The following is a 115,343-nucleotide window of genomic DNA, read 5'->3' on the forward strand; positions in this document are numbered from 1 at the left end:
TAAGTTAATTAATGGAATTGGTATAACCTGGAATATTTAGTAAAGCGCATAGAAAAAGAAGATTGGTTGACGTGAAAAGCTAGAGGAAAATTAGATTTGAAGAATAAAAAGAAAAAGAAATGGCTAAGGTGGTTAACCTTAGCCATTGTTATTCGCTGATCAGACCGATGCTAATACGCACATAGAAAAGTGCTGTTTAGTGAATAGAGCAGTGTTAGTTCTTTTGAGAGACTAACGCTTCTGCAGTCGCATCTTGAATCGACAAGAACAATGAGCTGACTTGTCCTGTTGGTGAGCGCATCGGGTTCAGCGTCACGTTCTGATACATAAAGTCGGCTTGTTGGGTTACAGGCCTAACATTACGGCACTTAAACAGATAAGGCCTTTGTTGCCATGTAATGAAGCTACGACAACCGAGATCGTAGACGGGCTTGGTTTTGAGCCTAAACCACTCTTCAGGAATTTCAGGGAATAACTCAAAGATCGACTTACCGATCGCATCATGCGATTGCTTACCGCTATGGTGCGTCATGAAGCCATTCCAAACTTGTACCTGAAAGTCACGGTTAATGACCACCAGCCCCATATCGACGTTTTGAACCATGTCCACCATCCAGTGGAACTGTTCAAATTCAGCAGGAAGATTCAGCATATTAAAACTCCTCCATTAGGTAGGCCAATTTGTTGTCTAGAAGAGGCAGAGACTCATCAACGAACATAAATAGAAGGTCACAACGGATTGAAGTGCCATCAATGTTGTAACTGACTTCAAAGGTCATGGTCTTCTTAAACGAGCCGCTGGTATTTTCAATGACAGAATCAATCGAGATATGTTGCCCAAGCAGCACAGGTGAGCTTTGGAAGAAACGAACTTCTGATTGCTCCCCTAACCCATTCAAGAATGAGCCAACTAAGATGTTCGACACATCCATCAGCAGTTCTAACTCTTCAAGCTGTTCGCTTTCGGTTGGCACTTTCATGAGCTTCTTAAGATCGCTCACGCTGGAATCACTCAGTAAGACTAATGCTTCGCCTGCAATGCCTTCTCCGCTGAAGCCTTGGCAAACACCCGACACTTGGTCGTTATCCGCTAGGTCACGAAGTGCCATGTGCAATTCACTCACTTCGAAAATGTTGACGTTCGGCAGTGGTAAATGAACAAATACATTAAAGTGACGAGCCAGTGCATCAGCGGCACGGCCTATCGCTACGTTCGCCACTTCCATATAGATATCGCGTCGGCGAAGTATTGGCAGTTCTAAGGCGGTCGGAGTAATGATCTGAGGCTGTTTTGGCGGCTCAACATGCTCACGTAAAATAGCTTTTAGCGCTTCTTTATCGATCGGCTTTTGTAAAAACGCTTTGGCGCCGAGATCCAGCACCTTCTGTTGTGCTTTTGGTTGTATGTCACCCGAAACAACGACAACAGGCGTGGTATCACCCAAACGTTGCATCTCTTCCAATGTGCCATAGCCATCTAACTCAGGCATGGTGAGGTCGAGGAACATCAGTTTGAATTGGTTTTGAGCTAACTCTTCAAGTGCATTAAGCCCATGAACAGCAAAAGTTATATCTGCATTTAGAGAACTAGGCAGTGATCGAGCCATCTGCTTCCTTGCTAACGCAGAATCATCACATATAAGAACTGGGAACGACATAAATGCACCACCGACAAATTAAAGCTAATTCGGACGAGTGTAACAGAACATTATAGTATCAGGTACGGGGTGAATGAATTTATGTGTAGATTATTAGTAAGAATGATGGAATAAGCAGGTGAGCTATTATCTGGCATTATTCTTCATGAAAAACAATATGCTACAAAGGTAATAACCGTTCATCATTATAGAGTAATAGCACTTTTTTATGGAACAACAGCGCTAGTTTATGAAATGGTAGCCTTAATAAGTGAGTTTATTAAGGCTCGGTTTGCTCATTCATTTATCGGCTTTATGTAGCCATGATAAGAGACGTAATGTGAATAACTAGAACTGATATGAAGGCCATAGGATCAGTAATGCGAAACGTATAACCACAGCAAACACCAATAAAGCGATACCCAAACGATACCATTTGTATTCCGCGATACTCATTGGGATACGCTTATAAAACATCGTAATCACGCCCTTCCAATCACTACTGCGTCTTCCGTACTGCATCATGCTAGTCAAAACAAACAGTGCGCCAAGCACTAACATTCCTTTTTCAGCCCAGAACAATCCAACTTCCATTTGTGTATTCCTTGATAAAACGGTGAGCAACTCAAATCATTCTAGTCACCTTTGCCGTAGGTTTCTGTAAGACCAAGGTCTAACCCACTCTCTACTTACTTGAAGGTACTTATCTGAACGAATTTAAGTGAACGTAAATCACTGAGCACACTTAACTGAACAGCGTGTTCATATCGAGTTCAGCTTCGCCATCTATACTCATGTTTCCACTAATAGGAGAAATTCAATGAAATCACTGAAAAAGTCACTTTGTGTATTAACTGCTTCAGCTCTACTCGTTACCGCTCCGTTTGTGAGTGCTTCATCACCACAACAACCGCCACAGCCAGCAGTGAGCCCACTGCAAATGGTTATTGCTTCTTTAAACCTAAGCGAAGAGCAACACGCGGAAGTCATCTCCCTTGTTGAAGGCTACCAATCTGATAGAACACAGATTGACATGGATAGCGCAATCGAGCTCAAGAAGAAACAGATCAGCCTTGTGACTCAACCTGATTTCAATGAAGCCGAGATGGAAAAGATCATCGACACCGTTCAAGCAACCGAGAAGTCGATGGTGATGCAAGAAATGCGTCTAAAGAACAACATTTATAATGTGTTAACTGAAGAGCAGAAAGAGCAATTCAAAACCATGATGAAGTCTGCGCTCTCTGGTGGAAAGTAGTCTGGTGGAAAGTAGTCTGGCAATAAATCGTCTGGTAGACAATAGCTGCCCCTAATCCTGATATTGATTCTTCCCATCTCCCCCAGAAAAGGGAGAATCTGAATAGACAACAAAAAGCCGCAATCATTATGATGACTGCGGCTTTTTTGTGTTCAGTACACCATTAGCAAATCACGTATAAGCATGATTCGACAAATCCGGAGACTTGCTGTTCTTTTGGATGACACGCATCAATTGGATAAGCAGCAGAATACCTGTCACGCCCAAACCAACGCCGATTCCACCCCAGATCCCTGCCAATTCAAATTTTGGCATCAAATACCAAGCGGCAGGTAGGCCAAATACCCAGTAACCGATGGCAGTCATCACGGTTGGCATAGAGACAATCTTCATGCCTCTTAGCAGGTTAATCGCCAGTAGCTGCCAAGCATCAACAATAAAGCACAACGCCACTACCCAGATAACAGAAGCCAACAGTGAGGTCATCGCACCCGTGCCATCGTCCAGCTTAAAGATAGACGCGATCATTTCCGGCCATATGATGAACACGGCAGACAAAGCAACGCTCAACACCGACACCAAGATAAAGCTGAGAATCGAGGTTCTTTTGATCCCTTCGTAGTTTCCCGCACCGAAATCACGCCCCACCAAAATCGCCGCAGCTTGTGAGAAACCGAAATTGAAGTTCCAAGTAAAGCTTAAGCATTGCAGTAGAATTTGGTGTAAGGCTAGCGAAGCAATACTGATCGTACCCGCCATCAAGGTGCCGCCGTAAATAAGGCCATGTTCAAGTAATGCTGCTAATCCGATAGGTAAACCCATCATTAAAAGCGGGCTCATCAACTTGATTGAATACTCTTCTGTGTTTAACCAAGGGGCGAACTGCTTGAATTCGTCACGTTTGAATACCCAAACCGTGTATCCAACCATCACGATAAATGCCGCGATAGCCGTACCTAGCCCTAAACCTGTTAAGCCCATGTCTAATTGGAAGGTTAAGAAGTAGCTGACTGGCACATTCAGAATTACGGTGATAATAGACATCACCAGAATAGAACGCACATTGCCAAACGCGCTGGTTAAGCCGCGAAGCACCAATAAGATAAGCGAAGGCAACATCACCCACTTCAAAGCATGGACATATTCCATGGCTAAAGTGATCACTTCTGGCGGCTGTTTGGCTGCTTCTAATACCAACGGAGCAAACCAGAAGCTGGCCATTAAGGTCACACTGAGCACGAATGTCAACATGGTTGCGCCTTTCACAGCCAATCTGATTTGAGTATTACCAAACTCAGGACGAGCGACGCGCTGACCATAAGCAATCGCAATCAAGTTGGCGACACAACCCACGGTGCTGCTCGCAATAATAAAGATGAAAAAGTAGATAGAGGCGCCTAAGCCACCAGCCGCAAGGGCTGACACACTGATCCGCGACATCATCCAAACATCAGTAAGGACTAACGCCATAGAGATCAGCTGTGAAATGATCAAAGGGAATGCAAGAGTGAGTATTTTTTTCATGAGCGCCTCAAGTAATTTCGCCCAAAATACGATCGATGAGGCTGGCGTTCAATTGATAAATTTGCGACTCTAACATTCCATAAACTCATGCGAACGAATTATGACCCCATATCCTAGCTTGCCATCCTCACATAATGGCTTAAAAGCGTTTGAAGCTGCTGCAAGGCTGATGAGCTTTACTCTGGCTGCCGAAGAGCTGCATGTGACACAAAGTGCAATCAGCCGACAGATCAAACAGCTTGAAGATGAGTTAAACGCATCACTGGTTATTCGTAAGCATCGAGCGATTGAATTAACGGTACAAGGTCATGATTTGTATGTAGCTTTGCGAGAAAGCTACGGCAATATCGAAGCTGTCATCGCCTCTTGGAGTGAGCCCAAGCAGAAACGTATTGTGATCAAAGCGACCTTGAGTTTCGCGACGCGAGTATTGATCTCTAAAGTCAGGGAATTAAACGAGCGTTATCAAGATCATGAGATCGTCATTGTTCCTGTAATTGAAGAAGACGAATCGATTAATAGTAGTGAGTATGATCTACTGATCTTCCACACGCGTTTCAAAAAACGCTATGACAAGGCACCTGACATCACCTTCTTGCGTGAAGAGTTCATGGCACCGGTCTGCTCGACTAGCTTAACGAATTCTGCCAATTTAACTAATTCGACCAACTTAACGAGTAAAGACACCGACCTCGATTCGATCTTAACCATGCCACGGTTGCACCCGACCTTAGATCACCATGACTGGAAAGTGTGGTTGGCCGATGTTGAATTCCCACCAAAGAAACCCGTCAGAAATACCAGTTTCTTGTCTTTAGATATGGCACTCAGTGCTTGTTTATCCGGTGAAGGCGTTACGGTCACGGATCTATTGTTAGTACAACAAGATCTCCAACGAGGCTTCTTGTACTGCCCTAAGAATGCAAAGATCCAACACAGTGCTTGGACTTACTTCATGCACCAACGTACTCACACGCCTATCATCAATGACCTTATTGAATGGCTTAGGGAAGAGACAGCAAAAGAAATCGAGTTGCTTAAATCACTATCCCATCAGAACCATTGGTTTGGTGTTATCCAAGATTATTAGGGGATTGGTGCCTCATTTTTTAAAACTGCATTAACCTTATAATTTATAACGTTTATTTATCGATTCGAATGACCTATCTTACGCCCTATGAACCAGTACACAGATATTGGCATCTTATTCTTAGGAGAAAGTCATGGAACAACAACGTCTAAAAGTCGCAATTATTGGTGCGGGGCTGAATGGCTTGGCACTTGCATTATCACTGCGTAAATTTGGTATTAAAGCTCGAATATACGAAAAAGCAGCACAACCACGTGCTGACGGTACTGGCATCATTATGTATCACCTTCTGCTGATGGAGATTTTATAAAACTGAGCTATCGCCGATCTTATGTGAGATAAAAACGAACAGAACTGAAATGAGAATTAATTGAATCAAGTTGACCAGAACAGGACAAAGACTTTGGTCGGCTCTTCTAAACTACGTTATGATTCCTTTTCCCCTCAACCAATTGATATTTTTATGCCTTCTTTCTCTTTTTCACTGATCCCTGTAGGGGTTCGGTTCATGATCCTTTCTGCTTTTGGATTCGCACTGATGTCAGCTTGTGTGAAATACGTTAGCAATTACGGCATACCTGTATTTGAAATTGTTGCAGCAAGGGCTTTGGTGTCGTTGATCATCAGTTATATCGATGTGAAGCGCAAACGTATTTCTATCTGGGGCAACAACAAACCTCTGTTGTTTGTTCGTGGCGCGGTAGGCACCGCAGCACTGATGTGTGTTTACTACGCTGTAACCACTCTTCCGTTAGCAGAAGCAACCATTCTGCAATACGTGCATCCTGTCTTTACCGCGTTGCTCGGTGTGTTGTTCCTCAAGGAACGCGTCCAAAAGTCGACCATGATATGCATTGTATTCTGCCTAGTGGGATTATCGGTAATGGTACAGCCAAGCATGAACAGCGGCGCGAGCAGCGAGTTGCCGCTATTCAGTATTATGCTAGCGTTGTGTGGCGCGTTTGGTAGCTCAATTGCTTATGTGATTGTAAGAAAGCTTAGCCAAACTGAAGACAGCTCAGTGATCATCTTCTACTTCCCACTGGTCGCTCTGCCAATATCGACCGCCCTGATCTGGAACGACTTTGTGTGGCCTAGCCTTTTCTTAACCATGATGCTGGTTCTGGTCGGAATTTTCACTCAGATCGGCCAATATGGTTTGACCAAAGCAATGCAAACTCAAGCAGCTGGTAAAGCTTCAGCTTACTCATACGTTCAGATCGTATTCTCAGCATTATTAGGTGTTTGGGTGTTCAATGAGATTCCATCAGTTTGGACCTACCTAGGTGGTAGCCTTATTGTGACGGGTGCTCTTATCAATGTGTTTGGCAAACAACTGTTGATGCCGTTTAAAGCTAAGTAGACACCAGCTAAAAGAGCTCAACATCAGTTAGCTAATCAGCGATTAAATAGATCTAAAATGGGCATTGCGGATTATTCCACAATGCCCTTTTCTATAAATGCTCTAACGCGTTTTCATTCAGCTAACCAACTTTAGTAAAGCGGCGTATTACGGCTAGCTTGTAGCGTTACGTAGTTTTGGATCGTCACTCAAATACTCAACGAACTCGATTTCAAAGCCGGCCGGATCCACAAAGTAGACGTTTTTACGATAAGGTTCTTCGGCACCGGGTTTGGCAATTGGGAAGCCCGCATCAACAAGCCGCTTGGTTACGCTTTCGATATTATTGGTCACATAAGCGAAGTGCGCGAGGCCAACAGAATGCCCTGCCAAATCTCTATTTTCACCTTCACCGTGATCGCTCAACGCTATATATTGGTACTCGTCACCAAAATGCAGCCAGTTACGTGGCTTGCCTGACCACTCCCCTTTTCCCTCATCACGTACATACCAATGAGGGAACGCCGCTTTATAGAAAACCAGCATTTCTGGGATGTCTTTTACCACTAAATTTACATGTTCAAGTTGGATCATTCTTCTCTCCTTAAAGTATTCTCGTAAGCAACGTTGCACATCCTAATACCTCAAGTTAAGTTGAGGTAAAGGGTTAATTTACGTTTATTTTCGAGAACGTTTTTTAGAGCCCAAATTGTTCTGCTTTGACTACATACAAACCTTAAGTTTAGACGACTTAATCTAATGTGGCTTCCTTGCCTGTGTTCTGTTATTTGTGCCTTGGTGATCTCGTTGTTCAGAACAGATAACTAAATCGCGACACACATTGGCGTATTTGAAATAGGGTCACGAAACACGCTCGCTTTGAGATCAAACACCTTACTGAGCATAGTTTCGGTCATCACCTCATCAGGCGAGCCTTCTGCTATTAAACTCCCTTTTTCCAGAACCACTAAATGGTCGCAGTAACGACTGGCTTGGTTCAGGTCATGCAACACAACAACCACCGTTTTTCCTTTGGCATTCATCTGTTGCATCAGGTTCATTAATTCCACTTGGTGAGACATATCAAGGTATGTGGTCGGCTCGTCCAACATCACTACATCCGTATCTTGTGCAATTACCATCGCAATCCATGCTCTTTGACGCTGGCCACCAGACAGTGACTCAACAGGCTTATCAGCAAACTCAAGCACACCTGTATCACGCATAGCTTGTTCGACAATCCTTTGATCGTCCTGCCCTAGCCTCCCCCAATGAGACACATAAGGCGAACGGCCATATTCGACCAACTTTCTTACCGTGATCCCCTCAGGGCTTACCAAGATTTGCGGAAGAAGTGACAACGAACGAGCAAGCGCTTTATCGCCATAGCTTGATAGCGGTTTGTCTTCAAACAACACCTCTCCAGCCACTGGTTTGTTAATTCTGACTAACGTCTTTAACAAGGTAGATTTACCGCACCCGTTAGGTCCTATCAATGCGGTGATTTTTCCCTTAGGGATAGAAACCGACAGGTTCGGTATGATCGTTTGTTTGCCGTACGCGACGGAAAGATTCTGCGTTTTAAGCATGGTTACCAACCTCGATAACGATAGAGAAGAAAGATGAAATAAGGCGCGCCAATCACAGACGTGAGAACGCCTGCTGGCAATTCAATAGGTGGTTGTAGACCTCTGGCCAACCCATCAGCGCTGGTAACCAGAATTGCCCCTACCAGTGCAGATGCTGGGATTAACAACTTATGATTATGCCCAAACAACAAGCGTGCTACGTGAGGCGCCAATAAACCCACAAAACTGATCGTTCCAGCAACAGAAACGCTAACACTGGCAAGCAATACAGCGGCCAATAACGCGAGAGCTTGAATCTGTTTTGGATTAGTGCCCAATGTGGTCGCACTTTCCTCGCCAAGCCCCATCACATCTAATCGCCACGCCAACCATAATGCCATGGGTAACAACAAGAGCAGCGCACTCCAAATAAACGGGACTTGCTGCCAGTTTCGTCCCCAAAGGCTGCCAGTAAGCCACACCATAGCCGTGTTGATCTCGATCGGGTTGGTGACCAGCAAGAAGTCGATACAACTGGCCAGAAACGCACTCACTGCAATACCAATCAGCGCCAATTTAGCGGGGGTAGGCCTTGACCACCATGCCAATACAGCAATCAGCCCAGCAGCCAATACCCCACCGAACATCGCCACAACCGGAAGCACACTGACTGGTGCATTGGGGAACCAAACTAAACTCGCTGTCGCAGCAAGGCCTGCCCCGGCGCTAATACCCATAAGATCAGGCGATGCTAACGGATTACGTATCACGCCTTGCACTAATACCCCTGAAAGCCCTAACCCTGCGCCCACGCTTATCGCGAGCAACATACGTGGTAGCCGATACTGATTGATAACAAAGTCGTCGCTGGAAAACGCGACCAAATGTTCGATGACTTGAGAAACAGAAAGCGAAGCTGCGCCGACAAACAAACCTGCGGATGCCACTAATATGAGAATCCCTGATAACAAAATTATCTTAGTGTGATGGTGCATTAAGATCTCCTCGTCGCAATCAAAATAAAACAAGGTGTTCCGAGCAAAGCAGTAATAACACCAACGGGTGTTTCAGTCGGGAAAGCAATCGCTCGCGACAGTGCATCTGACCAAGACACCAATGCTGCGCCGGCCAATGCTGAAATAGGAATCAGTAAATGGTAATTGTGCCCGACCATAGGTCGAACCAAATGAGGCACTAACAATCCAACAAAGCCAATTGGCCCTGCGATAGCGACACTTGCTCCGGCAAGCAACACGATCGTCAGTCCACTCACGAGGCGAGTAAACCTGATGTTACTGCCCAACCCCACTGCAACCTCTTCACCAAGTGCCAGTAAGTTGAGGTTGCGAGCAAGACTCATTGCCAACACCAAACCAATCACTACAGGCGGCCAAAGCTGTTGCCATTGCTCATCATCCACACTAGACAGTGAGCCAGTAAGCCAATGCAAGACGCTATAAGCCATGTCGTCAGCAAGAATCAGCGCCGCTCGTGTCAGTCCGAGCAATAACGCAGTAATGGCGATACCCGCGAGAACCAAACGTAACGGATGAGAACGTTCGGAGAAAAAACCACCGAGGAGCATCACGGCACCGCCGCTTAGCAATGCACCAAGAACAGCATTAAGGATTGAGTTTAAATCACTAACCACAGGTATGCCTATTGCAGCTAACGCCATAAAACAGGCTGCGCCAGCGTTAATGCCAAGAATCGATGGAGACGCTAGTGGGTTACGCGTTAATCCCTGCATCAATAACCCAGCGACGGCCAAACTCGCACCAATAAACAACCCTGCGTAAGCTCTTGGCGCTCTTAGCGTCGCCAATATTTGATGAGTCATATTGTTTTCATCAAACGCAAACCAGTAGTGAATCAAGTCACTCAATGTTAAAGAGAAATTAGACCATCCGGTCATAGAGGCTGCGTAACCAGATAGTGCCAAACACGACACTAATGCCGTAAATAATATGACTCGCCACGACAGTATTGGCCAGAATCGCTTACTTTTGGAGAACAACATTGTACTCATGATGGATCCAAGATCTGCTCAAGATTTTTCGCCATTTGTTCTGCCGCTAACATGCCTCGATTCAATGACCAAAGTGCTGGTGACACTTCTACAACTTGCTGTTTTTTTGCAGAGGTTAGTACATTGAATAACGGATTTTTCTGCCAATCATCAACAATGTTTGGATGAGAGTAAGCACCAAGGAGCAACCAATCTGGGTTGGTTTTCAACAACAACTCAAAGCTGGTTGGTAAATATGCCTTCTCTGTTGGTTTCACAATAGGGCTCGCAATACCTAATGCGGTCAGCACGCCCCCTGCGTAAGATGCAGGGCTATGTAACCACATACCTTTATCCGACACGACAGCGAATTGGACGGTTTGTTTGAGCGAGAAATGACTTTTGAATTCAGCCATGGCGTGTTGATGTTGTTGAATTCGTTGTTCCATTGACGATTGCTTGTCGAGAGCGATACCAATCTTGAGTGCAGACTCCAAATTCTCTTGATACGTCTCGCCGCGGCTTTTCAGAAGCAGCGTTGGTGCGATGCGTTGTAGATCTTGATAGACAGTACGATGACGCTCTGCATCTGCAATGATCAGGTCAGGCTTTAATACCGCAATGGCCTCTAGGCTAGGCTGAGAACGCATGCCAACCGATTCCCATGGTTGAACCAATTCGCGTACCGCCGGAATCACTCGCGAAGCATCATTGTCATCGGCAACACCAACTGGAGAAACCCCCACCGCAGCTAACGCATCTACAAATGAGAACTCCAACACCACAATACGTTGTGGGGTAGTCGCTATCTCAAACTGACCTTGCTCATCTTGTATGACCCTGGTTTGTGCTGAACTGGAGAATGAAAACAAGCTTAAAACCAGCAAAGCTAAGGTTATCGCTATCCTGCTGAATAAAAACGGCTTATTGAGTGACAGCAATCCGTTCGACAGTATCAATTGATTCGAAAACAAAAGGCGAGAGTTGTTTTCCATATTTAATTTTCCTTAAACGCTAGAACCGTGAAAGTCGCCAAGAGTATTGGCGACTTTTATTCGTTATTACTTTCAATAAATTACGTATTAGAACTGATAATTCAGATCCAAAGTGTAAGAACGTCCTGGTGCTGGATAACGACCAACCGGGCTGGTATCAATACCGCGGAAGTAATAGTCCTCATCAAACAAGTTGTTCACCGCAAGGTTCATGCGCAGCTTACTGTTTTCATCCTTGTACAAATCCGAACCTAGGTTAAAGTTCCAGACCATGTAGGCAGGCACTTTACCTGTCGCGCCCGTTGCATCTTCAGCACTTGTATTCGCATTGTCAGAGTAAGACTCGCTGAAGTAGTAACCAGACAAAGTCGTATCTACCTTGCTAAAGGCGTAAGTCGCATCCCAGCTAAATTGGTGTTTAGACGTGTATGGAAGTTGGTTACCCTTATTTGCGCCCTCTTCCTCTAACGTTGCATCTAAGTAGTTATAGCCAGCGCCCAAACTCAAAGCTTGCATCGCTTGAGGAATATAACGACCAGAGAGCTCAACACCTTGGTGAAGGGTTTTACCAATGTTATCGAAAGTTTGGGTAGCACTTTGCCATTGCAGCTGATCTTCAAAATCAATGCGGTAAAGTGCAATGTTAAAGCTGGTTGAATCTTGGTTGTAGCGAGCACCCAACTCGTAGTTCCACGCTAGCTCACTGCCCTCTTCACCTTTACCACGGATGTAAGCAATTTGTGGTGCACGCAGAGATTTCTGTGCATTAGTGTAACCAACCCATTGCTCTGTCAGGTGGTATGCCACGGTTAAGCCCGGCAACCACTCCGTCACTTTGTTGTCTGTGCTCTGTGCTGTACCCAGATCATCAAACGTCATATCAATCGATTCGTAACGAATACCCGGCGTGACTTTCAGTACGTCATTGAACAGGCCGATTTCATTGCTGATGTAACCAGCAAAAGCGTCAGTATCTAAGTGCCAATCACGTGGGGTTGTTGTAGCACCACCAGCAATTGGCGTTTGAGTCAGCTTGTAATCGATATCTTCGTTGACGTAGCGTGCCCCAACAATCACGTTTTGCGTTACGGTATTTCCGTCAAAGTACATCGCGAGTTTAGGTTCAACACCATAAACAGCAAATTCACGTGGTGACGTACGAATATCAGTTGATGGTAATGCAGGGTCCGCCCAGTGACCGCCAGCGCTGTTAAAGCCCCATTGGAAGAAACGCTCAGAACGGTGGCCAAACGTCAGTATTTCTAATTCGGCGCTATCTGCAATATTCAAGTCATGTAAATACTTCAGGCTCCAACGCGTTGAAGTGCCTTGATATTCATCGTATGGGCGCTTCGACTGAGTACGATCTTTGTCATAATCATCTGGCGATAAAGCGCCCGGCATTTGGGTGTCGGCATCATAACGTTGAACGAAAGCTTGTAACTCTTGAGTATCGCTCAGTAACCATTGCAATTTCGCTTGGAAGTTTTTTACATCCGTGTCGGAGTGTTCACGGAAGCTTTCACCTTTTAAGAAGTTCCCCTCGACTTGAAGTGCCAGCGTATCGGTTAACCAACCACCCGTTCGCAGGTAAAAGTCGTTGAGCGGTGTATCGCCACCCTCGAATACAGTAAAGCGATTACTGATTTCCGTTTGCCACTCATGTGGAATAGGCTTGGTCACCAAGTTGATCACACCACCGACGTTGTTTGGTCCGTACTGAACAGCCGCACCGCCTCGCACAATATCAATACGATCAAGCATCGACAGCGTTGCAGGGAAAATTGATTGTCCTGTGTGACCATACGGCGCCAGTGTCAGAGGAGCACCATCCATGAGGAATTGAGCGTGCCCACTGCGACTCGCTTTCAAACCACGCACTGAGATGTTAGGCAAAACACCGGTGCCCGTTTCGTCTTGAACCTTAATGCCCGGCACACTTTGGAAGGCAGAGTCAATCGAGAGTGCGCCAGTCTTTTTAATTTGTTCATTAGTCAGAACAGTACGAGCTCCCGGATACTCTTTCACATCCTCAAGTTCTGAATTACCGATCAAGCTGCCCGTCACGACAACCGTTTCCATGGTCGTCGTTTGTGGATCTGACGCGGCAAATGCGCCCATGGAAGTCACTGAAGCGATGGCCATTGCAAGGGCACTTAGACGCAACTTTTGATGTGATTGAGTACAGGGTTTACCATCCAAATTCTGGTAAAGCATGAAAATCTCCTAAATAGGCAAGTTAGGATCAAAGGCCATGTTTACGATTCGGCGCTTTGATCCTATGGGCTAAACGGCCTCAAAATGAAGCCAACTGTTCACTCATTCGTAGCGAACAAATCAATCGTTTTTAGAGTCGAACTAGCTCTTAGAAATGAACGAACTCTTAGAACTGAATTAGCTTTTAAAACTGATAGCCGTAGCTGAGCATAAATTCGGCTGGCGCTCCGTAACCAATCTGGTTAGTACCAGACGTGCCGTTGGTTGCGCCCAAAATGTATTTCTCATTAAGCACGTTGTAAGCATTCGCTTGAACTTTGTGACGACCCGTGGTGTACGCTGCCATCAAGTCAACCGTGGTGTAGTCACCCAGAGCTACCGCTTCATCATTACCCGCGTAACGGTCGCCTACGTATTTCACGCCACCACCTAAACGCCAGTTGTCATCTAACTGATAAGTGCTCCAAAGAGAGAACAAATGATCAGACACATCGTTTGGCTTTTTGCCTGTCTCTTTGTTCTCCGCGTCTAAATAGCTGTAGCCTACAGAAATGTCCCACTGCCCGGTAAACTGACCGCGAGCTTCTAATTCAATGCCTTGGTGACGAGCTTCGATCTTGTTAACAACGTCTCCATCTATATTGGTTTCAGGTTGTTCTTGATCGATTTGGAAGACCGCGGCATTCAGCATCAAAGCGTTATCTAATAGGTAAGCTTTTGCGCCAATTTCTTTTAGGTCGGTGTGGAAGAATTCTGCTAATTTAGGGTTGATGTAGATACCTGAGTAAGGTAATTGCCATGAACGAGCTAAGCTTGCGTACACTGACATATCGTTGTTGATTCGGTAGACCAAACCACCGCGGTAGCTCACTTTGTCATCGTCTAGATTCTCTTTTTCTGAGCCCGCTTTTTGCTGTTCAAGCTCCATCGAGTCGTAACGCACATTACCGATCACTGAAAGATCACCAAAGGTGTAAACGTCTTGAATGTAGACACCGGTGGTCGTTGTCGTGTTATCACGGAAAGGTTTGAAACCCGGATCAGGTGTTGGACCTGCTACAGGGTTATAGATGTCTTTCGGAGGTAAGGTTTTATCGCTTGCGAGCGTTAAGTCGATATTGATCTGATTATAGTCCGCGCCGATCATCATTTGATTGGAATCGGTTTCCCAAACTAGCTCAGATTGAAGAGTCGTCGTGGTACGAGGGTCGTAACCGAAGTTATTTACAGTCTGAGATACTTCATTCCCAGTTACCGTTCCTTGGCGCGTACCCTTTTGCTCAAGCTCGATATGGTTGTATGCTGCGCGGTTTGTCCATGCCCATTCACTGTTCAAAAGCCATTCATAATTAACGCCAACACGAATGCTGTCTGACTCTTGATAGTCATTCGTGCCACCGTAAAATGTGCTTTCAGAGACATCGACAGGCTTACCATTTTTAGATGGAACACCACGATATGGTACTAGCTCTTGGTGCGCATATTCTACATCGAGATCAATGGTATGCCCCTCAGCAGGCAATACACGAATGGTGGGTGCGATAAAGAAATCATTAGAGTCGACGTGATCTACATAGGAATCAGACTGTCGACTTTCCACGTTGATACGACCACTAACCTTGTCACTAAGCGCCATCGAGCTGTCAACCTGACCAACAAAAAGATTATTGCTGCCAACACTGCCATTAACGTGTGTGAAATTATCACCGTTAGCACGTTTGGTGACCAAATTAATGATACCGCCCGCAGAACCTCGGCCGTAAAGTGCGCCTGCAGGGCCCTTTACCACTTCGACACGTTCGATATTCGCTAGACTTCGGTACGATTGCAGAGTCCCGTCATCACGCATACCATCACGGTACATGTCGTTGAGCGCATCAAAACCACGAATCACAAATTGGTCTCGGCTTCCCTCACCCAAGGTATTGTTAACCCCTGCGACACCATCAAGTGCATCCACCAAACGTACAGCACCGCGGTCTTCCATTTCCGTCTTTGTGACCACCGATACTGCCTGCGGTACATCCAACCATTCGACATCCGTTTTGGTTCCTGACTGAGGCATATGCTCCGCGTAACCTTCGTACTGATGACCAATAACTTGTAGGGTTTCATCCACCGTTACTTCTTCTGCAGCCATTACATTCGACACGGTAGCCACTGCGGTTAATGCACCTCCAATAGCCAAAGCGAGAGGGGACAAGGCCAATCTAATGTTCATTTTCTAATTCCGTTTTAGTTTATAAAATAACAATATTGCGAATAAGAACAAATATCATTTATATTTGCAATATATATTTTTTGATCTATATTTGCTTTGCAATATGCAACACAACTAATGATATAAGAATCAATAAAAACAATAAGATAGAAAAATTCTCTTTCTTTTAACCCCGAAAGAGAGCACTTGAAAGCGAGTTGTGAGCAGGTGACAACAACGTTTTGGAAATTAGGAAAGCCCCATGAAATCTACGATAATCATCGTGAGTCACGTCGTGAATGATGCGATCACTCACGGCTTCGTGCCGACAGCAAAAGCGATGGGTCTCCACGTCATTTTGATCACAGACCACAAACTCAACCACTTAAAACTGGCAAATGAAGATGACCGCTTTAATCCCGATGAAATTTTGGAATGCGATGTCTTCAACCCTCTTGAACTCATCGAAATCATCACAGAGCAAGAGCTAGAACCTCATGCTGTTTTCAGTAACAGCGACCACCTACAAACTTCCACCGCAATCTGTGCACAGTTCTTTGGTGTGCCTGCTAAAGATTGGAATGTGACTCTTAAGGCGAAAAACAAATACTTAACTCGTCAGGTTCTCAACGAAAAATCGTTACCTAATACTCGAAGTGTTTTGTTAAGTCGAGAGAGCGCTCCTGTATTCGATTTCGATTTTCCTGTCGTTGCGAAGCCCAAGGAGGGCGTGGCTAGTTTAGACGTGCAGCGCTGCGAGTCTGTAGCTGAGCTGGATAACTATTGCGATACGTTTTGGCAAAAGCACCCTACGACTCCCATTTTGGTTGAGGCGTTTTTACAAGGTCCGCTTATCACTGTCGAAACCATTGGCGACGGGGAAAATTTAGTCGCACTTGGTGGGTTCGATGTAGAACTCTCTGCGCCACCTTACTTCATCGAAACAGCGGCGAGTTGGAATGGTATTAACAGCGTGCACTACCGAAAAGAATGTATACGTCAGCTTCAAACATTTGGGGTGGGGTTTGGTGTCTGTCATAGCGAATTCATCATCACAGATTCGGGGCCGGTACTGGTCGAGATCAACTATCGAAGTATTGGTGATGGCCGGGAATTTTTGCTTGATAACCTCAGTGGCGGGAATTGGTTCAATACCATCTTAAATCTTCACTTGGGTCACAAGCTTGACCCTATATTTCGTATTGATGGCAGTGCCCATGTGCACTATGTAGTGGCGCAACAAAGCGGTTTGATTGAAGGGTCATCAACCTCTTTCATTCACCAAGAGGGCGATATTGTCACTCAACAGCAAGTGCTTAAGAAGGTTGGTGAGACGTTCCAACAAAGTTTCTCCAACAAGGATTACCTAGCGAGAATTTCGGTCGTTTCTCCTTCTGGTCGAACACTAGAACCCGCGCTACAACAGGCAATCTCTCGCTTCAATCTAACAGCAACAAACGAGGTAACAGCATGAATGAAAACGCGTTATACCTCACTCAACGCTTAGTCGATACTTGCTTGCGTGAAGATTTATTCGGATTAGTTTCTCAAAGCCGATTTGAATCTCAGCTCCCGAGTACACTCAAGTTATCTTCTTATCCTCGTAATCAAATTTGGGCTGTTTTTGCGGGTTCAGACTTTACACTCTACTTGCCCGTTACTCCGAGCTATTACATGCAGCGTTGGGTATACGGCCAACCAGATGGCTCGAAAGGTGATGGTTGGTTCATCGAGAGAAATGGTGTCGTTGAAACCCAGCAGCACTATCAAGATTGGATCGAATTATTGAAAGCAAGTGCTCACGAAAGCTCGCATTCGTTATTAGATGGTTATTTGCAAGAACTCGAATGCGCAGAAAAACACAAAGGATTGTGTGATAGCGCCTTCAGTCAGCAATCCGAATCACTCATGCAGCCGATTTCTCAACTAGAACGTTGGGAGAAAAAGCTATTACGTGCCGATCAAATCGCATCCTATCTTGACCACCCTTACTACCCGACAGCACGTGCTAAGTTCGGTTTAAGCGATCACGACCTAGAACAATTCGCGCCAGAATTTGCACAAAGCTTTGAACTTCGTTGGCTCGCAATCGAGAAGTCACTCGTTACATTGACCAGTCCACAACCAGAATGTTGGCCAACGATGGAGCAAGTGGGTCTGCCCGCCGATTTTGCTCTTAGCCATGAGTTATTCCCCGCACACCCATTAACACTAAGAAGTCTTGATGGACTTCCTGATGGTGTCATTGAAGCGCCGGTTGCGTGTCTTGAGGTGACTCCTACCCTGTCAGTGCGCACTGTGGTCGTGAATCAAGCACCACAGACTCACATCAAAGTACCGCTGATCATGCGATCTTTAGGTACTAAAAACATTCGCCTAATCAAACCATCGACGCTCTATGATGGGCATTGGTTTGAACGTTTATTGACGCACTTAGAGCAAACAGATCAAGACTTACGTGGCACGCTTTTCCATTGTAATGAGAAACATGGCGGCCATGTTGGAGACGATAAAACCTTTGCTTACATTGTGCGTGAATACCCGCAGAGCTACTTCCAAGACAAAGCACCGGTGCCTGTGGCTGCGCTTGCCAGCCCAATGCCTGATGAACGTTTATTCTTGGAACACCTCGCTGAACAGTATTATCAGCAAGATACGCTGACTTGGTTTAAAGATTACGTTGATCTGCTTTGCAAAGTGCACCTTACATTGTGGATTCGTTACGGTATCGCTTTGGAGTCCAACCAACAAAACGCCATCATTGCATTCGATGAGCAAGGCAAGATGACCTTAGCCATGAAAGACAACGATGCAGCACGTATTTGGCCAGAACGTTTCCAAACGTTTGAACAACAATCGCCTGTAAAATGTGAGCAGCTTTTAGATCAGCGCATCACTGTAGACAACGAACTTGCTCTTGGTCAGATGTTTACCACGATTACTTTGCAGTTAGACATTGCCGCGATTGTCGAAGCAATGGCGACGAAAGGAATCGCCACGTCAGCTTATCTATATGAAGTGGTTGCCAATAGCCTTTCCCAACAGCTTAGCCAGTTGGACAAACAAGGACACAACACCAAGCTCGCAAACGAGATGTTGTTTGAGTCACCCAACCTATACGCTAAATATCTATTGAGCTCAGGTAGCTTGTTGTCTAAAGAGTCATCCGGTGCAAGCGATATCAATAAATTTTATGGCTTGTCAGCACCGAACTTTTTATTGCTAACCAGCGAAGAAGCACAACACGCTTACCTTGAAAACATCAAGCAGAGTGTGAGTTAACGCATCATGACCAAACTCATCTATTGTGTACTTTTAAGCCACTTTATCGCCGCGTTTGCAGCCTTAGGCATGCCGCTATTTTTGCCAATGGTATTGCCAACACTGGATGCAAAAATTACTTCGGACTGGGCGGGGGTACTGTTCATTTTGCCGACCTTTTGCACTGCCGTTGCGGCACGCTTTTGGGGGCAGTTTGCTGATAAATATGGCAGACGTCGCTCTCTATTACGTGCTCAACTCGGGCTTGCAGCAGGCTTCGCGCTGTGTGGCTTAGCCGATAATCTCTCAATGTTTGTGTTTGGTCTTATCATTCAAGGAACCTTTGGTGGCACCATGGCCGCCTCAAACAGCTACTTATCCAGCCAAATCAACGATGCGAAATCACTCGGTAAGTCACTCAATAAAACTCAGCTTTCTGCCCGTCTGGCTCTAATTATTGCTCCGATAGGGCTTGGCTGGAGCTTATCAGAAACAAACCCGCTGAACGCGTATCTGTGGTTGTCCGCTTTGCCGCTATTCGCGCTATTGATCACCTTAACATTACCCATCGATTACTTAGCGAAATCTAAGGGAATTGTAAAAGATCAGGTATCGAATAAAGCTCAAAGCAGCCAAACCAACTCGTTAAATACGCTTTATTGGGTGTTTGGCGCGCAGTTCAGCTTTGCTTTCGCCATGGTCGTCACGTTCCCCTATTTCTCGCCTTATGTGCAGCAATATGGCGTGACAAGCCAAGCGTGGATTGGGTTTTTATATGCCCTCCCACATGGTGTTTATCTGCTCTTTGCAGGAAAAGTCCATCTGTTCTCAGAATGGGTTGATCGCCACCAGTTTGAACGTAATCAAGCGCAGCGTACTTTATGGCTAGGCTTTGGTTTGCTTTCACTCAGTGCAGCAATGCATCTCACTCCTTATCAAGAAGTGTTGATTATTGCTCGTATTGTTTTCGGACTTGGCATGGTTTGCTGTTATCACGGCTTGCATCAAGCGTTAGCAAACCAAATTGATCGACGACAAAGCGGCAAAGTATTTTCGCGCTTTGACGCTATGTCTAAATGGGGTGGCGTTGCGGCTGGGTTGAGCGCGTCTTTTATATCAAGCTTGGGCTGGCTTGAGTTTCCTTTCATACTTTCTATGTTGGTCAGTGGCATTGCTGCTATCGCGCTGATCATCCATTCAAAATTTGGACATCAACATGTTACAGACTCAATTATCTCCAAGTGAACATTACGCTGAAGACCAAGCTCTTCAAAATCGTAAAAAAGTACTGCTAAACCGAGAAAAAGCCCAACTCAATACCATCATGGGCGTGGTGAACTGTTACTTGCGTGAATACGCGATACCCAATGAACAGGTTAATTGGCGCTACAGTTCTGCCTCTCTGCCTCAAACTTTGAAAAGAAACTACAACGCTCACCAACGCGTGGCCATTCACCTACCTCACCAAGATCAACCTCAGAAAAATGGTCTGATGGTTTTACCCGTTGAGTACACCAGTAAACTGGGGAAAGTGAAGCTCAGTGATACACCTTGGGCTAAAATGCCCGGTGCAGCTTGGTGCAAATTGGACGCAACTCAAACCCTGACGCATCTACTCAGTTACCTAAAAGAAATGCTGACGATTCCATTCAATCACGAGTTGGTCGAGCAAATGGAAAACAGTTTGTTGATTACCGAGCAGTTCCTAAACTCAGACAACTCACCTCAGCATCACAACGCGTTTATCGCATCAGAGCAATCGTTACTTTGGGGACATACTTTTCATCCAACGCCAAAGAGTCGCTCAGGGGTCAGTATCGATGATCTGCTAGCGTGTTCCCCTGAGGTTGGCGCTAAGGTTCCCCTATATTGGTTTAAGGTCGACACCGCGTTGCTCGACGTCTTGAGTTCAGATGACCGAACCTCACCAACGACCATGCTTGAACAACTTGCACCTGATGAAAACAATTCCGCAGGTACTATGCTTTACCCTTGCCACCCTTGGGAAAGTTACACACTTTTGCAAAACCCAGTGGTCAAAACGGCCATTCAACAAGGCAAAATCATCCCGCTTGGATTAGGTGGTGAAAAACTCTTACCCACTTCATCCGTGCGCACTCTGTACCACCCAGATATGGATTGGTTTGCTAAGTTCTCTATCAATGTACGTTTAACTAACTGCGTACGTAAAAACGCATGGTATGAGCTCGATAGTGCCGTTCAATTAACCTCGATTCTGCATCCCATCAAAGAGAGTGAACAGTTACGTAATCCTGTATTCAAGGTAATGACTGAACCTTACGCGACCACATTGGATCTAGAGTCGGTTGCCGAGCAGGAACAAACTGATGTTATTAAAGCTCGCGAGTCGTTTGGTATTTTGTATCGAGAGAATTTCACCTTAAGCGAAACCGATATTTTGCAACCAACGTTAGCGGGAGCCCTCTTTGCTTACGATACAGACGGGAACAGCTGCATCGCCACTCAACTCAAACAAAAAGCGCAAACAACACAAAGCCAATATGACAATGTCGCCACGCTGTGGTTTGAGCGCTATCTGCATTGTTTGATTCCGGGCGTCTTTAACTACTACTTCAAACATGGGGTTGCGTTTGAACCGCACTTACAAAATACGTTGATTGGATTTGAAAAAGGCATGCCTTGCTGTGTATGGATTCGAGACTTAGAAGGCACCAAGCTACTACGCGAGTTTTGGCCATCAGAAACACTTCAGCAACTTTCAGAGCGTGCTCGTCAATCGGTGTACTACAGCCGTGAGCAAGGTTGGAACCGTATTGGCTATTGCACCTTCATTAACAATATCAGCGAGGCCATTTTCTTTATCGCTGAGGGTAACTCGGCACTTGAGAATACGTTATGGGGAACTTTAAAAGACGCTATCGTCCGCTGGCAGTCTATCAATGGCCAGCAACCCGAACTAATGGCATTGCTTAACGATGGTCATTTCCCAAGCAAAAATAACTTCACAACACGTTTGATGCAAAATTCCGATAAAGAGTCCGGTTACACCCAAGTTGCAGCACCGAGGCCAACTCATTCAAAAGGAGTTCACCATGCTTAATTCTCCTCAACTTTCAGCCTCTATCCATCAAGAAATCCAGCAATTGGCCAAGCAACAAACGCAACCATTATGTGCTTATCTTTATGATCTCGATGCATTGGAGCAGCACATTAAACAGATGCGCCATGTATTGCCTAAAAACGTAGAGCTATTTTACGCTGCGAAAGCGAATCCTTCAGAGCCAATATTACGCACTTTAGCCCCTTATGTTGATGGTTTTGAAGCGGCATCAGGCGGAGAGCTTACACACCTCCACCAGCAACAACTCGACAAACCACTGATCTTTGGTGGCCCAGGGAAAATGCCCAGTGAGTTAGAGCAAGCGATTATACTCGATGTTGATGCGATTCATGTCGAAAGCCTCACTGAGTTACAACGCATTGGTGCTTTAACTCAGAGGTTGAATCGACCTGCTTCGATCTTCTTGCGTATGAACATTGACATTGGTGACATCACACTTAGCAAGTTAGCCATGGGAGGAAAGCCAACCCCGTTTGGCCTAGATGAGAGTGAGTTAAGTAATGCCTTGATGTACCTACGCGATTTCCCCTTAATAAAGTTGAAAGGCTTTCACTTCCATTTGATGTCACATCAACTCGACGTTGATCGCCACCTCGCCTTGATGCAACGCTATTTCCAAGTGGTCAAAGAGTGGAAAAAAACGTTCTCACTCGATGAGTTGATCATCAACCTCGGTGGAGGTATGGGGATCAATTACCAAAACCCTAAACAACATTTTCCTTGGATGGAGTTCTGCGACAAATTGGAGTTCCTGATTTCCAAGGAACATTTACAAGATTGGAAGCTGCGTTTTGAATGTGGCCGCTACATCTCTGCACCTTGTGGCTATTACGTAATGGAGGTCTTGGATATTAAACAAAATCTTGGCGAGCATTTTGTGATTGCCCGTGGTGGCACGCATCATTTCCGTACTCCGGCAGCGCAAAGCCATGACCACCCTTTTGCAATCGTGAAAAGTAATCAGCAACCCACGATTTCACATCCGATAAACCATGCCACAGCCACGTTGGTTGGACAGCTTTGTACGCCAAAAGATGTTCTGGCACGAAATCAACATATCGAGCAAGTCGATATCGGTGACTATGTGGTGTTCACTCTAGCAGGCGCTTATGCTTGGAACATCTCGCATCAAAACTTCTTAATGCATGAACCTCCAGTGTTTCATTATTTCTAAGCGTCCCGCTGTGCTCTATGATTTCTAACTGATAGTTTGAGTTGAAACTCCATAGAGCCAGCTAAAGGCACTCAATAAAAAGGCACCAAATAAAAAGGCGTTAGTAAACTCAAGTCTACTAACGCCTTTCTTCTGTTTATCTTAGCCCTTTTGCAAAACAGCTGCAGTGATTGAGTAACCGACTCCCCACTGTGATCGTAATGCAGAACCAAACCGTAGTTAATTGAAATACAAATACTTAGCATTTTTATCGACTACTCAGCGGGAGCAACACATGGACAACAGAATCACCATTTTAGAGTTTCTCAGAGTGTTCGATTGCATTCGCTCCTCGGGCAAGCCATTGGAAAGCAAATATCAGCTGGACGAGATGGTAGCGTGGCACGATTACGATGGTTACACCTGTTGGTTGAGCTACCGAGACGTTACGGTGACCCTGATGTTCCACGGTTCATTGAAGATCGAATACGACAAAACATCGAACTATGAAGACTTCATCAAGCGTTGTTTAGCTATGCTTGAAACTGAGCCTTCGCCGTAAACTACCCATAGCTAACGAGTAAATAACGCAAAGCCTATGGGGAGCAGTGGAGAAAATGATGAATAGAACCAATTGTAAAACGCGGTCACTCCTCACGTTAACCACACCTTTACTCCTTCTACTAAGCCTACATTCGTTAAGTCTTAAGGCTGAAGCAATAGGGACAAACATGATCGACTTTACACAAGCGAGTGAGCATCAAAACTGGACAGTGACCAACGACGATGTAATGGGCGGCATCTCAACAGGCGAGCTCATTTATGTTGATAATATGAGTCGATTTAGGGGCGAGCTATCGTTAGAAAATAATGGTGGTTTCAGTTCTGTAAAGCGCTCCATTGAATCACCTGCCCATGAAATAGATAGTGCAGAGCTAGTTTTTGTTAGTGATGGTCGCACCTACCAACTGAGGTTTACAACATCAAAAGACGGCAATCGAGTTCAATACAAACACGATTTCGATACCATTAAGGGAGAGCAATTTAGCAAGGTGTTCCACTTCGATGATTTTCAAGCGGTGTTCAGAGGTCGACTACTGAACGATACGCCGGAACTTAGGGCACAAGACATCAAACAAATCGGCTTTTTGATTGCAGACAAACAGGCATCGCCTTTTGAGCTAAACCTAATACAGCTTCACTTCAAAACATCGAAACCTATCATATCACCAGAAGCTAATTAAACTGACTAAACTGAAAACAAACAAAAGCCCCTGATACCTTTTGACTAGCAATCAGATATCAGGGGCTTCTTCTATTTAAACCGTCAACAATTCAAAACAACGGCGGATTAAAACATCAGCAATTAGTATTTGATAGCTGTTTTACCAATCGAGGCACTGCTTTCAATACGTTGGTGTGCATCTTTGATTGTATCCACACTAAAGCCATTTAGGGTCGTGGTTAGCGTCGTTTTAATACGGCCCGCATCAATCAGGTTCGCAGCTTGGAATAAGATGTCTTGCTGCTTCTGGATATCTTCAGTGTTAAACAGTGAACGTGTAAACATCAGTTCCCAAACAAAGCCTGCTGATTTACCTTGCAGCGCTGATAAGTCAATGCCACCGTCAAACTCTACGATCGAACTGATCATGCCTTGCGGTGCAATCAGCTCAACCATCGCATCCCAGTGCCCTTTGGTATCAGCAACATTGAAGATGTAGTCGACATGTTGAATGCCTTGCTCTCGCACTGACTCGACAAGGTTACGGTGGTTCACCACATAGTCCGCCCCCATATCCCTTACCCATTGTTCCGTTTCAGGTCTTGAAGCTGTAGCGATAACATTCAGGTTGGTCAGTTGCTTAGCCAGTTGAATCGTAATTGAACCAACACCGCCTGCGCCACCAATGATCAGGATAGACTTTTTCTCTTCAGGACGAACACGCAGGCGGTCAAACAACGCTTCCCATGCAGTTAGTGTTGCTAGTGGCATAACGGCTGCAGCTTCATCAGAAAGGCTCTTAGGCGCTTTAGCGGTAATACGGTAGTCCACAGCTTGGAATTCTGCGTTAGCACCCATACGTGTTACGTCACCCGCATAGTACACACGGTCACCGACTTCGAAGCCTTCAACGTCAGCACCTTTGCCAACAACTTCGCCGACTGCGTCATAGCCCAGCACTTTTGGCTGCTCAAGAGTTTTGTCTTTAGCATTACGAATACGAATTTTGGCGTCAGCAGGGTTGATAGAAGTCGCGCTTACTTTTACCAGCAAGTCATTATTTTTTAGTTCTGGCAGACTCGTTTCAAACTCAAATAAACTGTCTTGCTCTGTAATCGCAAGTGATTGAGTAAATCCGATAGCTTTCATTATTGATGGTACTGACATTGTGCTTTCTCCTTGAATTAGACGAGTTAATCTTAGTCAATTCTCACTCTGGATAAACCGCCTAATATTTGAATGATTCTCAAATAATTTTTGATAGTGGTGTTACCGCTATCTGGGTAATGCAGACATCTAACTGCATTGCCAACGGCTTAGAGGTTAAATAAGGCCTTTCTCAATCAACCAATCATGTGTCACTTGATCTTGTGGTTTACCTTCACGGCAAACTTTGTAATCCAGATCTGCGATGATGTCGTTCGAGAAGCGTAGGGAGTCCAACTTCTGAATCTGTTGTTCGCTGAACAGATGCTTCTTGTCGTCTCTTAAAAGAAGCACTGCTCTGTCCACAATTCCGAGTAGGCCTTTTGGCTCTTTGAGCTCACGAATATCGTAACGATAGTGCAAAAACTGAGGTTTCCACAGTGGCACTACCACCCACTCTTTGTTTGCGACCGCACTTTCAAAGGCACTGAAACAATCATCTTCACTGCCAGGAAAGAACTCGTAGCCGGCATCGCTCAGGCCATAGTCTTTCATCATCTGGATAGAGAAGCGTGTGATGCCAGCGCCGGGGTTGATGCCTTGGATGGTCGAGTTCATTTTCTCGATCACTTCGGCCTTTAATAAATCAGAGACTTCAGAAACCGCGTCTTCAGGCACATAGTCTGGTACGCCCCACAAAGCATAAGGTTCATAATGAAACCCAAGCTCGATAAGCGGCTCAACTTCTTCAACGCCCGCTTTGTAGAGACCATGACTTGATGGCAACCACGCAGAAGAAAGCATATCCACTTGGCCTGTTTTCAGCTTTTCAAAGTTCTCTTGATGTGGAGAGAGAATACGCTCTACCTCAAAACCCATGGCTTTCAATACATTGGCAACCAATGATGCGGTCGTACGGTGGAACGACAAATCCGTTACACCCATTATGATTTTCTTAGTCATCTTGTCCCCCTAGATCGTAGGCTTCGTTCATACAGTGTGTACTGCACTACGTTGTCGATAGGGGAAATGATAGTGAGAAAATTACTAATGAAAAACAGCCTCATATTTGAATTATTATCAAATTAGTTTTGACAATTAAGTGTTTGAAGCTAACTTAGGAGCGATAATTAGAGATAACCCATCTGCAGATTGTGATGGGGAAATATTCCAACGCCATGTTTAGAACATAATTCAATACAGGTAGACAACATGCTTCTTGAAGACTTACAGGTCATTTTGAAAGTGGCAGAGTTTCGTAGTATCACTGCAGCAGCCACCAACCTTGATATGCGTACGGCTACCGCAAGCGCTGCCGTTAAACGTGTTGAAGCGGCTCTGGGGGCGGAATTGTTTGTAAGAACCACGCGCCACCTAAGGCTCTCTTCAGCAGGCGAGCGCTATTTACCTGATTGTGAACAAGCCTTAAAAATGTTGGAGCAAGCGAAACTCAACATGAGAGAAGAGCTTGGTATTGTTGACGGTGAAATTCGCATCGCGCTTTCTTCTGATCTAGGACGAAACCTAATCACACCTTGGCTTGATGAGTTTTTACTGGAATACCCTAACGCCGCACTACGTACTAGCATCAGCGATAGCAATATCGATTTTTACCGTGATTCTGTTGATATGGCGTTGCGTTACGGCTCTCCGACTGATGCCAACATGTATGGCTTTAAAATCTGCGATGTACCCAGAATATTGTGTGCGGCCCCTGAATACTTGGCTGAAATGGGAACACCAAAACACCCGAGTGACTTAGCGCAGCACAATGGGTTGCTTTACCAACTCCATGATATGTTACAAGACGAGTGGGTCTTTAACGATGGTACTCAAGATCATAAAGTGAAACTAAAAGGAAATCGCGCTTCGAACGACGCAGACCTTGTCAGACGTTGGTGTATCGCAGGTAAAGGAGTGGCAATAAAATCTTGTTTAGACATGTCACCTCATCTGCTTTCAGGTGAAGTGGTTAAAGTCATGCCTGAGTTTAAGCCGACCCCTACCGAGCTGTGGTTAGTGTGTCCAAGTCGTCAATCCATCACCCCGACTGTTCGCTTATTAAGAGATCTATTCCGCGATAAAACTGCGGAGATCCTTTCGCAACTGAGCGAACAAGGCATTATAGAAAGCAAAATATCATAGGATCTAATGCAGCTTGGATATAAGAAGTAGAGATACAAAAAAGGCGTTAGAGAACTTCAATTCGCTAACGCCTTTAATCATTTGAACATCATATGGGTATGATGAACATGCTGACTTTATTACAAGTACTTGGTTTAATAACCTTAATACAAGAGTTTAGTTTGACTCGTCTTCAACAACGTCACAACCTGCACAGCACTGAAGAGCAATTTCATGTTCGAAGGTGATGGTGTCTTCGCCTTCTTCCAGTAGCTCTGCGATTTCATCCGCGACTTCTTTCTCATCATCCGCTTCAATTTCGCTTGCTAGCTCTTCTTCTGAATAACCGAAGAAGTTAAGCAATAGGTACTCACGAGCTTCCTCTTTAGTACATACCACGTTTGCTGAAAGATCAGGTGTAATCTCACCTTGCGCAAGCGTCGCTGTCAGTTGAGCTATCACATCCTCTTTCATCGCAGGCGTTAACCAACCAAGATCAGTACTTACCGTCGTTTTTTTACAGTCGAAGCAAGGCAGTTGATGAAAATAGTATTGAAAGGTAGTCATAAGTAATTTCTTCTTTAAATGTTGTATAGCGAGATTATGCGCGTTTTGTAGCAAAATACTATCTCAATCACAACCTGAAACCGCTTCGTGCTGAGTATTTTTACCAGCGCCGCGCAAGCTGATGTGATCATTCGATAAAAGCGCTGTTTTACCTATGCTTACTCAGCTTTACGCTTGTTTACATTTGTACGGGTAATATATGCCTCATCAAATAATAAGCGTGGCACTTCACAAATGCTTTAGTCCTTGCTTAGCTTCGACGCTCTAGCTATCAGACCACGACTTACTTGGCTACTTGGCCCTGACTTGTTTGAAATAGCTTTGTTTTCAATTAACTTACTTGCACTTGGCTTATTTTGAACCACGCTTATTTAAATCACCCGTTTCGGATACCCAATCAATGATCATCACAAAATATCAAGCCCTTGCCCTTTCATCAGTTGCTTTGCTCGTTACAGGCTGCTCACCATCATCAGATACACCCTCGGTCAGCAACGTCAGTGATTACCAAGGCTCAGCGAGTATTACTCAAGGGTTGGCGACCACCGTTGAATCGAATCTCTTTGAGTGTGCAAACGGACGTAGCCGAGTGGCGGGCGTCGGGGAAATTACGGACTCGGAAGGAAAGGTTTGGACGGTTCCAGCCAAGAACAACTTTGCGACAGGGCCGAAAGCCTTTGATCTTTATGAAGAGTGCTCAAACACCACGCCAAGCAGCCTAGCCGAAGTCGATCAAAGATCTGTACCGGTAGCTGTTGTGGATCAAGACGGTGAGGAAATAACAGGCTATATTTTTGCCGATAACTATTTCGAACTTTATATCAACGGCAAGTTAATCGCGGTAGACACCGTTCCTTTCACACCGTTTAACTCAAACATCGTCAAATTTAAGGTGAAGAAGCCTTACACGATTGCGGTGAAAGTGATTGATTGGGAAGAAAACCTAGGTCTTGGCAGCGAAGATAACCGCGGAAAGGCATACCACGCTGGTGATGGTGGCTTTATTGCGAGCTTTAGTGACGGAACCGTGACAGGACCAGACTGGCAAGCACAAACCTTTTATACCTCACCGATTTATGACCTGACTTGCTTGAGTGAAGTGGACGGGAAGCGTCTTTCTGAAAGCTGCACCACGGAAGGAACGGACCACGGTCAAGATGCCTACGCCGCTCATTGGGAAACACCAAACAACTGGATGAACCAAGAGTTCGATTCAACATCTTGGCCTCAAGCATCGGTATACTCAGAAGACGATATTGGCGTAAACAATAAAAAAGCGTACATGAACTTTATCGAAAAATTCAGTGGTGCAGGCGCAAGCTTTATCTGGTCGACAAATGTCGTTCTCGATAATGAAGTGCTACTGAGATACGAAGTTAAGTAGCTTTATTCCTTTGTAAGCAAGCCCAGTCACGAGTATGACTGGGCTTACTACTCAAACAGCTTGCTGGTGTTTCTAATTCACAGCGAACCTGATCATAATCTTGAGTCATCTCATTACGACGAAGTTTGCGAAGTCTTGTTTGCTCCACGCGACTTAGCTTTGTAATTGTGTAACCAGCAACAAAACAACCCGATGCACAGACCCCAAAATGCGCTACCGATTCCCAGTAAATTGGTCCCAGAAGCAGTGAATAAGAAAGTAAGCAGTGCGGGTTCTCGGTAATAACTGTCTGCCATTGATACCGCAAGGCAATTCATCAATGTCGGCATCACCGCTAAGCCAGCAACCGCAATGACAATCTCAGAGGGTACGGCGCTAAACAGCGACACAAATGACATCCCCATCACACCAGCTAACAAGTAAAACCCGCCCATACAGATCCCCGCCATATAACGTGTCTTTGGATTACTATCCGCATTCGGGCCCATGCAAATAGCGCCCGTAATCGCTGCAAGGTTATACGCAAAACCACCAAACGGTGCGAAGATCAAACCTGTCACCCCGGTGGTGGTAATGATCTTCGATGAATCAACTTGGTATCCGTTCGCTTTTAGAACCGCAAATCCCGGTAAGTTCTGTGAAGCCATCGTCACTATAAACAATGGGATACCGACACTGAACAACGAAAAGAACTCAAAATCGGGCGTAATGAACACTGGGGTCGTTAATCCCATAGTCACCTGACTAACATCGAGTTTGCCAAACCCCACACACATAACCAGTGCGATGATGAAAATGCTTGGGATCAGTAAATTTCCTAACCGCGCTTTCGCCAGAATAAATATAGCGAGCATGACCGCTACGACTTGTACTTCTTCCATTAACGACGTGAATAAACCTAAGCCGAATTGCAATAGAATCCCCGCGAGCATCGCAGAGGCAATCGATGTTGGAATCTGTTTTAGGACTTTCTCAAATATCCCCGCTAATCCAACTAACGTGATCAACATCGAACTGAACAAAAACACGGCCACGGCCTGATTCATTGTCAGCCCTTCAAGAGACGTGATTAACAACGCAGCTCCAGGCGTCGACCACGCTGTAACCACAGGCTTCTTGTAGTGAAACGAGAGCAGTATCGTGGTTACGCCCATGCCAATTCCCAACGCCCAAAACCATGACGCCACTTGTTCTTCGGTTGCTCCAGCACTCATTGCCGCTTGGAAAATGATCGCCGCGGCGCTCGCATAACCAATGAAAACAGCGATAAAGCCGGTACTGACGTGAGAAAATTTTAGCTTAGTCATGTTAATTTATTCCTGCGTGCGTTATAACGTCCATAGACTGAACTTAGCACCCGTACGCTATAACGCACAACTGATTTTTGAAAAACTTGTAGAGAAAATATGCAAACAGAAATTAAAGTCGGCGTTAACTTGAAACGCCTTCGCCAAGAAAAAGGCTGGAGCTTAGACAAAACAGCGAAAGCAACAGGCGTGAGTAAAGCAATGTTAGGACAAATTGAACGTGGAGAATCAAGCCCGACAGTCGCTAAGCTCTGGCAGATAGCTTCTGGGTTCGAGGTGTCACTTTCGAGCTTTATCGCGGCTAGCCCAAACAGTGAACTGACGAGTTTATTCAGAGATGCAAACGAACTAAGGCATGAAGAATACAACATTGGGTTTTTCGTCAGTTTGTTGTTTCCTTTTGAGGAAGCACTAGGGTTTGAAATATTCGAACTCACCCTAGCACCCGATTACCAGCATGAATCTGCCCCACATAACGCAGGTGTCACTGAGCACATCTTATGCATTTTGGGAGAGATGGAAGTGATGTTTGATGATGAGTGGCATACGTTACGCGCAGGGCAAGCCGTCCGCTTTAATGCTAACCAGAACCATGGCTACAAAAATATCGGTGAAGGAAATGCCGTATTTCATAATGTGATTCACTACCCTAATAACAAGCAATAGTGCCGGATTTGGTGATAACGGCTATAACCGGATGTTTAGCGCTAACGAAAGAGCAGGCATCCCACTGGCTAGTATTCACTGAGAACGACTATACGTTGACGACCATGCTGCCATCTTCTGCTTGGTAACGTGCCCATAGTTGAGAAAGGTTTTCTTTATTAAGCTGTATCTCTTTTTCTTTCAGAAACGCTTCGTTGTGCAGCTTCGAATACGAGCGCTCAGCAAGGTCACAGCTAAATGTAACGATGGTTTTCCCTTTCCCCATTCTAGCTGCAGCGTATAGCGCACCTGCTACGTTCAGCGATGAACTGCTTCCTAGAAGAATACCGTCATGCTCCGCAACAAGGCGGGATATCGTCACCAAATCCTGATCGGGAAGCGTGATGGCACGATTGATTTTTGCCTGCCTGAAGTTTTCAACCGTTCGCATGATCCCTATGCCTTCCGTGAACGAACTTCCTGTGGATTGATAGTGTCCATTACGCAAAAACGAATAAATGCCGGACCCATTTGGGTCAACTAACCAAGTTTCGAGATTGGGTTTCTGCTCAGATAGATAATGTGAGTTTCCGGCAATGGTTCCACCAGTCCCCACCACAGAAACTAGAGCATCAATATTCCCCTGTGTTTGCTGCCATATTTCCGGTCCAGTATTTAAATAGTGCGCTCGATAATTACTGAGATTTTCAAACTGATCTGCCCACCAATAATTCTCATTTTCGACACCAATCCGCTTAGCCGTGTGGTAAAAATGTTCAGGGTTTGCAAAAGGACAAGGGTCGACCAATAACAGTTCAGCATTATAAAGCGAGATCATGCGCTCTTTCTCTTGTGCCTGCCCTTTTGGCATCACCACCAACATTTTGTAACCAAGGGATTTAGCGACTAGAGCAAGGCCGATCCCCGTATTTCCTGCGGTACCTTCAACGATTGTCATTCCCGGCTTAAGCTTTCCGGCTTCTACTGCATCCATTACCAACTGAAGTGCCGCTCTATCTTTAATCGAACCACCCGGGTTCTGGTGTTCGCACTTAATAAGAATCTCACAACCTGATATCTCTGAAAGGCTGTTGATTCTAACAAGATCGGTATCGCCGATGAGTTCACTGAGATTGTTTGCAATGTGGGCAAATGACATCGCGACTCCATTTATTTGTTGAGGATGAGTTTGTTGATCGATTGATCTGTCGATGATCATAAGCGTAGCTCTGAGGTCTGCTTAGTCAAGGAGTGGCGGAATTGAAAAGACTCTCATTTTCCAAATAACAATTATAATTAGGAGTGATCGAATAGACTGAGGGTACAAAAATGTTTCTAAAAGAGAAAAAGAGCGGTGACCTCGTAGATGTAACTGAAATGACCAAATTAACCAACTTATTTCAGGACAGTATCGAAGGTCGGTTTCAAGCTGGCGAAGAACAGCAAGACCCTGAGATGTTTAAAAAGTCCGAACTGGTGTTTATGTCAGGTGAAGAGTTACCTCGATGCTGGACAGATCCAAACTACCGCTCAGAGGTTAAATAACCTTAACTCTTCCAGAGTACCAAGTGAGTTGTAATTGAAACTCTGTTCTAAAAGCGTTTGACGATGGCCTTGTGGGCTATGTAATGGCATAGTTCATTTGGCCCCCTGTTAAAGCGTTAAGACGCATCTTTACTAGGCACAAAAAAGCGAGCCACTTAGGCTCGCTTTTCAATTGTTTATTAAGCAGTTGCTTCGATTACAGAAGTTCTACCGACTGTTGAGCAATAACGAACTCTTCGTTAGTTGGGATAACCATTGCTACAGCGTCTAGCATTTCTGATTTAGCGATGATGCCTTCAGCGCCAAAACGAGCGGCTTCATTGCCTGCTACATCTTCAACAAAACCAAGAATCTTAAGGTTGTTTAGAATTTCACGACGTATTGGTAGAGAGTTCTCACCGATACCGCCAGTGAAGATGATGCCGTCTAAAGAGTCTAGCGTTGCAAGGTAAGAAGCGACGTATTTAGCTACGCGGTAAGTAAACACCTCAAACGCAAGCTTAGCGCCTTCATGGCCCTCTTCCATTGCTTCTAAGATGCCACGAGCATCGCTCGTAAGACCAGACACGCCAAGGAAGCCAGACTCCTTGTTTAGAGAGTTAAATACTTGCTCTTGTGACCAACCTTTCTTAAGTAGGTATTCGATAATACCTGGGTCTAAGTCACCACAACGTGTGCCCATCATAAGGCCAGAAAGCGGTGTGAAGCCCATTGAAGTATCAACACTGTTACCGTCTTTGATAGCACATACAGAAGCACCGTTACCTAGGTGAACAGAGATGAAGCTCGATTCTTCTACTGGCTTGTTGACCATTTTCGCAGCTTCACGGCTAACGAAGTAGTGGCTAGTACCATGGAAGCCGTAGCGACGAACGCCGAAGTCTGTGTATAGCTCTTTTGCGATTGCACCTGTAAATGCACGTTGTGGCATTGTTTGGTGGAAAGCAGTATCAAACACAGCGAACTGAGGTAGAGAAGGGAAAGCTTCAATCGCAGCACGGATACCGATAGCACCTGCTGGGTTATGAAGTGGAGCTAAGTCAGATAGGCTTTCAATCTCACTCGTTACTTCTTCAGTAATACGAACGGTTTGAGTGAACTTCTCACCACCGTGAACGATACGGTGACCGATCGCTACGATATCAGCTGTGAAGCCCAAGTCTTCCATCAGGCCAACCAATTTGCCAATGGCAATTTTGTGGTGGTTACCCTCGCCTTGAATAGCAATTTCTGTTTTCTGACCTTGATGCTTCCAGCTCATGCGAGCATCTTCAAGACCAAAACACTCCCCTAAGCCACTTAATACTGCGTCACCAGAAACAGAATCGATGACAGCAAATTTAAGGGAAGAACTACCCGAGTTAATAACCAGAACAAACGAATTAGACATTGGATATGGATCCTGTTTCAGTACGAATTTAGTGAAGTTTGCGCTTCAATTTTAGTTAAGTCTATTATTCAATAATTTTTGAATCTTTCAACTTTTGTTTTGCAAAAACCACCAAATGAACACAAATAAGTTGATCTTAGTCATCAATTCATTTCTTTCGAGAACGAAAATTAAAAAATAGTTGAATTAGATAAAGTAAATGCACTTATGAAACTGATAGATTCATACAAACCACATTGAGAGCAAAGTCATCTCGGATTGAAATCTTATCCAAGAGTCCAATTCATAAATTAAGCCCATAAAGCCAAAAAACAAGCTAGCGTTCGACGCTGCGACTTAAAAAATACAGCGCGACACTTAAATATAGAGCGGTTGGTTATCAATACCCGCTGATAGACTTTAAGGCGTTTAACTTCGCCTCAGCACTATAAATAGATCACCTATTCGGATCGAAAGGTTGAGCAGCTCTTACTTCAAAATCCATTTCATTTTTCATTATAGCTGTGCACTTCTTTTGCTAGACATCGCTCGACTCCCATACATCCAGACTAAACACGCTACACGGCGCTTTACGCACATCTCACTGTTGCAGCCTTATGATGCGAGGCGCTATCTTAAACAGGGCTCAGAACGTGCTACAGGCGTGAAGAATAAAATAGCAGGCACAAAAAAGCCGAGCATTATGCTCGGCTTTTAAATTCACTGTTTAAGCTATTCGTCTATAAGCACTTGGCTTGTAAGCTTCAGCTTAAACTAAAGGTTGATTAACCTTCGCTGCGCTCTGGACGACGACCGCGGTTGCCGCCATTGCCTGCTGCTGCGCTGCCATGGCCACGTTCGCCACGGTGGTTACCACGGTGATCACCACCACGGTTACGGTCAAAGCGACGTTCGCCATCACGACCACCAGCAGAGTTACCATCACGACCGCCAGCTGGGCTACCATCACGGTTACCACGGTAGCCACCACGACCGCCATTGCCACCTTCACGGTTACCGCCTTCGCGATTACCGCCTTCACGGTTACCACGATAGCCGCCGCCATCACGACCGCCACGACCGCCATCACGACCGCCGCCGCCACGACGAGGCTCACGGAAATCGTTGAAATCAACAACTACAGCGCCAGCTTCTTTTTGACGAATGCGAAGTTTGCTTAACTTACCAGTAGTTTCAGAGTTCATTGCTTTTGGAAGCTGAACGTAAGTAGAACCTTGGTCTAGCTTGATAGCACCGATAGAACCTTTAGTTAGGCCTAGTTCGTTTGCTAGTGCGCCAACGATATCTTTAACCTGAACACCTTGCTCACGGCCAACTTGTAGTTGGTAAGTATCCCAATCTTGCGTATTGAAGTTACGACCACCACCGTCACGGCCATTGTCACGATCTTCACGACGATCTTTACGACGGTTCTTATCGCGCTCGATAGCAGCGATCATTGGGTCTTCGCCAACGTAGAATAGTGGGCTCTTACCTTGCTGACGCTTAAGAAGCATTGCAGCTAGAGTAGCAGCATCAACTTCTAGAGATTCTTGTAGTGTAGAGATTAAACCTGCGAAGTTTTCTAGAGCTTTGCTCTCTTTCTCAGTTTCAAGCTCAGCACCAAGCTTAGCAACACGTGCAGCAGCAACTTCGTCACGTTGTGGAAGTTGGATTTCTTCCATTTGAGACTTAGTTACACGCTCGATTGTGCGAAGCATACGGATTTGGTTAGTACGAACTAGTAGGATCGCTTTACCTTTACGTCCAGCACGGCCAGTACGGCCAATACGGTGGATGTAAGATTCAACATCGAATGGGATGTCGTAGTTAAATACGTGAGTGATACGTGGAACATCAAGACCACGTGCTACAACGTCAGTTGCAACTAGGATATCGATAACACCTTGTTTGATGTGATCAACAGTGCGCTCACGTAGAGACTGAGGAATATCACCGTGCAATGCAGCAGCTTTGAAGCCACGTGCAGATAGCCAATCAGCTAGACGCTCTGTGTCTTGACGAGTACGTACGAATACGATTGACGCGTCAGTTTCTTCAGTTTCAAGAAGACGAGACATTGCTTCGTCTTTCTCTACGCCTTTAACAACCCAGTAATTCTGCGCTACTTTGTCAACTGTGTGGTTAGTACCAGCAACGTCAACTCGTGCAGGGTTACGTAGGTAACGGTCAACAATAGTCTTAACCATTGGAGGCATAGTTGCAGAGAAAAGTACACGTTGTGCAGATTCTGGAGCTTGCTCAAGGATCCAAGTAACGTCATCTACGAAACCCATTTTTAGCATTTCATCTGCTTCATCAAGAACAAATGTATGTGCTTCATCTAGGTGTAGACGGTCACGAGTTAGTAAGTCTTTAACACGACCTGGAGTACCAACAACAATGTGAGCACCGCGGCTTAGAGCACGCATTTGGTCAACAATTGAAGCACCACCGTAGATTTCAAGAACTTTAAGACCGTTGATGTCACGACCTAAGTTTTTGATTTCCGCAGCAACTTGAATCGCTAGCTCACGAGTAGGAGCCATGATGATTGCTTGTGGTTTGTGTTGGTTCAGGTTGATTTTGTTAAGTAAAGGCAGAGAGAATGCTGCTGTTTTACCAGTACCAGTCTGTGCTTTACCTAGTGCGTCACGGCCTTCAAGAAGAAGAGGAATAGCTGCTGCTTGGATTGGAGTCGGAGAAACGAAACCCATGCTATCAAGAGCTGAAAGAATGTTATCGTTAAGGGCTAATTCATTAAATTGAATTACAGATTCGGACATTGGGATCCCACTATATATAAGTAAACAAAAGGTCCCGGGAGCTCTATCAATTCCAATACTGATCCAATCAGATACTGATTCCATTCAGAGTTACGAAGCAGTAATAAAACACTTCAAGCCATTAGGGACGTCTAAGGGAGGCGGATTATTCCCTAAATGCATAAAAAAATCCAGAAAAAATTGAAATACATCACATATTTTTCGCTTTTACGTCAATACTGGTTATCATATCGTCAAAACTTGATGAATATCTCGTCACAGCACCCATCTCCTAGCAAATTGACCTAGTTAAATAAGAGGGCAATTAATTAACGCTCACTTCGCCTTTAAGTAGTAATCAAGCCTCGCAATGATTATAGTGTGCTCAATTGTCCTCGATAGATAAAAGTCAAAATGTTTCAAGATAATCCTCTACTCGCTCAACTCAAACAGCAAATCCAAGAAACCCTCCCTAAAAAGGAAGGTACAATCAAAGCCACTGAAAAAGGGTTTGGTTTTCTCGAAGTCGATAGCAAGACCAGTTTCTTTATCCCACCGCCATACATGAAGAAATGTGTGCACGGTGACAAAGTTATTGCCATCATTCGCACCGAGAAAGATCGCGAAGTAGCAGAACCTGAGGAATTGATTGAACAGGGTCTTACTCGTTTTATTGCTCGAGTGAAGTTGTTTAAAGGTCGTTTGAACGTTGTTCCAGATCACCCACAACTGAAAAAGCTGCAACTTAAAGCGAAAGCAAAAAAGGGGCTAAACCCTGAAACGCTAAAAGAAGGCGACTGGGTTGTTGCTCATATCATTCAACACCCGTTAAAAGGTGACAACGGATTCTTGGCTCAAATCTCTGAAAAAATCACAGACGCTGACGACAAGATCGCACCTTGGTGGGTAACGCTGGCACAAAACGACCTACCAAACAGCGAACCTGAAGGCATTGACGACTGGCAGATCAAAGACGACGCTGATCTTGAACGTATCGACATGACTCACGTCCCTTTTGTGACTATCGATGGCGAAAGCACAAAAGATATGGACGATGCGCTTTACGCTAAGAAGAAAGAGAACGGTGATTTTGAGCTAACTATTGCGATTGCTGATCCTACCGCTTACATCTCTCCAGATGATGCGATGGATAAAGTGGCTCGTGAGCGCGGTTTCACTATTTACCTTCCAGGTCGTAACATCCCTATGTTACCTCGTGATCTAGCTGACAACTTATGTTCACTAATAGAGAACGAAGTTCGCCCGGCACTTTGCTGCACAGTAACAGTATCTAAAGAAGGTGTTATCGGTGATGACATTAACTTCTTCGCTGCGAGCATCAAATCTCATGCTCGTCTTGCTTACGACCACGTATCAGACTGGTTAGAAACCGGTGCATCAGACAAATGGCAACCATCAGAAGAGATCGCTGCGATTGTTTCTGACCTTCACCAATTTGCACAAGCACGTTCAGCATGGCGCTCAACAAACGCTGTTGTATTCCCAGATCGCCCTGACTACCGCTTTGAGCTTAGCGAAGATAACGATGTTGTCGCTATCCACGCAGACATGCGTCGCACTGCAAACAAGTTGGTCGAAGAGTCTATGATCAGCGCGAACATCTGTACAGGTCGAGTATTAAAAGAGAGCTTCAACCAAGGTGTCTTTAACTGTCACTCTGGTTTTAAAGCTGAGAAATTAACAGACGTTCTAGAACTAATTAACCCAGAAGCAGAAACACCGTTTACAGAAGAGCAGATCGTTTCTCTGGAAGGTTTTGCTACTCTGCGTCGTTGGTTAGGCTCTCTAGACAACAGCTACTACGACAACCGTATTCGTAAATTCCAAGCGTACAGCGAGATTAGCAATGAACCTGCGCCACACTACGCAATGGGTTTAGACATTTACGCGACGTGGACTTCTCCAATTCGTAAATACGGTGACATGATTAACCACCGTATGCTTAAGGCTCACATCCTAGGTAAAGCGCCAATTCAAACACCAGACGAAACTATTGGTGATGAACTTGCCCTGCACCGCCGTCACCACGGTATGGCTGAGCGCAATGTTGGCGATTGGTTGTACGCTCGTACTCTAGCAAACGCTCCTGTAGAAGAGACTCGCTTCCAAGCAGAGATCTTCGACATTAACCGTGCTGGTATGCGTGTGCGTCTGCTTGAGAATGGTGCAGCTGCATTTATCCCTGGTTCTCTCATTATTGATAATAAAGAGAGAATAGAGTGCAACGGTGATATGGGTACTGTATCTATCGATAAAGAAATGGTATACAAACTGGGAGACGTTTTAGAAGTAGTTCTCTTCGAAGTTAATCAGGAAAACCGTAACTTAGTAGCAAAACCTACTCAAGTATTTGCGGACTTGCCTAGCGAGCCTGAAACGACAAACGAAACCGAAGCTTAAGAACTTTAACGGTTACGGCTTTCAAGGTTACGGCTTTCAAAGTCAAAGCTTGCAAGGTTAGAGCTTTCAAGGTCAAAAGCTTCAAAGGTTCACTTCTAAAGGCGCTAATTATTAGCGCCTTTTTTGTAAATGTCTCATGCTTAAACAATACTTAAAAAAAACAATCAATAAGCAATCAGTTTACAACGTCAAAGAAGCGCACTATGTCATCAATCACAGTTACTCAATTCAGAAATTTCATTCCCAGGAAACGGGAACGTTACCCCGCCTCTAAAAACGGTATTTTCATCGTTTCTAAAGGCAGTATTTCTTTCGTGCTACCTGATGGGACTGAAGCCTCATTGCAAGCCGGAGATTTTACTCTTTACAATTCTGGTCAGATTAAAGACATCACCGTTGACACTGAGAATGGCGAATTCAGCGCAACCTGTGTAGATTTTGATTTAGCTATTTTTCAGAAATTCATTAATCAGTTTAGCGACCTAGAACCCACTCGAGTCCCAGATAAATACATTAAGTTTAATCAAACTGATACCGAAATCTGCCAATTGAAAGAACTCATCATGTCGCTCGTTCATTCATCGACTCAGAATGACTACGCACTCACTCAATTAGGTTTAGGTTTGCTTTCTCTAATGGTGGAGCAGCACCCTGCTCTGTTAGTTATTATTGCCCGAGCGTCAAGGTTAACCGTGACGCAAAAGGTCATTCATTATATTGAACAGAACATTGAGAATAATATCTCACTCGATACCCTAGCCAGCTATATGGGGATGTCACCAGCCACACTTAAACGCCGTTTATCAGCTGAAGACCTTTCCTTTTCAAATCTATTAAAGATAAAGCGAATTGCCCACGCAGCGACACAGCTCAGAACATCGAATAAATCTATTACTCAAATCGCTTATGAATCTGGATTTAAAAGCGCGGCACACTTCAGTACAGCCTTTAAAACCTATCATGGCAAGACTCCAAAAGACTTCCGCTCTTTGGTTGCACAGTCTTATTAGTTGCACAATCTTATTGGCTGTACTGTCTTATTGGCTGCACAGTCTTAGAAAGTACAGGTGCAGGTAAAAGTATAAATCTGAAATGTGTTGGTGGGAATTTACGAAGGTCGTTCGTTTTTGGTATCGAACCACCAGCGAACGCCTAAGTAAAATGGTCACGACCAGAAGTAGGATTTAGGGTCTTTTTCTATTTCAGCCAAAATAGCATCAAGATCCTTGGATTGAGGAAGGTAAGGGTAAGGTCCCCAATTTACAGAGTCGGTTTCCGCATTATCTTCAAGTGGCACCATCACCAACCAGCAAGATAACGACTCATCAAAGGTAACGCAGGCGATCTCGTTGGTATAATCACTATGAGATGAGTCGAGTAGATAATGCGCCTGAGAAAACAGCACACCACCCTCACACTCTTCATAAAGGGATTTGCCTAGCTCTACAGGTAAACTACGATTTCGTGAAGTACAGAGCCTCTCAGCTCCAATTAAAAGACGATTCAGTTCTATATGAATAACGGACATAACACCCCTTGTAACTTCATAGAAACTTCTAAGTAGTGAATTCCTCTACTTAGCTTAGGACTCAACGATCATTTTAGCGAACAAGTGCAAACAAAATACCCGCCCTGCTCCCAGAAACGAATCCTTCTTCAGTAAACACATTCTAAAAGGGTAAAGCCGTCTAAATTTCATTAACCAGTGCCATTTTGGCAGCCACACTGCCTTTCACTCACCAGACTAACTGCTATAACGTATCCGTATAGAATTTCACAAAAGTGTCATATAACCGACCTATCATAGCCAACAAATGTTATTAACTAGGAGTTGTTTATGTTACGAGTCGCGCTTGCCTCTCTTTTATCCTTAGCCCTGTCTTCTCAAGCTGCTTTAGCACAAGAAACCACTATTTCGGGCTCTACTTCAGTATCACGAGTGATGGATGTATTAGCTGAGGAGTACAACAAGACTCACCCTGATAACTATATTGCGGTTCAGGGCATCGGTTCTACAGCGGGTATTACCATGGTTAATAAAGGTGTCTCTGATATCGGTATGAGCTCGCGTTATTTAACCGACCGCGAACAGGACGAAAAATTGAAGGTGTTTCCAATTGCCTTTGACGGCCTAGCTGTCGTAACTAACCGATCAAACGCTGTAAGCAACGTTACACGTGAGCAGCTATTCGATATCTACAAAGGCAAAATTACGAACTGGAAAGCCGTGGGTGGTGCGGATCAGCCTATCGCAGTTGTAACTCGTGAAGCGTCTTCTGGTTCACGCTATAGCTTCGAAAGCTTGCTTGGTTTAACGAAAATCATTAATGACCGTCTGGTTTCTGACATCAACCCAAATAACTTGGTTGTAAACAGCAACAGCATGGTTAAAACGATTGTTAACCATAACCCACACGCGATTGGATTTATCTCTGTAGGTTCGATCGACCGTTCGATTAAGGCAATTACATTTGAAGGCGTAGAGCCAACATCTAAGAACATTGCTAACCACAGCTATGAATTGGCTCGCCCATTCTTGTTGCTACACAAAACTGAATCAGTTTCTGACGAGAGCAAAGATTTCATCAAGTTCGTGAAGTCAAAGCAAGGGCAAGATCTTATTGAAGAGTACGGCTACACACGTATTAAGTAGCTTATTGCGTCTAAACTAACTAACCGCGTATTAATTAGCAAAACACGCATTAAGTAGTTACACACGTACTAAATAGCGACATACATATTAAGTCAGCAAAAGGCTTTTCGTGATGTTGTTACCAACGCTAGAGATGTCGATTTGATACGACACAAACAAAAAGAGAGAGCCTTAAGCTCTCTCTTTTTTTGAATCTATAATCTTCGCTTAAAAGCAGTTCCACTTATAAAAAAGCTCTAGAAGTGAAGTTGGATCACTGAAACGATCACAGCGCCAGGACGACGAATACCTTCGATTTCTACGCGAATTTCGCGTTCAATCTCTAGGCCTTTCTTAATTGGCGTTACTTTTGTTAGCGTACTTTTAGCACGAACGTTACTGCCCGATTTTACAGGATATGGGAAACGTACTTGGTTAAGACCAATGTTTACAACCATCTTCGCTGTTGGGAATTGAGACTTATCAGGATCAACACTGTCAGTCAGTCTAGGAAGCAGAGACAAAGTCAAAAAGCCATGTGCGATGGTTGTTTTGAACGGAGAATCTGTTTCAGCCTTAGAAGGTTCAGTATGGATCCATTGCATATCTTCAGTAACAAGGCCGAACTGGTTGATACGGTCTTGACTAACATTGATCCAGTCGCCAGTATGAATAACTTCACCGATCTGCTGATTAAGCTCATCAAACACAAGCTGTGCTTCTCGCGTTAATACGAGCGGCTGTTCTATTGGCATCTCTGGTGCATCTTCATTTACAGCAGGTTTGTGGTGATCACGAACCCAAGCAAAGAAATGGCTATTTTGCGTACGATTCAGAAAGTCACCCCAGTAATCTCTAAGAGCTGGAGACATCCATTGCATAAACTCTGAGTGTTGCGAAGACACGCTATCGCCTCGGTGTTTAAATAAATCAATGACTTTCATAAGAACCTCAATGCACAAAAAATTTCAATATAACTAGGTAATTTTGAAACACTTCACACTATTGTGCAAATGTTTTCGAGCATACACTCGTTAGCTGAACACTGTTATTTCCATATTAAACAGACACTTAACAATAAAACATCATTTTATTACAAAACCTAAATTAGAGTGTTAGCTCCATCACAAAACGAACATTTGATTATATAAATAGCGTTTTTATTCCGCTTGTGAATAAAAAAGGCTTAGCGTAATGCTAAGCCTTAGTTTTTACAAGGATTTAATCCTGCAAGGGATTAGCCTTGCAAGGCCTTAATCTTACCGGAGTTAAGTCTCCTATTCGTCATCAAGTGGAATCAACTTAGTCGTGCCACCGTGTGCCTTCTCCCGCTTACGTTGCACGAATGCATAGAAGCCTGGGATTAGGAACGTACCCGCTAACAACACACATAGCAGACCGCCGATCAGTGAAATACCCAACGAGTTCTGGCTCACGTGACCTGCGCCCGCTGCAAAGATAAGCGGGAAGATACCTAAGATGAACGACCAAGAGGTCATGTTCACAGCACGGAAACGCAGCGTACCGCCCTTCACTGCCGCATCTTCAATTGATGCGTCTTTCTCTTCACGCTCCACTTTTGCGAACTCTACAATCAAGATTGCGTTCTTCGCGGCCAAGGCTATCAAGAGAACCAAACCAATTTGCGCATAGAGGTTCAACGGTGTGCCTGTTAGATTCAACGCTAAGAAGGAGCCTAAGGTTGCAACCGGTACCACTAAGATAATCGCTATCGGTATTGTCCAACTCTCGTATTGAGCCACCATAAACAGGTAGATGAATATCAGAGCCAGTGCAAAAGCAAAGATCGCTTGGTTGCCTGCCAATACTTCTTGGTAGGCCATGCCTGTCCATTCGTACTGATAACCCTGAGGTAAGACTTCAGCGGCCACACGTTCCATTGCAGCAATCGCATCACCACTTGAGTAACCCGGCGCTGGTTGGCCTTGAATCACGGCGCTGCGGTACATGTTGTAACGCCATGCGACATCTGGTTCGAAGATCTGGTCGTAAGTCACCAATGTACTGAGCGGGATCATCTCGCCATTAGACGAGCGCACGTGGAATCGTTGGAGATCATCCATGCTGCTACGGTGTTCACTGTCAGCTTGCATGGTCACGCGGAAGTTCTTACCAAACATGGTGAAATCGTTCACGTACAGTGAACCAAGATTACCTTGCAGAGTTTGGAATATTTCCGACAACGGAATACCTAACTGTTGTGCTTTCTCACGGTCGATATCGACATAGTAGTGAGGAACGTTGGCACGGAAAGTACTGAACGTATGTGAAATCTCAGGCTGTTTGTTCGCCTCAGCAATCACGTCATTCATTACCATCGCCAGATCAGTACGACTACGACCTAATGTATCTTCTAGAACAAATTCGAAACCAGAAGCAGCACCCATACCCGGAACAGCTGGAGGTCCCATTGCAAACACGATAGCTTGAGGCAGTTCAGTGGCCGCTCGACCATTAATACGTTGTGAGATAGCTTGTGCGGAATGTTGACCATCCAGTGCGTTACGCATATCCCAATCATGCAGTTTGATAAATAGCGACGCGCCATTCGAAGCAGAAGCGCCTGTCATGAATGCGTAGCCGTTTACCAGTGTCACACCATCAACACCCGGCTCTTGCTCAACCATCTCTAGCAACTGCTCAGTCACATCTTCAGTACGAGACAGTGATGCCGCGTCAGGAAGCTGCACGTTAACCAGCAAAATACCTTTATCTTCTTGAGGTACAAACGCCGTTGACGTTGTTTTCGCGAAGTAAGTAACTGCTGCTAGTGCCACAACAAAGAAGGTAAACAGCAGAACACCTTTTTTCACAAGGAAGCCCGCGATTTGGCCGTATTTGTTAGTAACAGACTCTAAGCCACGGTTGAACGCTTGGTACCAACGAGCTGTGTTGCCACCGCCCTGCTTTAGAACCAGTGAACACAATGCTGGTGACAGCGTTAGAGCATTAATAGAAGAGATAACAACCGCGATACAAATAGTCAGAGCAAACTGACGATACATGATGCCAGTAATACCCGGCAGCATCGCTACAGGGATAAACACGGCAAGAAGTACCAGTGTTGATGTAACGATAGGACCCGTTACTTCTTTCATCGCGATAAGCGTTGCTTTACGTGGAGAAATCGTTGGGTCTTTGGCCATCGTGGTATCGACGTTTTCGATAACCAAGATCGCATCATCTACCACGATACCAATCGCCAATATCAAACCAAACAGGGTTACCGTGTTGATGGTAAATCCTGTCATCTGCATGACGGCAAATGTACCAATCAACGACACCGGAATCGCAACCACAGGAATCAAGGTTGCACGCGCACTGCCCAAGAACAGATAAGTAACCGCGATAACCAGCAAGATAGCTTCGATCAGCGTTTTCACTACGCCCTTAATCGACTCTGCAACAAAGACTGTCGTGTCATAACTCGCCTCGTAAGCAACACCTTCAGGGAAGTTAGTACTTAGATTGTCCAGCATCGCCATGACCGCTTTACCACTTTCCAACGCGTTTGCGTCTGACTGAAGTGACAGCGTTACGATTGAAGCGTCTTGTCCTCGGTATTTACCATTGCCATCGTAGAATTTTTTACCTAACTCAACGCGTGCAATGTCTTTTAAGTAAACGGTTGAACCATCTTGATTTGCGCGAAGTACGACATTTTCAAACTCATCAGCTGTTTCTAAGCGGCCTTTTGTCACCAAGTTGAACTGTACTTCTTGTGGATTGGCGTATGGTGCGGCACCAATACGACCGGCAGCGACTTGAACATTTTGTTCAGCCAATGCGCCATACACATCGGATGTTGTTAAGTTCAGGTTAGCCATTTTCTCAGGGTCTAACCAAACACGCATCGAATACTCACCGCCGCCCAACACATTCACTTCACTAATACCCGACACACGTGCCAGTTGGTCTTTAATGTTTAAGTTTACGTAGTTGATCAGGAACTGGTCATCATACTCACCGTTTGGAGAGTAGAAGTTCAATACCATCAAAAGGTCAGGTGAACGCTTCTTAACCGTTACGCCGACCATTCTAACTTCTTGTGGAAGCTTCGATTCGATTTGGGCGACTCGATTCTGAACGTTGACCTGAGCCATATCAGCATCAGTACCGACATCAAAGGTCACATTAAGATTGTATGAACCGTCGTTAGCACTTTTAGAAGACATGTAGATCATATCTTCTACGCCATTCACCGACGTCTCTATGGGGTCGGCTATCGCCTGTTCCACCACTTCAGCACTGGCACCCGTGTAGAATGCCGATACACTGACCGATGGTGGGCTAATTTTTGGATATTCGGCCACTGGTAAGATAGCGAGAGAGATCGCACCCGCCAGCGTTAATATTATGGATATGACAAGGGCAAACTTAGGCCTTTGAATAAAGAAACGACTTAACATAAATAGTCCCCTTACTCAGCTTGTTCAGCAGAAGCTTGAATACGAACGGACATACCATTACGTACACGCTGTAGGCCTTGAGTGATCACCGCGTCGTCTTTCTCTAATCCAGATTGAACAATCACGCCACCTTCAACTTGTCGCCCCATCTCAATATTTCTACGCTCAGCAACGGGTTCGGCTTCGCCTTCAACCAGTACCATCACGAAGTCACCTTCGAGGTCGGTCTGCACTGCACGTCGCGGAATAGTCACAACATCAATAGGTTGTTTCTCACGTAGATCAACGCGAACGTGTTGACCCGGAAGTAGTTGCTGATTCGGGTTGTCGGCAATCGCACGCATCGCGATCGTACCTGTATTGAGGTTGATACGGTTACCCAAGAAATCAAGCTGACCTAGATGTTCAAACGCTTCACCATTCTCAAGTATGATCTGAACTTCAACCCCAGCAGAATCGCTGCTGCCGTCGCCTTCAATGCGATCCATCCCTAACTCAATACGCTCACGCTCACTGATGCTGAACGACGCATGGATTGGGTCTAGGCTAACCAACGTAGTTAATACACCTGAAGACGGAGAAACCAGATCACCAGTACTCACTTTGGTGTCGCTGATTCTTCCAGAAAAAGGCGCGGTAATTTGGGTATGAGAAAGCTGAACATTGGCTGCGTTTAACTGAGCATGGCTAGCTTCAAGTTGCGCTTGTGAACCTAATAAGTTTGCCGTCAATGCATCGAATTCCGATTGAGAAATACTGCCTTTAGGAAGTAGATTCTTACCACGGTTGAAATCAAGTTCAGCTTTTTTAAGGTTCGCATTCGCTTGAGCAACAGAGGCTTTTGCACTTGCGACTTCAGCTTCAAACGAAGATGGCTCGATTGAGTAAAGCAATTGGCCCTTTTCGACCATTTGACCTTCATTGAAATGACGGCTTTGTAGATAGCCTGAAACCTGCGCGGTGATAGCCGTGTCTTCAACGGCTTCAATACGACCGATGTACGACTTACTTTGCTGGTGAGAAACAACGCTAACATCCTGTACAGCTACGAGAGGTAGAGGCGCTTGCTTGGCATTTTGAGCATCTTGCCCACACCCAGCAAGAATAAGAGAGCTTGCAAGAGCCGTAAGGATCAACTTTTTACGCATGGTTATACCGTCACTTATTAGTATTTGAACAGCATAAAATTTACGTAACACACTCGTCACCATTGTCCGAGGAATATCAATTATAACTAGCCAAAGTGTATCAATATGTTAATTGAAACCAAGTGCTTATAAAGTGATTACAAACGCGTTACAATTCCTAAGTAAATCAACCTCTCAGCTTTTGTTCTCTATGGATATTGTCTAACATAATGTATGGTCAGACAGATAAGCATTCACATTTAATTGTTAAGGAATTCTCATGATTTCAAAATGGGCTAAACGTTTCTATCAAATGGCGGAATTGGTCGGTTCTTGGAGTAAAGATCCTTCAACTCAAGTCGGCGCCGTAATCACTAAGCACAACCGTATTGTTTCCGTTGGTTTTAATGGCTACCCACATGGCGTGTCTGATAGTGCGGATACTGATGACAGAGAAATGAAGTACCTCAAGACGCTTCACGCTGAAGAAAATGCAATCTTGTTTGCTAAACGTGATTTAGACAGTTGTGAAGTTTGGGTAACTCACTTCCCTTGTCCGAACTGTGCAGCAAAAATCATCCAAACAGGGATTTCAGCGGTACATTGCCCAGAGCAAAGTGAAGACTTCCTTTCTCGTTGGGGAGATAAGATCAAGATAAGCCAAGATATGTTTGAGCAAGCAGGTGTGGAAGTAGACTGGTTACCACTCGCTGACCTAGACTGATATCGAAGCTGAATTTCAGATATAGAAAAGCCGAGAGTCGATCTTATCGCTCTCGGCTTTCTTTTACTTTCAGAGCCTTACGTTTCGAACATGAAATGCGTAAACAACATAAAGCGTTAGTTAGGATTAAGCGTTAATTGGGGTCAAACGCTAGTTGGAAAGGCCTCTGCGTACGCTTCCATAAAGTCTTTACGAATATCTTGCTCAAGATGAATCGCTTTTTCGGTCGGACAGAAGATCATAAAGTGCACTTCTTGCTCACCCGTCGAACTGCTCGTGATATGGATATGAGGCTCAGATCCCGGAAGGTCAACGCCAGCGTGTTTTTCGATCACACCGTTATAACGGCGCGCGACATCGATAAACTCTTCACAATGCTCTTCAATTTTAACAATAAGGCCCGGCACCATTGGATATAGGTTAACGAAGTCTTTTACCGTCACAAAAAAGTTATGATAAACGTAGCGCTTCATGAAATTAAGGTTCTTGACCGGGTAAGTGAAGAACATGCTATTGGGCAGCGTAGCGGTCTTACCTGTGAAATGGTATTGCCCGTGATATAGGTCGATTTCCTGAATCACAGTCGCCATCAAGTTGTGCTCAATCACCTCGCCGCTGATTTTGCCTACTTCGATCCAGTCACCAATTCTAAATGAACGAGAGCTTGCGCGTTGAATCGACCCCGTAAAACACAAGATGATCTCTTTTGAAGCTACCACGATTGCAACAGCAATGGCGGTGACCGACAGTGCAAATTCGCTGATTTCAGATTTCCACAGCACAAATAAAGTGACCATAATAATGGCAAACGTACCGTTCTTGGTACGTGACATCCAGTTACGTTGATCTTCACTGAGAAAAGCGACATCACCACGGATTCGAGACAGAGTGATTCGTCGGATAATTAATATAATGCAGATGATCAGCACACTAAAAATAAACTTATTAGCGAGTAAGAAATCGATCACTTGCCACAACTTTTCCATTACGTATTCCTTTGTATTACAACAATTAAGCTTTATAACGACGAGCTTTACAGCGACTGACTCAACCCCAAAAACGCATTATAAAAAAGCGCTCAAAAATAGAGCGCTCCTTTTCATGATTAATTCAGCTATTAGGGCGTGTTGACCTTTCGCGGTTAAATTTTGTTCGAAAGATCAACACGCCCTAGTAAGGCTATCATTTTATCTTGGCAGAAGTAATAAATTGACCAAAAGTTTCACACCAAATCACAACCGTATTAAATCGATTAAGATCAGTACCTTCAGGCAGCTCAACCATAAATCGGTCGAATGTTTTTACATCTCCGACTCTCAGTAGCTCGCTTTTACTATCATTGAAGGCTTGTTCGGTTTCAATAAACTTAGGTGATAGGTAAACTTTGTAATCAGGCCCCGGTGCCAGTTCACCTTCAAAAGCTATCGCATTTTCAGAAACCGAGACGATGCCTTCTCCCCAATGCAAAAAGTCACTGTCTTGTCGGTCTTTTGTGAACTCACCTGTATAAATAGCCTGCTGACTGATCGCTTCAACAGAACTTGAGGAAGGAGAATCAGGCTCAATCAAGATAGGTAGTGCATAGACACCAAGCCCAAAACCAAAAGCACCCACGGTTAAGTGGGTGCAAAGTAAAACTAACTTTTTCATCGCGTACTCCCTTATGCTTAAAGAGAGTATTATTGAATACTCTCAAAAATACAAAGAGATATCGCGTTGGAAGTCGCTATTTTTGGTAGTGCGTTGCCGTACGTTGAGACAGCTCAACAATCACTTTTACCGCCTGCTCCATACCTTGAATGGTAATGAACTCATGAATACCGTGGAAGTTATAGCCGCCAGTGAAGATATTCGGACATGGTAGCCCCATGAAAGATAAGCGAGCGCCGTCTGTACCGCCTCGGATCGGTTTGATCATTGGCTCAACATCGCACTCAATCATCGCTTGCTTCGCTAATTCAATAATATGTTGATGCGGTTCAACCATCTCTTTCATGTTGAAGTAGCTATCGGTTAGCACCAGCTCAACACGGCCTTTCTCAAGACGCTCATTCAGCTCATCCACTTTCTGTTGCATGAATGCCTTACGCGCTTCTACACCCTCACGTTCAAAATCACGGATGATGTAACCCAGTTCAGAGCGAGCCACACCCATTTCAGCTGATTTCAGGTGGTAGAAACCTTCATAACCTTCTGTGCACTCTGGTGTTTCTTGCGTTGGCATCATCAATTGGAATTGCGCCGCGATTTTCATCGCGTTGACCATTTTACCTTTTGCGGTACCTGGGTGAACATTCACGCCATGACAGATAACATCGGCGCTCGTGGCATTAAAGTTCTCAAATTCCAACTCCCCTACCGGGCCACCATCAATGGTATACGCCCATTCGGCACCAAACTTCTTAACATCAAACAGGTTAGCACCACGGCCGATCTCTTCGTCTGGCGTGAAGCCAATACAAATATCGCCGTGTTTGATCTCTGGATTCGCTTTGAGGTAAGCAATTGCACTGATTATTTCAGCGATACCCGCTTTGTTGTCGGCACCAAGCAAAGTCGTACCGTCAGTCGTAATAAGGTCGTGGCCATGTAAAGAATCAAGATCTGGGTATTGGCTTGGGTTCAAGCATTCACCGCTTGCACCTAATTCTATCGTTCCACCTTGATAATCTTTAATCAGCTGTGGTTTCACGTTCGCACCGGAAGCATCAGGAGCGGTATCCATATGTGCGACAAAGCCAATGGCAGGCACATCGTAATCGACATTCGACGGCAGTTTCGCCATCAAATAGCCATTTTCGTCTAAAGAGACATCAGTTAACTCTAATGCGATCAATTCTGATTTTAAGGCTTCAGCAAATGTTATTTGACCCGGTGAACTTGGGCACTGCTGATTAGAAGGATCGGATTTAGTATCAAAAGTAACGTAATTCAAAAAACGTTCTACAAGCTTTTCCATAATTCATCTCACCATGGATTAAGTAATTGATTTACTGACTTAATACTTAATATAGGTAAGTATTTTATTGTTAAGGAGTTACCTACGCAGAGTCAGTAGCGAGGTTTTTCATCTTACGCCCCTGACCATCTGTGTAATTGCTCTACATCATTATTGTGCGAAATTAGACGAGCTTCCTATACTTGAAATCAGAGGGCTTCGTCAGTTCAACATTGCATACGGATGATAAGAGATCGCTTTGTACGCATTCTACGCCCTCCACTCTCAGCCTATAAAAAGTACAAAGTGGATGATGATCACCCTTTATCCTTGATGCAGAATCTGTCATACGTTACACGGAGACACAGTTATGACGATTAATAAATATTTCATTTTATCTCCTCAAGCCTCTGAGGAAACGCTTCAGCCAGCATTAACTGAGAAAGAAGTTCAAAGGCAGGAAGCTCTAAGACAGGCGCAATCTCAAGGTGGGTTTGACACCAACGCGACCTCGTAACTTAATCAATACTCAGAACATATTTATAGAACCCTAATAAAAGAGCTCTACTTCTCTATGATGTAGAGCTCTTTTGTCTTTGACTCTTCTTCTCTCTTTCTATGATGTCCTATTCAGGCGTCAAACCCATTCACGTTTTGTGACTCCCCTGCTTTATATCTATAGCTCCACGACTATGCAGCTAGCTCATTCGCTACGTTGAGAAATGACTCATTAAACTTACCTCAGCCATACCTTGTCGTGTCATTTTGTGCTAATAATTTATATTCGTTTTCATTCCTCACTCGCTCTCTTTTCAAAAACTCTAATGCGAGTACCGGAGAACTTAACCACAGGAATCCCGAATTCAATGGAATATTCAAAACTAGGAAGTAGTCAAATTCCCGTTTCCCGAATCTGTCTTGGTAGCATGACTTGGGGGCTGCAAAATACGCAGCAACAAGCCGACCAACAGATCGAATACGCACTAAGCCAAGGTATTAACTTCATCGATACTGCAGAAATGTACGCGGTTCCGCCTTCTCCAGAGACCTACGGCAAAACAGAAGCGATCATTGGTAACTGGCTATCGCGCCACCCGCAGCGCCGCCAAGAACTGATCATAGCGAGTAAGATTGCAGGCCCAGGTCTTCCTTGGGTTCGAGATGGTGGTCCGATAACAGGTGAAGCCGTAATCGAAGCGGTTGATGCGTCATTAAAACGTCTACAGACTGATTATATCGACCTATATCAACTGCATTGGCCAAATCGAAATACACCTCACTTTGGAAAACAGTTCCCAAATCAAATTCGCTTCAGTGATATCGACCGGAAGCAGCATGAAGGGGAAATGTTGGAGATCCTTCAAGCCCTAGCAAGCTGTGTTAAAGCAGGAAAAATCCGTCATGTTGGTTTGTCTGATGACACCACTTGGGGCATCAACACCTATCTCAAGCTGAGCGAAAAGCACGATTTGCCACGCATGGTCTCGATTCAGAATGAATTCAGCCTACTTCACGCAAAAGACTGGCCGTATCTGATTGAGAACTGTGTGCATGAAGATGTCGCTTACCTGCCTTGGTCACCGTTATCTGGAGGAATGCTCAGTGGAAAATACATCGATGGCGCAAGACCGGAAGGCAGCCGCTGGACATACATGCAGCGTAAGGGCATTTTCCGCGACACCGAATCTGCCAATGAAGCGGTAAAAGGATATGCAGAAGTCGCGAACACTCATGGATTTACGCCGAGCCAGCTTGCATTAGCATGGTGTAATCAAGTCGATGGTGTTACCTCATCCATCATTGGGGCGACCACGATGGAGCAGCTAAAAGAGAACGTGGCTGCTTTCAGTAAGCCATTATCAGAAGAGATTCTTACCGATATCAACACAGTGTTTAAGCGCTACCCTGTTCCATATTAAGCTGTCAGTTCACCCAGCCTTCTCAGTTCGTCTAGCTTGTTCAGCTTAGTCTTAAGTAATTAAATCAGATAAGAGCGCGCTATTTAGTGCGCTTTTCTTTTTTAAGTGAGTTGCTTTTGCTTTTTATGTGGATCGCATTGAGCTATCACGCTTTTGGTTCTCCAACCTTTGCTCTATAATGCGCGGGCTTATATCTAGGATAAAAACATGATTTCAAAAAACCAATTAAAACTCCTTCGTGCTTTGGGCCAAAAGAAACAACGTAAAGCCCACGGCTTGTTTCTAGTTCAAGGTGAAAAGAACGTTCTTGAGCTGTTCAATAGTGACTTAGTCGTGAAGAACGTCTTTGCTACCGCTGATTTCTTATCTGAAAATCACGCTTCACTGTTTGAGTTTGATTGTGTTGAAGCTTCACTGGATGACCTAACCAAAGCGAGTACTTTGGTGAGTAACAATGCGGCGATTGCTGTCGTTGAGATCCCAACATTTGAACTGCCAGAAGCAACTGGGCTGATGATTGCACTAGATGGCGTTTCAGACCCGGGCAACCTAGGTACGATTATTCGTGTAGCAGACTGGTATGGCATTAAGCATATCGTTGCGAGCAGCGATTGTGCAGACCCGTACAACCCTAAGACCATCAGTGCAACTATGGGTAGCTTTGGCCGAGTACACGTAAGCCAAACAGACTTACCGGCTTATTTAGAACAAGCGAACCTACCGGTTTACGGCGCGTTCTTAGAAGGCGAAAGTGTTCATAAGACAGAATTTACTGCCAATGGCATTTTGCTAATGGGCAGCGAGTCTCACGGCATTCGTGAACATGCGGCTAAATACGTAACGGATAAGATTACGATTCCTGCATTCGGTGGCGCAGAGTCTCTGAACGTAGCAATGGCGACCGGTATTATTCTCGACAACATGCGTCGTCAGCATAGCTAATCGATTCAAGAGTAAACTACTAAATAGAACTCGCGGATATGAAGAGCAAGATTCCCTATCTTGCTCGTCCCTCGCTGTAGAGAATGACGTAACTTAGAGGTAGAGACAAAGCCAACCACCAGCTCTCACGGCACAAAGCATCAAATAGATTTTGAAATATAACGTGGCAAGTAGGTCAATAATTAACTGAATCATCAGCCGTCATCCTCAAGAAGGAGGGACGACTGAGTTGGGGATCTTTTTTGGGAAAGGTTTATTTCAAGTAGCAGAATTACTTTTCTAGCATTGCCAACTTATCAGACACACCATTCCACTTTTCAGCTTCATCCATCGGTGCTTTTACTTCAGTTTGCACTGGCCAGATCTCGGCAAGCTCGGCATTCACTTCAATAAAGATCTTTTGATCTTCTGGCAGTTCATCTTCTTGGAAGATCGCTTGAGCGTCGCATTCAGGTACACATAAACCACAATCAATGCATTCGATTGGGTTGATTACCATGAAATTCGGGCCCTCATGGAACGCATCTGCGGGGCATACCGCCACACAGTCTGTGTATTTACATTGAATACAGTTATCGCCTACGACAAACGCCATGATGCTCTGCTCTATAAGTTAGTCAAAATTGAAGAATGGAGGATAATACTCATCCCAAGGCAAAATTCAACATCATACGGCTCTAATATCGTGTCTATTTGCTCCATGTTTCCAAATTAGTATGACAGATAAATCAATTTCTCGTAAAATGCGCGCCATTGTGAGCTTATCGCTTCTTTCAACATCAGCGTTGTCATCAAACTCTGTATTAAGAAACGATCTAGCTAAGACACCTATAAAAACGAGACATCAAAATGATACGTTTAACCGAAATTAAACTCCCACTAGACCATGAAGAGTCAGCCATTCAAGACGCTATTGAAGCAAAGCTTGGCATTAACGCTGATCAGGTACTTTCTTTTAATATCTTTAAACGTGGCTACGATGCTCGTAAGAAATCAAAAATCTTACTTATCTACACGCTTGATGTTCTCGTTGAAAACGAAGCTGAGTTGTTAGAACAATTCATCAGCGACCCACACGTAAAAGTGACTCCTGACATGGAGTACAAATTCGTGGCTAAAGCGGTTGAGAACCAAACTGAGCGCCCTGTCGTTATCGGTTTTGGCCCTTGTGGTTTGTTCGCAGGCCTAGTGCTTGCTCAAATGGGCTTCAATCCAATCATCGTTGAGCGTGGTAAAGAAGTTCGTGAACGTACGAAAGATACCTTTGGTTTCTGGCGTAAGCGCACACTGAACACTGAATCAAACGTACAGTTCGGTGAAGGTGGCGCAGGTACATTCTCTGACGGTAAGCTATACAGCCAAGTTAAAGATCCAAAGCACTACGGCCGTAAAGTAATCGAAGAATTCGTAGCTGCTGGCGCACCAGAAGAAATTCTATACGTAAGTAAGCCACACATCGGTACCTTTAAACTGGTTACCATGATCGAGAAGATGCGTGCTTCTATCATTGAGCTAGGTGGCGAAATCCGTTTCAGCACTCGCGTAGACGACGTTCACATGGAAGACGGTCAAATCACTGGCCTAACGCTTTCTAACGGTGAAGAGATTAAAACTCGTCACGTAGTACTGGCTGTTGGCCACAGTGCCCGTGATACGTTTGAAATGCTGCACGAACGTGGCGTTTACATGGAAGCTAAGCCTTTCTCTGTTGGTTTCCGTATCGAACACAAGCAAGCGATGATCGATGAAGCTCGCTTCGGCAAGAACGCGGGCAACCCTATTCTAGGTGCTGCGGACTACAAACTCGTTCACCACTGTAAAAATGGCCGCACTGTATACAGCTTCTGTATGTGCCCAGGTGGTACTGTGGTTGCTGCGACTTCTGAAGAAGGCCGCGTAGTAACCAATGGTATGAGCCAATACTCTCGTGCAGAACGTAACGCAAACAGTGCTATCGTTGTGGGGATCGACCCTGAACGCGATTACCCAGGTGATGCACTAGCAGGTATCCGTTTACAGCGTGAATTAGAAAGTGCGGCTTATGTTCTAGGTGGCGAGAATTACGATGCCCCTGCACAGAAAATCGGTGACTTCCTGAAAGGTCGCGATCCAAGTGAAATCGGTGAAGTAAAACCATCGTTCACGCCGGGTATCCACCTAACGGATATTTCAAAAGCACTGCCTGACTTTGCTATCGAAGCGATTCGTGAAGCAATTCCAGCGTTCGAGAAGAAGATCAAAGGCTTCTCTACGCCAGACGGTCTATTAACAGGCGTTGAGACGCGTACGTCTTCTCCTGTATGTATCAAACGTGGCAAAGACTTCCAAAGCATCAACTTAAAGGGCTTCTTCCCTGCAGGTGAAGGTGCAGGCTATGCTGGTGGTATCCTATCTGCTGGTATCGATGGTATTAAAGCGGCGGAAGCGCTAGCGATATCAATGGTAGAGCAGAACCAAGCTGAGAAAATTGAGATCGCTTAAGCGCTTTTAATAAAGTAAAGCTACGTAACGGTCAACCAAAACTAAAAATCCAGTGTCTTGTAGACACTGGATTTTTTTATTGCGTACGGATTATGTAGATTTACTCGGTATCGACTCTGGCTTTACTTACAAGTGTCTTTTGACCAGGTCACACCATCATCTGAACACTCAAATCGACTTGTTCCATTCTGGTAATAATAACCTTTAGTCCAGTTACCTTGAGAATATTTAGACGTTATCGTTTGAGTATAATCAAACGGCGTATTTTCAATGTACGCATACTTATGTCTGTTCCAGTTATCAGCGCCATATGAACTGTTGTCATCAAAATCTACCGATAGGTAATTGAGCGCATCAAAGTCGCTGCGCGACACACTATCCAATGAGTCACCTAGATTAACCCACTTTGGATGTGGCGCATTATTCTCAAAATTAAATTTGGCTTGTATCTGGGTAAACTGATCTTTGTAGTCACCGACAACATCTGCCGTCAAGGTTTGCATAAAGCCCGCACCAACGTCTTGACGAGAACAACTTTCCCAATCAAGTTGTTGAGACCCGCCACGGTTCATCACACCAAAGGTAGTCAATGAGTTAGGCAAAACCTGTTGCTTGATGGTCTCTTGCACCGAACATGAATATTCCGTTCCATCGCTACTCAATGAGAATGAAGCTTCCTTGTCATACTCTAAGCCATTTTTCTTCTGACCATTACGCTCAAAATGTTCACTTAAAACCAGTTCTGTCTGCAGGTCGGCCGAAACTTCATGTTCGATAACAACAAGTTTGTCAGCGGTCATCACTGTTTTAACTTTATACCATTTATTGATTTCATTTTTTTTCGAGTAATCCCAATGCTCCCAGTAATAATCAACATAAGCTTGTTGGGCTTTTGGGTTCTCTTTTTGAATCTCTTTGGTCTCTTGATACGATTTTTTGATAGCCGGCATCATTTTCTGCGCTAACTCATAGAGCTCAGTATTTTGATCTTTAACGAAATCTCCATACAGGTCTTCAACTGCAATGTTGTATCGGTTCGCAATTCGGAAGTCATGCTCTTTCACATTTTGGATAATGCTATTTTGGGTGTTCACAGCTTGCTTCAAAGCTGAACAACTGTTTAAACCACCGTTATACAGATCGGCTTGGATCTGATTCCATAAAACGGTCGTAAGTGGTGTAGTCGACTTAATTTCTTGCTCAGAACTCACCGTCATGACTGGCGGAAATACTAACTGATAAGGTTCAGTAATCGGCGAGTTTGGGCTATCTGCATCAATTGCGCCGATCGGCACATTCACTACGATTGGAGCGTAGTCCATACAGTCTGAGTTAGAGCCCGTCAAAGATAGCTCATAGCTGCCCTCATCGTCCGTGATGCTGCTAGGCTCACCTTCATCTAATACGCCATTGTAATTGATATCTAGAAACGCGGTCGCCCCGGAAATATACCCGTCAATGGCGACACCTTGTAAGGTTCTCGTTTGAGGAGCAGGAGCACTTGTATTGCTATTGCTACCACCGCCTCCTCCGCCACAAGCCGTAAGGCCACCAGCGATAAGTGCGATAGAAATAAGCTTAAGTTTCATTCGATTAGATCCTAATGAAATACATTAATAAGTGGAATTGTCATTGGGGGGATGACCGGAAATGACTGCGATAGTCATAGCCAGTCATAATAGCGATTGGTATTCAAAAGAAACATGAAAGGGTGTTAGGCAATTTATGCATGTTTTGTTCTAGCGAAGGGTCTTAAATGGACTAATTACATATCGCTTGAAGATATCCAGAGCTTATAGAAATCACTGTAGCCAGTTTGATTGATCTCTACGCCTTGAACCTCAATACTATTAGAAACCTTCTCTTTACCATGAAATAACGGACAAAGGAGCTTCTGTTGATACAGTGATTGTTCAATCTTTTTCAACTCTCCGACTGGATTATCACAACTAACGGCTAAGTGAACTCTCTCACAATGCTCTCTCATCTCAGAACTGTCATAAATGAACCTGAGTCCAGACGAAGCAAGTAACCAATCATACAGGCCATAATCTTTAGGCTGTTCAATAATTTCTTCGATAAATAACAGGTCTGCCGATTCGCTCATAGAGCTAGGATCACTAATATTGGGAAGTTCAACGACTTCAATAGCGACACCAGTCTTTGCAATCGTTTGTTGTAGCCAGTCAGCCATATCTTGAAGTAAAGGAATCGTCATTTTAGGTCGAGTTAGGACAACAGTGCCCGTCAAAATAGGGACAGAATCACTGCACATTAATTCGCTCGACGAGAAAGACAAATCATCCACCACCATATCGATGTCAAAATCTTTACTACTGGTTTTAATAAACGATACCAAGCAGGCTAGGTTTTCGGGGGTAATATCTGAATTTTTCCTGTGATTCACGGCAAGGTACGACAGGGCATTGATGGTGGTTTCTTCCGCTACACCAGACTTATTGAAACTGAGAGTATGATCATTTAAGCCATCAATATCCGTCAGCGTGATCTGCTCTAACAGTGAGTGTTGAGCAAAGTAACCACGGTGACGTTTTAGAATAAGGCGCTCTTCGCTCCAATCATCTAAAGAGAAAGGTCCCGTTCCAATATACGCGCTGCGCCCACTAGCAAAATAGCTACGCTTGCAACGGTAGATAGACGCGTGTGCACTACACAGCGCATAGATAAACATTGGGTTTGCGCGCGCTAGCTCGATAGTTAGTTTTTTCTCACCCACCACATGAACATCATTCACCTGCTCAAATAAAGACTGTACCGGGCCATCTATGTTTTTTAACCGTAACAAACATTGAACGACATCTTTTGCACTCAAGGTTTCACCGTCATGGAAAACAACATTAGGCCTTAACCAAAAATGCAGAAAGCGCCCTTCCATCTTCCAATGGTGGGCAAGACTGGCTTGAGGCTCGCCATTAAGATCTTGAACTAACAAAGTATTATAGATACTTCTCAGAATTTGATGTTCAGCGATTCTATAGGTTTTGGCGGGCTCAAGATTATCAACCCAGGGGTATTGAGTGATCAACAAATGATCATGCTGTTGATTGAAAAGGTTATGTTTTTCAGTGGCTAGCGTCAGTGCCTTTATTGCGGTATCACCATAGCTTTCTAAAAGGCGAGGAATTACGTTAAAGCGACCTTGCTCTAACTGAAGCGCTAAAACTTGCTCTAATGCCTCAGAGAAACTAAGCAAAATTTTAAATTGACTAAGCCTCCCTCGTCCTTTGGACGGAATCCAACAAATCCACTGGAATTCAGATAGGTATTTCAGGACGATCGAAGTGTTTCTACGAGAAGTAGAAAGCGAGTGTTCCAGATCATCTATCGTTAGGTAGTACTCTTCACCTAGTTCATATTTGACCAGCAGCTGTTGGAATCTACGTAAGTTCGCGTCGTTCAATGGGTATCCAAACTCAAGCGTTTAAAGGAACGAGAATAGCTATCACAAAAACATGGTCTCTATTTGCTCGTTCAACATTGGAATGTGCTTTGTGAAACTGTTGATATAAATATTATCAACACCCAATTTAGTTTATAAACACCTCTTTTAGCAAACAAAATAACCAATGATGATACGTAGTCGTAATCAAAATAAGAGATGCGTTTAATCTTTGACTGAATTCGTTATTTGCTCTGAATTCCACTTCCCTTCATGAATCGCAGAATTGACGTCTCTTCTTGGTAACCAGCCCATGGTTTCTAGTTCGGGTTTATCTTTGAAGTGGTCAACGTAGCCGATACATAAATACGCAACGATATCGATGTTTTCTGGGATATCTAAAGCGTCTCGCAGTGTTGAGTCGTGAAGAATGCTCACCCAACCTAACCCAAGGTTTTCAGCTCTTGCCGCGAGCCACAGGTTTTGCACCGCACACACGGTGCTGTACAAATCCATTTCTTGTTTAATGGTTCTACCTAGCACGACCTTTCCGGTTCGATTACGGTCGCAAGTCACACAGATACCGATAGGCGATTCAACAATACCTTCAAGCTTTAATCGCTTATACATCGCCTGCTTTTCATCGGTGAACATTTGCGCGGATTCCGCATGAGCCTGATCAAAACCGGCTTTGATTTGTTGTTTGGTTTCGATATCACGGACAACGACAAAATCCCAAGGCTGCATAAACCCAACACTGGGAGCATGGTGCGCTGCGGTTAGCACACGCATCAAAACGTCTTCTGGGATCTCATCAGGAAGAAACTGACCACGAACATCTCGGCGAGAAAAAATCGTTTTATATACTGCATCGCGTTCATTCGGTGTGATTTCCATACATCCCTGTCTTATCGTCGTCTTATTGAGTCAGTATTATCCAACTAAAGTGTCTATGTTGCTAGGGCGTGTTGGCCTTTCGTGGTTAAATTTTGTTCGAGATAAAAGCGTTTTAATCGCGGCGAGGGAGAAGTAGCCTAGTCACTCTAAGCAAATCTCCCTCAACAAAGAGTAAAACGCTTTTAGCCGAACCCTTCGGGCAGCGTTTGCTGGTCATTTCTACTACGTTATCGGCTTCTCATGTAGGCTAGCTACACATCAAAGCCTCTGCCTTGTATAAATACCCAGCAACTCGCTGCAAAAATCAGCTCGAAAGGTCAACATGCCCTAGTAGTACACAAGCAACATGGTAGAATGCCGCCATTAATCTTATCCTTGTATAAGATTGTTGAACCTTTCCATCGCTATTTAGCCAAATCATACCGAGAAACTTATGCCATTTTCCAAGCTTGGATTAAGCTCACCTATTGTTAAAGCCGTTGCAAAACAAGGCTATGAAAAGCCAACCTCTATTCAAGAAAAAGCAATTCCGATTGTGCTTTCTGGTAAGAACCTTATTGCTGCTGCACAAACAGGTACAGGTAAAACTGCGAGCTTTGTTCTCCCTATCTTAGAAATGCTAAGTAAAGGTGAAACACAACGTAAAAAACGTATTCGCGCTGTTATTCTGACACCAACTCGCGAGCTTGCGATTCAGGTTGAACAGAACATTACTAAGTACGCGAAGTTCCTAAACCTAACATCACTAGCGATGTACGGTGGCGTGTCGTACCAGCACCAGAAAGACCGCTTGATTGAAGGCGTCGATATCCTTGTGGCAACTCCAGGTCGCTTGATCGATATGTACGGACAACGTGCCGTTCACTTTGATGAAGTCGAAGTATTGGTTCTGGATGAAGCCGACCGCATGCTAGACATGGGTTTCATCGAAGACATCAACAAGATCATCGCGCGTTTGCCACAAAACATTCAAAACCTGTTGTTCTCAGCAACGCTATCAACGCCAGTTCGTGCGCTAGCGAAAAGCGCAATCAGTGAAGCGGAAGAGATTTCAATTGCCAAAACTGACGCTTCTAAAGCGAACATTGAGCAATGGTTGGTAACCGTCGATAAAGACCGCAAATCTGCGCTATTAAGCCACATGATCACTGACGGTGAGTGGGACCAAGCGCTTATCTTTATCGAGACTAAGCACGGCGCGGCTAAATTGGTTGCTCAACTTGAAAAGCGTGGCATCCAAGCTGAAGCTTTCCACAGTGGACGTAGCCAAGCGATTCGTGAAAAGATTCTGGCTGATTTCAAAAAAGGTCGTCTAAAGTATCTAGTTGCGACAGGTGTTGCTGCTCGTGGTATCGATATCGATAACCTAAGCCGCGTAGTCAACTACGACATCCCATTCCCAGCGGATGACTATGTACACCGTATTGGTCGTACAGGCCGTGCTGATGCGTCTGGTGAAGCGATCTCTTTCCTATCGAAAGACAACTTCAAGAACCTGTGCATTATCGAAAAACGTCTTGGTCACTTGATTGAGCGCCGCGTTGTTGAAGGTTTCGAACCACGCAAAGAAGTACCAATCTCTGTATTGAACTTCGTGCCTAAAAAGAAAAGAGATCTGCAGCAACCTGAGTAATTTCAGATTTAGAAAATGCGAAAGTCCGCATTAGCCAAAACAAAAATAAGACGAAGCCCAATGTGGCTTCGTTTTGCTCTTAGAAATACAAATAAAATTGAGGCAATAAGATGATCACTCCTATCGCAACGAGATTAACCCGAGGCCAAGACCTAAAGCTTGAGCTCCAAAAGCTAGTGACAGCGCACAATATCTCAGCGGGCTCTGTCGCGTCTTGTGTCGGGTGTGTTTCTCAACTCAATATTCGTCTGGCTAATGCAAACAACACCAAGCTAATCACAGCTCCGTTCGAAATTGTGTCGCTTATGGCAACGCTAACCCCAAACCACCAGCATGTTCATATATCGGTTGCTGATAAAAATGGCGATGTGATTGGTGGGCATTTGCTTGAAGGGACGATTATCGCAACCACCGCTGAACTGATTATTCACCGCTACGATACTTTGACCTTCAACAGAGAGCATGACGATTCTACAGGTTACACTGAGCTCACAGTCAGCAGCAACACGCAATAGATCGCCCCATAGCAACACTAAGATCCCCATATAAAGCGATACAACCAAATAGTATTAGGAAACACGATGGCTCCAAACTCCGCAGACTCCGTTATCGTTCTCGATTTCGAAACCACAGGCTTATCACCAAACATGGGTGACCGAGCGATTGAAATCGGTGCGGTTAAATTAGTTAACGGCAAAGTCGTCGACACCTTCCAGCAGCTCATGAACCCGGGATTTCGCGTTAGTGGATTCATTGAAAGCTATACCGGAATCAGTAACCGTATGTTTAGCACAGCGGCCAGTTGCAGTGAAGTGATGGATGAGTTTGCAGACTTTATCCAAGGCAGCCAACTTGTTGCTCACAATGCGTCGTTTGATAAGCGCTTTCTCGATGCGGAATTAGACTTTATTGGCCGAGACTACACAGGCAAGTTCGCTTGCTCAATGTTGATCGCTCGTCGTCTAATCCAAGACGCACCGACTCATAAGCTAGGCGACCTTGTGCGTTTCAAAAATATCGACAACGACGGTACTTTCCACAGAGCGTTAGCCGATTCAGAAATGACAGCACGGTTATGGTTATTGATGATTGATGAACTGCAAAGTGATCACGGTATTCAACAGCCGAGCTTTCAACTGATGCAGAAAATATCTAAGACCGCTAAAGGCTCGATTCCAAAGCTGCTAATGAGTAACAGAGGCTAACTCTCTGCATTCGGTTTAGGGTTTATCAGAAGGCTAGTAGCAAACAGTCACTAGCCTTAATATAGCTACCCTACTCCTGCAGTGTCACCAGCGTTGACTTGAGGCTCTCTAACTCATTCATGAAATAAGACCATTGCTTATCACTACTCGCTGCCGCGATATCCACCAAGAATTTCGCTGATGTTTGCATATTCTTATCAAGCTTAGACTCCAGCTCTTGCGGATAATAATCTTCATTGTTCAAAAGTAGCTTCATAATAATTGGCTGTGCAATATGTAAATCGGTCTTCTTCTGCATAAGTGTCGTTAGGTCTTGATACGTATTATTTTGATATTGTCGCCAGCTGTCGTTAGTATTTACCCACTCTTGAGACCACGTCAAAATAATCGTTTTTTGCTCTTTCGATACCGACCCGAGCCATCGCTCTAACCGATCTTCAATTCGACTTCGATAACGTTCTCTCGAATCTTCATCATTCAATGATAATTTTTCTTCGTAATATTCTTGCTGCTTTTCCCTAAAGTTCTTTAAGAATTCGTTATCTTGCTCTGGGGTAAGCTGCATACTTAACGCGTAAATATCTGGAGCGAACTTATTAACGATCGAGCGAATATGATTTTTAGTTTGTTCACTTTGATCAATGATAAAAGCAGAATTCATATCAGAACGGTCTAGATTTTGAATCGCTTGCAGTTGCGACATATACAGCGGAAGTTGGGTTTCTTTGTGCCATTGCTGTAATAAGTCGAGGCGCTCTTCGAGCTCTGCTTCTTGACTGTTGGATAGAGAAACAAAATCTTCAATATAGCTAACCGCAAACCAGCTTATATTGTTGTAGGCAAATTTAGTCCCGCAACCAGCGAATACAAAACAGACTAATAAGACTAACCATCGACACTTTCTCATTTAACCCTCTCACGATATTCAGCAAATCCACAATCCATTAACTCACCCTTTTAAGGTTAGCTCTAGTTCTTATAACGCTCGTTCTAGCTCTTATAAAAGTAGCCTTAATAAGCACTGGCTGTAAAAACTTTGAGATAAATTGAGACTCAGACTTGCTAATCTAGCTATTTCGGCAAATGATTAAACTAAAAATAATTAATGGCAGTGATGTAACTTGATTTTTATTGCTCATTTGATTTAAACGACCCCTATAAACGAATAGTTTATTTATTTTCAAATGATTAATATTTGGGAGGTAAGCTATGGCCGCTACTCCTCATTATACAAGCGAGTTAGAGTACGAGCTTTGTTATTTTGACGATGGAAGACTAACCACAATTACGATATCCGCTAATAATCGACAGGAAGCGATGACTTGGTATCTTAGCGAAGGAAGACATATCAACGATTTCTATTCGATCAGACCTGATGAATAAACGTTTGATGCGTTACTGGCTGTGGAACACCCTTTACTGCATTATCACTAGCATGACTTAGCAGTAAAGGGAGACAATCTCGAATTACTTCAGAATTCGGGCGCGGAATTGACGACCCTTCATTTTACCTGATTCGATTTTACCTAATGCTTTCTTAGCCATTGATCTTTCTACAGCAACGTAAGCACGCATCGCGAACAAGTTGATCTTACCTACTGACTTACCATCAATACCGCCTTGGCCTGTCAACGCACCAAGGATATCGCCTGCGCGAAGTTTCGCTTTCTTACCACCATCAATCTGGATGGTTACCATGTTTGAGTAGTACGGCTTAGCGATTGGTTTAGCTGGCAACTGAGACGGTTCGATTGGCATATCCATGTACTCATCAATTTGAGCAACACGGTGCATCTCTTTTTCGCTAAAGAAGCTAATTGCGACACCTTTGCTTCCTGCTCGACCAGTACGACCGATGCGGTGCACGTGTACTTCAGGATCGCGAGACAACTCAAAGTTGAACACTGCATCAAGGTTATCAACATCAAGACCACGAGCGGCAACATCTGTTGCAACCAAGATAGAGATGGTTTTGTTTGAGAACTGAACCAAAGCTTGGTCACGTTCACGCTGTTCCATGTCGCCGTGAAGCTCGATAACACTGAAACCACGGTGGCTTAGCTCATCATTTACGTTCTGCACTTCTTTCTTAGTATTACAAAACACAACCGCTGACTCTGGTTGATGATGAAGAAGCATTAGCTCTAGTGCGTCATCACGAGCTTCAGTACCTTCAACCTTGTAAAAGTGCTGTTGGATGCTTGAGTGATCGTGCGTTGATTCAACCTTCACCATTTCAGGGTTATTCATGATGCGGTCTGCAACAGATTTAATCTGTTTAGGGAAAGTTGCACTGAACAATAACGTTTGACGATCTTTTGGTGCTGCTTCAATAACAGCATCTAGTGCATCTTGGAAACCCATTTCCAGCATGCGATCGGCTTCATCTAACACAAGTGTGTTCAACTCAGACAGGTCAATACGCTCTCTCTCTAGGTGGTCCAGGATACGACCAGGAGTGCCCACAAGAATGTGTGCGCCATGCTCTAATGAACCAATTTGTGGGCCCATTGGCATACCGCCACATAGTGTCAGCACTTTAATATTGTGAATGCCACGAGCAAGAGTACGGATCTCTTTTGCTACTTGGTCTGCAAGCTCACGAGTCGGACATAACACTAAAGATTGAACACGAAAACGCTTAACGCGTAGGTTTTGCAGCACGCCTAAACCAAAGGCAGCTGTTTTACCTGAACCCGTTTTACCCTGACCGATAACATCCTTGCCATCCAGAATAGTAGGAAGACTTAACGCTTGAATAGGCGTCATTTCAGTATAACCAAGAGAATCTAACGTATTTAGAAGCTCAGGTTTAAGGGCGATTGAAGAGAATTTTGAAGTGCTCAATGGAAATATCCAACTGGTGAAAAACAGAGTGCATTATGAGTGTTTTTGAAAATTATTCCACCTTAATCACAGTTTTGAAGAAACATGTTAGGCGAACACAAAAAAGCCAGCTTTGTTAGCTGGCTTTTGCTTCTATTTTGAATCGCGTCCTATGGCACACCGTGACCTTTAGAAGCAACCCATACGCGATACCATTGCTCGCGAGTCAGCTCTATTTTCAGTGCATCAACAGCCGTCTTCACTCGTTCAATCTTACCTGAGCCAATAATTGCAATTGGGTTAGATGGTAAACGACGAACCCAAGCGTAAATCACTTGGTCAATGCTGTCTGCACCCACTTCTAGACGAATCGCCTCTAGCTCATCACGAACGCGAATCGCTTGTGCTGAATCACCACTGAAGATGCTACCGCCGCCTAGACAAGACCACGCCATAGGACGAATACGGTTCATCTGCAGTTGATCCAACGTGCCATCATGAGCCACGTCGAAGTTCAATGGGTTGATTTCAACTTGGTTTGTCACCAGTGGCTTACCGAGTCGAGATTGCAATAAGTCGAACTGGCGCGGAGAAAAGTTAGAGACACCGAAGTGCTTCACTTTACCCACCTTGTGTAGTTCAGCGAACGCTTCTGCTAATTCATCCGCATCCATCAGTACATCTGGGCGGTGAATCAGTAATACATCAAGTTCGGTTACACCCAAACGCTCTAGAGAGTTATTTACTGACTGGTAAATATGATGCGCGCTGGTGTCATAGTGATTGATCTTACGATCTGGAGTGTGGTCTCCACACAAGTTGATATCGCACTTGGTGACGATTTGAATATCATCACGAAGGCTTGGCTCAAGCGCTAATGCTTCACCAAACAACTTTTCACATTGGTAGTTACCGTAAATATCCGCGTGATCAACAGTTGTGATGCCAAGATCAATGTGCTGCTTCAGGAAAGTCAGGCGTTGTTGTGGGGTCATACCCCATTCTGCTGTACGCCAGTATCCTTGCACCAACTCAGAGAGTTCTGGGCCTTGTGGCGCTGTCGTTACTCTTGCAACCATGGGTTGTCTCCTTTATCAATACTGAACGTATCCTAAGCGCGTTTTACCGAAGGCTCAACGTATAACAAATGCCAAAGGTAAACGCTTATTAAAAATGTGAGAGCCGCAGAAAAACGAACACTTAAATAAATTATAACTTGCTGTCTGCCCGTGAGCCGTTCTCCTGAAAGGCTTGTTTAGCCAAATACATAACGAAACTATCTATAAATTTGAGCAATTAAAAACGATTAAGTTCAACCGTTAAGTTGTCACCATCACTGTATAACTGGATCCAAGGAGAAGCAGATCTAGAAGAAGATAAGCTAGGCACATTCCATACACTCAGTTGCTCTGCTGAACCGTGAGGCGCATTGATGAATTCGACGAGTTGTTTATCTACCTCATCAAAACCAACGCCCTCATGTTTCGCTTGTTCAAGCTGAGCGACCACATCGAACTCATCCTCGCCAATACGAATTGAGCTAAGAGTAAAGCCATCTTGGCGAAGATATGCCTGAAGCTTTGTGTAATTTAGGTTCGAATATGGCAGGTTAAAGCGAACCACACCTACGCTTGAGTCACCCAATTCCAGTTCAACATAAACATCCAAATCGTAATATTGAGTGAGGTCACTGCACAACAGAGTGCCTTCAACTTCGCCACAATCCATGAGTGCAGTATCGTTAATATAGTCTTGAGAACTCGGCAGACTTGCGCTGCTGTTAAATACTGTTCTTAGCCACCAGCTTTCACTCGCTTGTGCAGAGAATGAAAGGGCATTCAGAACCAATAACAAAGGTAGGATTAAGACAGGAAGAGTTCTCATTAATTGTGCTTATTCGCGCGGTATGAAGCGCCCATTATACGTGACCAATCAACAAACAACCGCTCAAGCCACAAATTTTAGGCGAAAAAAAACGGGCATGCATGCCCGCTAGATAGATTCTATCGCCTAATAACGTAATCCGTCACGTTGAGAACCATTACGAAAGAGAGAATATCACTCTCCCAACACACTTACCCATTACTTATATCCACCTTCAATAGCAGTTCTTCAAGCGACAATCTAACTTTGTTACGCTGAATAGCTTCTGTTGGAAAGCTGATAAAACCGTATTGGTTCAACACGGCTTGATAGCCATGTAATTTACATTCCGCAATATGCAACATCACAAAATACATTCAATGAATGTGTCATAATGTTGAAATTACTGGTTAATTTTCAAGGAATATCATGACTGCTACGAACTATCTCAACCAATTAAATCAAAAGTATCTTGCAACTCATAAAGCCAAAGAAGACTTCTTTTGGGATACTTACATGGGGATAAGTGACGACCATAATGGGTCAACACAAGCGCAAACTCAGTGGACCGAATTTCTTAGTGCGGCTGAACAGATAACCAGTATCGAAAAGCACATTTCTGCCATTGACGAAATTCAAAACGCGGAGGAAAAAGAGAGCACATTGACTGGACTAAATGGTTGGTTAGCGACCTTTAAATCTCACGCGATTGAATCTCAACAATCTCAGAAACTGAAAGCAGACCTCATCAAATTCGAAGCCGAGCTGTTTGAGAAAAAACAAAATCACGTAATGACTTACGTCAATGAGGCGGGCGACGAAACAGAAGGGTCGCTGCCCGTTTTAGGTTCAGCCGTTAGAAGTAATGGTAATGAACAAGTTAGGCTTTCTGCGCATCAAGCACTATTAGATTTAGAGCAATGGCTGCTGGCTAACGGCTTTATTGAGCTAATCAAAAAACGTAACCAATTTGCTCAATCACTGGGGTTTAAAACCTTCTTTGATTACTCGGTGCTGAAAACCGAACAGATGACGACAGAACAACTGTTTACGATTCTGGATGACTTCGAAGCACGCACGCGTGATAGCCATCAGCAAAGCCTAGACAATTTGGCAGAACAGAAAGGCGAGAATGCACTTCAAGCCCATAACTTTACCTACTCTTTTGCAGGTGACGTTATGAATGATCTTGATCCTTATGTTCCGTTCTCAAAGTCACTTCGACGCTGGATTGAATCTTTTGGTCGCCTCAACATCGAATACTCTCAAGCGACATTAAAATTGGATCTGCTTGATCGCAAGGGTAAATACCCTAATGGCTTCTGCCATGGGCCTATCCCTTCTTTCTACGATCAAGACACATGGGTAGCTGCTCAAGTTAACTTCACGAGCAACGCAAAGCCCGATCAAGTTGGCAGCGGCTATGATGGCATCAATACACTATTTCACGAGGGTGGTCATGCAGCACATTTTGCTAACGTAAAAATGAACGCACCGTGTTTCTCTCAAGAGTTTGCACCAACCTCAATGGCTTATGCCGAAACGCAATCCATGTTCTGTGACAGCTTGTTGAATGACGCCGATTGGCTCAAACAATACGCGCTTAATGCAGATGGCCAAGCAGTACCTGACGAGTTAATCAAAGCAATCATCGATAACAAACAACCCTTCAGAGCTTATCAAGAACGCAGCATTTTAGTGGTTCCGTATTTCGAGCGAGCACTTTACGAATTGGCGGATGAAGATCTGACACCTGAAAAGATCACCGCTCTTGCTCGTAGCAGTGAGAAAACGATTCTTGGATTGGCTTGTAGCCCTCGCCCATTAATGGCGATCCCGCATCTATTGTCGGATGAAGCCTCTTGCGCATATCAAGGTTACCTGCTGGCTCATATGGCGGTGTATCAAACTCGTGCGTATTTCACCGATAAGTTTGGCTACCTAACGGATAACCCAGAAATCGGCCCTTTGTTAGCTAAGCACTATTGGCATCAAGGAAATAGCGTGAATCATAATGGGACAATCGAAAGCCTGACTGGGGAAGGTTTTAATGCCAAATACCTCGCTGACGAGTGCAACTTATCGCCAGAAGAAGCTTGGGCGATTGAGGAGCAAAAAATCAAACAGCTGTCGACAAGAGAACGATCACCAGTCGCTGATTTGAATGCGAAGATATCGATCGTTGATGGGGCCACCGAGTTGGCGAATAATGATAAGTCAAACCATCAGATGTGTGATGAGTTTGAACACTTTATCGTTGGGCAATACGGCCGATAGCGGGTGCTGAGCATCTGTAACCAAGGTTGAACCAAAAAACTCAAACGAAAAAAGGACGATAATTTATCGTCCTTTTTATATTCAGCGTTGGATCTATGCCGTGACACATATCGAGCGAGTTTCAGTATCAAACTCAACATCAACAGAATCAGCACTTCGCAATGATTTTCGATGAATGCCAAATACTTGCCCCGTCAAAACAATATAAAACTTCTCTGTTTTGAGTAGATTCCAAGCTTCATCAAGAGATTCAGCATAAACCTTGTTCTTGAGATCTTGTGGGCGGGTACCTGCGACTCTTCCATGTTTACGCGCCAATTCAAATAGTCCATTACGATTCGGTTTACACGTAAACAGGGTATCATTTCCATAAATAACACCCTGGGCTGTAATGCTTTTAATCATTACATTTCTCCAGATAATAATTCCACTCGTAGCACTTGAGTGACAAACCACATATCAATCTGTGGATGCTTACGCTGCAAAAAGAAGAGAACATGGTGTAACGACCGGGCAAGCTATTACACCATTACCATCAAATGTCTTAGAAGCTCTTAATAGTTCAAGTTCTTAGAAGTAGTAGTAAGCTGCTGCAAATACGTGTGTTTCTTCGTCGTATTGTGTGTTACCAGTTGAGCGGGCGCCTTCAATATCTTGCTTGATATCAATACCCATGTCAGCGTTGTCAGCGATACGGTACATTGCCGCGATGTTGATGTAAGAAGCATCTACATCTGCTTGGCCATCAAGTTCATTGTTGCTAGATGCATAACCCGCTGCGATTGTTAGGTCTTCTGAAACTGTGTAACCACCTGAAACGTAGTAGCCTGTGTTCTTAGCAGAATCACTCTCTTCAATCCAAGAGTTCATACCTAGTTTAAGAGCACCAACCTTAACGTTACCTGTCACTGTATAAACTTCGTAATCAGCATCGTCATCACGAGCTTCATAACCTGCGTATAGGTTGAATACCTCTTGCTCTAAACCGATGTAACCGTTAATGCCTTTATCCGCATCATTATGATCGTCACCTGTTTCAAAGTAAGAAATACCGTAAGCAATACCGTCTGTTGCGCCTTGGAATTTAACAACATTGAAGCCGTCAGAAGCATCACCAGCTGAAGCACCAAACTCGTAAGTAGTGTCGCCAGCGCCATCGACTTTATCTAGAGCCGTATCGTTTTCCCAACCAAATGAAGCAATACCGTAGCCAGTGTCAAAACCAATCCAAGCTTTGTCTACGTGAGTTGCTGGACCTGTATCGATGCCGTTGACCCAAGCAGAAGTTGCAGCGTCAGCATCCGCTACGTTGTTGTCTGTCGTGTACTGAAGCATTAAGTCTGTTTCTACGTAAGCCACTACGCGGTTGTTACGGTAGTTAAGGGCCAATGTTAGACCTGTAGCCCAGTCATCGTAAAAAGCTTTAGAGCCCGTGTCGTAGTAACCACCAACACCAAAAGAGCCTGATACTGAGAATTGATCTTTGTGCATTGAATCGAATGCAAACATATCTTCGTTTTGGCTGTTTTGGCTGCTTGTGCTTACAGCGAAAGCTGAACTTGAAATGCTCGCAATCGCAAGTGCTACTAATGTCTTTTTCATGATAACCACTACCTATATATTGATTCGGCCTTGTTAGTCCGGCCTTTTGGAGTGGCGCTATTGTTCAAAAAAACAGGTTATTGATATACCGTAAATTTACTGAAAATTTTATAGCTTTGGTGAATTTCATGAAATAAGAATATATTAATGTATCGTTTATATTGAAAAACGTAATCCGAGTGTAAAGCCGATATCGGTGCTGTTATCCATATTACGGATGTTTTCAATCATCAGCGCTTCGATGGCTAGTTGATTGAAACGGTAGCGATAACCCAAAACGACCTCGTTAGAAGGTTCAGAAAAATCCGGATCATTGGTCGCCCAGCCTTGGAAATTGAGAGATTCAATCAATAAGCTATGGCGTTGATTCAACCGATACTCATACCCAATTGCCCAACTTGCGCTGAAATTTTCAAGACTAACGACATACACATCGCTATCTCGATGTACAAGACCAATGGTTGAAAAAACGCTGTGCCTAGGGGTGATATAGCTGTAGTTAAGCTGAACACCTTGCTCAAAACTGGTTCTCGCAAACTGCCCACTTCTTACATTGTTGTAAAACAAAGAGCCACCAGCCGAGAGCGACATTGGCCCTCTAGAATACAGTAGAAGTTCATTGTAGAACGTCAGCGCGTTGGTTAAATCATCACCTTCAAAATCAGACACGTGCACACCTGCATTATGAAAACCCATGGTGAACTGATCTTCCGCCACCTGATCGCGACCATTCTGGCCAATGCGGAACAGGTCATGAAACCCCATCACAAAACTGTCTAAACCATTATCTTTTGCAGTCACAACTCGGTAATCCAGCTCCGTTTTCCAGACAGGTGAAGCTTGCCACTCAATCGCAATATTGGATTGATTTTGATAATAGTCGAGAGCATACGCACTCGTGTGTGCCCATATACTGGCTTGGGTATAGGAGGACTTGAACTCAATGGTCCCTACTCTTTTAGGCTGAGCAGAACGAAGTTGTGTTGAAAGCACATTTGAATGAATTGGAGATTGCGCGTAAACAAACATTGGAGAGGTATTCGCGTGTGTAACGGAATGAAAAAAGGTCAACATCGAGACTGAAATAGACAGTAACGTCCTTAAACTTATCACAGTGTTTACTCGGTTATAGAAATGCCCGACCTTATTAAAAAACACCGTTCAATTAATGCAGTAAATGTACTGCTTATCATTCGACAATCTAGAACTAAGAGTTATAAAAAACTTAAAAATAGAACCTATGATATATATAAGAATCTTATCTTGCACTGAGCCACTCGAACGAATATCTTCTGAGTATTGACCTAATGAATGTATCGAGAAAGGAAAAACGTGTCTGCTTTAAGCCTAAGTTTTGAACAGCTATTAATGAAACAATCAACCTCTCTTATTAATAGCGATCCTAAAAACTTTCAAACAACGTGGTCAGAAGCAAGCTTTGACGTTCTCGATTGGTTCGGGATTGATCGTTTAACGCTATACCCGAATTCAATGGTCTTACTTGAAGACGGGAAAACTTGTTCAGTATCCAAAGCAAACATACCTCCTGTCGATAAGAAAAGTTTGGTTGGCGGTAACTACCTTGATTACCTAAAGCTATTGAAAACCAATGAAACATATCTCACCTTTACCAGTGACGAACTCGTTTCAACCAAAAACTATGTGTTAAAGAAGATCTATAAAGAAGGGGGAAGATGGCACTGCATCATTCCTTTGCAGCTGTTTAACCAACGCTGGGGAGCATTGTCTTTTACTAACTTTCACGACAACGAAACCACCTTCGACCTCGAAGACATCCAGCGCTTAAAGTTAGTCTGTGAACTTTGGCTCTGTTATTGGCAGCACTCAACGCTAGCGAGGACACTAAAACAAAATGAGAATCGGCTTGCAGATGATAGTGAGAAGCTATTATTACTCACAAAAAAACAAACCAAGGTTTTGGCTCTCATTGCTCAAGGGTTTAGTGCAAAAGAGTGTGCAGAACAGCTCCACCTTAGCTCTCGAACGATAGAATCGCATAAATACAGAATGCTTGGATTGCTCGATTTAAACAGCCACAATGACCTGATTCAATTCGCCTTACGCAATGGCCTAGGTCTTACAGAAAACCTACACACGACACGTTAAAGCAAGGCTATGTACACTCTTTACGCATAATGTTGGTTGTTATTCGTTGCCTTCACTCAGAGCAAATTTGATTTCATCCGACGAAAAGCCTTTTCGACTTAACATTGCGTACGCCTTTGAACGCTCTTTGTGATCGTTGAGGTCATATGATTTCTTCTGCAGCTGTTCCAAACAAGATGAATAGAAATCCAGTTGCTCCTCATTAATTAATCGGTCGACCAACGATGACAACTCGCTGGTGTCGATTTGTCGCTGTCTGAGCTCTTGCTGAATAGCAGTCAAGCCTTTGCCTTTACGAGCATACTTAAGCACCTCTTTTTCCAAATCAGCTTTCTCTGCCTTAATTTGAATATTACTTTTCAGTTCATGCGACTGCGTGTGCTGGTCAATCGCTACCTTCACCTGCTGGTAGCTAAAACCACGCTTTTGCAGGGTCGCGACAAGCTTTTCACGGCTCATGGTAAAACTTGTATAGTAATGGTTGATACGGTCTATCAAGATGGTTTGCTCATCAATAGACTTTTCGAAGGACACTTTATGGATTGCATCAGAAATCACTGAATCGGTCAGGCCTTTCTTCTTCAATTTTTCGACAATATATCGAGAACCGAATTCACCAGAAAAAGCTTGTTCCACGAATTGTTCTGCAAACACTTGGTCAGACTTGAGATACCCAAAGCCTTTCAGTGTCCCTAGAGTTTCATCGATCCATTCTTGATTGTCGGTTTTCACTTTGAGCTTCGCAACCAACTCACTTTCCGTCATATCTCTCTGGGTTAGGTGCCACATCGCAGAGTTCATGACGCTTTCAATTCGTGTTGCTTTTCTTACCGTTGTATTTCTACTATTCGTTTTTTGCTGTGAATCATCCATTCGCTTTCAACTGTCCAAACTAAGCCTACCCCATCATAACGTAATTCTAAGGCGGTTGAGTGACATAAAAGAATGAAGCTCAATATAAACGGAAGCCAATAAAAATGGACGCTTATTCAGCGTCCATTTGATATCACATTAAGAATAATGGCTCTAAGCCATGCTTAGCTTTTTCGTAATAGCTCTATTCGAAATCGCTTTTCGTACTAGCTCTTTCGCTTAGCTCTCTTCGTGATTGTAAATATGCACATCTCGTTGAGGGAATGGGATCGTGATACCTTCTTCATCGAAGCGTTTCTTCACGGTTTCCGTCACATCCCAATACACATCCCAATAGTCATCGGTCTTAACCCAAGGTCTGACGACAAAATCAACAGAAGACGTATTCAAGGTATGAAGCTTGATCATATGCTCCGGTTTTTTCAGTACTAGAGGGTGCGCAAGAATGATGTCGTTCAATACCGCTTTCGCTTTATCGATATCATCTGAGTAACCAATGCCGAAGACCATATCAACACGTCTCACACGTTCTGCAGTGATGTTGTTGATCACGTCACCCCAAATCTTGTTGTTCGGGATCACCAAGCGTTGGTTATCGATGGTTTGAATGGTCGTCGACACTAAGCTCATGTCTTTTACTGTGCCTTGAACGCCGGCCACTTTAACCATGTCGCCCACATCATAAGGACGATAGATCAAGATCATCAAACCTGACGCAAAGTTAGATAGTGTGTCTTGCAATGCGAAACCAATAATGACACCCGCCACACCGAAACCGGTTAATAGTGGCGCTAGCTCAATCCCAATTTGAGACAGAGCGATAAGTAAACCAATAAACACGACCGCTTTAGATGCGATGGATACGAAGAACTCCTGCATCAATACGCTAAAGTCCATTTTAGAGTGCGAAACACTCTTACGAACGGTCTTACGAGCCACGTTAGCAATAAGGCGAGTTACGTATAAAATACCGAGAAACAGAGCGAGTTTAACGATAAATGAAGGGGTGTTTTCAAACGCCCATGAACTGAATGAACGAAGCCAACCATCCAACAGATCCAACGCAACATCAACATCCAACACATCAGCGTTAATATCGCCTGTCGTTGCTAGTAACACACGCTTGTAAGAAGTCACATCAACGCCAAACGGTTCCATTAGCGTGATGGTTTCTTCTAAGCTCGCCACCATGACACTGGTTCGCTCACTGAAGCGTTCAAGCTCAGTTTTAATCGTCGCTTTCTCTTCTTCACTTACATAAGATAACCGACGTTCTAAATCTTGACGTTGTGTATCCGTGTATAGAATTGCATTAGTAAGATATTGAGAACGAGAAACAAGTGCCGTTTTGAGCTCACCTTCAGGAACCGCAACATCAACTTCACGCTCTTTCGACCAATCTAATGTCTTAGCAAGCTGCTGATAATAGACATCCATCATTCCGATTCGTTTTTGAATGCGTAATTCAAGGCGTTTTTTAGCATCACCTTCAGCGGAACGGTTTTCTTTGCTCATTGAAACGATTTTAACTTCATTCAATGACAGCAATTTTTGTAAGAGTTCAACCTGCTGAGCAAGAGTGACATCAAGCCCTTCCTTTTTATCGGACGATAGCTGTGAAAAAATCTCTTCACGTAGTGCTTGGTTCTTTCGTCTTAATATATCTTCTAGAAACGGCTTCTCAGCATCATGCGCTGTTTCTAATGTTGTTAGGTCCAGCATTAGCTGGTCTTGTACTTCTGCTATTTTATCGACACTTTGTGCAAAACTCCCTGATGCCACAAACGCCAACATTAAAAATAGACAACGCCAAACCTTTATCATGTTAATTCCTATGAATGTCTAAATTGACCCCTTAAATAGTAGTAAAAAGAATATGGATAACAAGCATTTAAACGTATGTTGTGTTAAAAATTCGTAAAATATCAGTACGTATCTAATATTTGAGAGTTCCAATCCCCTCTTATGATCTGTAGAGTACGCAACCAACAAAGAACAACAGCCAATATCGTCACTTAAGCACATGCACAAAAACGCCTTAAATCCGATGTTAGCTAACAGCAAGAGAGCATAGAAATGAACAACGAACTTGATATTATCGATTCCTTAGAAGAACTAGAAAAGTTCCTAATCTCAGTGGAAGCTGGCGGTTTGGGTCTTGAAGGCGTTGAAGGGGTAGGCATGGCAACCAATAATTCAGATGGTCGTCACTTCGTTGCTGTATTCAACAGCAGCCACAAAGTTCTGCTCGCTCGCTGGATCACCAAAGAAGTTTTCGAAAATGGTAAAGACTTGGTACGTAATGGCCCTCGCCGTACTCACTAAGCCTTTCCAATAAAACCAACGATTAAGCCCAATAAGTTCCTCTAAGATCTGTTGGGCTTTTTGCATAGCCCCATCGTGAATAAACAAATCGATACAGAATAAATTAGTTATAACTGCCGGTTATTGTGAACTTTAACCAGAGCCCTATGTCGTATTCGCGTGAGTCCATGTTTAATCATCGTCTCTCGTGTATATACATTTTCTCTCGTTTATATATAGTTTCACTTTAACCATTTTATGACTTGTGGCGCGAAGGGAACTTATCTAAGCTAGCCACAATTCAATGAGCTCGCTTTAACAACTAACTGATTTGATTACCGACTAATTTGCTGAACACATCACTACTTTTCTTACCCACACAGAATCGCCAACAAAAGCAATCGCTTTGGGCACTTCTCCTTACCGGACTGGTTATCGTAACCTGTCTGGCGAGTACGCTGTCTGCAAACAAAGTAACCTCTTCAGCTTCCTTAATTGGACAATCAATACTTGTAGGTGCAGAAACTAGCCACCCACAAGCAATCGTCGCATCTTTCGATAAAATGTCTGAGCTCTATGCCAGCGTTTTTGGTTCAGAAGCGTCTAAAATGTTAACGTCACCCAATTCAAGCTCGTGTAGTCTAAGTTCAAAAATGCTGACCTTTGCCGCACCTAAAACGGGCTGGCTGATCCCTTTCGTTCTGATGATTGCTGTTGCATTCAACTTATCTCCGCACATCTCGAGATTATCCGGAGAGAATCACCGCTCTTCTCGACCTACAAAACACCGCTTACACCTAAAGCACTGTATATTTAAAGAGTAAATAACCGGGCTATTCCACCCTTTTATTTATTTTTTGGAGATACATTTGTGTACAACACACTACTAACTAAGTTTGTCGATTCGTTGGCATTCTGCATGCGCACATGCGCAAAAGCTTTCGTCACTGCAATCTTAGTCATGACGTCATTTACCGCCCTGGCTCAAACCACAGGCTGGATAAGCGTGCCTGAGCATCCGCCAGTTAAGATGCGAATGATGTCGACGGGTGAACAGTCGGATAACGGCGGTACCGTTCAAACTGTATTGGACGTTACACTCGACGGTGACTGGAAAACCTATTGGCGCAGCCCAGGTGAAGGTGGCATTCCGCCAAGCTGGGACTGGTCTGATTCGACTAATATAGAGTCTGTAGATTGGCATTGGCCGATCCCTAAATACTATGAACAACTTGACGTGATGACGTTAGGTTACAAAAAGCACGTAAGCTTTCCTGTCACCCTAACGTTGAAAGACAAAACGCAACCTGCTGTATTTAGGGCTTCTATCTCGTTCCCGTCGTGCACCAATATTTGTGTTTTGACTGACTATGACATCGAACTCCCTATCGACACGCAGCAATTGCAGTTCGATGAAGAAGCGATGTTCTTGTTCAACCAAGGCATGAGCCAATCTCCAAGAGAAGCGAACCGGACTTCAGTGAACGGTCTATTTTGGGACAAAAGCAAGCAACAACTGGTCACTCAACTAACCAGTAACGAAGGCTGGGATAAGCCGATGGTGTTGATCGATGGCAAAGAAGTCATCGATGATTTCTTTGCTCAACCAACCGTCCACATCACCGGCAATACGATGACCGCGGTATTTGACGTCAGCAACTGGATAGGCGAAGTCGACTTAACGGATCGCACCGTTAGTGTCACCGTTTCAGACACTAATTTTGCCGAAGAGATGACCGCTCAAGTCGGCTCAGAACCTATTGCTTATCAAGCAAGTAACAACGGTTTTCTTGCAATGATCGGCTTTGCTTTGATTGGTGGTTTAATCCTCAATATTATGCCGTGTGTGCTGCCTGTATTAGGAATGAAGCTAAACAGCATCATCCAAAATCAAGGCGCATCTAATCGTCATATCCGACTCTCATTCTTAGCTTCTGCGTCAGGTGTCATTACATCATTTGCACTCCTAGCCCTTGGCATGACCGTTCTAAAAATGGGTGGCAATGCGATTGGTTGGGGAATCCAGTTCCAAAATGTTTGGTTCATCGGGTTCATGCTGATCATCACTTTGCTGTTCTCGATTAATCTACTTGGATTATTCGAATTCAGACTACCATCAGGTTTAAACACTTGGATGGCAACCAAAGGCGATGACTCACATTCAGGCCACTTTATTCAAGGCATGTTTGCGACGCTGTTGGCAACGCCGTGTAGTGCTCCGTTCTTAGGAACCGCAGTTGCTTATGCACTTGGGGCAAGCTACCAAGAGTTGTGGGCTATCTTTATCGCACTCGGCATCGGTATGAGTGCACCTTGGTTGATTTTCGCGCTGTTCCCGAGTCTTACAAAACTACTTCCAAAGCCTGGGGCATGGATGTTCAGAGTTAAGCTGGTATTTGGCTTAATGATGTTCATTACCAGTCTATGGTTAACAAGCCTAATGAGCCCATTCATTGGTAAATTCCCGACGATCCTCTTGTCACTGTTTATCGTGATTACAGTATTGATTTGGATTGGCCGTAAGTTGGGCCGCAAGGTCCTTATTCCTATTGTCGCAACCACAACCTTGGTGTTTGGTGCTGCATTGATCGTCGGTAGTGTCACCGCTGATAACTGGGCGACACCGATTGTTGACGATCTCGATTGGCAAAAGCTAGATGCAAAACAAATCCCTCAATTGGTTGAGCAAGGCAAAACGGTATTTGTCGATGTGACCGCTGAGTGGTGTATTACCTGTAAGGCCAACAAGATCGGCGTCATCCTCCAAGACCCTGTCTACAGCCACCTACAGCAAGAAGACATTGTTTTGATGAAAGGCGATTGGACAACACCAAGTGAAAGTGTCACTCAATACCTACAAAGTAATGGTCGATTTGGTGTGCCATTTAATATCGTCTACGGCCCAAGCTATAGAAGCGGTATTCCACTGCCTGTCATTCTCGACAGTGACACTGTCGTTCAAGCCATCGACGCTGCGAGATAATGGATGAAGACTCCCAACAATGAAGATAAATTTAGCACGACTGAAGACAGCGCTGTAAAGGGTGAAACCAAAAAGCCAAGTCGTCTTAAGAAGTGGGGAAAGGAACTGGTTTCAATGATATTGATCGTTGGCGTGGTTTCATTTGCGATGGACTTTTATCACAGCAGAAGCATGCCTCAGGGCGACGCGATTCCAATTGTGGGTCAATCGCTCCAAGGCGAAGATATTGATGTTATCGAGCTAAGCAAAAATGGTAAGCCAGTCATTGTCTATTTTTGGGCGACTTGGTGTGGCGCCTGCAAATTTGTAAGCCCAACCGTCAATAGCTTCAGTGATTCCCATCAGGTGGTTTCGGTCGCTCTATCGTCTGGTCCAGACGAGCGTGTTCAGCGCTACTTAGAGGCGAAAGAGTATGACTTCCCTGTTATCAATGATCTTTCTGGATCGATCAGCAGAAATTGGGGCGTTAATGTCACTCCAAGCATCGTCATCATAAAAGATGGAAAGGTTAGCAGTATCGCAACAGGCATTACTTCCCCGATAGGGCTTTGGTTGAGAACCTACTTTGCCTAACTCGCTTACAAAGAAAACAGAGCAAAGCAAGGTGAATAACTCGATTTAGCCCGTTTAACGAACAGAATTTCCGTGAGCGCGACCCAATGAGCGCTCACGATTATCAAGAATTAGAGAACAAATAGCATGAAAAAACATCTGATTAGTACACTGATTTTAGGCTCACTAATGAGCACCACTGCCTTCGCTGAGTTAAGCACAGAACAAACCCAGCAACTTGAAGAGATTAACCAATTTCTGAAAGAGAACCCTTCTACGATCTCTGGCTTACATACCAGCTTAGAGCAGTACGTAGCAGGGCAAGAACAGTCGAAGAAAGCTCAAGCAGGAAGCCATGATTGGTTGTACAACAATGACGCTCACCCAATCACGGGCAATCCGGATGGCAAATCAGTCATCGTTAACTTTACTGACTACAACTGCCCTTACTGTAAGCGCTTGGAAAAAGGCTTGGTTCAATTAGCCTCTGAAAACAGCGACATTAAAGTGATCAACGTGTACTTATCGTTTAAGCAACAACAAGTTGCAGGGCTAGACACCAACGCGGCGCTATACGCGATGAAAGTATGGAAAGATAACCCAGCAGCATTCCCTGAAGTTGATAGATTGCTGATGGCGAAAAGCGGTATTCACTCGAAAAGCTCACTAGAAGCCGTTGCCAAGAAGACGGGAACAGAGGCGGAACTAAAAACAACTCAAGAACAAAACCAGGTTCTAACCACTAACCATCAAACGTTCAGTGCACTCGGCTTAACGGGCACTCCAACCATGATGATGAACGGAAATGTTTTACCAGGATATGTGCCTTACGACCGACTTAAAGATATCGTGGATGACGCTTTTTAATCGTGCGTAGATAGAGATAAAGACTCGAAAGAGAAGTGAATAAAAGCCGACTCGCGCAACCCGCAGTCGGCTTTTTAATGAGCTTAAGATAATGTTTTCAATATTATTTTTGAAACAGAAAAGCAATCGAAGTGTCACTATCTTGCAATGGATTCTTAATTTACCCTCGCTACGCTAAAAGCAGTTCTGTCGATGAGTCAAAGACGTGTTAACTCAAGACAACTGTCCTTTGACCGAGCCTTGCTCGGTCTTTTTTTTGCTTAACTCAGCAAGCGACAAACAAGCGCGCCCGGCTCCCTTAATGCATCCACGTTATAGCTGAGTACACGACCAGAAGATGGTGCGTGATAACGACGACATTCATTACCGAACGCATCATATTGGATAGCGAGCAGATCATCTTGTTCGACACTTTGCAAAAGCTCGACCTGAGGCAGCACAAAGCCACCTATGTCGGCGCGGATAGACACGACGTTGTTGCCTTCTATCCAGTCCATACTTGGCAGCTGACTTGCCTCAAACGGGTCTTCACCCTCAAGCATCTCGTAGTAAGACAGCATATTAAAAACACCGTCAACGGCTCGTTGAATCATGTCAGGCTGAGTAAACTTACCCATCCCCACTTCCACCGTAATGCTCGGAATTCCACTTCGATTCCAAACCGTTTCGAGAATACCTGGGTCGCCGGGATCATTGAGAACACAATCTGGCGTCATCAACCTTGCCATTTCAAGACATTGTTCAATTCGGTAGTCAGCAAAAACATAAAGTGGGTAGACCGCGCCACGAGTTTGGGTATGCAGGTCAACGGCGAATGTCGCATTGTGTTTGAGTAAGCGATCCCACAAAGACGCAACAAAGCGCTCTGCCGCTAAGCCATTCGCATCACCCGGAAAGAGTCGATTAAGGTTGGCAGGGCAAGAGCCCGGATCCGAAGAGATAAAATCGCGGCTGTGGTTAAGCAAACCCGACAAGTTCACAGTAGGCACTATCGTGACCGTGCCTTTGAGAGTTTTACCGACTAAGTCTCTGATAATTTGCTGAGCAGCCAACACACCGTTGAGCTCATCACCGTGAATACCAGCGGTGATCATCAACTTAGGACCTGCTTGACTGCCTTTGAAAACAGAAACCGGCATGTTCTTGGGTTGCCCTAGCCCATCACTGGTTACTTGAAACCAAAACTGGTGCTCTCCAACGGGTAGGTCTTCAACATTCAAGGAGCCAATAACCTGCCTACCTTGTAAAACATCGCCTAAGTACTCTGTTTTCATCCAACGTCTCCATCTTGTTGAGCAAAATCTATTCTCTTCTAAGTTTTTGCATCATAGAGGATATCTTAATCAGTACAAACAGTTAATAAGATGAACAAGCTCTGACTTTCCCATAATACTCACGTATATCATCATCACTTCTCCTAAATAGAAGCTTGTGAAAGTCAGCACTCAAGAACAGATAAGTTGTATAACCATTCACAAACCACTCAGTCTATTGAAATAAAAGTGCAATAAAATCAACACTTAAAAAGTTCCCTATTCACGAAAATGTAATTTTATAGAAATGAAAGCTTAATTTAGCTGCTCTAAATTAGCTTCATATCGAAACGGAGAGCACATTGCTCACGGATTTTAAAATACAAGGTAAGTGATTATGAAAAAGGCAGTTCTAGCTTCTGCAGTGGTAGCGGCACTAGTTTCAGGTTCTTCTCTAGCAGCAACAGTTTACAGCTCTGATGGTACAGAACTCAAAATTGGCGGCCGTGCGGAATTCCGTGGTGATTTCATTGGTTCAGGCGGTAAAGAAATCGACGGAACCATGAAAAATAAAAGCCGTGTGCGTTTAAATGTTGGCGGTACTACTGAAATCACTAGCGATTTATCTGGTTTCGGTTTCTACGAAGCAGAACAAGGCGTAAATTCTTCAGCGGATAACGATGAAACTGATAACTTTAATCAACGCTATATGTACGCTGGCCTTGAAGGTAACTTTGGTGCTGTTTCGGTAGGTCGTCAAGATACAGCCGCTGCTCAAATCTCAGAAATGTCGGATGTTACTATCTACTCAGGTGATCAAAAAGCCTTCATTAACGCGGGCAACGAGCAGATTAACAACACATTCTTGTACGCTTACGATGCTGATGCTCTTTCGTTGAAGGCAAGTTTAATCGCTGGAGAAGATAAAGATACAGACGGTTACGGTATCTCTGGTATCTACACATTGCCTATGGGCTTAGGTTTTGGTCTTGGTTACTCAGGTAATGACAATGGTGCGGGTAATGGCTCTGCAACCGCTGTAATTGCTGGTATCAACTACAAAATGGATGCTCTATACCTAGGTGCAACCTACACAATGGGTGACCTAGACGACAAAGCTAAGACTGAGTTCTCTGGTGTAGAAGTTGCGGCTAAGTACAAACTAACCGATCAATTTGAATTGGCTGCTTTGTACCAAAAACAAGAAAAAGACGCGACACAGAACATCACTGTAGATACAGCTGATTTCTTCGAGCTAACGGGTACATACAAGTTCAACAAGTCTATCCGTACTTACGTTGCTTACCAATTAAACAACCTAGACGATGCAAAAGTTGCGGGTCTAGAGACACAAAGCGAAGATTCTCTTCGTCTAGGTCTACGCTACGACTTCTAATCTAAATCGGCTTTAGATACAGACTAAAAGGTTGGGCAATAGCTCAACCTTTTTCATATTCAAATATTCTGACTAACTTCATCAATGCTTTTTCTGGTTAAGTGGTGCTAAATCCGTATCATAGGTGAACCACATCAAATAATTAGAAGCATCATGTCACAACACCATCCGATCCAAGGCGCTAGCTGGATGCTAACCGCAGGCCTAGCCTTTGCCGTCATTAACAGCCTAACTCAAATCGCTAGCATTCATTTCGGACTTACTTCTACTACCGTTGCCGTCATTCAATACGCCATCGCGTTGTTCGCTATTCTTCCTTATCTGAAAACGCTGGGCATTCGCCGCGCGCTAAAAACCGACAACCTCAAGTTGCATGTATTCCGTGTGTTTTTATCGGTAATTGGTATTCAACTTTGGATATGGGCGCTGGCTTACCCTGTTCCTATTTGGCAAGGCATTGCCCTTCTCATGACGTCGCCACTGTTTGCAACCATAGGTTCAGGGCTTTTCCTCAAAGAGAAAGTTGGAGCTGCTCGCTGGGGCGCGACCTTAGCCGGTTTCGTGGGTGCGATGGTGATTCTAGAGCCGTGGGCTGAAGACTTTAACTGGGCAACGCTACTACCGATTGGCGCCGCTTTCTTCTGGGCATGCTACTCATTGATGGTGAAAAAGCTCTCTTCGCAAGATAGCCCTTCAACCATGGTGGTGTACCTGCTGCTATTAATCACACCATTTAACATCCTACTTGCTGCGCCAGATTGGCAGACGCCAAGCGGCGGTACAATTTGGGCTATCTTAATTGTCATCGGCGTTATGACGGCACTTGCTCAATGGGCAATTGTAAAAGCCTACTCAGTCGCTGATGCTTCATTCGTACAACCTTTTGACCACGCAAAATTACCGCTAAATGTCCTAGCAGGTTGGATTGTATTTAGCTGGGTTCCACCGGGTCGTTTATGGCTCGGGGCTGCTATTATTATTGCGTCAGTCGCATTTATAACGCACTGGGAAACGAAAAAGCCGTCAAAACTGAAGAAAGTTTAGGGTTAGTGAAATAAATAGTTCAACAGTCCGTTCTATATGGATAAGAGAATTCAAACGAGGCCGTAACCATGAAGAAACCAGTCAAGATTACACTATACCGTTGGGCAGGCAGCTGGGGTCCATTTAAAGTTAATATCCCATGTGGGGAATGTACCCTTACCAAAGACATTCTTAAGGATACTTTTGAGAATGAGTTATCAGATGTCGATGTCGAACTGGAAGTGAAAGATTGGTTGTCTCACTGGTGGGAGCCTCTAAAACTGGGCTCTTGGCATGCTCCAATCCTTGTTGTTGAAGGCAAGGTTGTAAGCCAAGGCGAAGCGCTTAACCGCGGTGTGTTAGTTCAATCCGTGATCAAAGAGTGGACCAAACGCGACAGCCTAAAAGGCAACATCGTTTATGGTAAAGCGACCTGCCCATTCTGTGTTAAGGCAAAGAAAATGCTTGATGAAGCGGGTGTTGAATACCAATACCACGATGTCGTAAAAGACAGCGCAGCTTTGTATCGCATGATTCCTGAGGTCAAAGCGCACATTGGTGAAAAAACACCAGTAACCGTTCCTCAGATCTGGCTCGATGGTAAATACATCGGTGGAGCAGACAACTTAGAAGCATGGATGAAAGAAAATGGTTTAGATACCATTCCAAATAACGTTGTCGACCTGTCCAACCAATCGGCAGGCTAAACTCACACTGAGTTACAAATCCGATCGTGAATTAATCAGTGTTTTTTTGTGTCCATCCACAACAAAACGAGCGATGACCTTCATTAATCGCTAAAACGAAAAAGGCCTTAAACTTCATCGAGTTTAAGGCCTTTTTAAATTCCGTTTTTGAAAATGCTTATTTCGCCATTTTCTTCATCATTCGCTTAAAGAATGATGCTTTTTTTGGCTTTGGCTTGCCATACAATGCTTCGTGCATCATGTTTTTTGCTACCATTTGACCAAGGTATGCGTGGCCTAGTTCGTAATTCATGCTTATCTCCGCACATAATCGATTTTCTTATGCGCGGATTCTACACTTAAAGCGGTCAAAAACAAGATCTAAATCACACTTTATTGCAAGAATATCATTATATTGCAACGTCCGTATTCTTGTCTCTGCGTAAATCAGCATTGTATCGTTATATCAATGAGTTAATGTTAAGTCCGTCTAACCTTGATTCACCATACCCATTTGCAATCCAAGACATTGGTTTAGACATTCATAAAAAAAGCAGCTCAAGAGAGCTGCTTTTTTTATACTTAGCTTAGAAACACTGACCTTAAAAAGGACACTATTCGCTAATGCCTAATAGTCAGTAACTAAAACACTAACTACGCTTTGGCTGTCTGTAAGTTTTACCCGCAATTTGGTATGTGTCTTTTTGCTTTAATTCGAACATAGTTTCAAAGAACCAAGCTGCAAATTTGATTAAGTCATCGCCTTCATTCATGACATGTTCGATGTACTCTTGCTCTTCGCCTTGTTCATTTTCTTGAAGCGTCACGTGGTAAATACGCTTTTCGCCTTCTACTTCAGCTAACGCAAATTGACCTGTTAGTGATCCAGCAGCCTCAGCGACTTCTGTATCCTCATTGGATTTCAATAGCTCAAGCGCTTGAGGCAGGCCATCTAGTGCGCAGATAGCTTTTACCAGTACTTCAAATTCATTTTGCTGCATGTTTATTACCTATTAAATGGACGCAGGTATTGTAGAAAACCATCCATACAAATACAACGTATTAACGACTGTACGCTGAACTATAGCGAGTTAGCTGTTTAACTGTATTCTACTTGGGTAGCTGCGGCTTTCTTATTCATTCTCGTTGAAGACCAAAGTACTGTGCCCATGCAAGCACCAATAATCAGATAAAACACGCCTAACTGTAGATGAGTCGTGACCCAACTTTCTACTAGATACCCACCCAATAAACCCGCTAAACACATCTGAATTGAGCCTGACAATGCCGACACTGCGCCCGCTTGCTTCTTATGAGGTTCTAACAACATACTGATCGATAGAGGGAACGAGATACCTTGCGCTATCGCCAACCAAGTAAACGCCCAAACTAAGTTAAAGATGGATAACTCATGAGTAAGAAGCCAAGTTCCCGAAGCCAAAATAATCAAGATAGCTATGCTCATCAATTGCGGAGTGCTAAACCTACGATTGAGCAAGTTCAAAGCCACGCTACCTATCAATAAGCCAGCCGAAGGGACTATCATCAAAGACCCATATTCAGCCGCTGTCAGCCCCAATTGCTCTTGCATTAAGAATGGAAACAGCGATAAAGATACCAAACTTGCCATGTAGCTCATCCAGTTATAACTGGCACTGGTCAACACTTGACGGTTAGTCAACAAGCGTCCGTAGTTCTTTACCACTTGGCAGGCATCAAAGCGACTCTTTCCATATGGCAAAGTCTCAGGCAACACAAAGTAACCCAGAGTGAATATTGCCAGTAGATACAGTAGAACAAACAGGAACACCGCCTGCCAACCTAGGTGGAATGAAATCCAACCACCAAATACGGGCGCAATGATCGGCATGATCGAAGCGGTGACCGAAATATAAGACAACGCTTTGGTCAGTTGAGGGCCATCATAGCTGTCGCGAAGCACACTTCGTCCGAGAACCGAGGCACTACCCGCCCCTAAACCTTGCAACAAGCGACCAACCTCTAGCGCCGTCATGTTGTCAGAAAATACAACACAAACGACAGTACCAATCAAATAAACACCCTGACCTAACAAGAAGATAGGTCTTCTTCCCACTGCATCAGACATCGGCCCGTAAAATAGCTGTGACAAGCCAAAACCCACAAGAAACAGCGTGACGAGCAGCTGTACATCTACCTGAGTCACACTTAAGTCAGAAGCAATTAACGGCAATGATGGCAAGTAGATGCTCACACCCACCTGCCCCGTAGCAATAATCATCATTGCTAAAAGTAACGGCGTTTTTTTAAAGGTCGATTGGCTCAAAAAATTCCCTATTCGTTTGATATTTGTTCATGATATAAGTTTATATTCAAAACCAGTAATTGATAATTAACCAAATTGGAATTTAATTAAGTCCTAACAGGAAATAATATGGATTGGATTCTCAACGTAAAAAGCTACGTTAGAGTGGTAGAAGAAGGCAGTTTCAATGGCGCCGCTCGCAAACTTAACACCACCAGCTCGGCGATCAGCAAAAGAGTAAACTGGCTCGAAGAGCGTATCGGTACTCAACTTTTAAAACGCACCACTCGCTCGATTAACCAAACCGAAGCGGGAGCACTCTTTTACTTGCGGGCCAAGGATCAACTCGACAATTGGCAATCAATTATTGATGAGACTCGCTCGGTTAACCAAACCCCGGCAGGCCTCTTAAAGATTGGCGCGACGATTGCTGTTGGCTCTAAGTTTCTAGTGCAATACATGGACGACTTCTTAGAAAAGTATCCAGATATTAAGGTGCAGCTGATCACGACCACGCCAGGCCAATTGCCTGAACTTGGCTTGGATCTCGTGATCAGTCGTGAACTGGAACAGCTCAACTCGTTAAGCTTCAAGAAAACACCGCTGTTTGAACACAAGGCCAGTTTCTATGCTGCGCCGAGTTATCTTGCCAAACATGGTTATCCCACCAACGAGCAAGACTTAGAACAACACAACTCCTTAATATGGGGAGAGCGCCCTACCCGTGAAGTCACACTCACCAAAGGGCAGCGCATCACTTTAAACGGCAACTTTGCGACCACCAACCCTGAGGCTTTGTTTCACGCGGCGAAACGAGGAATGGGTGTGCTGTTAACCATCAAAGCAATGATCAAAGAGGATCTTAAACAAGGGACATTAGTTCCAGTATTGCCAAATATTACCGCCGACGAAGTGATGGTTTACGCGTACTACCCTAAGCTTGATTACTCACATACGCGAACTAAGTTATTTTTGGACCATTTGAAAGATAGGCTAGATAAAGAGAGAAATAACCAGATTTTGTGAAATAAGTCTCAACTTAATTTGAAAAATGATACAACGCGGCCAATAATAAACTAAGAGCATATAAAAATAGATGCGTACAAACTAAACACACAGGCTTACACGCTGGATCTGGTTAACTAGGGATGGTAGCTATGACTCAACAAACGTACAACAATATGATAGACACTGAGCGTATAGGGCGCTTGCTCAAGTTGGAAGGTATCGACCTGTTGGAATCAGCAGTGCTTACTCTGCACCAAATGTTCGATACTAAGTACACCACTATCATTGAGAAAAAGTACTTTCCAGACCAAATTGTTCCTTTAGTTATTGCTCATTCTGATCACGTCTTGCATGACAGAATCAACCCTCGTCATGGGCAAATCTATCAGCAAGCCGTTAATCAAAACCACCCTGATTGCTCATTTGCTCAATACGTTGTCAAATCACTACCTACATCAGCCTTTCGGCAAGAGATTACCTCACAGAATTCCATTGCGATTCCTACACGGACTCAAAGCGGTGAAGTCATGGGGGTACTTTTTTCTACGTTTACTTCCCCACTGAGTAATGCTCAGCAACAAGAAGCGATTAAACATCATCAACTTTTTTCGGATATCATCATCCACACCCTACGTGAGATGTGGTTCAACGATCGTTCTGAGCAACTGGTCAATCAACTCAGCTATGAAGTCTCACACGATAGCTTAACAGGTCTACTTAACCGCAGTTGCTTATCTGATACGCTAGAATCAATCACTCAGCAAAACTCAACACCGTTTACGTTAGCAATACTGGACATTAATAGTTTTAAAGCGATTAACGATCTTCACGGCAACTATGTTGGAGACAAGGTACTACAACATCTGGCTGAGATTTTGAGACGAGCACTCCCAGAAAATAACCTCACCTTTAGAACGGCAGGAAATGAGTTCGCCTTCATCACCTATTACGCCGACCCAACCGCAATTTGTGAACAAATCGTCGCCAAAGTAAAACAGGGGTATAACAGTATTGATCTTAGGATCGATTTTGATATCAGCATAGGCATCGCAGGATCAGCCGGAGATAGCAAAGACGTAGAGCAAATCATCTTCAACACCAGCTTGGCGTTGAAAGAATGTAAGCAATATTCGAGTACCCATATCAAGTGCTATGACACCCACTTAAGAGCTCGATATCAGAGAAAGACCGAGTTAATTGCGGCCTTGAGAAATGAACTTGAAAACTCCATCTCGCTGAATAGCGGAATGTATGTTGTGGCTCAGCCGATTGTTGGTCAACAAGACAAACGTTGGAAGTATTTCGAAGTACTCACTCGTTGGAAAACAGAAAAGCACGGCGACATATCCCCAGTTGAGTTTATACAGGTAGCAGAAGAATCCGGACTAATTGTCGAGCTGGGTGAACGCATTATCGAACTGGTATGCCGAGCTAAAACGACATTAGAACAAGGCTTAGGATACAAGGTTAAGCTCGGAATAAACTGTTCCGCCCATGAGCTTACCGACTCTAAGCGTTACATTTCCTACCTCACTCGGACCATTGAACAGCATCACTTTAAGGCTGATGAGTTTGTTATTGAGCTGACCGAAACAGTATTGCTATCTCCAACTCAAGACACCAAAGACGCACTCAACTTTTTGCGAGAACAAGGCTTTACGATTGCGCTAGACGATTTCGGCACCGGTTACTCTAGCTTGAATTACATTCACAGCTATCCGATTGACTGCATTAAAATTGATGCCATTTTCATTCAAAATTTACTCACCAATTCGACATCAGAGAGCGTTGTTTGGTTGATCATCCAGCTTGCTCATCGACTCAACGTATCACTTGTCGCAGAGGGTGTGGAAAAGCGTGAACAGCTAGAGAAACTTCACGATATGGGGTGCGACAAGATCCAAGGATACCTATACTCGCCTCCTATGCGACCTGAAGCTATCGTGAGTTTAGTGACTCATTCAGAAGCACTCATTCAAAGCCCATAAAAATTAAAAATATAAAGCAGTAGCCAGACCAAAATCTAAAAAGCCGCGAAGCATGACTAAATACTTAAATATTTAGAAAAGCTCTCGCGGCTTGATTAATCGGCCTAATTTAGAGAAATCTATTAACTGTTATTAGATTGTGCTTCTAAAGCTACCTTTAACAGCTTATCAGCTTCATCTCTTGACGCTACGAACGTCGCTTTTTCCTTTTTAGGCACTGAATCAGCCATCGGAATATTCGCTGTCATCGCGTTCACAGGACGACCACGTTCGATTAACTCATAATGCAAGTGTGCACCCGTCACTCGGCCCGTTTTACCTGACAAGCCAATACGCTGACCACGAGATACCGTTTGTCCTTTACGAACTAAGATCTTACTCAAATGGAGATAACGCGTTTTGTAAGTGCTACCGTGCTGAATAACCACGTAATTACCGGCGTATGGGTGCTTACGGGTCATGATCACTTTACCATCACCCGTCGCTTGAACTGGCGTACCAATTGGCGTCGCGAAATCTGTACCGTTGTGAGGTGAGACTCGGCCTGTTACAGGGTGTAAGCGCTTAGGGTTAAACTGAGAACTCTGACGCCATCCACTGCTCACTGGGTAACGTTGGAAAGCACGTTGTAAGCTATCGCCATTGGCATCGTAATATTGCCCATCAGTGTGTAAGTACGCAGAAACAACACGATTGCGATTCATGATCTTAATCGCTTCGATTTCACGCTTTCCGGTTGCGACACCATCAACAAATTGTGCTTTCTGAAGCACTTCAAACTGATCGCCAGCGCGCAGGTCGCGGCTAAAGTTCAACTTATCTTTAAGAAGCGTCACAATATGGTCAATCTCAAGACTATTCAGGCCAACCTTGTTCGCCGACATAGAGAAACTGCCGTGAATATCACCCACTAAAGGCTTTTGTTTCCATTCACCAGGAATAGAAATGTCTTCAAATTCATAGCTGCCATCTTCAAGTCGTCGGTAAACCGCTTTATCCGCAACACTAAATTGAATTTCCATTTTGGAAAGGTTGCCCGTCGCCTCATCACGCCAAAAACGTAATGTGTTACCTGGACGAAGTGTGTCTAGGGCAAGGAAGTTTAAATCGGTTTCCATCACACTCATCATCGATTTATAAGAAAATCCAAGTTGAGTGAAGATGCTACTCAAGTTATCGCCCGTTTGAATTTGATACTCAAACGTCGGCGGTTCGATAATCGCGACAGAAGAAGGTGATAGGATTGACTCAATAACGGTTGAGTCAGGTAAATCAAGATCGATCGTTTTCGTCAGATCCGATTCTGAAAATTGCAAAGCAATACCAAACGCTGCAATAAGTGGCAGTCCTAAAATAGCTACTTTTTTTACAGGTGAAAGCTCAGCAAACGGAGAGGAAAATATTTTTGAATACACGGTAAACAGGTCTTTCTACGATATAAAGGCATAGGATATGCTTTTCAAACGCATAAATCATCATTGCATTGTCATAATATGATGTGAATCTGCCCAATTTGGACTAAGTCATTGAGTTACCGTAAGTGGAAACCCGCTTCACGATTAATAATATTAACCGCCAAATAAAAAAATAAAAAAGCAGAAACCGCTAGTTTCTGCTTTCTATTGGTTCACGCTACTTCATCTCGATTAAGCGTTAACCGTCGATACCAAGCAATTGTCTTCACCAAACTCATTCGGGATATAACGATCAGCATTCGCATCGTTCACCCATTGTTGGTCGTCAACTAGATAGCGGAATTGAAACTCGCCATCTTTAGGTAGGCGAGTTTTAAACTTGTAAACCTTCCCTTTGGCCAGTTTTTTCATTGGGGTGGCTTTCCAATCAAGAAAGTCAGCAACGATGGATACAGAGTTCGCTTCTTGAGCTTCTAGCTCGAAGGTCACTTCAACTTCATCTTTCGTCTTAAAAAAACGTTTATTAATCATTCGCAAGCTCCATTTGTAAAAATAGGCAGACACCAAGCATAAGGAGTGTCTAAATTTCATTCATCTAATTAAGATAATATGTAATTTAGCTCACATAAACAACAGATCCTTGCATTAACGAAAACGTTATTGCTTACCAATTGATTGCGTATCAAAAGAAAAGCTCATTAACACCTTTTCAGAAGGGGATTCTACAAATGATTGTTCCGCAGAATGCTGAGTAAAGCCGATAAAACCTTCCCCTGTTTGTTTGCTAGCGGATTGTAAATCTTGCTGCTGAGCGACCTCTAAAGTCTGAATTTGCACTCTATCGCCTAGAAAAAGCTGGTCGACTAGCACGACACGGCTTCGCTGCTGGTCATGTTTAAACAAGCCAAGATAGTAGAACACGCCACTGCCTTGGTTAGATACCCACATCGGTGCGACAAAGAAACTCGCCTTGCCCAACGTGACTGCTGAAAGGTTGTTGGTGTCTACCGTTACCACACCACGCTCGACACCCGAGTCATAGCGTCCAAAGGCTATAGCTCTAGGTTCATCGACTTCATTAATAAAAGCGTACGCGTTGGTTTCGGGTACTTTAATTGTCCATGGGTTGGTCGTCTTCAAATCAAAAACGGTTTCAACAACAGGATCATAACTGACTTGAGAAGAAGGAAACTTCGCCAAGATCTCTTCGTCACTTAAGCTAAAGCGATAAATACCCGCCAGTATCACCACAACCAGCATGACAATTGGAATCAGTAAAATCAGAGGTATAGGTAAGATTTTCTTTTTCATGAGCAATTATATTCTTTTGTTTTCATCCAGTTGTGCAGACCATAAAGGGCTTTAGTATAATTATCAATACAGGGTTAACCAGAAGTGGAGCATGGATGGATATCAATCATATTAAAGATAGAAATATCAGAAGTTGCGAATGCCGCTGTGGAGCAGTCAACCTAGTATGCAGAGGCGAACCTCAACGAACCTCTGTATGCCATTGCTATGAATGTCAGAAACGCACCGGAAGTGTGTTTGGTGTTCAAGCTCGATTCCCAATAGAACAAGTCACATTAAACGGAGAAGTCACCTCTTTCTCACGCATCAGTGATACGGGCAGTGAAGTGACCTATCAGTTTTGCCCTAAGTGTGGCACCACCATGCTCTTACAATCTGTTGCTGCTGCCGATTTTTATATCGTCCCGCTCGGATTATTTAAAGAGCAAGACTTTCCGCTACCGAGCTTTTCAGTCTACGAAGAGCGCAAACACGGCTGGGTCAAATTTGACCATCAAATGAGTCACTACAACTAGCCTGTTACTGACCTTTATCTCGATAAAGCAACAGCATTAGAACAAACTGCAATACTGTTGCCTAAGATCAAATATCAACGCACCACAGCGCTAGCGTATCTTTTCGCTAGCGTTATAATCTGCTCCTCTTTTTAACCCAGGGTGAACCACATGATTTCTAAGCTACCTCGCTGGGTTGAATACGGCGCTTTGCTACTCGCAGGCCTTGCTGGCAGTGTTAATGCGATTGGCTTACTCGGCTTTCAGCATCAAGCGATCTCCCACATTTCAGGCACCATGTCTTTATTAGGCAGTAGCCTGCTCACACCAACTTCGGCTTCTTTACATCTTTTACTGATTATCATGAGCTTTATGTTAGGTGCAGCCTTCAGCGGGTTCTTTATTGAGAACCAAGCACTGAAGTTAGGGCGTCGTTACGGCGTTGCTCTGTGTATTGAAGGAGGATTGCTATTTTTAGCACTTTGGGCACTGTTACAGGGCTACACTTCAGGTCAATACTTCGCTTCAGCAGCCTGTGGTTTACAGAACGCGATGATAACGACTTACAGCGGTGCGATCATTCGAACAACGCACATGAGCGGGATCATCACGGATCTTGGGATCATGATTGGTGCTCGCTTAAAGGGGATGCCTTTTGACCGTCGTAAAGCCAAACTGCTGATGTTCATTGTGGTTGGTTTTCTGTTTGGTGGTTTAAGCGGTGCTTGTCTGTTCCAGCGCTTTGAAATTTTGGCGCTGGCTTTCCCTGCCTCTTTCGCTTTCATTATCGCATTTAGCTACTGGCTCTACCTGACCTATCGAACTGAAACGCCAGTCAATTTATAAATATCTGGCAATATATCCTCAAGTTACGTAACATCCGCAACACTTTATTCTAAACTCTTAATGAGTTGCAGAATAACCAGTATGAATAGTTAGCGATATTTGATGAATAGTATTGCAAGCACTATCAATACTGGGTAATCTTGCAGCCAATGAGAAAATACGGATGTTTAGAGAATAAAAACGCCAAGGATGTGGCTTTTTTACATGTAGAAATACGAGAATAATTAACATGTCTAACAACACGAATACTGCTCAACCAGAGAAATCTAAAGGCAGTTTCTGGGTTTTCTTAATCCCATCTCTGATTGGTTTATTCCTTTTCATGGCACCAATCAGCTACCAAGGTGATCTAACGATCCCTGTCGCTATTCTAGCCAAATCAATTCAAGCGGTTTTCGGTGAGTCTCTAGTTGCTATTATCACTGCAATCGTTGCCTTCATGTCTGTAGCTTCCGTTTTAAGTACCATTTTCAAACCTGCATTCATTACATCGAACTCATTTTTGAACGGCCTTTTCAACCCATCTCCACTGTGGTTGTTGGTTCGTCTTATCGGTGGTGCTGCAGCATTCATGGCTTTCTTCCAAGTCGGCCCTGAATTTATTTGGGAAGAGAACACCGGTGGCTTAGTCCTAGAAGGCCTACTTCCAACACTGTTCTCAGTATTTATCTTTGCAGGTTTACTACTGCCACTGCTGCTTAACTTTGGTCTGCTAGAACTATTCGGCACTTTGCTAAGTAAAGTGATGCGTCCAATCTTCAACCTGCCAGGTCGTAGTGCTATCGACTGTATGGCTTCTTGGTTAGGTGACGGCAGTGTCGGTATCCTGCTTACAAGCAAACAGTACGAGAAGAAATTCTACACGCAGCGTGAAGCCGCTGTAGTTGGTACGACTTTCTCTGCAGTATCTATCACGTTCAGCCTTGTGGTTATTGCTCAAGTAGAGCTAGAGCACCTATTCCTACCTTTCTACGCAGCAATCTGTCTAGCGGGTATTGTGGCTGCGGTAATCATCCCTCGCCTTCCGCCACTAAGCATGAAGAAAGACACTTTCATTGATGGCAGCAAGCCTCACAAAGACGCTGACGCGATCCCTGCAGGTCACTCAACATTCTCTTGGGGTCTTGAGCTCGCAGTAAACAAAGCATCACAAGTTAAATCAGCTAAGTCAGTATTTGCTGAAGGCATCCGTAACGCCGTGGATATGGTATTTGGCGTACTGCCTGTGGTGATGGGCCTTGGTACGATGGCACTGGTTATTGCGGAATACACATCGGTATTCTCATTCCTAGGTCAACCTTTCATTCCATTCCTAGAGCTACTTGGTGTTCCTGAAGCAGTTGCAGCATCTGAAACCATCGTGGTTGGCTTTGCAGACATGTTCATCCCAGCAATCCTTGCAGCTTCTATCGACAACGAGATGACTCGCTTTGTTATTGCTGCAATGTCGGTAACTCAGCTGATCTACATGTCTGAAGTAGGTGCTCTGCTTCTAGGCAGTAAGATTCCAGTGAACATCCTCGAGCTGTTTATTATCTTTATTCTGCGTACGTTAATTACACTGCCGGTTATCGCTGGTGTAGCACATCTAATATTCTAAATTAGACCCTACTGATATAGCGCAATTAAGAAGTATTTTATAAAGCCTCACTTTTGTGGGGCTTTTTATTGCCAGTAAATACATTCCCTACCCGCTTAAAATACATTCACCCACCCACCAGAAATACAGCCAATATATAAAATTGGCATATCATTTAATTTCATATCTGTTTACCATCCTTCTCGTCTGAGAATAGAAAACAACACACATAAACGCTAAATTAATACATTCTTAATGCTCTTACACTCCGATTAAACCAATTCTTCAACTCATTGAACCAAATAACAAAAGTAGCAAATATGTAAATATGTAAATATGTAAATATGTAAATAAGTGAATTTTGCATTGTGTGGGTTGTTGTATTTTTGTAGTCTATTTTGTGAAATTAAACTCAAGTAAATTTCAATCTAGTCGATATATATAATTACAAAAATACGATTAACTTTAGTCTTCGCAAAGTCTGTGAGAAGGGGAAAACTCAATGAAATTTAGCCATAAGGTGGTTGCTGCATCATCAGCCTTGCTGCTAGTGACAGTATCATTGCTTTCAATACAACAACTTTACACTGTAAGAAGTGCTGTAGAAAACCACGTCAATGCAAGCCTGAAAGAAATGGTCTCTGGCGTTAAAAATACCGTCGAATCAGAGATGAACGCCAAGAAAGCGTTGGCTCAATCGACGACTGAAGTCATCGAGATCAACCCTGAAGATCGTACTTACGTAAAAGAAATATTAGAAAAGCCAAAGCTTAAAAGCAGCTTCCTAGCGGTTGGCTTTGGTTACGAAGCAAACGGTTTCGTCATTGAAAATGATGACGGTTGGGAAGCCGGCCCTGACTACGATCCACGAATTCGCCCTTGGTACATTGATGCTAAATCCAAAAACAGTTTAGTTGTTACCGCTCCTTATGTGGATGCATCAAGTAAGAAAGTCATCATCTCTGTCGGTACGCCAGTCAAAGACAACGGCCGCTTCACGGCAGGTATGTTCTACGACCTAGAATTGACTAACCTTGCGACATTGGTAAACCAAGTGAACTTGTTCGATGCTGGCTACCTATTCCTAGTCACTGCCGACGGCACAACGATTGCTCACCCGAATGCGAAAAACAATGGCGAAATGCTTTCAAGCTACATGCCACAAGCAAGTATTCGTGAAGGCTCTCAAGAAATTGAAGTCGACGGCAAGATGTTCCTAGTGAACTTCACTCACATCCCAAGTGAAGATTGGTACATAGGTGCAATCCTTGATGAAGAGATCGCTTACCAAACCGTTGAAGATTTGAAAAACAGCTCAATGATCTACTCGTTGATTGCGGTTATTCTCAGCATCATTGCACTGACTGTGCTGATTCGTGTGTTAATGCGTCCACTTGATGTGCTTAACCAAGCAATTCAAGATGTGGCGAGCGGTCAAGGTGACTTAACTAAGCGCCTAGATACCAACACAGACCAAGAGTTCTCTGACCTAGCAAAAGGTTTCAATACCTTTACTGAAAACCTGCAAAACCAAATCATTCAATCAAAAGCGATTGGTGTTGAGATTAAGCGTGGTACTGAAATCACGGTTAAAGGCGCAGGCGAATCAGCAAACGCGATGAATACGCAACTGCAGGAACTAGAGCAGTTAGCAACCGCAATGAACGAAATGGCGGTGACGGCAACAGAAGTAGCGAATAACGCTCAAGGCGCAGCAGCAGCAGCCCGTGAAGCTGACGAAGCAACGCTAGACGGTACATCTGTAGTCAGTGATACCACTCAAGCGATTGATAACCTTTCAGCACGTATCGACCAAGCGGTTGCAGAAGTACAAGTACTGGAATCAGCAACAGCCAACATCGAAACGATTCTCAAAGTAATCAACGATATTGCAGACCAAACTAACCTACTCGCATTGAACGCAGCGATTGAAGCAGCACGTGCTGGTGAATCTGGTCGTGGCTTCGCAGTCGTAGCCGACGAAGTTCGAACTCTGGCACAACGTACTCAAGAATCGACCACTGAAATCCGCAACATGATCGAGCAACTCCAAGCGGGTGCAAGCTCAGTATCGAACGCGATGAACCAAAGTAAAGACACAGCCACTGACGCCGTAGAACGTGCTCAGCAAGCAAACTCTTCACTTGACCGTATCCGTGACGCGATTCAACGTATCTCAGATATGAACATTCAGATTGCTTCAGCAGCAGAAGAGCAGAGCTTAGTAGCGGAAGAGATCAACAACAACACAGTTAAGATCAAAGACCTTTCAACACAAGTATCCAACGCGGCTCAAGAAGCAAACACGGCAATGCAGGTACAAACTGACAATGTTCGCCAACAAGACGAGCTATTGAACAAGTTTACGGTTTAATCGCCTGTCTGTTTAACTAACGCTCCGCTTAGTAACCAATAAAACAGCTTCAAATAAAAAGCCCCGCTTACTGATTGCTAGTAAGCGGGGCTTTCTTTTCAGTCTTATCTTTCTAACCGATTAGACGTAACTCATACCAACCACAGTAAGTAAGTGATCATAAATAGCGCAGGAAAAAGGCTTGAGAACAAGGCAGAAATTTTCGATAAGTAGTTATTCTACAATCAAAATTTATAACGAAATTATCGAGCGTTTTAACAAGCTAGGATGACCCGTTATTTACTACGATTGGTATCATAACAGGCTCGAATTAGTTCGTTGTCAGCATCATGCACTGATTAGATTCAACCTGAATGGTTAGCGTCTTATCGACACAATCAAACACTGCACCAGACAATAAATCCGTTACTGTACCAGTCCAAGTCAGGGATGCCGTTTTACTTCGCTTCGACTTGTTGATCACCACAATGCCTTTGTCGCCACGGACAAACACCAGCAAATCATCATTTGCCTCAACCACACGCATCGCTTCGCCATGAACATGGTTATGAAACTGAATCATGTTTTTCATGTAAGGCGCTTGCCAATCGTTAAGCCAACGAGGCTGACCGTTCTGATCCAGAATGCCGCTGGTACTTAGTTCACTGTAAACAAGCGGCACACCGCCGTCTCGACCAAGAATAAAGGCATGAGCTAATCGCTCGTCAACTTCACCCATTACGTGATCCAAAAATACTTCATTATTTGGAATATCATGAGTGACGGCAAAAGTGATTGCTCGCATATTCGATAACGCCTGACCAAAACAGTAAGGGTTGATCAGAGATTTAAAGCTGCCCTGCTCTTCAAAGGATTTGAAGATGGTGTTGAACAGAGGGAAATCGTAAGCGCCTAAGCGAGTGTGTTTGAGGTAAGGCTCAAGGAACAACTCGTACTCTTCTTTGGTCGCACCACCATCAGTAATGATCTCGCCAAAGATGTGCATTTCTTCGCAGATATCATCAGTCCACACCTTGCGTAGATGTGACAGTGTCATGTGTTTCGCTGCGTCGATGCGAAACCCTTTCACGCCAATCTCTTTTAAGGCTTTTAGGTAAGCTCTCTGCTGCGCGACCACATTGTCGTTGTCTAACAGCGTTGGCAAGCCAGGGTCACTAACTCCACCGGTAATCCGTCCGTTCTGTACTTCCCAAGTGTCTTTCCAGTTTTTGATACCAAACGCTTCAACAAAGTCGTTTTCATCAAATAAAGGCTTAGAAAGATCGCCAAACAAACGTATGGATTCGTAATAGTCAGCATCTTCTTGATAAGACGCCATGTCTTGCTGATTTGGATACGTTAAATCGCCACGGATACCCGACTCATTGGCCATGTGGTTAAACACGACGTCCACATAGGTACGAAGCCCGTGTTGCTTTAACGTGTTCACCATCGCAGTGAAATCTTGCGTGTCACCAAGCTGATTATCAATCACACGATAATCTTGTGGTTGATAGCGCTGCCACCATTGGGTGCCAGAATCACGGTCGCAACCTTTAGGTCCGCGTAACGACTTCATTGCCGGTGATACTAAAACAGATTTATAACCCAATTCTTGGATCAGTGGGGCGTTCTTCATTACGTCAGCGTAGCACCAGTCAAAGGCATGCAATATCACATCTGTCGCTGGGTTGCTTAACATAGCTGAGCTATCCATGTTGTTCTCCTACCAAACTTGTTCACAGCTTTCTAGATAAATACAAAGGCTAAAAGGCAAAGCTGCATAAATTTCCTTAAGAATGGTATTTATTATATGAGTTACTCATTAAAAACCCTCCTCCTCTCACCGATTAGTCACGGCGGATAGTTAAGGGCGTAGTGCCAATTATCGCATAACGTCTGGGATGAACACTCAGCCATAGTGCTTTTAAATGCGCAAAAAAGTGACAAAAAAGGAGCGTATATACGCTCCTTTTATTCAATCTAACACATATTTATCACTAAGTTCTGTAAAGAACCTTCACTACGTGCCAGCCAAATTTTGTTTTTACAAGGTGTGGTACTAGCGTCTCGCCAGAGAAACAAACCTTATCAAACTGAGGCACCATTTGACCTTTTTTGAACTCGCCTAGGTCGCCGCCCTTTTTACCAGATGGACACGTTGAATGCTTCTTCGCTAGCGTTTGAAACTTAGCGCCTTTTTTAAGCTGCTTGATGATGTCTTCTGCTACTTCTTTGTGCTTCACCAAAATATGAAGCGCTGCTGCTGTTCTTGCCATGATAATTCTCAGTGTGTTGCGGTCAGTTTACTTACGACGGTTGCTTAGAACATCGTTAATGAACGGACTGTTGTAATTCTGTTTATCGCTAACGACTTGTCGACATAAAACCATCGACAGGCGCGCGTTTAGCGTGATTTTAACTCAAGAACTGCCAATCTTCACTCTATAACCGAAAACAACTGCCTTAAAGCCCCTAAAAACCGTATAGTGACTTGCCGACACCCCTGTTTCCCTTTAAATTAATCCTTATAAATTAAGCGCGTATTAAGTAGGAGCCACTATGGCCAAACCGATCAGTAAAGCGAGTCAGTCACAGGGAATGTTGATGTTCAAATTATCCCTTACTCAAAGTTTTGCGATTGGCACGCTTAAGGTAAGAGAAATAGTGCCTTTTCAGCCGATGACTCAAATCCCATACTCCCATCATCACGTGATTGGGACTGTGACCATCCGCGATCTTACCGTTCCAGTCATTGATATGTCTGCAGCGATTGGCTTTCGACCGATAACACCCGCTGAATACCAAGATTGTGTGCTCATCGTCACCGACTGTTTAAGAACAGTAGTGGCCTTTTTGGTTCGTTCGATTGATAAAATCATTGAATGTGATTGGAAAAGCATTGAATCGCCACCCGCCAGCGTGGGTCGTAATGTGTTTGTGACGGGTATTACGCGTTTTGAAGATCGTATCGTGCAAATGCTCGACGTGGAGTTATTACTTTCTAAGATCTACCCGGCTTATGAAAACGCACATATTCCAATGCTGACCGATGTAGAAAGGGAGCGTCTCAAAGCGCTGAATATCTTATTGGTTGATGACTCTTTAATCGCGCGGAAACAGCTATCAGATGCCTTAGACAGCATCAACATCCCTTACAGCATTTGTAATAACGGCTTAGATGCGATCGATCTAATGCGTCGCCAAGCCAGCGCTGGCAATGCAATTGATCTACTCGTGAGTGATATTGAGATGCCTGGACTCGATGGCTACGAGCTTGCGTTTGAAGTACAAAATGACAGCGCACTGAGTCATGCCTACTGTATTTTGCATACCTCACTGTCCAGTGAAATCTGTGTCGACCGAGCCAATCAGGTAGGTGCACATGAAGCGCTTGAGAAGTTCAATGCGGGCGAATTAATCGAAGCCATGCTACGCGGCGCAAAAGTCTTAAACGAAGCATCTACGGCTGCTTAGACGCTATTTTGGAAGCTAAACCCAGCATCATGCTTAATGGTTTAGCTTCTTAGCTTCTTAGCTTCTTAGCTTCTTAGCTTCTTAGCTTCTTAGCTTCTTAAAGATTAGATATTAGATATGAATCAATATAGAGCTCTTCCTTAAGATTTCTTTGGCATAGAATAGCTCTTACTCACAAATTCCACCTCCTCTACCTCATTGACATGATTGGTAAAAGACGCCAATGCATAGAGTGTGTTCGCGACTAAGTTGGCGTATTTGAAAAGAATCGGGTCTGGCGACTTTTTGCTTTCATGATGTTCAATACTCACCAAAGCTCGCACGACCTTTTTAGCCTGACAACGACACAAGTGAAGTTCACTAGACACTCGATGTCCGCCGGGTAAAACAAACCCTTTGAAACCACCTTCTAGCTGATCGCGAATGTGATGATAATCTTGCTTGAGCTCGACCAATTCAGACTCGGTAATGGCGAGTTTTCCGCGAACAGAGCCATTCAAATGGTAGATGTTCGGCTGTAAGCGTTGCAGTATCTCGCGAACTTGAGGTTCTAACTCCAAAGACAGCACCAACCCAACTCGACAACAAAGTTCGTCCGACAGAATCTCAAAATCACAGATAGGACTGTCTTCATAAATAAACGGGTAACAGAACTCGTCCCAATCTCGACTTACTGGTTTCACGTACCGATCCTTACACATAAATATAATCAGACGCCAATATACCAAACTCTTTGATTTAGACATAAAAAAGCCCTCACATTGGAGGGCTCCTAAAGAAATCGGTTAAACGAGCTTATTCGTTAGACACTTTTTTGTGGCCTTCTTGCAGGTGAACGAAATCCACCAGATCGTCGCCAGACACTTGGTATGCCTGACCAAAGCCTTTAACGAATAGGCCATTCTCTGCTTTAAGGTTGAACAGAGAGAAGTCTTGAAGTTGGCTAAGACCATCAATGATTTCACCAAAGCGTTCTTGCATCTGGCCGATCACTTGAGTCCAAAGTTCCGTTTCACGCTCAACAACACTTGCTTGAGCATCAAACGTTAAACGCTTACGTGCGTAAAGCTGCTTCGAGCTCTCTTCATCTTCAATCATCATCAAAGAGACCTGAGGGTTCGCTTTCAAGTTACGAGCATGACGAGCAATATCAGAAATGAGAACAAAGTAACCTTCTTGGTTCTGAACGAAAGGCGCGTAACTTACGTTCGGGCGACCTTCTTCATCAACCGTTGCAAGTTGAAGGGTACGGCGCTCTTGGCGAAACTCTTTAATTTCTGGACCTAGGCGACCTTGTAGACGTTCTTGTTTTACTTGCTGTTCCATGGGTAATTCCTTTCTTCACTTTCTCTGATTTATTATTTTTGCCCGAGGTTGAGCGATCATGAGCGAACTAAACGATCCTCGAGCATTGATATCTTGTTTAAGCCAGTTGGCAACCCTATGTAAGATTGCTGCTGATTATTTACTATTGACTGTGCTTAAGCTTGTTCTTTTAGTGCTTTGAAGCGTTCTACTTGGTCGGCAATAAGCTCACGCTTTTCATTGCGGCCTAGGTAGATCTTAAAAATGTTCTCGCCCGTTTCACTGAAGAAACCGAAGTAATGACTTTCACGACCCATGAACGCTTTGCTCACCAAACCAACGTGTTTGATGTTGTCGAGTTTCAGGTGACCATGAAGCTCGCCTTCTTTGCCCATTAGGTTGTAGTAACCACGTGCTACTTTGCCTTTAGGGAACGGCGCCTTTACTTCGAAGATTGAGCCAAATGAATGCATAATTGTGGTCACCGGGCCCCAACCAACCAAACCTTCTAGAATCTCTTGAGCACGGCTGCCATCTAGCATTACCGCCATGTCGTTTGGAAAAGCAGCAACCACTTCAACCTCTGAAACACCTAGCTTCTCAGCAATTGCTGTCGGCAGTAGTTTTGGCTCTTCTTCTAAAATTCGAGCTACGCTTTGTTCTAGAGTTTCTGTCATTTCTAATGTTGTATCTGTCATTGAATATGTTCCGTATAAACGAGTAATTTACGTAAGTTATAAACTAAAAATTCGATATTAAGCGTGCTTCAAACTTGCATGCGGGTGAACACTCGAACTTGACGCTTTCGGTGCAGGGTGCATCGCTTGATATTCAGCGTTAAGCACTTGAATCACACTCTGAGCCAGGCTTACTGCCCAGAAGCTACCAGCAATAGTCAGGCTCAGGTAATTCTCGGAAAGCTCAACCAAACCATTCTTCTCCCAATGTGAGAACAGAGGCTTCAAGTAATCGAACGTGTCTTGTCCCATAAAGGTCGGCAACGTACTTCTTCTAACAACACCAGAATCAAAACCTGCCTTCAATGAAGAGAAGCTTGGCTCTAATGAGCTTTGCTTGGTCATCATGGCTATAGGCAATTGACCTTGCTTTATAGACTCCATGTAGCTGTCTAAAGTTCGATGTTGCATTACACCGTGGCCACCAATGTTGCCACCAGCGCCGCAACCAATCGGCAAAACTTCGGCATAGGTTTTCGCTAAGCTGTTGTAAATGCTGCGTTCTCGATTATCACGAGTCCAGTGATTCACGCTTAGTTGCTTCACTTTATTTTTTGCCATGAACTCAACACCCGCCAAATACATACTCGCTTTATCTGGCGTATTGGCCGGTGGTGGGATTTTTCCTTTCTCAACGAGATTCAGCATAGGAGCATTACCCCCAACAATCAGTTGGTAAAGGTCAATACCGTGAGCACCAGTAGACATGTAATCTTCTAAGTCTTGTTGGAACACTTCCATAGACTGGTATGGTAATCCGTACAGCAAATCCAGAACGATGGGAGCTTGCTCGGTACGGCTCAAAGCACTGATACGTTCCAACACCACTTCACGGTCATCTAAGCGCTTGGCGCTGCGTCGAACCTGAGTGTTAAAACTTTGAATTCCGAATGAGAAGCGATTGAAACCACCTTCAAGCGCACGATCAAACATCTCGTCGCCAAAGCGGTTGATGCGTCCTTCCAAGGTCATTTCCACATCGTTTGCTAGTGGGAAATATTGACGAATAGCTTTACCAAGCTGCTCAACTTGTTGAGGTGACAAATCGGTGGGTGTTCCGCCACCAATATAGACAGCGTGAAATAGTCCAGACTGAGCCCAAGGTGTTTTGGCTTTCTGCTTTAGCTCGACCATCAGTGCATCGAAATACTCATCCACTAATTTACGGCTTGCGGCATTTTGGAAGAAATTGCAGAACGTACAGCGCACGCGACAAAAAGGAATGTGGATATACAAGCAACGCTTATCCTGTTTTTTCCCTTCACTCAGCATCAGTTCGTCAAAGAGTTCTAATTTCTTACTCGGGTCGACCGGAATTGAACTTCCTCCGGCATGGGCAGAATGCTTTTTAGCAAACGCAAAACGAAGCGGATCAGGGCTAGAAACACCCAAGATTGATTCGTCATACTTATAGATATTAAGACTCATATAATCTCTCTAAACACTTACATAGCAAAGTCTGGAAGACTATTCGCTAAAACTGAAATAATCATAAATAGACGCAAATGATAATGCAATTGATAATTGATCTTATTTAGATTCTAGGCAATAATCCGATACAGATTTTGGATTTGGTAAAGGATTGAGTGTGAACGTTCCTAGATATGTTATTGCAGGCGGTGCATCGTTAGTGATTCATGCGGCGCTATTATTTGTTGCTCAAGAATCCAAAGTATTCGCGATGCCTGCAGGTAGCCAATCGAACACGGTATCGATCAACTTCACTCCCAAGAGCGCGCCTTCTCCAGCTCAACAAAAAACCATCACGGAGCCGGTTGAACCAGAACCAATCAAAGAAACGGTCTCACAAGCTGAACCTAAACCTGTCGAACCCAAGGCCGTTGAGCCAAAGCAAGCCAAACCGACGCCAAAGAAAAAAGCGATCACCAATAAGCCTCAACCCAAGAAAGTAGAGAAAAAGGTTGTTGAAAAGAAGCCGATTCAAAAGAAACCAAAGACAGAGAAAAAGGTCGTTAAGAAAAAACGCCCAGAACTAAAACCAGAACCAAAGTCCAAACCAACGCCTCAACCAGAAAAGCTGGCCGACAAGAAAGTCGATAGAAACCTGGCCGAGTCTGCCTACCAACCTCAGCAAGTAAACCAAGGCGTATCAAACCAAGAGCCTGTGCTAGTCACTAAGCCTTCGTTTTCAGCTCCCCCTACTCCCCCGACTTACCCTCGACAGGCAAGACGTCGTGGTATTGAAGGGGTCGCAATTTATGAGGTCTGGTTAGACGCGGAAGGCAAACAAATTAAGCAAGCATTAGTAAATTCATCAGGCGTACTAATACTCGACAACGCCGCTTTAGACGCCATTAAAAAATGGAAGTTCTCACCCCACACTGTCAATGGTCGAGCGATTGCTCACCGAGTACAACTACCTGTTCGTTTTAGGTTGGAGTAATCATGCAACAAATCAGTTACTTACAAGATCAACTTGGCTTAATGACTTGGCCTCTTCTTATCTGTTCAGCATTAACCGCAATGATCATCGCTGAACGTGTCTTCCAAGTGATGTTAAGCATTGGTGTTGGCAAACGCGCCATTCGTCGCGAGCTCAATCAAATATCACCAACCAACAGCAAAGAGATTGAAGCGCTTGCTCTGTCTATTTCAGGGAAAAGACCGCTGCTGTACAAGGGCGTCTCGATGTTGCTTGCTCACCACTCTTTTTCGAAAGGACTACGTGAAGATGCAGCAGGCATCTGGCTACAAGAAAAACGCCACCAGCTGCACGCAGGTTTAAGGCTGCTTGGTTTAATCGGCGTGATCAGTCCATTAATTGGCTTACTTGGTACGGTACTTGGTCTTATTGAGATGTTCAAAGGGGTTGCAGCGACAACCGGAAGTATTACACCAAATGATCTAGCTGACGGCCTTGGCTTAGCAATGAGAACCACAGCTGCAGGTTTGATGATTGCACTGCCTGCGATCTCTGGGTCTCAACTGCTTGGGTTATGGGCCGACCGAGTACTGGCTCAGTTAGAACATACTCTGAACTATGTGAATGTGTGGTTAGAAGGCATGTCGATCCAAACTAATCAGTCTGGCGAAACTAAAGGTTCATCATTAAACAAAGTCGCTGTCGGTGATGTGAGACAAGCATGATTAAAACGCCCCACTCATCTCAAACACAAAGTTTGGCTCCGGACTTAACACCGCTGCTCGACATCATTTTTATCGTGATGGTATTCCTGCTGCTGACAGCATCGGTGAAGTTGGAGTCATTAGAAGTCGAACTGCCGAGCTCTGATATTAAAAACGTTTCTGAAGTTCATAAAGATTCGATTAGCGTCAATATCTTAGACCACGAACCCTACTGGGCGATTAACGGCCAAGAGTACATCGACTGGGAAAACTTCAAGATTGCATTGCTAGAAGAAACAGGCACATCAGACAAGAAGCCGATCATCATTGGTGCAGATAAAGCCGCCAACGTTGAGAACCTAGTGAAGTTGCTGTCTTTCCTTCAAGAGAACGGAATACCAGCGACTCAATTGCTCACTGAAGATGGCTAGAACAACTCTCTATTTTCATGAAGTTTGGCTCTTGATGACTAACACCAAAGAAGCAGAGCTAAACCTCTCTATCGATACGAACTCACAATGCGAACGGACTGCTCACTGAGAATCTTCGCGAAACAAGTAGATAATATAAAGAAATGATTATGAACAACTTAAACGTGCTCAATAAATTAACGACCAAGAGACATCTCCTTTCAGTAGCTGCAATGAGCTTGGTACTAACAGCACCTATCGCCAATGCTAACGACGCTGAGCAACCTCGAATCATCAGTGCGGGCAGTGCTGTGACTGAATTGGTTTTAGCTCTAGGTGCTGAAGAGCAGTTAGTAGCGATTGATGTGACCAGCCATTTCCCTCAAGCAGAGAACCTGCCGAAGATTGGTTACCACCGAAACCTTTCAGCAGAAGGCTTGATTGCTTTAGAACCAACGACACTAATTGGCTCAGATGAAATGGGACCTGACAACGCGATTTCTCAATTGAAATCTGCCGGTGTCGATGTCGAGATCGTCAATACCGAAGCAAACGTTGAGGGGTTATTAAAGCGTATCGACCAAATCGCAAAAATTACCCACACCGAAGCTCAATCACAGCAAGTCAAAGCTGAAGTAAATAATAAGATTGCGGCGCTAAAAGCAAACCAAGTACCCAACAACGAAGCGAAGAAAGTTCTGTTCTTATTATTGCATGAAGGTCGCCCGGCGAACGTTGCTGGCGGTGAAACGTCACCAAACGCAATCATTGAATTGGCTGGCGGTGTGAACCCTGCGGCTAAAAGCCTAACGTCTTACAAGCCACTATCGATGGAATCACTCGTTGAAATGCAGCCTGATGTCATCTTGGTGAGTGGCCGCAGCTACCAAAAAATGGGCGGCGCTGACGCCATTCTTAAATCGCTGCCTATGTTAGCAGCGACTCCTGCTGGCATGAACAAACAAATCATTACCGTAAAAGGCAGTGCATTAGTCGGCGGACTTGGCCTCGAAAGCCTTTCAGAAGCGAAGCGATTAAACGCTCTTATCTATCCGTTATAACTTATCTATCCGTTATAACTTATCTACCCGCTATAACTCGACCACCCTATTCTTACTGTTGCTAGCTCAGTTTCCATTACCAACCCGCTTTTCCGCAATGTTGGTGATGGATATTGAAGCTAGCGATGGACATTGAGGCCCTTTATGTTGCTACGATCCGTCCCACTGAAAACATCGATGTTAGGCCTAGGGGCTACCCTAGTCTTCGTCGCACTGTTCTCAATTACCGTTGGGCCAATGAACATTAGCTTAGCTGACAGTGCAGCGAGCTTACTCCAACCAAACAATGATTTAGCCCCACACATCAATTTAGTGATTCAAGAGATTCGCTTACCTAGAACCATTTTATGCATGCTAATCGGCGCGATTCTCGCTTTGTGTGGTGCGGTTATGCAGGGGCTATTCCGCAACCCGCTTGCTGAGCCGGGGATCATCGGTGTCTCTGCAGGCGCGGCATTAGGCGCGGCGTTGGCTATTGTTCTTTTCTCTGAACTCTCATTGCAATACCCGGCCTTCATGAATTTTGCGGCCGTTCCTGTGTTTGCCTTTTTGGGTGGCGCTTTAACCACACTCTTGGTCTATAAACTAGGCACGGGTAAGTTCGGCACTTCTGTCACCATCATGTTGTTGGCGGGTGTGGCGATCAGTGCGCTCTCTGGGGCTGGTATTGGGTTCTTGAACTTCATCGCTGATGACCAAATGCTGCGTGATCTTTCATTATGGTCGATGGGTTCACTAGCAGGAGCGAAGTGGTCAGGCATTTTGCTTGCTGCAGTTACGCTCGTAGCACTGTTTATTGTTTTTTACCGTCAAGCGATGTCACTGAATGCCCTGCTCTTAGGTGAGTCAGAAGCGCAACACCTTGGCATTCCAGTACAAAAACTCAAACGAAAACTCATTCTATTGACAGCTGCGGGCGTTGGTATCACAGTGAGCCTGTCTGGCATGATCGGTTTCATCGGGCTCGTTATCCCTCATTTAGGTCGTATGTTGGCAGGCCCAGATCACCGAGTTCTTTTGCCATTGTCAGCAGTGCTAGGCGCACTATTGCTAACAGCCGCAGACATGTTCTCTCGAGTGGTACTGGCACCAGCAGAATTGCCTGTGGGCATTGTTACCGCGATTATCGGCGCTCCATTCTTCTTGTACCTTCTATTTCAACAGAAAGGGAGAATCCTTTAATGTTTCCTTCAGCGTTAAAAGCGACCGATATCGAAGTGAAGTTCGGCAGCAAAGTGATATTAGATGGCGTTTCTATTGAGATTGAGGCAGGAAAGGTAACCACACTGCTTGGGCCAAATGGCGCAGGAAAAAGCACGTTACTTAAAGCCTTGTGCCAAGAGATATCAAGCAACGGCGATATCCAATATTTTGGACACACCAAAGACAAGTGGCCTTCTCAAAAATTGGCGAAGCATCTGGCTATGCTACCTCAGCACAGTACGTTGACCTTCCCATTTTTGGCACATGAAGTTGTCGAGCTTGGTGGAATCCCTCTGCAAGAGTCCAACAAGAACCTCACCAACATCGCTAGTCAAAAAATGGATGTTGCCGATGTGACTCACCTGAGTGAAAGGCTCTACCCTTCGCTATCCGGCGGTGAAAAACAGCGTGTTCATTTGGCTCGAGTGCTAACCCAGCTTCACTATTCTGGTGGCCAATGTATCTTGATGCTTGATGAACCCACATCAGCACTGGATCTTGCCCACCAGCACAACACCTTAAAGATCGCGAGAGAGCTAGCCGACAACCACAATGCCGCGGTTATCGTAGTTTTGCATGATTTAAACCTAGCCGCTCAATATTCCGACCGATTAGTGGTATTGAAGGATGGACACTTAGTTTGCGATGGAAGTCCTTGGGAGGCGCTAAAGCCGTCAATGATTGAAGACGTATACGGGTACAAAAGTATCGTCGAAAAACACCCAACCATGAGCTTCCCTCAGGTTCATCCCGCACAATAAACACAATCAAAAACTGGCGCATTTAGAGTATTCGTTCCTTCTATCGCCGACACCATTCAAAGCCTCGATTTAGTCGAGGCTTTTTTATTGGCTCACAGCCTCTCTCTCGCCTTAAACTCAATTTTGTTAGTAACCATAGCAATAAGCTATAAAACGGCTCACCCAGAGCGTTTGAGGCTCTAGAAATAAACATAATCAGTTAGTGTTGCTAAGCTTTTCGCAATTGAGGTGGAATGTAAGACTCGAGCGTAAGCATATAAAAAGAAAAGAAATAACTTCATTTGGCACAAAGCAAGATAGCAGAAGCGATATGAGTTCGAGAGAAAAAGCGGAAGAGAAAGAGAAAGAGAAAGAGAAAGAGAAAGAGAAAGAGAAATTGCAGACACAAAAAAAGCCCCCGTAGGAGCTTCTTTTATCGTGTGTTGATTACTGACTCATGCGAATCAATGACTTACCAATCAACCACTCTAGTTCTTTACCGCTAGTATCACCAAACTGAGTTTCAGTCAGCTTGTATAGACGGTCAATACCGTTTGCAGCGAACTCATGAGCGCTCTCAGCAGTAACGATATGATGGAAAAGTAAACGTAAAATTGCTAGGAACTCAGCGTCTTCAAGTGCTGCAACCCAGCTAGCTGAAAATGCGTCAAGGCCATTTTCAAAGTCAATGTGTTCCATAAACATCTTGAAAATACGACCGTCTAAAGCAGCAGTAAAATCCGTTTTCTTAGGAAAGTGATGACTAATACCTGTACGAGAAACGCCTGTTTGTTGACTCAATGTCGTGTATGACATCTTGTCGTAACCCAATCTCAATAGCTGGTCCACAACGGCATCCATGATCTTCTGGATCGTGATTTCTGTATCTTCTTTACTACGCTTTGGCATATTCAGGCTCTTCTCTTTGTAAATCCATCTAACTCAATCAAATGAAGTCAGAATGAAAATCGTTATCAGCATTATGTGAGCAAGATGTTTTTTCGCAAGTATTTAGAACTAAATGCACACAAATACTATGTACGAACAATTTTACAGTGATGTCTCTTTGGACACTTTGTCTAATTATTCTTCGAAAATCACCTTACAATCCTAAGTCGATAATTTTAAATAACGACTTCGAATATGAAATACCCAACGAAAAATTCATTGTATAAATACCTATCAAGCGATAGATAGTCTTATAAAATCATTCCTGACGCAACTAAGTGAATGATATTCTGACAAATTAATAACATTCCTTTTCAACAAAACGTGAGGTAAATCACATACATATTTATCGGCGCGAATGTAGATATTCATTAAACACCTTAACAAACAACATAGCATACCAGTATAAATTAGTTCAAAGGTTTTAATTTTTGTAGATACAGTTCAAATTGCTCGTTAGAATAACCTCAGACTTTGTAAGAGGATTATTTATGAGCCAAGATATTGGTAACAACGATGTATGTGAGGCTTGCGGTTGCGCAGGTGAAATTGGCTTCATCATTAAAGAAGGCGACGAGGTTGCTGAGGTAACGGTTTACGGCAACTCCAAAGCCCTTATTGAAGCTGAATTAGCTAAGTACGTTGAGTTAGCAAAGCAGGTGTCTAGCAATGTTGAATTTGAAGCATCAGAGATGACTGAAGACAGCACAGAATTGCACGCACGCTTTAAATTTGAAGTAAGCGCTGAGAAAATTATTTTCGAACTTAAGACTCGCTCTCTAGCGCGTTAATATAAGCACTTATACTCATATAATTAAAAGACGAGTTTATTACTCGTCTTTTTTTATTATTTCAACCCAACCTAGAGCACCATTGGTCTCAAAGTCATTTTCAGCCGCACATTTAATCACAACACCGGAGACCTCAACGATAGCACCAACACTATATGCCTTATCATTGTAATAACAAACTCGTTGCTGTGAAGTACTCTGAGTGACAACCACTGCCGCTTTTGCAGGCGTTGATATTATTTTATTAGCACTTACTGATATTGAACAAAACGCAGAGGTCAGAATCACAAAGCATTTTAGAATTTGATGCTTTATTCGAACCGAAAATTTATCTTTCATGTCTCTTATTCCTTTCTACCTACCAACAAATGAGTAAAACACTATGCGAGAATAATTTTTTCTTTATAGTGTTAACGTCTATCGTAATAAGAAGCTTGTTATGCTCCGAATAATTGCACTTATTATTGGTTCTTTAACCATAACAAATGTGACTGCTGAACCACTCGATCAGTATCAAATATTGAACCATCTGGATAATTACGGAAACTTATATTTACGAAATAAGCCATACACATCACTGCCAACAGGGTTAATCGTTGATGGCAACCTCAATATTGAGAACACTGCGATTACCCGCCTACCCAAAGGGTTGGAAGTAAACGGAAGTCTTAAAGGCGGTAACAGCCAACTCTCGCGGGTTCCCTCGGGAGTGAAGATAAAAGGCTATGCCGACTTGATTGGCAGTCAGATTACCAGTTGGCCAAGAGGTGTGAGAGTGGGCGGATTTATTAACCTCACGGATACTCCCCTCCAGAGGCTACCCAATGGCTTTAGAGTGAAAGGCGACCTGAGTGTGATTCGTACGCCTTTGACAGAGCTACCAAACGGGATAGTGATTGAAGGCGATTTATATATAGGCGGTTCTGGAATTACAACATTTCCCGACACCATGACAGTCAAAGGCAATATCTACCTCGGTGGTAACACGATTACCACGTGGCCAACAAACCTAGAGCTTGGTGGCGCTGTCGCTCGCTAGTTCAGCCTAAAGCTCTATTGCTCTATTGCTCCTCTAAAACTCTAATACAGCAGTAGTAGTAGTAGTAGTAATTCAGAAACAAAAAAGGAGCCCAAGGCTCCTTTTTCAATTCAAGCAAGTTACGACTCAACTCACAAGCTAACTAACGCTCGTTAACCAATGTTCTTCACTGGATTCGCATAGCTGTCGATCAAGTACTGACGAGCACCTTGTGGCAAACCAGATAGTTTATCTTCAAACTCCTGCTTAACCGCTGCTGTAATCGACTCGTCTTCTTTTTCCGCTGCCAGCAAGTTTACTGGAAACAGTTTGTAGTTGTCGTGGATCTGGCGGTCGATCTCTTGAGCAAGCGCTTCAGGCGTATCAAAATCTTGGTCGATAACCTGACCGAAACCAACATGAACACGTCCTTTACTACCGATGATACCTTGAATGATACTTTCGATATCTTCA

At 44.1% G+C, this 115,343-nt stretch carries 106 protein-coding genes (1 of these 106 running past the window's edge); 52 read left to right on the top strand and 54 right to left on the bottom strand.

Annotated elements, in window-relative coordinates:
• Positions 1–214: 214 nt before the first annotated feature.
• The 3 genes from AACT19_RS21685 to AACT19_RS21695 form a co-directional block, all read right to left on the bottom strand.
• Positions 215–652, bottom strand: a complete 438-nt coding sequence (locus AACT19_RS21685) for a PAS domain-containing protein (RefSeq protein WP_004731659.1) — start codon at positions 650–652, stop codon at positions 215–217.
• Between the two features lies 1 nt (position 653).
• The gene (locus AACT19_RS21690; RefSeq protein ID WP_004731662.1) at positions 654–1,658 is read right to left on the bottom strand and encodes a response regulator; all 1,005 of its coding nucleotides are present in this window, start codon (positions 1,656–1,658) and stop codon (positions 654–656) included.
• Positions 1,659–1,985: 327 nt separating this feature from the next.
• Positions 1,986–2,231, bottom strand: a complete 246-nt coding sequence (locus tag AACT19_RS21695) for a hypothetical protein (RefSeq protein WP_004731665.1) — start codon at positions 2,229–2,231, stop codon at positions 1,986–1,988.
• A gap of 226 nt (positions 2,232–2,457) precedes the next feature.
• Between AACT19_RS21695 and AACT19_RS21700 the strand changes: the two genes are divergently transcribed.
• Positions 2,458–2,895, top strand: coding sequence for a Spy/CpxP family protein refolding chaperone (locus tag AACT19_RS21700; protein ID WP_017087288.1), 438 nt, complete (start codon positions 2,458–2,460; stop codon positions 2,893–2,895).
• Between the two features lie 171 nt (positions 2,896–3,066).
• Here the strand turns inward: AACT19_RS21700 and AACT19_RS21705 are convergent, their stop codons facing one another.
• On the bottom strand, positions 3,067–4,419 hold the full coding sequence (locus tag AACT19_RS21705) for an MATE family efflux transporter (RefSeq protein ID WP_076648716.1): 1,353 nt from the start codon (positions 4,417–4,419) through the stop codon (positions 3,067–3,069).
• Between the two features lie 100 nt (positions 4,420–4,519).
• Here AACT19_RS21705 and AACT19_RS21710 point away from each other — a divergent pair, with 100 nt between their 5' ends.
• The 3 genes from AACT19_RS21710 (at position 4,520) to AACT19_RS21720 (ending at position 6,872) form a co-directional block, all read left to right on the top strand.
• Positions 4,520–5,509 carry a LysR family transcriptional regulator gene (locus AACT19_RS21710; RefSeq protein WP_065681686.1) on the top strand — a complete coding sequence of 330 codons (990 nt, stop codon included), beginning with the start codon at positions 4,520–4,522 and terminating at the stop codon, positions 5,507–5,509.
• A gap of 133 nt (positions 5,510–5,642) precedes the next feature.
• Positions 5,643–5,819 (top strand): FAD-dependent oxidoreductase, encoded by a 177-nt coding sequence (locus AACT19_RS21715; protein WP_017092045.1) that lies wholly within the window; start codon positions 5,643–5,645, stop codon positions 5,817–5,819.
• Between the two features lie 153 nt (positions 5,820–5,972).
• Positions 5,973–6,872 carry a DMT family transporter gene (locus AACT19_RS21720; RefSeq protein ID WP_065605437.1) on the top strand — a complete coding sequence of 300 codons (900 nt, stop codon included), beginning with the start codon at positions 5,973–5,975 and terminating at the stop codon, positions 6,870–6,872.
• Positions 6,873–7,025: 153 nt separating this feature from the next.
• Here AACT19_RS21720 and AACT19_RS21725 read toward each other — a convergent pair whose 3' ends face one another.
• The 7 genes from AACT19_RS21725 to AACT19_RS21755 all read right to left on the bottom strand — a co-directional run bounded on the left by AACT19_RS21725 (position 7,026) and on the right by AACT19_RS21755 (position 15,860).
• A complete protein-coding gene (locus tag AACT19_RS21725; RefSeq protein WP_004731682.1) occupies positions 7,026–7,445 on the bottom strand; it encodes a VOC family protein in 420 nt (139 codons plus the stop codon).
• Positions 7,446–7,675: 230 nt separating this feature from the next.
• Complete coding sequence (fecE, locus tag AACT19_RS21730; RefSeq protein WP_004731684.1) at positions 7,676–8,440, bottom strand: Fe(3+) dicitrate ABC transporter ATP-binding protein FecE; 765 nt, start codon at positions 8,438–8,440, stop codon at positions 7,676–7,678.
• Between the two features lie 2 nt (positions 8,441–8,442).
• The gene (locus AACT19_RS21735; RefSeq protein ID WP_029405042.1) at positions 8,443–9,414 is read right to left on the bottom strand and encodes a FecCD family ABC transporter permease; all 972 of its coding nucleotides are present in this window, start codon (positions 9,412–9,414) and stop codon (positions 8,443–8,445) included.
• The gene (locus tag AACT19_RS21740; RefSeq protein WP_029406264.1) at positions 9,414–10,448 is read right to left on the bottom strand and encodes a FecCD family ABC transporter permease; all 1,035 of its coding nucleotides are present in this window, start codon (positions 10,446–10,448) and stop codon (positions 9,414–9,416) included. The genes AACT19_RS21735 and AACT19_RS21740 overlap by 1 nt, the downstream gene beginning before the upstream one ends.
• Positions 10,445–11,422, bottom strand: coding sequence for a Fe(3+) dicitrate ABC transporter substrate-binding protein (locus AACT19_RS21745; RefSeq protein ID WP_017089232.1), 978 nt, complete (start codon positions 11,420–11,422; stop codon positions 10,445–10,447). Before AACT19_RS21745 ends, AACT19_RS21740 begins: the two co-directional genes overlap by 4 nt.
• Positions 11,423–11,509: 87 nt before the next feature.
• On the bottom strand, positions 11,510–13,639 hold the full coding sequence (locus tag AACT19_RS21750) for a TonB-dependent receptor family protein (protein ID WP_076648718.1): 2,130 nt from the start codon (positions 13,637–13,639) through the stop codon (positions 11,510–11,512).
• 184 nt (positions 13,640–13,823) lie between these two features.
• Complete coding sequence (locus AACT19_RS21755; protein WP_076648720.1) at positions 13,824–15,860, bottom strand: TonB-dependent receptor; 2,037 nt, start codon at positions 15,858–15,860, stop codon at positions 13,824–13,826.
• Between the two features lie 241 nt (positions 15,861–16,101).
• On the opposite strand from AACT19_RS21755, the gene AACT19_RS21760 reads away from it, so the two are divergent.
• The 7 genes from AACT19_RS21760 to AACT19_RS21790 all read left to right on the top strand — a co-directional run bounded on the left by AACT19_RS21760 (position 16,102) and on the right by AACT19_RS21790 (position 24,600).
• The gene (locus AACT19_RS21760; protein ID WP_076648722.1) at positions 16,102–17,313 is read left to right on the top strand and encodes an ATP-grasp domain-containing protein; all 1,212 of its coding nucleotides are present in this window, start codon (positions 16,102–16,104) and stop codon (positions 17,311–17,313) included.
• Positions 17,310–19,121: an IucA/IucC family protein gene (locus AACT19_RS21765; RefSeq protein ID WP_076648724.1), complete on the top strand. Its 1,812-nt coding sequence runs from the start codon at positions 17,310–17,312 to the stop codon at positions 19,119–19,121. The genes AACT19_RS21760 and AACT19_RS21765 overlap by 4 nt, the downstream gene beginning before the upstream one ends.
• 6 nt (positions 19,122–19,127) lie before the next feature.
• Positions 19,128–20,345: an MFS transporter gene (locus AACT19_RS21770; RefSeq protein ID WP_076648726.1), complete on the top strand. Its 1,218-nt coding sequence runs from the start codon at positions 19,128–19,130 to the stop codon at positions 20,343–20,345.
• Entirely contained in the window at positions 20,317–22,182 is a 1,866-nt protein-coding gene (locus AACT19_RS21775) for an IucA/IucC family protein (RefSeq protein WP_076648727.1), read from the top strand. The genes AACT19_RS21770 and AACT19_RS21775 overlap by 29 nt, the downstream gene beginning before the upstream one ends.
• Positions 22,175–23,377: a type III PLP-dependent enzyme gene (locus tag AACT19_RS21780; RefSeq protein ID WP_065605427.1), complete on the top strand. Its 1,203-nt coding sequence runs from the start codon at positions 22,175–22,177 to the stop codon at positions 23,375–23,377. Before AACT19_RS21775 ends, AACT19_RS21780 begins: the two co-directional genes overlap by 8 nt.
• A 274-nt stretch (positions 23,378–23,651) precedes the next feature.
• A complete protein-coding gene (locus AACT19_RS21785) occupies positions 23,652–23,918 on the top strand; it encodes a DUF3081 domain-containing protein (RefSeq protein WP_076648729.1) in 267 nt (88 codons plus the stop codon).
• 46 nt (positions 23,919–23,964) lie between these two features.
• Complete coding sequence (locus tag AACT19_RS21790; RefSeq protein ID WP_076648731.1) at positions 23,965–24,600, top strand: CIA30 family protein; 636 nt, start codon at positions 23,965–23,967, stop codon at positions 24,598–24,600.
• A gap of 122 nt (positions 24,601–24,722) precedes the next feature.
• On the opposite strand, the gene AACT19_RS21795 is transcribed toward AACT19_RS21790, so the two are convergent.
• A complete protein-coding gene (locus AACT19_RS21795) occupies positions 24,723–25,748 on the bottom strand; it encodes a zinc-binding alcohol dehydrogenase family protein (RefSeq protein WP_076648733.1) in 1,026 nt (341 codons plus the stop codon).
• A 156-nt stretch (positions 25,749–25,904) separates the two neighbouring features.
• Positions 25,905–26,672, bottom strand: coding sequence for a glycine betaine ABC transporter substrate-binding protein (locus AACT19_RS21800; RefSeq protein WP_076648735.1), 768 nt, complete (start codon positions 26,670–26,672; stop codon positions 25,905–25,907).
• Positions 26,673–26,939: 267 nt separating this feature from the next.
• On the opposite strand from AACT19_RS21800, the gene AACT19_RS21805 reads away from it, so the two are divergent.
• Positions 26,940–27,872: a LysR family transcriptional regulator gene (locus AACT19_RS21805; RefSeq protein WP_076648737.1), complete on the top strand. Its 933-nt coding sequence runs from the start codon at positions 26,940–26,942 to the stop codon at positions 27,870–27,872.
• Positions 27,873–28,028: 156 nt separating this feature from the next.
• On the opposite strand, the gene AACT19_RS21810 is transcribed toward AACT19_RS21805, so the two are convergent.
• A complete protein-coding gene (locus AACT19_RS21810) occupies positions 28,029–28,418 on the bottom strand; it encodes a hypothetical protein (protein ID WP_017081954.1) in 390 nt (129 codons plus the stop codon).
• Between the two features lie 400 nt (positions 28,419–28,818).
• On the opposite strand from AACT19_RS21810, the gene AACT19_RS21815 reads away from it, so the two are divergent.
• The gene (locus AACT19_RS21815) at positions 28,819–29,802 is read left to right on the top strand and encodes a hypothetical protein (RefSeq protein ID WP_076648739.1); all 984 of its coding nucleotides are present in this window, start codon (positions 28,819–28,821) and stop codon (positions 29,800–29,802) included.
• A 113-nt stretch (positions 29,803–29,915) separates the two neighbouring features.
• On the opposite strand, the gene AACT19_RS21820 is transcribed toward AACT19_RS21815, so the two are convergent.
• Entirely contained in the window at positions 29,916–31,109 is a 1,194-nt protein-coding gene (locus AACT19_RS21820; RefSeq protein ID WP_076648741.1) for a benzoate/H(+) symporter BenE family transporter, read from the bottom strand.
• Positions 31,110–31,208: 99 nt separating this feature from the next.
• On the opposite strand from AACT19_RS21820, the gene AACT19_RS21825 reads away from it, so the two are divergent.
• Positions 31,209–31,775 (top strand): helix-turn-helix domain-containing protein, encoded by a 567-nt coding sequence (locus AACT19_RS21825; protein ID WP_076648743.1) that lies wholly within the window; start codon positions 31,209–31,211, stop codon positions 31,773–31,775.
• 88 nt (positions 31,776–31,863) lie between these two features.
• On the opposite strand, the gene AACT19_RS21830 is transcribed toward AACT19_RS21825, so the two are convergent.
• Entirely contained in the window at positions 31,864–32,913 is a 1,050-nt protein-coding gene (locus tag AACT19_RS21830) for a cysteine synthase A (RefSeq protein ID WP_076648745.1), read from the bottom strand.
• A gap of 170 nt (positions 32,914–33,083) precedes the next feature.
• Here AACT19_RS21830 and AACT19_RS21835 point away from each other — a divergent pair, with 170 nt between their 5' ends.
• The gene (locus AACT19_RS21835; RefSeq protein WP_004731730.1) at positions 33,084–33,299 is read left to right on the top strand and encodes a hypothetical protein; all 216 of its coding nucleotides are present in this window, start codon (positions 33,084–33,086) and stop codon (positions 33,297–33,299) included.
• A gap of 196 nt (positions 33,300–33,495) precedes the next feature.
• Here AACT19_RS21835 and AACT19_RS21840 read toward each other — a convergent pair whose 3' ends face one another.
• Together AACT19_RS21840 and AACT19_RS21845 are read right to left on the bottom strand one after the other, a co-directional pair.
• Entirely contained in the window at positions 33,496–34,689 is a 1,194-nt protein-coding gene (locus AACT19_RS21840; protein WP_017081950.1) for an acetate/propionate family kinase, read from the bottom strand.
• A gap of 764 nt (positions 34,690–35,453) precedes the next feature.
• Positions 35,454–37,538 (bottom strand): DEAD/DEAH box helicase, encoded by a 2,085-nt coding sequence (locus tag AACT19_RS21845; RefSeq protein WP_076648747.1) that lies wholly within the window; start codon positions 37,536–37,538, stop codon positions 35,454–35,456.
• A gap of 309 nt (positions 37,539–37,847) precedes the next feature.
• Between AACT19_RS21845 and rnb the strand changes: the two genes are divergently transcribed.
• Both rnb and AACT19_RS21855 read left to right on the top strand, forming a co-directional pair.
• Positions 37,848–39,854 (top strand): exoribonuclease II, encoded by a 2,007-nt coding sequence (gene rnb / locus AACT19_RS21850; protein ID WP_076648749.1) that lies wholly within the window; start codon positions 37,848–37,850, stop codon positions 39,852–39,854.
• A 203-nt stretch (positions 39,855–40,057) separates the two neighbouring features.
• On the top strand, positions 40,058–40,864 hold the full coding sequence (locus AACT19_RS21855; RefSeq protein ID WP_004731740.1) for a helix-turn-helix domain-containing protein: 807 nt from the start codon (positions 40,058–40,060) through the stop codon (positions 40,862–40,864).
• 155 nt (positions 40,865–41,019) lie between these two features.
• Here the strand turns inward: AACT19_RS21855 and AACT19_RS21860 are convergent, their stop codons facing one another.
• Entirely contained in the window at positions 41,020–41,382 is a 363-nt protein-coding gene (locus AACT19_RS21860; protein WP_004731741.1) for a DUF3024 domain-containing protein, read from the bottom strand.
• Between the two features lie 309 nt (positions 41,383–41,691).
• On the opposite strand from AACT19_RS21860, the gene AACT19_RS21865 reads away from it, so the two are divergent.
• Entirely contained in the window at positions 41,692–42,507 is an 816-nt protein-coding gene (locus AACT19_RS21865; RefSeq protein WP_017087313.1) for a phosphate ABC transporter substrate-binding protein, read from the top strand.
• Positions 42,508–42,743: 236 nt separating this feature from the next.
• Here AACT19_RS21865 and AACT19_RS21870 read toward each other — a convergent pair whose 3' ends face one another.
• The 3 genes from AACT19_RS21870 to AACT19_RS21880 form a co-directional block, all read right to left on the bottom strand.
• The gene (locus AACT19_RS21870) at positions 42,744–43,430 is read right to left on the bottom strand and encodes a MaoC family dehydratase (protein ID WP_004731744.1); all 687 of its coding nucleotides are present in this window, start codon (positions 43,428–43,430) and stop codon (positions 42,744–42,746) included.
• Positions 43,431–43,763: 333 nt separating this feature from the next.
• Complete coding sequence (locus AACT19_RS21875) at positions 43,764–46,916, bottom strand: efflux RND transporter permease subunit (protein ID WP_004731746.1); 3,153 nt, start codon at positions 46,914–46,916, stop codon at positions 43,764–43,766.
• An 11-nt stretch (positions 46,917–46,927) separates the two neighbouring features.
• On the bottom strand, positions 46,928–48,064 hold the full coding sequence (locus tag AACT19_RS21880) for an efflux RND transporter periplasmic adaptor subunit (protein WP_004731747.1): 1,137 nt from the start codon (positions 48,062–48,064) through the stop codon (positions 46,928–46,930).
• Positions 48,065–48,323: 259 nt separating this feature from the next.
• On the opposite strand from AACT19_RS21880, the gene AACT19_RS21885 reads away from it, so the two are divergent.
• Complete coding sequence (locus tag AACT19_RS21885; protein ID WP_004731749.1) at positions 48,324–48,767, top strand: dCMP deaminase family protein; 444 nt, start codon at positions 48,324–48,326, stop codon at positions 48,765–48,767.
• 143 nt (positions 48,768–48,910) lie between these two features.
• Here AACT19_RS21885 and AACT19_RS21890 read toward each other — a convergent pair whose 3' ends face one another.
• The 3 genes from AACT19_RS21890 to pepT form a co-directional block, all read right to left on the bottom strand.
• The gene (locus AACT19_RS21890; RefSeq protein WP_004731751.1) at positions 48,911–49,753 is read right to left on the bottom strand and encodes a mechanosensitive ion channel family protein; all 843 of its coding nucleotides are present in this window, start codon (positions 49,751–49,753) and stop codon (positions 48,911–48,913) included.
• Positions 49,754–49,949: 196 nt separating this feature from the next.
• Complete coding sequence (locus AACT19_RS21895) at positions 49,950–50,417, bottom strand: DM13 domain-containing protein (protein WP_076648751.1); 468 nt, start codon at positions 50,415–50,417, stop codon at positions 49,950–49,952.
• 76 nt (positions 50,418–50,493) lie between these two features.
• Positions 50,494–51,726, bottom strand: a complete 1,233-nt coding sequence (pepT, locus tag AACT19_RS21900; RefSeq protein WP_076648753.1) for a peptidase T — start codon at positions 51,724–51,726, stop codon at positions 50,494–50,496.
• Between the two features lie 349 nt (positions 51,727–52,075).
• On the opposite strand from pepT, the gene AACT19_RS21905 reads away from it, so the two are divergent.
• From AACT19_RS21905 to AACT19_RS21915, 3 genes are all read left to right on the top strand, one after another.
• Positions 52,076–52,222: a hypothetical protein gene (locus tag AACT19_RS21905; RefSeq protein ID WP_004731758.1), complete on the top strand. Its 147-nt coding sequence runs from the start codon at positions 52,076–52,078 to the stop codon at positions 52,220–52,222.
• Positions 52,223–52,571: 349 nt separating this feature from the next.
• On the top strand, positions 52,572–53,624 hold the full coding sequence (locus AACT19_RS21910; RefSeq protein ID WP_017081940.1) for an aldo/keto reductase: 1,053 nt from the start codon (positions 52,572–52,574) through the stop codon (positions 53,622–53,624).
• Positions 53,625–53,831: 207 nt separating this feature from the next.
• Positions 53,832–54,566 carry an RNA methyltransferase gene (locus tag AACT19_RS21915; protein WP_004731761.1) on the top strand — a complete coding sequence of 245 codons (735 nt, stop codon included), beginning with the start codon at positions 53,832–53,834 and terminating at the stop codon, positions 54,564–54,566.
• Positions 54,567–54,837: 271 nt separating this feature from the next.
• Here AACT19_RS21915 and fdxA read toward each other — a convergent pair whose 3' ends face one another.
• A complete protein-coding gene (fdxA, locus tag AACT19_RS21920) occupies positions 54,838–55,161 on the bottom strand; it encodes a ferredoxin FdxA (RefSeq protein ID WP_004731764.1) in 324 nt (107 codons plus the stop codon).
• Between the two features lie 254 nt (positions 55,162–55,415).
• Here fdxA and AACT19_RS21925 point away from each other — a divergent pair, with 254 nt between their 5' ends.
• The gene (locus AACT19_RS21925) at positions 55,416–57,047 is read left to right on the top strand and encodes an NAD(P)/FAD-dependent oxidoreductase (protein ID WP_076648755.1); all 1,632 of its coding nucleotides are present in this window, start codon (positions 55,416–55,418) and stop codon (positions 57,045–57,047) included.
• A 122-nt stretch (positions 57,048–57,169) separates the two neighbouring features.
• Here AACT19_RS21925 and AACT19_RS21930 read toward each other — a convergent pair whose 3' ends face one another.
• The 3 genes from AACT19_RS21930 to bluB all read right to left on the bottom strand — a co-directional run bounded on the left by AACT19_RS21930 (position 57,170) and on the right by bluB (position 61,344).
• Positions 57,170–58,636: a hypothetical protein gene (locus AACT19_RS21930; RefSeq protein ID WP_076648757.1), complete on the bottom strand. Its 1,467-nt coding sequence runs from the start codon at positions 58,634–58,636 to the stop codon at positions 57,170–57,172.
• 176 nt (positions 58,637–58,812) lie between these two features.
• A complete protein-coding gene (locus AACT19_RS21935; RefSeq protein ID WP_076648759.1) occupies positions 58,813–60,468 on the bottom strand; it encodes an ABC transporter substrate-binding protein in 1,656 nt (551 codons plus the stop codon).
• Between the two features lie 204 nt (positions 60,469–60,672).
• A complete protein-coding gene (bluB, locus tag AACT19_RS21940) occupies positions 60,673–61,344 on the bottom strand; it encodes a 5,6-dimethylbenzimidazole synthase (RefSeq protein ID WP_076648761.1) in 672 nt (223 codons plus the stop codon).
• A 433-nt stretch (positions 61,345–61,777) separates the two neighbouring features.
• Here bluB and AACT19_RS21945 point away from each other — a divergent pair, with 433 nt between their 5' ends.
• The 3 genes from AACT19_RS21945 (at position 61,778) to AACT19_RS21955 (ending at position 64,182) form a co-directional block, all read left to right on the top strand.
• A complete protein-coding gene (locus AACT19_RS21945; protein WP_004731773.1) occupies positions 61,778–62,977 on the top strand; it encodes a DEAD/DEAH box helicase in 1,200 nt (399 codons plus the stop codon).
• Between the two features lie 110 nt (positions 62,978–63,087).
• Complete coding sequence (locus tag AACT19_RS21950; protein WP_076648763.1) at positions 63,088–63,492, top strand: PPC domain-containing DNA-binding protein; 405 nt, start codon at positions 63,088–63,090, stop codon at positions 63,490–63,492.
• Between the two features lie 66 nt (positions 63,493–63,558).
• Entirely contained in the window at positions 63,559–64,182 is a 624-nt protein-coding gene (locus tag AACT19_RS21955; RefSeq protein ID WP_076648765.1) for a 3'-5' exonuclease, read from the top strand.
• Between the two features lie 70 nt (positions 64,183–64,252).
• Here AACT19_RS21955 and AACT19_RS21960 read toward each other — a convergent pair whose 3' ends face one another.
• Positions 64,253–65,089 (bottom strand): DUF6279 family lipoprotein, encoded by an 837-nt coding sequence (locus tag AACT19_RS21960; protein WP_076648767.1) that lies wholly within the window; start codon positions 65,087–65,089, stop codon positions 64,253–64,255.
• 302 nt (positions 65,090–65,391) lie between these two features.
• Here AACT19_RS21960 and AACT19_RS21965 point away from each other — a divergent pair, with 302 nt between their 5' ends.
• Positions 65,392–65,565, top strand: a complete 174-nt coding sequence (locus AACT19_RS21965) for a hypothetical protein (protein WP_017077429.1) — start codon at positions 65,392–65,394, stop codon at positions 65,563–65,565.
• A gap of 84 nt (positions 65,566–65,649) precedes the next feature.
• On the opposite strand, the gene dbpA is transcribed toward AACT19_RS21965, so the two are convergent.
• From dbpA to AACT19_RS21980, 3 genes are all read right to left on the bottom strand, one after another.
• The gene (gene dbpA, locus AACT19_RS21970) at positions 65,650–67,029 is read right to left on the bottom strand and encodes an ATP-dependent RNA helicase DbpA (protein WP_004731781.1); all 1,380 of its coding nucleotides are present in this window, start codon (positions 67,027–67,029) and stop codon (positions 65,650–65,652) included.
• Positions 67,030–67,178: 149 nt separating this feature from the next.
• Entirely contained in the window at positions 67,179–68,087 is a 909-nt protein-coding gene (locus tag AACT19_RS21975; protein WP_076648769.1) for an aldo/keto reductase, read from the bottom strand.
• Between the two features lie 217 nt (positions 68,088–68,304).
• A complete protein-coding gene (locus tag AACT19_RS21980) occupies positions 68,305–68,892 on the bottom strand; it encodes a hypothetical protein (RefSeq protein ID WP_076648771.1) in 588 nt (195 codons plus the stop codon).
• Positions 68,893–69,300: 408 nt separating this feature from the next.
• On the opposite strand from AACT19_RS21980, the gene AACT19_RS21990 reads away from it, so the two are divergent.
• Positions 69,301–71,148 carry a M3 family metallopeptidase gene (locus AACT19_RS21990; protein WP_076648773.1) on the top strand — a complete coding sequence of 616 codons (1,848 nt, stop codon included), beginning with the start codon at positions 69,301–69,303 and terminating at the stop codon, positions 71,146–71,148.
• A gap of 93 nt (positions 71,149–71,241) precedes the next feature.
• Here AACT19_RS21990 and AACT19_RS21995 read toward each other — a convergent pair whose 3' ends face one another.
• The 3 genes from AACT19_RS21995 to AACT19_RS22005 form a co-directional block, all read right to left on the bottom strand.
• Complete coding sequence (locus tag AACT19_RS21995) at positions 71,242–71,553, bottom strand: hypothetical protein (RefSeq protein WP_076648775.1); 312 nt, start codon at positions 71,551–71,553, stop codon at positions 71,242–71,244.
• A 165-nt stretch (positions 71,554–71,718) separates the two neighbouring features.
• Complete coding sequence (locus AACT19_RS22000) at positions 71,719–72,750, bottom strand: porin (RefSeq protein WP_029222278.1); 1,032 nt, start codon at positions 72,748–72,750, stop codon at positions 71,719–71,721.
• Positions 72,751–72,906: 156 nt separating this feature from the next.
• A complete protein-coding gene (locus tag AACT19_RS22005) occupies positions 72,907–73,824 on the bottom strand; it encodes a DUF3187 family protein (RefSeq protein ID WP_017094877.1) in 918 nt (305 codons plus the stop codon).
• Positions 73,825–74,082: 258 nt separating this feature from the next.
• Between AACT19_RS22005 and AACT19_RS22010 the strand changes: the two genes are divergently transcribed.
• Positions 74,083–74,877 (top strand): response regulator transcription factor, encoded by a 795-nt coding sequence (locus tag AACT19_RS22010; RefSeq protein ID WP_017077418.1) that lies wholly within the window; start codon positions 74,083–74,085, stop codon positions 74,875–74,877.
• Positions 74,878–74,916: 39 nt separating this feature from the next.
• On the opposite strand, the gene AACT19_RS22015 is transcribed toward AACT19_RS22010, so the two are convergent.
• Complete coding sequence (locus AACT19_RS22015) at positions 74,917–75,750, bottom strand: regulatory protein RecX (RefSeq protein ID WP_004731801.1); 834 nt, start codon at positions 75,748–75,750, stop codon at positions 74,917–74,919.
• 219 nt (positions 75,751–75,969) lie between these two features.
• The gene (locus AACT19_RS22020; RefSeq protein ID WP_065681663.1) at positions 75,970–77,574 is read right to left on the bottom strand and encodes a mechanosensitive ion channel family protein; all 1,605 of its coding nucleotides are present in this window, start codon (positions 77,572–77,574) and stop codon (positions 75,970–75,972) included.
• Between the two features lie 252 nt (positions 77,575–77,826).
• Here AACT19_RS22020 and AACT19_RS22025 point away from each other — a divergent pair, with 252 nt between their 5' ends.
• The 5 genes from AACT19_RS22025 to AACT19_RS22045 all read left to right on the top strand — a co-directional run bounded on the left by AACT19_RS22025 (position 77,827) and on the right by AACT19_RS22045 (position 82,456).
• Positions 77,827–78,075 carry a hypothetical protein gene (locus AACT19_RS22025; protein ID WP_017077416.1) on the top strand — a complete coding sequence of 83 codons (249 nt, stop codon included), beginning with the start codon at positions 77,827–77,829 and terminating at the stop codon, positions 78,073–78,075.
• Between the two features lie 326 nt (positions 78,076–78,401).
• A complete protein-coding gene (locus AACT19_RS22030; protein ID WP_157937817.1) occupies positions 78,402–78,878 on the top strand; it encodes a hypothetical protein in 477 nt (158 codons plus the stop codon).
• A 95-nt stretch (positions 78,879–78,973) separates the two neighbouring features.
• Positions 78,974–81,037, top strand: a complete 2,064-nt coding sequence (locus tag AACT19_RS22035) for a protein-disulfide reductase DsbD family protein (RefSeq protein ID WP_076648843.1) — start codon at positions 78,974–78,976, stop codon at positions 81,035–81,037.
• Positions 81,038–81,040: 3 nt separating this feature from the next.
• Positions 81,041–81,610, top strand: coding sequence for a protein disulfide oxidoreductase (locus tag AACT19_RS22040; protein WP_017092902.1), 570 nt, complete (start codon positions 81,041–81,043; stop codon positions 81,608–81,610).
• Between the two features lie 126 nt (positions 81,611–81,736).
• Complete coding sequence (locus AACT19_RS22045) at positions 81,737–82,456, top strand: DsbA family protein (protein ID WP_076648779.1); 720 nt, start codon at positions 81,737–81,739, stop codon at positions 82,454–82,456.
• A gap of 260 nt (positions 82,457–82,716) precedes the next feature.
• On the opposite strand, the gene AACT19_RS22050 is transcribed toward AACT19_RS22045, so the two are convergent.
• Positions 82,717–83,730: a succinylglutamate desuccinylase/aspartoacylase family protein gene (locus AACT19_RS22050; RefSeq protein WP_076648781.1), complete on the bottom strand. Its 1,014-nt coding sequence runs from the start codon at positions 83,728–83,730 to the stop codon at positions 82,717–82,719.
• 376 nt (positions 83,731–84,106) lie between these two features.
• Here AACT19_RS22050 and AACT19_RS22055 point away from each other — a divergent pair, with 376 nt between their 5' ends.
• From AACT19_RS22055 to AACT19_RS22065, 3 genes are all read left to right on the top strand, one after another.
• Positions 84,107–85,105 carry a porin gene (locus AACT19_RS22055; RefSeq protein ID WP_076648783.1) on the top strand — a complete coding sequence of 333 codons (999 nt, stop codon included), beginning with the start codon at positions 84,107–84,109 and terminating at the stop codon, positions 85,103–85,105.
• 153 nt (positions 85,106–85,258) lie between these two features.
• Entirely contained in the window at positions 85,259–86,149 is an 891-nt protein-coding gene (locus AACT19_RS22060; protein WP_017089881.1) for a DMT family transporter, read from the top strand.
• Positions 86,150–86,217: 68 nt separating this feature from the next.
• Positions 86,218–86,835, top strand: coding sequence for a glutaredoxin domain-containing protein (locus AACT19_RS22065; protein ID WP_004731823.1), 618 nt, complete (start codon positions 86,218–86,220; stop codon positions 86,833–86,835).
• Between the two features lie 157 nt (positions 86,836–86,992).
• Here AACT19_RS22065 and AACT19_RS22070 read toward each other — a convergent pair whose 3' ends face one another.
• The 3 genes from AACT19_RS22070 to AACT19_RS22080 all read right to left on the bottom strand — a co-directional run bounded on the left by AACT19_RS22070 (position 86,993) and on the right by AACT19_RS22080 (position 89,119).
• Entirely contained in the window at positions 86,993–87,127 is a 135-nt protein-coding gene (locus AACT19_RS22070; protein WP_004731825.1) for a hypothetical protein, read from the bottom strand.
• A gap of 337 nt (positions 87,128–87,464) precedes the next feature.
• Positions 87,465–87,815: a hypothetical protein gene (locus AACT19_RS22075; RefSeq protein WP_004731829.1), complete on the bottom strand. Its 351-nt coding sequence runs from the start codon at positions 87,813–87,815 to the stop codon at positions 87,465–87,467.
• 98 nt (positions 87,816–87,913) lie between these two features.
• Entirely contained in the window at positions 87,914–89,119 is a 1,206-nt protein-coding gene (locus tag AACT19_RS22080) for a multidrug effflux MFS transporter (protein ID WP_017087341.1), read from the bottom strand.
• Between the two features lie 108 nt (positions 89,120–89,227).
• On the opposite strand from AACT19_RS22080, the gene AACT19_RS22085 reads away from it, so the two are divergent.
• Entirely contained in the window at positions 89,228–90,124 is an 897-nt protein-coding gene (locus AACT19_RS22085) for a LysR family transcriptional regulator (protein ID WP_004731832.1), read from the top strand.
• 131 nt (positions 90,125–90,255) lie between these two features.
• Complete coding sequence (locus AACT19_RS22090; protein WP_076648785.1) at positions 90,256–92,094, top strand: putative bifunctional diguanylate cyclase/phosphodiesterase; 1,839 nt, start codon at positions 90,256–90,258, stop codon at positions 92,092–92,094.
• 122 nt (positions 92,095–92,216) lie between these two features.
• On the opposite strand, the gene AACT19_RS22095 is transcribed toward AACT19_RS22090, so the two are convergent.
• The 3 genes from AACT19_RS22095 to AACT19_RS22105 all read right to left on the bottom strand — a co-directional run bounded on the left by AACT19_RS22095 (position 92,217) and on the right by AACT19_RS22105 (position 94,820).
• Positions 92,217–93,509 (bottom strand): peptidoglycan DD-metalloendopeptidase family protein, encoded by a 1,293-nt coding sequence (locus AACT19_RS22095; protein WP_076648787.1) that lies wholly within the window; start codon positions 93,507–93,509, stop codon positions 92,217–92,219.
• Between the two features lie 231 nt (positions 93,510–93,740).
• Positions 93,741–94,040, bottom strand: coding sequence for an isoamylase early set domain-containing protein (locus tag AACT19_RS22100; RefSeq protein ID WP_009845720.1), 300 nt, complete (start codon positions 94,038–94,040; stop codon positions 93,741–93,743).
• A 126-nt stretch (positions 94,041–94,166) separates the two neighbouring features.
• Entirely contained in the window at positions 94,167–94,820 is a 654-nt protein-coding gene (locus AACT19_RS22105; RefSeq protein ID WP_076648789.1) for a hypothetical protein, read from the bottom strand.
• A 32-nt stretch (positions 94,821–94,852) separates the two neighbouring features.
• Between AACT19_RS22105 and AACT19_RS22110 the strand changes: the two genes are divergently transcribed.
• The 4 genes from AACT19_RS22110 (at position 94,853) to AACT19_RS22125 (ending at position 100,113) form a co-directional block, all read left to right on the top strand.
• A complete protein-coding gene (locus AACT19_RS22110) occupies positions 94,853–95,335 on the top strand; it encodes a GFA family protein (RefSeq protein ID WP_017077401.1) in 483 nt (160 codons plus the stop codon).
• 150 nt (positions 95,336–95,485) lie between these two features.
• Positions 95,486–96,160 carry a YoaK family protein gene (locus tag AACT19_RS22115; RefSeq protein WP_004731845.1) on the top strand — a complete coding sequence of 225 codons (675 nt, stop codon included), beginning with the start codon at positions 95,486–95,488 and terminating at the stop codon, positions 96,158–96,160.
• Positions 96,161–96,389: 229 nt separating this feature from the next.
• Complete coding sequence (locus tag AACT19_RS22120; RefSeq protein ID WP_004731847.1) at positions 96,390–97,760, top strand: YjiH family protein; 1,371 nt, start codon at positions 96,390–96,392, stop codon at positions 97,758–97,760.
• A 481-nt stretch (positions 97,761–98,241) separates the two neighbouring features.
• Complete coding sequence (locus AACT19_RS22125) at positions 98,242–100,113, top strand: methyl-accepting chemotaxis protein (RefSeq protein WP_017081913.1); 1,872 nt, start codon at positions 98,242–98,244, stop codon at positions 100,111–100,113.
• A gap of 310 nt (positions 100,114–100,423) precedes the next feature.
• Here AACT19_RS22125 and AACT19_RS22130 read toward each other — a convergent pair whose 3' ends face one another.
• Together AACT19_RS22130 and ppiC are read right to left on the bottom strand one after the other, a co-directional pair.
• Positions 100,424–101,809: an alpha-amylase family glycosyl hydrolase gene (locus AACT19_RS22130; RefSeq protein ID WP_032546436.1), complete on the bottom strand. Its 1,386-nt coding sequence runs from the start codon at positions 101,807–101,809 to the stop codon at positions 100,424–100,426.
• A gap of 283 nt (positions 101,810–102,092) precedes the next feature.
• Positions 102,093–102,371, bottom strand: coding sequence for a peptidylprolyl isomerase PpiC (gene ppiC, locus AACT19_RS22135; RefSeq protein ID WP_004731852.1), 279 nt, complete (start codon positions 102,369–102,371; stop codon positions 102,093–102,095).
• A gap of 283 nt (positions 102,372–102,654) precedes the next feature.
• Between ppiC and AACT19_RS22140 the strand changes: the two genes are divergently transcribed.
• Positions 102,655–103,569 (top strand): chemotaxis protein, encoded by a 915-nt coding sequence (locus tag AACT19_RS22140; RefSeq protein WP_004731853.1) that lies wholly within the window; start codon positions 102,655–102,657, stop codon positions 103,567–103,569.
• A 140-nt stretch (positions 103,570–103,709) separates the two neighbouring features.
• Here AACT19_RS22140 and AACT19_RS22145 read toward each other — a convergent pair whose 3' ends face one another.
• The 4 genes from AACT19_RS22145 to hutW all read right to left on the bottom strand — a co-directional run bounded on the left by AACT19_RS22145 (position 103,710) and on the right by hutW (position 107,039).
• A complete protein-coding gene (locus AACT19_RS22145) occupies positions 103,710–104,252 on the bottom strand; it encodes an ATP:cob(I)alamin adenosyltransferase (RefSeq protein WP_054541822.1) in 543 nt (180 codons plus the stop codon).
• 112 nt (positions 104,253–104,364) lie between these two features.
• Entirely contained in the window at positions 104,365–104,895 is a 531-nt protein-coding gene (gene hutZ, locus AACT19_RS22150; RefSeq protein ID WP_004731858.1) for a heme utilization protein HutZ, read from the bottom strand.
• A gap of 155 nt (positions 104,896–105,050) precedes the next feature.
• Positions 105,051–105,572, bottom strand: a complete 522-nt coding sequence (gene hutX, locus AACT19_RS22155; RefSeq protein ID WP_029405101.1) for a heme utilization cystosolic carrier protein HutX — start codon at positions 105,570–105,572, stop codon at positions 105,051–105,053.
• A gap of 57 nt (positions 105,573–105,629) precedes the next feature.
• A complete protein-coding gene (gene hutW, locus AACT19_RS22160) occupies positions 105,630–107,039 on the bottom strand; it encodes a heme anaerobic degradation radical SAM methyltransferase ChuW/HutW (protein WP_076648791.1) in 1,410 nt (469 codons plus the stop codon).
• 160 nt (positions 107,040–107,199) lie between these two features.
• Here hutW and AACT19_RS22165 point away from each other — a divergent pair, with 160 nt between their 5' ends.
• The 6 genes from AACT19_RS22165 to AACT19_RS22190 all read left to right on the top strand — a co-directional run bounded on the left by AACT19_RS22165 (position 107,200) and on the right by AACT19_RS22190 (position 112,133).
• Entirely contained in the window at positions 107,200–108,015 is an 816-nt protein-coding gene (locus AACT19_RS22165) for an energy transducer TonB (RefSeq protein ID WP_076648793.1), read from the top strand.
• 2 nt (positions 108,016–108,017) lie between these two features.
• The gene (locus AACT19_RS22170) at positions 108,018–108,719 is read left to right on the top strand and encodes a MotA/TolQ/ExbB proton channel family protein (RefSeq protein ID WP_076648795.1); all 702 of its coding nucleotides are present in this window, start codon (positions 108,018–108,020) and stop codon (positions 108,717–108,719) included.
• Positions 108,716–109,129: an ExbD/TolR family protein gene (locus AACT19_RS22175; protein WP_017077389.1), complete on the top strand. Its 414-nt coding sequence runs from the start codon at positions 108,716–108,718 to the stop codon at positions 109,127–109,129. Before AACT19_RS22170 ends, AACT19_RS22175 begins: the two co-directional genes overlap by 4 nt.
• Before the next feature lie 149 nt (positions 109,130–109,278).
• Positions 109,279–110,169, top strand: a complete 891-nt coding sequence (locus AACT19_RS22180; protein ID WP_017077388.1) for a heme/hemin ABC transporter substrate-binding protein — start codon at positions 109,279–109,281, stop codon at positions 110,167–110,169.
• Between the two features lie 144 nt (positions 110,170–110,313).
• Positions 110,314–111,351: a FecCD family ABC transporter permease gene (locus tag AACT19_RS22185; RefSeq protein ID WP_029222281.1), complete on the top strand. Its 1,038-nt coding sequence runs from the start codon at positions 110,314–110,316 to the stop codon at positions 111,349–111,351.
• A complete protein-coding gene (locus tag AACT19_RS22190; protein ID WP_076648797.1) occupies positions 111,351–112,133 on the top strand; it encodes a heme ABC transporter ATP-binding protein in 783 nt (260 codons plus the stop codon). Before AACT19_RS22185 ends, AACT19_RS22190 begins: the two co-directional genes overlap by 1 nt.
• Before the next feature lie 426 nt (positions 112,134–112,559).
• Here the strand turns inward: AACT19_RS22190 and AACT19_RS22195 are convergent, their stop codons facing one another.
• The gene (locus AACT19_RS22195; protein WP_004731875.1) at positions 112,560–113,021 is read right to left on the bottom strand and encodes a TetR/AcrR family transcriptional regulator; all 462 of its coding nucleotides are present in this window, start codon (positions 113,019–113,021) and stop codon (positions 112,560–112,562) included.
• 530 nt (positions 113,022–113,551) lie between these two features.
• Here AACT19_RS22195 and AACT19_RS22200 point away from each other — a divergent pair.
• Positions 113,552–113,851: a YfcZ/YiiS family protein gene (locus AACT19_RS22200; protein WP_004731876.1), complete on the top strand. Its 300-nt coding sequence runs from the start codon at positions 113,552–113,554 to the stop codon at positions 113,849–113,851.
• Positions 113,852–113,890: 39 nt separating this feature from the next.
• Here the strand turns inward: AACT19_RS22200 and AACT19_RS22205 are convergent, their stop codons facing one another.
• Positions 113,891–114,190, bottom strand: a complete 300-nt coding sequence (locus AACT19_RS22205) for a DUF1496 domain-containing protein (RefSeq protein WP_017095625.1) — start codon at positions 114,188–114,190, stop codon at positions 113,891–113,893.
• A 100-nt stretch (positions 114,191–114,290) separates the two neighbouring features.
• On the opposite strand from AACT19_RS22205, the gene AACT19_RS22210 reads away from it, so the two are divergent.
• Positions 114,291–114,890 (top strand): hypothetical protein, encoded by a 600-nt coding sequence (locus AACT19_RS22210; protein ID WP_017087359.1) that lies wholly within the window; start codon positions 114,291–114,293, stop codon positions 114,888–114,890.
• Between the two features lie 152 nt (positions 114,891–115,042).
• Here AACT19_RS22210 and AACT19_RS22215 read toward each other — a convergent pair whose 3' ends face one another.
• Positions 115,043–115,343 carry the final stretch of a 1-acyl-sn-glycerol-3-phosphate acyltransferase gene (locus tag AACT19_RS22215; RefSeq protein WP_076648801.1) on the bottom strand. 806 nt of this gene lie beyond the right edge of the window, so only the last 301 of its 1,107 coding nucleotides appear in the window; its start codon lies off the right edge, out of view; it ends in the stop codon at positions 115,043–115,045.

It is taken from the genome of Vibrio sp. 10N.222.47.A9, assembly GCF_963872585.1.
Lineage (GTDB): Bacteria > Pseudomonadota > Gammaproteobacteria > Enterobacterales > Vibrionaceae > Vibrio > Vibrio splendidus.

What these genes read in the sequence shown, in the direction of transcription:
- AACT19_RS21755 (WP_076648720.1), bottom strand. Translation starts at nt 15,860, where the DNA reads ATGAACATTAGATTGGCCTTGTCCCCTCTCGCTTTGGCTATTGGAGGT.
- AACT19_RS21840 (WP_017081950.1), bottom strand. Translation starts at nt 34,689, where the DNA reads ATGTCTAATTCGTTTGTTCTGGTTATTAACTCGGGTAGTTCTTCCCTT.
- AACT19_RS22205 (WP_017095625.1), bottom strand. Translation starts at nt 114,190, where the DNA reads ATGAAAGATAAATTTTCGGTTCGAATAAAGCATCAAATTCTAAAATGC.
- AACT19_RS21950 (WP_076648763.1), top strand. Translation starts at nt 63,088, where the DNA reads ATGATCACTCCTATCGCAACGAGATTAACCCGAGGCCAAGACCTAAAG.
- AACT19_RS21825 (WP_076648743.1), top strand. Translation starts at nt 31,209, where the DNA reads ATGCAAACAGAAATTAAAGTCGGCGTTAACTTGAAACGCCTTCGCCAA.
- AACT19_RS21745 (WP_017089232.1), bottom strand. Translation starts at nt 11,422, where the DNA reads ATGGAAAACAACTCTCGCCTTTTGTTTTCGAATCAATTGATACTGTCG.
- hutX (WP_029405101.1), bottom strand. Translation starts at nt 105,572, where the DNA reads ATGACAGATACAACATTAGAAATGACAGAAACTCTAGAACAAAGCGTA.
- AACT19_RS21830 (WP_076648745.1), bottom strand. Translation starts at nt 32,913, where the DNA reads ATGTCATTTGCCCACATTGCAAACAATCTCAGTGAACTCATCGGCGAT.
- AACT19_RS21805 (WP_076648737.1), top strand. Translation starts at nt 26,940, where the DNA reads ATGCTTCTTGAAGACTTACAGGTCATTTTGAAAGTGGCAGAGTTTCGT.
- AACT19_RS22170 (WP_076648795.1), top strand. Translation starts at nt 108,018, where the DNA reads ATGCAACAAATCAGTTACTTACAAGATCAACTTGGCTTAATGACTTGG.
- AACT19_RS21990 (WP_076648773.1), top strand. Translation starts at nt 69,301, where the DNA reads ATGACTGCTACGAACTATCTCAACCAATTAAATCAAAAGTATCTTGCA.
- AACT19_RS21885 (WP_004731749.1), top strand. Translation starts at nt 48,324, where the DNA reads ATGATTTCAAAATGGGCTAAACGTTTCTATCAAATGGCGGAATTGGTC.
- AACT19_RS22070 (WP_004731825.1), bottom strand. Translation starts at nt 87,127, where the DNA reads ATGAATTACGAACTAGGCCACGCATACCTTGGTCAAATGGTAGCAAAA.
- fdxA (WP_004731764.1), bottom strand. Translation starts at nt 55,161, where the DNA reads ATGGCGTTTGTCGTAGGCGATAACTGTATTCAATGTAAATACACAGAC.
- AACT19_RS21810 (WP_017081954.1), bottom strand. Translation starts at nt 28,418, where the DNA reads ATGACTACCTTTCAATACTATTTTCATCAACTGCCTTGCTTCGACTGT.
- pepT (WP_076648753.1), bottom strand. Translation starts at nt 51,726, where the DNA reads ATGGAAAAGCTTGTAGAACGTTTTTTGAATTACGTTACTTTTGATACT.
- AACT19_RS21685 (WP_004731659.1), bottom strand. Translation starts at nt 652, where the DNA reads ATGCTGAATCTTCCTGCTGAATTTGAACAGTTCCACTGGATGGTGGAC.
- AACT19_RS21845 (WP_076648747.1), bottom strand. Translation starts at nt 37,538, where the DNA reads ATGGAATCAGTATCTGATTGGATCAGTATTGGAATTGATAGAGCTCCC.
- AACT19_RS21890 (WP_004731751.1), bottom strand. Translation starts at nt 49,753, where the DNA reads ATGGAAAAGTTGTGGCAAGTGATCGATTTCTTACTCGCTAATAAGTTT.
- AACT19_RS21905 (WP_004731758.1), top strand. Translation starts at nt 52,076, where the DNA reads ATGACGATTAATAAATATTTCATTTTATCTCCTCAAGCCTCTGAGGAA.
- AACT19_RS21925 (WP_076648755.1), top strand. Translation starts at nt 55,416, where the DNA reads ATGATACGTTTAACCGAAATTAAACTCCCACTAGACCATGAAGAGTCA.
- AACT19_RS21765 (WP_076648724.1), top strand. Translation starts at nt 17,310, where the DNA reads ATGAATGAAAACGCGTTATACCTCACTCAACGCTTAGTCGATACTTGC.
- AACT19_RS22065 (WP_004731823.1), top strand. Translation starts at nt 86,218, where the DNA reads ATGAAGAAACCAGTCAAGATTACACTATACCGTTGGGCAGGCAGCTGG.
- AACT19_RS21695 (WP_004731665.1), bottom strand. Translation starts at nt 2,231, where the DNA reads ATGGAAGTTGGATTGTTCTGGGCTGAAAAAGGAATGTTAGTGCTTGGC.
- AACT19_RS22050 (WP_076648781.1), bottom strand. Translation starts at nt 83,730, where the DNA reads ATGAAAACAGAGTACTTAGGCGATGTTTTACAAGGTAGGCAGGTTATT.
- AACT19_RS22140 (WP_004731853.1), top strand. Translation starts at nt 102,655, where the DNA reads ATGGCCAAACCGATCAGTAAAGCGAGTCAGTCACAGGGAATGTTGATG.
- AACT19_RS21720 (WP_065605437.1), top strand. Translation starts at nt 5,973, where the DNA reads ATGCCTTCTTTCTCTTTTTCACTGATCCCTGTAGGGGTTCGGTTCATG.
- AACT19_RS21700 (WP_017087288.1), top strand. Translation starts at nt 2,458, where the DNA reads ATGAAATCACTGAAAAAGTCACTTTGTGTATTAACTGCTTCAGCTCTA.
- AACT19_RS21820 (WP_076648741.1), bottom strand. Translation starts at nt 31,109, where the DNA reads ATGACTAAGCTAAAATTTTCTCACGTCAGTACCGGCTTTATCGCTGTT.
- AACT19_RS22120 (WP_004731847.1), top strand. Translation starts at nt 96,390, where the DNA reads ATGTCTAACAACACGAATACTGCTCAACCAGAGAAATCTAAAGGCAGT.
- AACT19_RS22185 (WP_029222281.1), top strand. Translation starts at nt 110,314, where the DNA reads ATGTTGCTACGATCCGTCCCACTGAAAACATCGATGTTAGGCCTAGGG.
- AACT19_RS22190 (WP_076648797.1), top strand. Translation starts at nt 111,351, where the DNA reads ATGTTTCCTTCAGCGTTAAAAGCGACCGATATCGAAGTGAAGTTCGGC.
- AACT19_RS22060 (WP_017089881.1), top strand. Translation starts at nt 85,259, where the DNA reads ATGTCACAACACCATCCGATCCAAGGCGCTAGCTGGATGCTAACCGCA.
- rnb (WP_076648749.1), top strand. Translation starts at nt 37,848, where the DNA reads ATGTTTCAAGATAATCCTCTACTCGCTCAACTCAAACAGCAAATCCAA.
- AACT19_RS21975 (WP_076648769.1), bottom strand. Translation starts at nt 68,087, where the DNA reads ATGGTTGCAAGAGTAACGACAGCGCCACAAGGCCCAGAACTCTCTGAG.
- AACT19_RS22195 (WP_004731875.1), bottom strand. Translation starts at nt 113,021, where the DNA reads ATGCCAAAGCGTAGTAAAGAAGATACAGAAATCACGATCCAGAAGATC.
- AACT19_RS22000 (WP_029222278.1), bottom strand. Translation starts at nt 72,750, where the DNA reads ATGAAAAAGACATTAGTAGCACTTGCGATTGCGAGCATTTCAAGTTCA.
- AACT19_RS21735 (WP_029405042.1), bottom strand. Translation starts at nt 9,414, where the DNA reads ATGCACCATCACACTAAGATAATTTTGTTATCAGGGATTCTCATATTA.
- AACT19_RS21945 (WP_004731773.1), top strand. Translation starts at nt 61,778, where the DNA reads ATGCCATTTTCCAAGCTTGGATTAAGCTCACCTATTGTTAAAGCCGTT.
- AACT19_RS21910 (WP_017081940.1), top strand. Translation starts at nt 52,572, where the DNA reads ATGGAATATTCAAAACTAGGAAGTAGTCAAATTCCCGTTTCCCGAATC.
- AACT19_RS21875 (WP_004731746.1), bottom strand. Translation starts at nt 46,916, where the DNA reads ATGTTAAGTCGTTTCTTTATTCAAAGGCCTAAGTTTGCCCTTGTCATA.
- AACT19_RS22075 (WP_004731829.1), bottom strand. Translation starts at nt 87,815, where the DNA reads ATGCAGCAAAATGAATTTGAAGTACTGGTAAAAGCTATCTGCGCACTA.
- hutZ (WP_004731858.1), bottom strand. Translation starts at nt 104,895, where the DNA reads ATGGAACAGCAAGTAAAACAAGAACGTCTACAAGGTCGCCTAGGTCCA.
- AACT19_RS21880 (WP_004731747.1), bottom strand. Translation starts at nt 48,064, where the DNA reads ATGCGTAAAAAGTTGATCCTTACGGCTCTTGCAAGCTCTCTTATTCTT.
- AACT19_RS22175 (WP_017077389.1), top strand. Translation starts at nt 108,716, where the DNA reads ATGATTAAAACGCCCCACTCATCTCAAACACAAAGTTTGGCTCCGGAC.
- AACT19_RS21995 (WP_076648775.1), bottom strand. Translation starts at nt 71,553, where the DNA reads ATGATTAAAAGCATTACAGCCCAGGGTGTTATTTATGGAAATGATACC.
- AACT19_RS21800 (WP_076648735.1), bottom strand. Translation starts at nt 26,672, where the DNA reads ATGGGTGTAACGGATTTGTCGTTCCACCGTACGACCGCATCATTGGTT.
- AACT19_RS22125 (WP_017081913.1), top strand. Translation starts at nt 98,242, where the DNA reads ATGAAATTTAGCCATAAGGTGGTTGCTGCATCATCAGCCTTGCTGCTA.
- AACT19_RS21980 (WP_076648771.1), bottom strand. Translation starts at nt 68,892, where the DNA reads ATGAGAACTCTTCCTGTCTTAATCCTACCTTTGTTATTGGTTCTGAAT.
- AACT19_RS21750 (WP_076648718.1), bottom strand. Translation starts at nt 13,639, where the DNA reads ATGCTTTACCAGAATTTGGATGGTAAACCCTGTACTCAATCACATCAA.
- AACT19_RS21740 (WP_029406264.1), bottom strand. Translation starts at nt 10,448, where the DNA reads ATGAGTACAATGTTGTTCTCCAAAAGTAAGCGATTCTGGCCAATACTG.
- AACT19_RS22115 (WP_004731845.1), top strand. Translation starts at nt 95,486, where the DNA reads ATGATTTCTAAGCTACCTCGCTGGGTTGAATACGGCGCTTTGCTACTC.
- AACT19_RS22015 (WP_004731801.1), bottom strand. Translation starts at nt 75,750, where the DNA reads ATGGATGATTCACAGCAAAAAACGAATAGTAGAAATACAACGGTAAGA.
- AACT19_RS22130 (WP_032546436.1), bottom strand. Translation starts at nt 101,809, where the DNA reads ATGGATAGCTCAGCTATGTTAAGCAACCCAGCGACAGATGTGATATTG.
- AACT19_RS21955 (WP_076648765.1), top strand. Translation starts at nt 63,559, where the DNA reads ATGGCTCCAAACTCCGCAGACTCCGTTATCGTTCTCGATTTCGAAACC.
- AACT19_RS21865 (WP_017087313.1), top strand. Translation starts at nt 41,692, where the DNA reads ATGTTACGAGTCGCGCTTGCCTCTCTTTTATCCTTAGCCCTGTCTTCT.
- AACT19_RS21930 (WP_076648757.1), bottom strand. Translation starts at nt 58,636, where the DNA reads ATGAAACTTAAGCTTATTTCTATCGCACTTATCGCTGGTGGCCTTACG.
- AACT19_RS21855 (WP_004731740.1), top strand. Translation starts at nt 40,058, where the DNA reads ATGTCATCAATCACAGTTACTCAATTCAGAAATTTCATTCCCAGGAAA.
- AACT19_RS22085 (WP_004731832.1), top strand. Translation starts at nt 89,228, where the DNA reads ATGGATTGGATTCTCAACGTAAAAAGCTACGTTAGAGTGGTAGAAGAA.
- AACT19_RS21785 (WP_076648729.1), top strand. Translation starts at nt 23,652, where the DNA reads ATGGACAACAGAATCACCATTTTAGAGTTTCTCAGAGTGTTCGATTGC.
- AACT19_RS22180 (WP_017077388.1), top strand. Translation starts at nt 109,279, where the DNA reads ATGAACAACTTAAACGTGCTCAATAAATTAACGACCAAGAGACATCTC.
- AACT19_RS21895 (WP_076648751.1), bottom strand. Translation starts at nt 50,417, where the DNA reads ATGAAAAAGTTAGTTTTACTTTGCACCCACTTAACCGTGGGTGCTTTT.
- AACT19_RS22045 (WP_076648779.1), top strand. Translation starts at nt 81,737, where the DNA reads ATGAAAAAACATCTGATTAGTACACTGATTTTAGGCTCACTAATGAGC.
- AACT19_RS21965 (WP_017077429.1), top strand. Translation starts at nt 65,392, where the DNA reads ATGGCCGCTACTCCTCATTATACAAGCGAGTTAGAGTACGAGCTTTGT.
- AACT19_RS22035 (WP_076648843.1), top strand. Translation starts at nt 78,974, where the DNA reads ATGCGCACATGCGCAAAAGCTTTCGTCACTGCAATCTTAGTCATGACG.
- AACT19_RS21860 (WP_004731741.1), bottom strand. Translation starts at nt 41,382, where the DNA reads ATGTCCGTTATTCATATAGAACTGAATCGTCTTTTAATTGGAGCTGAG.
- AACT19_RS21835 (WP_004731730.1), top strand. Translation starts at nt 33,084, where the DNA reads ATGTTTCTAAAAGAGAAAAAGAGCGGTGACCTCGTAGATGTAACTGAA.
- AACT19_RS22105 (WP_076648789.1), bottom strand. Translation starts at nt 94,820, where the DNA reads ATGAAAAAGAAAATCTTACCTATACCTCTGATTTTACTGATTCCAATT.
- AACT19_RS21915 (WP_004731761.1), top strand. Translation starts at nt 53,832, where the DNA reads ATGATTTCAAAAAACCAATTAAAACTCCTTCGTGCTTTGGGCCAAAAG.
- AACT19_RS21725 (WP_004731682.1), bottom strand. Translation starts at nt 7,445, where the DNA reads ATGATCCAACTTGAACATGTAAATTTAGTGGTAAAAGACATCCCAGAA.
- AACT19_RS21815 (WP_076648739.1), top strand. Translation starts at nt 28,819, where the DNA reads ATGATCATCACAAAATATCAAGCCCTTGCCCTTTCATCAGTTGCTTTG.
- AACT19_RS21780 (WP_065605427.1), top strand. Translation starts at nt 22,175, where the DNA reads ATGCTTAATTCTCCTCAACTTTCAGCCTCTATCCATCAAGAAATCCAG.
- AACT19_RS21795 (WP_076648733.1), bottom strand. Translation starts at nt 25,748, where the DNA reads ATGTCAGTACCATCAATAATGAAAGCTATCGGATTTACTCAATCACTT.
- AACT19_RS22090 (WP_076648785.1), top strand. Translation starts at nt 90,256, where the DNA reads ATGACTCAACAAACGTACAACAATATGATAGACACTGAGCGTATAGGG.
- AACT19_RS22100 (WP_009845720.1), bottom strand. Translation starts at nt 94,040, where the DNA reads ATGATTAATAAACGTTTTTTTAAGACGAAAGATGAAGTTGAAGTGACC.
- AACT19_RS21760 (WP_076648722.1), top strand. Translation starts at nt 16,102, where the DNA reads ATGAAATCTACGATAATCATCGTGAGTCACGTCGTGAATGATGCGATC.
- AACT19_RS22020 (WP_065681663.1), bottom strand. Translation starts at nt 77,574, where the DNA reads ATGATAAAGGTTTGGCGTTGTCTATTTTTAATGTTGGCGTTTGTGGCA.
- AACT19_RS21715 (WP_017092045.1), top strand. Translation starts at nt 5,643, where the DNA reads ATGGAACAACAACGTCTAAAAGTCGCAATTATTGGTGCGGGGCTGAAT.
- AACT19_RS21770 (WP_076648726.1), top strand. Translation starts at nt 19,128, where the DNA reads ATGACCAAACTCATCTATTGTGTACTTTTAAGCCACTTTATCGCCGCG.
- AACT19_RS22005 (WP_017094877.1), bottom strand. Translation starts at nt 73,824, where the DNA reads ATGTTGACCTTTTTTCATTCCGTTACACACGCGAATACCTCTCCAATG.
- bluB (WP_076648761.1), bottom strand. Translation starts at nt 61,344, where the DNA reads ATGGAAATCACACCGAATGAACGCGATGCAGTATATAAAACGATTTTT.
- AACT19_RS21870 (WP_004731744.1), bottom strand. Translation starts at nt 43,430, where the DNA reads ATGAAAGTCATTGATTTATTTAAACACCGAGGCGATAGCGTGTCTTCG.
- hutW (WP_076648791.1), bottom strand. Translation starts at nt 107,039, where the DNA reads ATGAGTCTTAATATCTATAAGTATGACGAATCAATCTTGGGTGTTTCT.
- fecE (WP_004731684.1), bottom strand. Translation starts at nt 8,440, where the DNA reads ATGCTTAAAACGCAGAATCTTTCCGTCGCGTACGGCAAACAAACGATC.
- AACT19_RS22210 (WP_017087359.1), top strand. Translation starts at nt 114,291, where the DNA reads ATGCTCCGAATAATTGCACTTATTATTGGTTCTTTAACCATAACAAAT.
- AACT19_RS21775 (WP_076648727.1), top strand. Translation starts at nt 20,317, where the DNA reads ATGTTACAGACTCAATTATCTCCAAGTGAACATTACGCTGAAGACCAA.
- AACT19_RS21960 (WP_076648767.1), bottom strand. Translation starts at nt 65,089, where the DNA reads ATGAGAAAGTGTCGATGGTTAGTCTTATTAGTCTGTTTTGTATTCGCT.
- AACT19_RS22200 (WP_004731876.1), top strand. Translation starts at nt 113,552, where the DNA reads ATGAGCCAAGATATTGGTAACAACGATGTATGTGAGGCTTGCGGTTGC.
- ppiC (WP_004731852.1), bottom strand. Translation starts at nt 102,371, where the DNA reads ATGGCAAGAACAGCAGCAGCGCTTCATATTTTGGTGAAGCACAAAGAA.
- AACT19_RS21710 (WP_065681686.1), top strand. Translation starts at nt 4,520, where the DNA reads ATGACCCCATATCCTAGCTTGCCATCCTCACATAATGGCTTAAAAGCG.
- AACT19_RS21705 (WP_076648716.1), bottom strand. Translation starts at nt 4,419, where the DNA reads ATGAAAAAAATACTCACTCTTGCATTCCCTTTGATCATTTCACAGCTG.
- AACT19_RS21690 (WP_004731662.1), bottom strand. Translation starts at nt 1,658, where the DNA reads ATGTCGTTCCCAGTTCTTATATGTGATGATTCTGCGTTAGCAAGGAAG.
- AACT19_RS22040 (WP_017092902.1), top strand. Translation starts at nt 81,041, where the DNA reads ATGAAGACTCCCAACAATGAAGATAAATTTAGCACGACTGAAGACAGC.
- AACT19_RS22025 (WP_017077416.1), top strand. Translation starts at nt 77,827, where the DNA reads ATGAACAACGAACTTGATATTATCGATTCCTTAGAAGAACTAGAAAAG.
- AACT19_RS22055 (WP_076648783.1), top strand. Translation starts at nt 84,107, where the DNA reads ATGAAAAAGGCAGTTCTAGCTTCTGCAGTGGTAGCGGCACTAGTTTCA.